Below are 111,458 nucleotides of genomic sequence, written 5' to 3'. Positions count from 1 at the left end.
CTGGTAGCCCTCGTCGTGGTAGAGGGGGTTCTCCTCCTCGCCCGCCTCGGGCCACTTCTGGTTGACGCCGTAGGGCGTCCCCTCGACGCTCTCGATGTGGTCCAAGTCGTCGCGCCCGAGGTCGATGAACCGGTCTTCCTCCTTGTGGAACTCCATGCGGCCGGTCTTGGTGTAGAACGGTCGGTCGTCGTGAATCTGGGAGTAGAACGGGATGCGCGGGTACGTCTTGAGGTCGAGGCGCTCGGGACCGTCTTCGAGGTCCTTCACGTCGATGTCTTGGGTCGTGATGCCCGCGTCCAGCGTCTCTTGGATGTACTTGCGCACGTCGCCGTCGTCGTCGAGGAACTCCGAGAAGTACGACCGATACGAATCGACGTTGCGCTCCTCGGGCGGAATCTTCTCGTCCAACTTCTCGGCGACCATCGCCAGCACCTCGCCGTCCTGCTTCGTGTCGTAGATGGGGTCCATCACCCCGCTGTCCATCGTGACGAAGGGGTTCTCCGGGCCGACAGTGATGTCGGGGTAGTCACACTCCAGCCACGAGGGACAGGGCAACACGATGTCGGCGTGTTGCGCCGAGTAGGTCATGTGCATGTCCGACACGACGAACAGTTCGTTGCTCGTGTCGGGATGCTTCGTGAAGTTGTTGACCACGTGCTCCTGATGTTTGGTCTGGTTCAGGAGGTTGCAGTTCATCGTCCACAGAATCGTGGGCTTGGACATCGTGTACGACTCCGCGCCCTTCGGCATCACCGGCTGCTCGGCGTCGCCCTGCGGGACGAGGTCCATCTCCCGGTCGAAGTCGCCCCGTATCTCGTGGGGGTCCAACTGCTCGCCGCCGAAGAACGCGAAGGCGTACCCCGGATACATCCCGTGGGCCGAGTGGCCGTCCGGGTTGACGTAGTGGGGGTAGCCGTCCAGCAACTCGATTTTGTACTGGCCCGAGTAGTTGTAGTAGCCCTTCCCGGCGTCGCCGACGTTGCCGAGCATCGACTGGACGAAGAAGATGGAGCGCTGGAGTTCGCTGTTTCCGTGGAACCAGTGGTTGATGCCCTCGCCGGTGAACCACTGGCCCTTCTCGGCGGCCGCGAACTCCTTGGCGGTCTTCTCGATGCCGTCCGCAGGTACCGTGGTTATCTCCTCGACCTGTTTCGGCGAGTAGTTCTCCATCACGTTCTGCTTCTGGCGCGAGAAGTCGGTCCGGACCGAGACCGACCCGCCGTCGGCCAGCGACACCTCGGTCTCGGCCTCTAGTTTCGGGGTGACGGGCATCTCGTCGCCGACCTGCTCGCGCGTGACGGCTTTCGGGTTCCCGTTCCGGTCCAAGACCACGAAGTCGCCCCAGTCGTGTTCGTCGCCCTCGGCGGGCGGTTCGCGGTCGGAGAACACCTCGTGGGCCCGGAGGTACTTGTCGTCGTCCGACCGCACCAGCAGGGGCAGACTGGTGAACTTCCGCATGAAGTCGGCGTCGTACAGTTCGTCGCGGATGATGACGTGGGCGAACCCGAGCGGAATCGCCGGGTCGCTCCCGGGTCGGATGGGGAGCCACCGGTCGCACTTCTGGACGGTCGGCGAGTAGTCGGGGTAGATGCCGACCATCTTCCCCTCGCGCTCGCGGGACTCCTGCAACCAGTGGTTGTCCGCGAGTTTGTTGTGGATGAGGTTCTTCCCCTGAATGATGGTGTAGTCGCCCTTCCGCCACGCGTTGGCGTCCGAGTCGCTGGTCTGGTAGCCCGTCGTGATGACGTGGCCCGGCGGTAGGTCGGCGTACCAGTCGTACTCGGTCCACTCACAGCCTCCGAAGATGGAGGCGAGTCGCCGTCCCGCGCCGTGGCGCGTGATGAGGCCGTCGGCCTTGATGGCGTTGAAGATGTGGAACCGCTTGTTGTCGTCCAGACTCGCCATCTTCTCGGCGACGAGGTCCACGGCCTTCTCCCACGAGACGCGCTCGAACTCGTCTTCGCCCCGGCCCTCCGGGTTGGGGTCGTCGGGCGACCAGCCCTTCCGGACCATCGGGTACTTGATGCGACTCGGTTCGAAGGTCCGGCGGTGGAGCGTCAGTCCCTTCATGCACCCGCGGGGGTTCCAGTTCTGGCTGACGTTCGCGTCCTCGTAGCCCGAGGGACCGACGCTCGGCTTCTCGTTGTGATACACCTGTTCGGCCCGAATCGGCACCCCGTTCTTCATGTAAAAGTTCAGGGCGCACGACTGAGTGCAGTTGGGGTGACACACCGTCCAGTCCACGTCGTCGTAGGCGTAGATGTCGCGGTAGACCTGCTCCCAGTCCCGGTTCGGGTAGGACTTGAGCGGGTTCTTCACGTCGGTCACGGGGTCGACGCTCTGGGTCGCGCCCCAACCGCTGGTCAGGAGCGCGCCGACCGCTCCCGTCCCGGCACCGCGGATGAAGTCGCGACGTGAGAGGCTCACCGCGAACCACCGCCCGTCGTCGTTCGAGTGGTTACTCGCGTCATACACCCGACTCTCTCGACGGAACGTCCTTCAACCGGCGAGGCGATTCTAACCGCCTGACAACGCCCGCGAACACCTTCGGGCCGGGGGTTTTTCAGTGCGATTCCCGGACGGTGAAAACGCGCGTCCTCCTTTTTGGGTCGGTAGCGACGACCCTCGAACATGCGACGACGAACCCTGCTGCTCTCGGGGTGTGCGCTCGCCGGCGGCGCGCTCGGAGTCCGGGTCACGGGGTCGGACTCCGGCGGGTCCGAGGCGGACGGAACCGGCGCGAACTCGCGGACTCCACCGGCCCGCGCGCTGGTCGCCGGAAGCCTCCAGACCGTCGCGGGCGAGGTGGCCGGAGCGACGGTCGAGGCCCACGGGAGTTTGGCGGCGGCCGAACTCGTCCGGTCGGGGGCGCGCGACCCCGACGCGGTGGCGCTGGCCGACCCCGGTCTGGTCTCGGACCTCGCGGGGTGGCACGCCGTCTTCGCCACCAACGCGCTGACGGTGGCCTACGACCCCGACTCGGAGTACGCCGACGCGATTCGGGACGACTGGCGGTCGGCGCTCGCGCGCGAAGACGTCTCGGTCGGCCGGACCGACCCCGCCCGCGACCCGCTCGGCTACCGGACCCTGCTCGCGCTAACTCTCGCGGGTCGGGAGGGCGCGCCCGCCGACGCCATCCGGGCGAACGCCGACGTGTTCCCCGAGACCCAACTCCTCCGGACGCTCGAAGCCGGGGGTCTCGACGCCGCGTTCGCCTACCGGAACATGGCGGTCGCCCACGACCTGCCGCGGGTGGACCTGCCCCCGAAGTTCGACCTCTCGGACCCCGAACTGGCCGACCGCTACCGGACCGCCGAGGTGACAGTCGGGGGAGAGACGATTCGGGGCGAACCGATTCGGTACGGCGCGGCGTTTCTCACCGACCGGGGAGAGCGGTTCTACCGGAATCTGGTCGAGGACGCCGAGCGCCTCCGCGAGTACGGCTTCACCGTGCCCGACCGATACCCCGTCGAACATGGTCGGGACAACCGATAGGCGCGAACCGACCGGAGTTGGAACCATGAGCCACGACACTCAGTCCACGCGCGAACTCGACGCACGGGAAATCGACGGTGAACCGTTCGGGGCCATCACGTCGGCGCTCGACGACCTCGGCGACGACGAGACGCTGGTCCTCGTCAACAGCTTCGAACCCGAACCGCTCTACGCGGTGCTCGACCGGCGCGGTTTCGACCACGAGACCGAGCGGGTCGCCCCCGACGAGTGGCGGGTGGAGATAGAACCGCGATGAGCGTCCCCGCGGGCATCGACGCCGACCGCGGCCCGCCGATGGCGATTCCGCTCGCGCACTTCCTCGCGGGGTTCGCCTTCCTGCTGGCGGGCGCGGCACTCGGGGTCCTCGGCGTCGTCGGCCTCGCGCCGGGTCTCTCTGGACCGGCCCACGTCCACCTCCTGCTCGTGGGGTGGGTCTGTCTCACGATTCTTGGCGCGATGACCCAGTTCGTGCCGGTCTGGTCGGGCGTCGAACTCCACTCGCGGCGACTCGCGCTCGCGCAACTCGCGCTCGTCGGCGGCGGGGTCGCGGGGTTCGCGGGCCTGCTCCTGTCGGGGCGGCTCGACCTCCTGCCGGTCGCGGGCGCGGCGATGCTCGCGGGGTTCTGGACCTTCGTCTACAACGTCGGCCGGACGCTCTCGCGGGCGGGCGACTTCGACACCACCGAGCGCCACTTCGCGCTCGCGCTCGGCTACGTCCTGCTCGTGACGACGCTCGGATTCGCGCTCGCGCTCGACTTCGTCCGGCCGACGCTGGCCCCGGCGGGTCTGGTCCGCTCGCAGGTCGTCGCGGCCCACGCCACGCTCGCGGTGTTCGGCGTCGTCCTCACGACCGTCGTGGGCGCGCTCTACCAACTCGCCACGATGTTCACCCAGACTGAGATTCGCGGCGCGGACGCGACGCTCCGGCGCGTCGAGGAGTGGGCGTATCCCCCGGGGGTCGTCGCGCTCGCCGCCGGGCGACTGGTCGGTGCCGAGCGGGTCGCTCGAATCGGCGCGCTCCTCGCGCTGGCGGGCCTGCTCGCGTTCGCGGCGGTCCTCGCCCGGAAGCTCTGGGAGACGAGAGTCGAGCGGACGCCGATGCTGTCGCGGTACGCGGTGGTCGCGGCGGCGGTTCCGGCGTGGGCGCTCGCGGCGCTCCCGTCGTGGCTCTCGCGCCCGGCCGACCCCGCGACGACGTTCGGCCACCCCGCGGTCGGCCACCTGCTCGCCGCCGGTGCGGTCGGGTTCGTCCTGCTGGGGACGCTCTACCACGTCGTCCCGTTCGTCGTCTGGGTCCGCCGGTACAGCGACCGAGTAGGACTCGAACCCGTGCCGATGATAGACGACCTCTACGACGACCGCCTCGCCGCGGCGGACTTCTGGCTCACGCTCGGCGGCGTCGGACTGATTCTGGTCGGCGAGGTCGGCGGGGTCGAGGCGGCGCTGTTCGTCGGCGGCGCGCTGGCGACGCTCGGGTTCGCCGTCTTCGCCGCGAACCTGACCGGCGTCGTGGTCCGCCACGGTCCGGAGTCGCTCCGAATCGGTGCGCTCGGCGGGTCGGCCGCGTCCGGCGAGGCGGCCGACGACCCCGACGAGCAGTTCCCGTGATTCCGCGACCGGGGCTATCGACGCTCCCGGCGCAGCGACGAACGGGACCCCGTATTGCTACGTTCTCCCAAACCCGGCAAAGACATTTTACGGTGCCCTCTGTACCGCCGAGAGATGCCGTTTCCGAACCATCCGGAGAAGTACGGCGCGGAACCTATCGTCACGCCCGACGAACACGCCGATTACAGAGCGGCACAGGCCGAGGGCGACGTACCGGAACCGCCGGAAGCGGTCGTCCTCTGCTACAGTCGCGGGTTGATGGAGTACTTCACCGAGACGTACGACGGGGAGACGGTAGACCACTACTACGGCCGACTCTACTGCTTCGAGGACACCGACTACGACGTCGGTGTCCTCGGCGATTTCGGCATCGGCGCGCCCACGACCGCGATGCTGATGGACGAACTCGTCGCCGACGGCGTCGAAGCGTTCCTCTCCATCGGGTTCGCGGGATGTCTCGACGAGTCCGTCGAGATGGGCGACTTCATCGTCTGTGAGAAGGCCGTCCGCGACGAGGGGACCTCCCACCACTACGTCGAGTCCGAGACCTACGCCTTCCCAAGCGACTCGCTCGTGGAGGATACGACGGACTTGCTTCGCGAGCGAGACGAACCGTTCCACGTCGGTCCCTCGTGGACGACCGACGCCATCTATCAGGAGACCGACGCCGAAGTCGAGCACTACGCCGAGGAGGGCGTCCTCACGGTCGAGATGGAGGCGTCGGCGGTGTTCGCGGTGGCCGACTACCGTGACGTGGAGGCGGGCGCGATGTTCGTCGTCAGCGACTACCTCGGTCAGTCCGAATGGGACCCCAAGTTCCACCTGACTGCCGAGGACATGCAGCGCCTCGGCGACACCGCCAAGGAGATTCTCGCGTCGCGCTCCCGGACCTGACTACCCGCGAGCGACCGAACAGGTTCGGGAAAGCCCCCACGACGGCGACGCTCTCATCTCCGACATGGTCGCGACCGACTTCGACGCCGAACGCGAGTACGACGACGAACAGTTCTCGGCGCAGTCCGTCTTCCGGAGCGACCGGATGAAGGTCGTTCTCGGCTACTTCGAACCGGGTCAGTTCATCCCGGTCCACGCGCCCGACAGCGACGTGGCGATTACGGTTCGAAAGGGCCGGGGCGTCGTCCGCGACGGCGACGACGAACACACTGTCGAACCGGGAGACGTGGTGGTCGTTCCCGCGGGCGAGGACCGCGGCGTGAAGGCCGACGCCGACCGTCGTCTTGAGGCCACGCTCGTCACCGCGCCGCCGCCGACCGACGCCGAACACGACCCCGTGCGCGAGGGGTTGAAACGAGGCGAGTTCGACCCGCGCGGTGGCGACTGAGCAGACTCCGTACCAGAGCGTCCGCTGAAAGCGGTGTGGACGGTGTTACAGCGCGGAAACGCCCCGCGAACCGACTGAACCCCGCCTTTCTGTATCGTGCCAACGGCGAACAGTCGTCCGGTCGGGCAGTCGTCACCGTTGCGCCGGTTTCCGCAGTTGTACCTCTCCGTGCTACTGGAAGCGAACACGTTCGGGACAACCGCGAAGGCTGACGTCCGCCTCGTTCTACGTGTATGCCGAGATTAGACGTCCGTGAGATACCGCCGCCGGAACGCCACCCGAAGATACACGAGGAGTTCGAGGCGCTGGACAGCGGCGAGGTCCTCGAAATCGTCAACGACCACGAACCCAAGCCGCTGTTCTACGAGATGCAGGCCGAGGTGGAGTCGTTCGACGCCGACAGTTACGAAGTCGAACGCGAGGACCCACAGAAGTTCGTCGCCAAGTTCCCCAAGCAGTAGGAGCGTAGATACCGCCATGACCGAGACAGTCGCACTCGACGACCTGACCGAGCGCCCCCGCGAAGTGGCGTTTCCGGGGGCCGAACCCAAGACCGTTCGCCTCTCGCTCGATGCCGGCGAGGATGTTCCGGCCCACCGCCACCCGGAGCGCGAAATCGTGGTCTACCTCGTCGCGGGCCGCCTCGACGTACGTATCGACGGCGAATCGAACGTCCTCGAACCGGGCGACCTGCTGCGATTCGACGGCAAACGGGAGGTGTCGCCGACGGCCGAGGAGGACAGCACCGCGCTGCTGGTGCTGGCCCCGCGGTCCGACGAGGAGTAACGGGCCGAACGCCGGTGTGACTCTCGACTCGCGCAAACGCGCGACCCGACGTTGGATCGCTCGTCTTCCCCATTTTTTCGCTCGACGTTCAGTTTCGTAGCCGAGGGCGACTCCGTGCGACCTGCGCTCTCGCCGTGTCTCTTAAAACCGACCGCACACGACCGTCTCTCCGGCGAATCGTTCCCGGAGCGAACCTGTCTCCGCGCGGTTATTTCCGACTCTCCGACGGGCGAGATATGGGTGTCCCCGTCCGTCCGAACACGTTCGCGTGAGTTCCCAGTGTTCAGGAACCGCGTCCCGGTTAAAAGCCCCACGAGGGACAACCTCGACGTGTATGAGAGTCAAACGCAGCACGCTCGGCAAGATACTCGCGGTCGTCTTCGTCCTGAATCTGGCCGTGATGGGCGTCGGCGCGTGGTACTCCTATCAGGAGGCCCCGCCCATCCCGAAGGAGGTCGAAGGACCCGACGGCCAGACCATCGTGACCGCGGAGCAAGTACGGGAAGGAAAGACGATTTTCCAGTCGAACGGCCTGATGAACCACGGGTCGATACTGGGCAACGGCGCGTACTACGGCGAGGACTTCACCGCCGACGCGCTCGACCTGAAGGTGAAGTTCATGCGCCAGTACTACGCCCGCGAACAGTACGGCACCTCCGACTACGGGAGCCTCTCAGAGAGCGAGCGGGCCACCGTGGACGTGGCGGTGAAGTCGGACTTGACCGACGGCAACCCCGGCAAGAACGTCGAATACTCCGCCGCGGAGGCGTACGCCCACGAGCAGGTCACGCAGGTGTACGTCGAGCGCTACCACGAGGGGAGCCACGAGCGGGGCGTCCCCGAAGGGATGATAGAGTCCGAGGAGGACGCGAGGCGCTTCGCCGACTTCGCGCTCTGGACCGCGTGGATTTCCCACACCGACCGCCCCGGCTCGGACCACAGTTACACCAACGAGTGGCCCTACCAGCCGGCGGCCGGTAACGACGCCACGGGCGCGGCGATGACGTGGAGCGTCGTCGCCATGATACTGCTCGTCGCGGGGGCCGGATTTGGCGTCTGGCTCTACAAGTCCATCGAGTTGCCCGAACCCGAAACCGAGGGCGTCACGGTGCCTCGGCCCGACGAGGTGAACCTGTTCCCCGGGCAGGCCGCGGCGCTCCGGTTCGCCGTCGTCGGCGCGGGCCTGTTCCTCGGGCAGGTGTTGCTCGGCGGGCTACTCGCCCACTACTACATCGAGCGGGCGGACTTCTTCGGCCTCGGCGAACTGCTCGGGGTCAACTTCCTCCAGCTCATCCCGTTCTCCATCGCCAAGACGTGGCACCTCGACCTCGGCATCCTCTGGATAGCGACGCTGTGGCTCGGTGCGGGTCTGTTCCTGCCACCGCTGCTGACCGGCCGCGAACCCCGCAAGCAGGGCACGTGGATTAATCGCTTACTCGGCGTCCTCGTCGTGGTCGTGGTCGGTGCCCTCGCGGGCATCTGGCTCGGCGCGAAGGGGTACATCGACGGCGCGCTCTGGTGGATTCTCGGCAACGAGGGGCTGGAGTACCTCGAAATCGGTCGGCTCTGGCAGATCGGTATCCTCGTCGGCTTCCTCGCGTGGGCCGCGCTCGTGGCTCGCGGACTCAAGCCCCTGCTCGACCGCGAACCCAAGTGGGGCCTCGCCCACATGATTCTGTACGCGGGCGGTTCCATCGCCCTGCTGTTCACCGCGGGCTTCCTCTACACGCCCCAGACCAACATCGTCGTCACGGAGTTCTGGCGCTGGTGGGTCGTCCACATGTGGGTCGAGGGAGCCTTCGAGTTCTTCATCGTCTCGCTGGTCGGCGTCACGCTGGTCAGCATGAATCTGCTGAAGAAGCGCTCGGCCGAGAAGGCGGTGATGGTCCAAGCCCTGCTCGTGATGGGGACGGGCGTCATCGGCGTCTCGCACCACTACTGGTGGGTCGGCCAACCCGACTTCTGGGTGCCCATCGGGAGCGCGTTCTCGACGCTCGAACTCATCCCGCTGGTCTTCATCCTCTACGAGGCCATCGGCCAGTACCGCGCGATGTCGGGCAGCGGCGAGTCGTTCCCCTACACGCTGCCGTTCATGTTCATCGTCGCCAGCGGCGTCTGGAACTTCGTCGGGGCGGGCGTCCTCGGGTTCTTCATCAACCTGCCGTTCATCAACTACTTCGAACACGGCACCTACCTCACGGTGGCCCACGCCCACGCCGCGATGTTCGGCGCGTTCGGTTTCCTCGCGCTCGGCATGGTGACGTACATGCTCCGCGTCGCGGTGCCCGAGGCCGAGTGGTCGGGAACGAACCTCCGGCGCGCGTTCTGGGCGTGGAACGTCGGCCTCGCGGTGATGTGTCTCATCAGTCTGCTCCCGGTCGGCTTCCTCCAACTGGAGGTGGCGTTCACCCAGAGCTACGACGCCGCCCGGAGCCTCTCGTTCTACGAGGGCGACCTCGTCCAACTGCTGTTCTGGCTCCGGATGCCGGGCGACGCGCTCGTCATCCTCGGGACCGCCATCTTCGGCTACGACGTGGTGAAGAAGGTGCTGGCCCGCGGCGAGACGACTCCGACCGACGCTCCCGGCGACGCGCCGGTCTCGGCCGCCGGGTCGGTGGCCGAGAGCGACGACTGACCGCGGCTCCCCTACTCTTTTCGAATTTTTCGAGTAGCTCCCGTGGAATCGACAGTTCGATTCCCAGAACCTGAGAACGCCGCGAACACGTTCGATAGCTTTCCTACGCCCCGAGAATTGGGTTTCCGATTGAAGGTGTGTTGGCTACTATCTGTAACTGTAAGGTGACTCCCAATGCTCGCAACCAATCGTCGCACGGTCCTGCAAGGTATCGGCCTCGGCGGCGCGGCCACCCTCGCCGGGTGTTCGACCCGCTCTGCCCCCAAAACGACCCAGACCCAGAAGGCCATGAACAAACAGAAACAGAAGACCGTCCAGCGCGTCGCCGCGGACCCGACAGACGTCCCAGACCCGATTAGCCGAAGCGAACCGAAGACGGTGGACGTGACCCTCCGGCCCGAGGAGGTCACGGCCGAAATCGAGGACGGGGTCACGTTCAACTACATGACCTACAACGGGCAGGTTCCCGGCCCGATGATTCGGGTCCGGAAGGGCGACACCGTGGACCTCACCTTCGAGAACCCGTCCGAGAACGACATGCCCCACAACGTGGACTTCCACGCGGCCGCGGGGCCGGGCGGCGGCGCCGAGGCCACGATGACCGCGCCCGGAGAGACCGCCAATCTCCGGTTCAAGGCGACCTACCCCGGCGCGTACATCTACCACTGCGCGGTTCCGAACATGGACATGCACATCTCGGCGGGCATGTTCGGCATCATCCTCGTCGAACCCGAGGAGGGCCTACCCGAGGTGGACCACGAGTTCTACTTCGGCCAGCACGAGATATACACCGACAAGCGGCCGGGAGAGCAGGGCCAGCACAACTTCGACGTGGAGGCGATGAAGCGCGAGGAACCGAGCTACGTCGTGATGAACGGCGAGAAGTACGCCTGCACGCCGAACAAGTACGGGCCTGGAAAGGTGAAGACCGGAGACACCGCGCGGGTGTTCTTCGTCACCGGCGGCCCGAACCTCACCAGTAGCTTCCACCCCATCGGCAACGTCTGGGAGAAGCTCTGGCCCGAGGGGTCGCTGACCACCCGGCCGCAGACCCACATCCAGACCAAGCAGGTCGCGCCGGGCAGCACTACCGTCGCCACGATGGGCTTCCCGGTTCCGGGCAACTTCAAACTCGTGGACCACTCGCTAAGTCGGGTCACTCGAAAGGGCTGCATGGCCATCGTGCAGGCCGACGGGAAGGAGCGACCGGACATCTTCGACCCCGAACCGAAGAAGTGAGACGCCGCGCCGGTCGGCGACCGGCCTGAACGGTCGTCGTTTACTCGACCGTGGTCGTTTCACCCTCGGTCGTCGTGGTCGTTTCCTCTGCTGTCGTAGTCGTCGTGGTCGTTCCACTCTCGGTCGTCGTGGTCGGCGTTTCCTCCGCTGTCGTCGTCTCCTCAGTCGTAGTCGTCTCTCCTTCGGTCGCCGTCGTAGTCGTCTCCTCTTCTGTCGTGGTGGTTCCCTCACCCTCCGTCGTCGCGACCTGCCCGAGGTCGAGTCGCATCAGGCTCGGGTTCGCCTCCTGGTCCTCGGCCTGAAACGCCGGGAGCGCGAAGTTACAGACGTACAGCGTCGATTGGTCGTCGCCGGGACCGAAGTGGACGTCCGACGGGAACGAGAGTTCGCCGCCCGAGACCACCGTCGAGACGTCGCCGCCCGACGTGACCCGAGAGACCTTGTCCTGGGCGTTCACCGCGACGTAGACGGTTCCGTCGTCGGCGACGGTGAGGCCGTCCGCGCCGACGAGTCGGTCGCTCTGGACGACGACCTCCGGACTTCCGGGACTCCCGTCCTCGTTTATCGGAATCCGGACGATGGCACCGAAACTGAGGTTCGCCACGTAGAGGTTCCCCTCGGGACCCACGGCGATGCCGTTCGCACCGAGCGAGTTGCTCGCGTACGGATTCGGGTCGAGTAGCGGGTCGTCGAACCAGACCGAGGCACCGTCGTCGGTCGCCCGCCAGACGACGCCTCGCGTGGAGTCGGTGACGAGGACGCCGTCGTCCACCGCGTCGTGGGTGACGCCGTTCGGGAAGGTCCCCTCCGTCGGAATCGACGCCATCAGTTCGGGCGACCCGTCGGACGGAATCCGCCAGACGCCGTTGGTCTCGGCGACCCCCGAGTTCAGCACGGCGTACGTGGTCCCGTCGTCGGTCCGCGAGATGCCGAGAAGCGACCCCTCTCCGTCCTCGGGACCGACCTGTGCGACCGACGAGGGGTCGCCCTCGTGGGGCACCCGCCACAGTTCGCGGGGCGGTACCATGCTCACGTAGACGTCTCCCTGTCGGTCGGTCGCGATGTTCTCCGGCAGGTTCGGCGGGTCGAACGCGGCCACGGTTTCGAGGCTGACCTCCTGTGCCTCCGTGACGGTCGGCGCGAGCGCGACCCCCGTCGCGGCCGCCACGCCCGTCAGAAACCGCCGCCGGGAGGCTGTCGGTCGAGTGTCGCTCGGGTCCGCGTTCGACTCCGCGTCCGGATTCGCGTCGGCGTTCGTGGTGTCACGAGTCATTTCGAACCCCTCGGTCGCGCGTATTCCGGGCAGGCAGTAAACTGCAGGCTACCGTTCTAGTTGCTCATCTGTCGTAAGTCGCGTTACGTCCATAGAAAGTCAGCGTAACCCGACCACGTGTCCGAAATAGAGAACGGCGAATCGCTCGTTCGCCTCGTCGGACAACTCCCAGCGACACGAGGAAACGGGACGTTGGCGAACAGTAACGACGCGGGAAAATACAAGCCTAGGCCGGGATTTGAACCCGGGCTCTCGTCCTTACCAAGGACGCGCTTTACCTCTAAGCTACCCAGGCGCACTCCGCTACTTCGGCGCATTTCATGATATGCCCGGAAACCTCTTTAGGCGTTTCGATTCACGATAGGGCACGGGAATACGAGTCACGGGTCGGTCGCCGACGGCCGGGGGTCCTCCGCCGGGCCGAACCGCCGGGGATTCGGCGCGTCGGCGACCGCCTGCTCGACCGCTTCCGCGATGGACTCGGGCGGTTCCGGCCGGTCGCCGTCGAGCGATTCGGCGAGTTCCCCGGCGTACGCGACCAGCGCGTCGGAGGGGTCCGAACCGAACGCGGTGGTGCCCGCGACGACCGCGAGTTCGAAGACGTCGGTCTCCAGCGCGTGGGCCGAAACCGCCCGACCCTGCTGGTCGTCGGTCTCGTCGCGGCCGAACGACTGGACGGTCTCGACCGCCTTGTCGGCGGCCTCGGTCCGGGCCAGCAGCGAGAATCCGCGGGCGACCATCACGTCGGCCGCGAGGATGTCGATGTTGCTGTCGGTGTGTGCCGAGTCGCGCTCCCACGGCGGGTCGTCGGCGAGAGCGCGGGTGAGTCGCAGTCCCTCGTAGATGAGTTGAACGCCGGCGGCGCGCTCCTCGACCCCGACCGCTCCGGCGGCGCTTCCCGCACGCCCGGCCTCGCTCCCGGTTCGACCGACGGTCGCTCCCGTCGGGCCGGTTCCGTTCGCTCGACTCTCCCCGTCGCTGTCGGACGTCTCCGGGGCGACGCTCGCTCGGCCCGCGCCCTCGACTGCGCGTGCGGACGCGAGCGCCAGCACCCCCGGCACCATCGCCGACTCGTCGAGAAGGGTGCGGATGCGTTCGCGAAGGGGGTCGGGCGAGACGTCTCGCACCGCCTGTCGTCCTGCTTTTCGTGCCCGGACGGCCGCTTCCATTAGCCGGGTCTTATGACGGAATCGCCAAAGACCTTTGGAAAGCGACTCCGAGATGCGAACGTGACCAGCCGTGGCATCTGATACGTCAGCGATTCGAATTTTGGACCGCGACCGGGTCCGCGTCGTGACGCTCGACCGACCCGACCGACGCAACGCGCTCACTCCCGACGCCCTCGATGCGCTCGAAGCCGCCGTCAGCGGGGCCGACCAACCGGTCGTCTACCTCCGGGGCGCGGGTCCGGCGTTCTGCGCGGGTGCGGACCTCGACGTGGTCGCCGACCTCGACCGGGCGTCCGCGGAGGCGTTCGCCGAGCACGGCCAGCGGGTCGCCGACGCCGTCGAGGAGGCCGAGAGCGCGGTCGTCGCGGGCATCGACGGCGCGGCCCGCGGCGGCGGCGTCGAGTTGGCGCTCGCCGCCGACCTCCGGGTCGCCACGCCCGAGGCGACCTTCGCGGAACCCGGCGTGAAACTCGGCCTGTTCGGGGCGTGGGGCGGGACCGTCCGCCTACCCCGAGTCGTCGGCGAGGGAGCGGCGCTCGACCTCGCGCTCTCGGGCCGGACCGTGGACGCCGAGACCGCGCTCCGGATGGGTCTGGTCTCGCGCGTGACCGACGACCCGCGAGCGGTCGCCGACGAACTCGCGGCCAACGACCCCGAGACGCTCCGGGCGGTCAAAGCGCGGATGCGCGACGACGCCCCGGCGAACCGCCGCGAGCGCCGGGAGGCCGAGGTCTTCGGCCGCCTCGTCGAACGCCACGCGGACGCCATCGCCGACCGGCGGGAGTCGTGAACCCCGTGAACCTCGGAGTCGGGTCCTCGCCCACCCCGTCTCGAAACTTCTCGCGTTCGGCTTCACGGCCGACTCACCGCGGCGTCGGCAATCGCTCACTGTTCTCGACCCGCTAGGGAATCGTCCGCGGCGCGAGCGTCCGAGGCCGTAGCCAAAGCACTTTATTCCTTTCCGACGTACGCTTCTCGCATGGCAGACAAGCCCAGCACCGGCGAGCTATTCGGCGTGCCGTACAACTTCGAGCGACCGAGCATCGGACGCATGCTCTCGTCGTACTGGAAACCCGACGAGGGCATGCTGGTCGAGAAGCCCTTCGGCATCGGCTACACGCTCAACCTCGCCAACTGGCGCTCGTGGATCGTACTGGCGGTCGCGGGCGCGCTCCTCTGGCACGAGCGCAAGGGCGAGCAGGGCCAGATGACCGCCGAGGAGGCCCCGGTCGAAGTGGTCGTGGACGACGACTGAGACCTCGCCGAAACCTCGTTCTCGCCGCTTTATCGTTTCCGCATCGCCGAGTGTAGCCCTTCTCGCGAGACGCGTCGCTGAGGGTCTTCGAAAAGCGTACCGCAGACAGAGAGCGTCCCGTCGAGCGAACGGTGGCGCGGGCCACCGAGCGCCGCGTAGCCAGAACACAGCGAAGCGACTCGACGGAACCGGAGAAGCGTCGAAGTCCCCGAAACCCGACGCTCAGTAGGCGTAGCTCGGAAGCGACCCGTCGGTGACGATGCCGGTCTCGTCGCTCTCGTCCATCTTCTCGAGCGCGTCCTCGAAGTCAGACTGACGGACCTCGGTGCGCTCGTCGCGGATGGCGAACATGCCCGCCTCGGTCGCCAGACTCTCGATGTCCGCGCCGCTCTTGCCCTCGGTCGCCTTGGCGAGTTCGTCGAACTCCACGTCGTCGGCGATGGTCATGTCGCGGGTGTGGATGTCGAGGATTCTGCGCCGGGCCTCCTCGTCGGGTTCGGGCACTTCGATGAGGCGGTCGAAGCGGCCGGGCCGGAGGATGGCGCGGTCGAGCATGTCGAAGCGGTTGGTCGCGGCGATGATGCGAATCTCACCGCGGTCCTCGAAGCCGTCCATCTCGCTGAGCAGTTGCATCATCGTCCGCTGGACCTCGGCGTCGCCCGAGGTCTTCGAGTCGGTGCGCTTCGAGCCGACCGCGTCGATTTCGTCGATGAAGACGATGGCGGGTTCGCGCTGGCTCGCCAACTCGAAGAGGTCCCGGACTAACTTCGCGCCCTCGCCGATGAACTTCTGGACGAGTTCGGACCCGGCCATCTTGATGAAGGTGGCGTCGGTCTGGTTGGCGACGGCCTTCGCCAGCATCGTCTTGCCGGTGCCCGGCGGGCCGTGGAGCAGGACGCCGCTCGGCGGTTCGATACCGACCGTCTCGAACTGCTCGGGGTTCTCGAGCGGTTGCTCGACCGCCTCGCGGACCTCGCGGGTCTGCTCTTCGAGACCGCCGATTTCGTCGTAGGTCACGTCGGGCGACTCGTCGATTTCCATCGCTTGGGCCCGAGCGTCCTTCTCGGCCTCCAGCACGGTCTGGACCGTGAAGGAGTCGTTGACCGCCACGCGGTCGCCCGACTCTATCTGTTCGCGGAGTTTGGGCGAGACCTCGGTCAGCACCTCCTGATTGTTGCCGTGCTGTTTGATGACGATGCCCTCGTCGGTGAGTTCCTCGGCGGTGGCGACGTACAGCGAGGTGGTCTTCAGCGTCTCGTTCTCGCGTTCGAGTTTGTCGACCTCCTCGCGGAGGTTCTCGCGTCGCTCGCGGGCGTCGTCGAGTCGCTCTTCGAGCGTGGCGTTGACTTCCACGATATCGGCGAAGTGTTCCCGGAGCGCCGCCAGTCGCTCCCGGTCTGTCATGTCGGGGTCGATTTCGAGTGTCGGTTGGTCGGGGAGAGGTGGGCTACGCGACATCTTGGTACCTGTTCTTAGGCTACCAGCTTAAAAGTGCCTTTGGGTCGCGGACGTTTCACCGCAAAAAAGCCTTTCGTCGCTGTCACTCTGCCCGCGTCGGTCGCCGTTCTCCCCCGCTCCGGCCAGCGGTATCGAGAGGTCGGAATTCGTCCGGAAGAGCGTCGAGGCGAACGGTGTACCGCCGGGAGCTATCGACTCCGCGCGACCGCCTCAGATGAGCGATTCCATCTCGTCGAGGTGGTCGTCGTACACGTCGAGCGCGCGCTGGATGGGTTCGGGCGAGGACATGTCGACGCCCGCGGTCCGGAGCAGTTCGAGGGGGTAGTCTCGGGACCCGCTCTGGAGGAACTCGAGGTAGCGGTCCGCCGCGTCGTCGCCCTCGTTCAGAATCCCGTCGGCGAGCGCGACGGCCGCGCTGATGCCGGTGCTGTACTGGTAGACGTAGTAGGGTCGGTAGAAGTGGGGAATCCGCGCCCACTCGCGGGCGATGCGGTCGTCCACGACCGCGGGTTCGTAGAACTCCTCTTTGAGTTCGCCGTAGATTTCGTCGGCCTTGCCGGCCGTGAGCGCCTCGCCGTCCTCGACCAGCTGGTGGGCGCGATGCTCGAAGTCCGCGAACATGGTCTGGCGGTAGAGCGTCGAGCGGAACCGCTCCAGATACTCGTTGAGGACGTGGCGCCGGAAGGTGGGGTCCTCGACGGTGTCGAGCAGGTGGCGGGTCAACAGCGCCTCGTTGACGGTGCTGGCGACCTCCGCGACGAAGATTTCGTAGTCGCCGTAGACGTACGGCTGATTCTCGCTCGTGAGTTGGCTGTGGAGCGAGTGGCCGAGTTCGTGGGCCAGCGTGAACATCGAGGAGATGTCGTCCTGATAGTTCATCAGGATGAACGGCTGGGTGTCGTAGGTGCCGCTGCTGTACGCGCCCGAGCGCTTGTTCTCGGTCTCGTACACGTCCACCCACCGGGACTCGAATCCTTCCTCGACCCGGTTCTGGTAGTCGTCGCCGAGCGCTCCCAGCGCCTCCACGACGTACTGGCGGGCCTGCTCGTACTCCACGTCGGGGGTCTCGGTCTCGGTCATGGGCATGTAGAGGTCCCACATCCGGAGTTCGTCCACGCCCAGACTCTCGCGCTTGAGTTCGGCGTGGCGGTGGAGTTTGTCGAGGTTGTCCCGGACCGTGTCCACGAGGTTGTCGTACACCTCGGCCGGGACGTTCGGACCGTCCATCGCGGCCTCGCGGGCGGTCTCGTAGTCCCGAATCTGCGCGAGGCGCACGTCGGCCTTCACGCTGTTCTTGTAGGAGGTGCCGATGGTGTTGTGGAACTCGCCGAGTCTGTCGAAGAACGACTCGTAGACGGTCCGGCGGAACTCGCGGTCGGGGTTCTTCAGGAGTTTCGTGAGGTTGCTCTGGGTGATTTCGACCGCGTCGCCGTCGGGTTTCTCGACGGTCGGGAACTCCAAGTCGGAGTTCATCAGCATGCTGTAGATGTCGCCCGACGCGCCGGTGACTTCGCCGAGTTCGGCCAGCACGTTCTCGACTTCGGCCGACCGGGTGTGTTCGGCGGTCCGAAGCACGTCGTGGAGGTAGTGGTCGTAGGTCTCGAGTCCGGCGGTCTCCTCTATCATCCGGTCGAGTTCGTCGCCGTCGAGGCTCTGAATCTCGGGTTCGACGAAACTGCTCGCGCTGTTGGCCTCCGAGGCCAGCGACATCCCGCGCGAGGCCAGCGCCTGATAGTGCTGGTCGGCGGTGTTCTCGTCCTTCCGCATGCGGGCGTAGTTGGCGATTTTCTCGACGCGTCGGGAGACGTCCTCCCGGAGTTCGAGGACCGACAGCAGGGTCTCGCCGTCCTCGGTGACTCGACCCTCGTAGTCGGCCAGTTCGTCGAGGCGCTCCTCCACCTCCTCGTAGGCCGCCTCCCACTCGTCGTCGGTCGCGTAGATGCTCTCCAGATCCCACTTGTACTCGGTGTCTATCTCCGACCGTTCGGGAACCGAACTCATACCGTCTGATTAGGAAACCCCGGATGTAAGCCTTTGTCATTCGGAATGCGTGTTCCGACAGTCGCCGTAGCGCGGCCCGGGACTTTTCACCGTCCGGACCGCACTCCCCGTCCATGGACCCGGACACTGCCGCCGCGCTGGGCGAGGCGTGGTGCGACGACTACCCGTGGGCGTTCCTGACGCGGCTAACCGAAATCGGCGACCGCATGGGCGGCTCGCCCGGCGAGCGCCGGGCCGCCGACCTCGTTGCCGAGGGGTTCGAGCGCGCCGGCGCGCGGGCGGTCGAAGTCGAGTCGTTCGAGATGAACCGCTGGTCGCGCGGCGACGCCGAACTCGCCGTCACCGACCCGGTCGAGCGGTCGTTCGAGACCATCGCGCTCCCCTACTCGCCGGCGGGCGAAGTCCGCGGCGAACTCGTCGACGCCGGCTACGGCACGCCCGACGAACTCGACGCGGTGGACGTGGAGGGGAAAATCGTGGTCGCGTCCACGACGACGCCCGAGGGGTCGCGGTTCATCCACCGCATGGAGAAGTTCGGCCACGCCGCCGCGGCGGGCGCGGAGGCGTTCGTCTTCCGGAACCACACGCCCGGCCAGTTACCGCCGACGGGGTCGCTCCGGTTCGACCGCGAGGCCGCGATTCCGGCGGTCGGCGTCAGCCTCGAAACCGGCGAGTGGCTGACCGACTACGCCGAGCGCGGTGCGCGGGCCGCGCTCCGGGTGGACGCCGAGACGACGCCCGGCACGAGTCACAACGCCCACGGGACGCTCGGTCCCGACACCGACGAGGAGATTCTCGTCGTCGGCCACCACGACGCTCACGACATCGCGGAGGGTGCACTCGACAACGGTTGCGGCATCACCGTGGTCGTGGCGGCGGCCCACCTCCTCGCCGAGATGGACCTCGACGTGAAAGTCCGGGTCGCGGGGGTCGGCTGTGAGGAGACCGGCCTGCTCGGGGCGGACGCGCTCGCCGAGAGAATGGCCCTCGACGACGTGCGCGCGGTCGTGAACGTGGACGGTGCGGGCCGGTTCCGCGACCTGCGCGCCCACACCCACGGCTCGGAGACGATGGAGGAACTCGTCGCGTCGGTCGCCGACGAGGCGAACCAGCCGATTTCGGTCCGCGAGCAGGTCCACCCGTTCAGCGACCACTGGCCGTTCCTGAAGCGCGGCGTGCCCGCGCTCCAACTCCACAGCGAGCGCGCGTCCCAACCCGCCGCGGCGGGTGCGGGCGGGAACGGCGCGCGCGGCCGCGGGTGGGGTCACACCCACGCCGACACGCGCGACAAGGTCGACGACCGAAACCTCCGGGAACACGCGATGCTGACCGCGCTGTTGGTCAGGGAGTTGGCCCGGACCGACGAGATTCCCCGGCCGAGTCCGTCGGCGGTCGCAGGGAACCTGCGCTCGGGGGACTACGAGGAGGGGATGAAGGCGGCGGGTATCTGGCCCGAGGGGTGGGAGTAGCGAGCGCGGGCGTCACAGCAGCGACTCGGTCTCGACGATTTCGACCTCGTTCAGGTCGAACTCCTCGGTGACCGTCCGCGCGTGGCCGTCGCAGTAGTACTCGTCGCAGGTCTCCCCGCGGGGGTACTCGATGCGGAGTCGGCGGGTCGCCAGTCGGTCGCACTCCCGGTCCATCTCGCAGTCGACCATCGTCGCCGGTTCGGCGCGAGCGTCAATAGTTTCACTGCCCAACCAGTTCGGGACCGGCCGTCGTCCCCGCGACCGGCGCGCGGAACTACGTTCGTCGGGCGATTTCCTCGGCCACGCGAGCGCCCGTGGCGCGTTCCTCGCGCAGCCCCTCGAAAATCTCGCGAGTACTCGCGGCGGCGTCCTCGTCCACTGCGAACTCGAGCATCGGATACCGCGCGTCGACCAGCACCAGCGGGTAGGCCGGAGCGGGCGCGACGCCTTCGGGACCGTCGATTCGCTCCGGGCCGAGGACGCGCTCTACCTTCGCCAGCGGGGCGTCGCCGGTCGCCACCGCCCGGACGAGCGAGACCACGCGCCGGACCATCTCGCGGACGAACCCGCCCGCTCGCAGGGTGAACACCAGATAGTCGGCGTCCCGCCGCACCTCGGCGTGCAACTCCCGCACCGTGTTCTCGTCGTCCGGCGTGAGGTTGTAGAAGTCGTTCCGGCCGGAGAGTCGCGCGAGGGCGTCCTCGGCCCGCGAGCGGTCGGCGTCGGGCGCGTAGCAGTGGTAGACGTACGTCCGCGACTCGGCGTCGTGGGTCGCGTGGAAGTCGGCGGGCGCGTCGGCGCTCGCCCACGCCCGGACGCTGGCGGGGAGTTCGCTGTTCAGCGCGGCGGGCGTCAGCCACTCGGGGCACTCGAACGCGACGGTCTGGGCCACCGCCGACACCCCGGCGTCGGTCCGCCCCGCCGCGGCGTAGCCCTCCGGTTTCCCGTCGGCGGCGCCGAGCGCGTTCGCCGCGTCGAAGATGGCGTCCTCGACGGTCGGAACGTCGGGTTGGCGCTGGAAGCCCCGGAACGGACGACCGTCGTAGGCGACTCGAAACGCGCGCATCGGTTCGTCGTCGGTGGCCGACGTATTTAAATCGGCGGAACGGTCGCCGGACGACGGCGTCCGTGGCCAGAACAATATTTATATGTCCTAAACAATCCTATATACAATTCTTATGAGTGTATATATTTCCCCAATAAACGAACGCACGCTCGCGCCGGCTAATGTGTCACGCCAACGCAATCGGGACGAAGAACGCTATTCGGAGAGCGGACGGGTCCGCCGCCGTCCGCGCGAGGATTTAAATCCGAAGACGGGGCGAAGTCGGTCCGTGACCTGAACACCGCCGCGGGGAGGCCAGCGGGAGTACGGCGCTCCTCTCCGCGTGTCGCTCGTGCCGTCTGTTCGCCCCACCGCCAGCCGTGACTGCGAGCCCCGAACGGTCGCTTGCGAGTCTTCTCCGGCCGTCGCTCACTCCCGGTCGAACACTCGCTCGGTCGTCCGACTCGCCGCGGCGTCCTCGGTCTCCAGCAGTCGTTCGAGTCGGCGCTCGAACTCCTCGTCGGTGAGTTCGCCGCGCGCGTAGCGCGCTCGGAGTTCGTCTATCGGACCCTCCCCGAAGTCGTCGGACCGCTCGACCTCGACGCCGTCGACCGCGGTCTCCACCATCGGCAGCGAGTCGCCGAGCAGCGCGACCAGCGGGACCACGATGAAGAATCCGAGGACGAACGTGGTCGGCACGAGGAACTCCAGTCCGACGACCGCGAACAACGCCGTCAGACCGAACGTGAGTATCGACAGCGCCGCGAGGAGCGTCTTCTTCTCGAACCGGACCGAACGCTCGTTCATACCCCGGAGTATGCGGGATGCCGACAAAAAGGTTGAACCCGCGACCTACTCGAAGTCCTCGTAGGTCGGCCGCGACTCGCCTTCCGGCGGGAACTCCTCGACCGGGACCTGCGTCTGCTCGCCCGAATCCATGTCCTTGACCGTCACGTTCCCGTCCGCGAGGTCCTGTTCGCCGACGATGACGACCGTCTCCGCGCCGATGGAGTCGGCGTAGTCGAGTTGCGCGCCGAAACTCCGGCCCGACACGTCGGTCTCGACCACGTGGCCCTCGTCGCGGAGTTCTCGCGTCACCTCGGCCGCCACGTCGCGGGTGTCGCCGACCTGCAGGACGTAGTAGTCGGTCGAAAGCTCCTCGTCTGGCCAGACGCCCGCGCGCTGCAGGAGGAGCGTCAGCGTCGCGTCACCGACCGCGAACCCGACCGCGGGGGTCGGCTGACCGCCGAAGCCCTCGATGAGGTCGTCGTAGCGTCCGCCGCCGAAGATAGACCGGTTCACGTCGCCGGTCGAGTCGAAGCACTCGAACACCACGCCGGTGTAGTAGTCGAGTCCGCGGGCGGTGTCCAGCGAGAGCGTGCAGTAGTCGCGCGCGCCGAAGTCCGCGGCGGCGTCCAGAACCTCGGTCAGGTTCTCGACCGCAGTCTCGACCCGGTCGGTCCCGGCGAACGCCACGAGGTCGTCGAGTTCGTCCTCGGGAGTGTCCAGCAGGTCGTCGAACTCCCGGGCCTGCTCGTAGGAGAGTCCGGCGTCGTTCAGCAGGCCGTAGAACTCGTCGTCGCCGACCTTCTCGTTTTTGTCCACCGCGCGAATCGCGGCCTCGGTGTCCACGTCCGCGTCGAAGGCCTCGAGCAGGCCGCCGAGGATGTCGCGGTGGCTGACCCGGAACTCGAAGTCGTCGCTCGTGAGGCCGAGGCCGGTCAGCGCGTCGGCCGCGCACGCCAGTAGTTCGGCGTCCGACTCGGGCGCTGACGACCCGAAGATGTCCACGTTGGTCTGGTAGAACTCCCGCTTGCGGCCGCTCTGGGGCTCCTCGTAGCGCCAGAACGGTCGGGACGAGAACCACTTGATTGGCTTACTGAGCTCCTGCTGTTTCGCCACGACCATGCGAGCGACCGTCGGCGTGAGTTCCGGCGTCAGCGCCACGTCCCGGCCGCCTTGGTCCTCGAAGCTGTACAGTTCTTCGACGATTTCCTCGCCGCTCTTGTCGACGTACATCTGGGTCCGTTCGAGCGCGGGCGTCCCGACCTCCCGGAAGCCGTACTGGCGCGCGGTCGCTTCGACGGTGTCGAACATCTCGCGGCGCGCGCCCATCTCGCCGGGGTAGAAGTCGCGGAAGCCCTTGATGCGGTCGTACATGGGGAAGCGTTGGGCGAGCGCGCGCTTGAAACTTTTACTTCGCGTCGCGCTTGCCGACCGCCGACCGAGGCGGCGTCTGCGGTCGCTCACTCCGATGCGACCGTTCACTCCGACGCGACCGAAACCGAGACGTTTCCGCCGTCTGCGGTCGCGCGGACCTTCCGGACCGTCTCGGGGGCGCCGACGACTAGGACCACCGACCGGTCGCTGGCGCGGACGAGGCGGAACTGTTCGTCGGCCATCCGCCACCGCCGGTCGCCGAGGCGTTCGCCGCGAGCGTCTGCGTAGTCGGCGAACGCCCGGGAGAACTGGGTGGCGTTTCGTTCGTCGTCCCACCGGAGCGCCCAGACGAAGTTGCGTTGGCCCGACTCGTTCGCGTCGTAGTTCCAGAGCGTGACGAGACGGTCGTTGCCCCATCCGGCCGCGGCGGCGGCCGCCCGCGACTCGGTGAGACGTGCGCCCAGCAGGTCGCGGACGAACAACTCGCCCGCCGTGTCCTCGTTGCCGACGCCGAAGTCGTCGCTCTTCTCGACCGAGACGCGGAGCCTCGCGGGCGGTTCGGCCCTCGGCGCGTAGCCGTGAATCACCTGCTCGGTCGTGTTCGGCGGGGTCCGGTAGACGCGGCTCAGGTTGGCGGGCGAGTCGAGTCGCCGGTCGAAGTACCGGCCGCCGAACCAGTACGGCCCGCGGACGAACCGACCGGTCGCCGACTCGTTCCGGTATTCCCGAGCCATCTCTCCGGTCGCGTCGGCGCTCGGTCGGTATCGGTCGGCGTACTCGTCGGCGACGAACACCGCGCCGCCCTCGACCAGCGCCCTGTACGTCCGGCGTCCGTCCGTCGAGTGGTCCGACGGACCGGTGAGACTCTCCCGGAGGGACGGGTCGCTGAACTGGACCGCATGGCCGTACTCGTGAGCGAGGACGACTGCCAGTCCGGTCTCGGTGGTCTCCCCGGCGGGCACGCCGTCGTGGAGGACGACCGTCACGCGGTTCGCCTCGCGGTCGTAATACGCTTGGGGCGTGCGATTCTCGCTTCCCTCGGCGCCGAGCAGGAGTCGGTAGGAGGGGTCGAGCTGTCCGACGTAGTCCACACCGACTTCGGTAGCCGGAACGGTCCGAAGCGACGGCCGCGCGGCGTCGGTCTCCATCAGACCGGTCACGCGGTCGAAAATCCGGCTCTCGTTCACCGGAAGGGCGTTCGGTCCGGAGGTCGGCGTCCGGGTTTCGAGCGCGCGGTCGTTCGGGGTCGGCCCCTGCGTCGTCGGAGCCGAGCATCCGGCGACGACGAGTAACGCCGCGAGTGCGAGGGCGAAACGGTTCATGCGACGAGCGTCGAACGCGACTGTAAAAACTGTCTGTCTTTCAACTCAAGCTCGTCACGTAGGTCTGGGTGTGTTCGGGGAACACTTCGGCGACGGCCTCCTCACCGTGTTCGTCGGCCAGCAGGTCGCGGAGTTCGTCCTCGTAGTCGGCCTTCGGAATCTCCTCGCTCGGCCCGGTCGTCACGTCGAGGGTCTCCTCGACGAGCGAATCGACCGCCCCGCGGCCGAACCCCGCCAGCGGGACGATGTAGTCGATGCCGTGGCGGTCTTCGAGGCTCTGGGCCTGCGCCCGCGAGACGGAGGGCACCCGGTCGTCGCGTCGGGTCCCGTCGGCCACCGCCTCGAAGTCCATCTCGGCGACTCGCTCCAGCGCGTGGAGGTGGACCTGCTGGATGCCGTTTCGAGGGTAGCCGTCTTCGACCATCCGTTCGACGGCTTCCGCGGCCACGCTATCGTCCAACTCGACGGTCTCGAAGTCGAAGCGTAGTTCCTCGGCGGTCCGGCGCGCGTGGTCCCACGCGTCTCCGACGCCGAACGTGGCCGTGACGAGCGTCACGTCGTAGAAGTCTTCGAGCAGGAGGGCGGCGAGCGTCGAGTCTTTCCCGCCGCTGTAGAGTAACCCGAGGTCCATCTCAGCGACGCCGGATGTTGAAGCTCTTCGAATCGGGCTTGAGTTCTCGGAGGAGTTCCTTCATCTTGTCCTCGTCTATCTTGCCGCTGACGCGGCCGCTCTGGGCGAGCGCGAGGACCTGTCGCTCCACTTGGTCCGCGAAGTCGGGCTTGCTCATGCGGACGGAGTTGAGGCGCTTGCGCGCGCCGTCGGTGAGGTGCTTGCGGAGCATCGCCTGCTTCTGGGCGTCGGCCTGCTGCTGGGCCTGCTCTTGGGCCTCGCCCTGGTCGGACTGCTCCTGCATCTCTTGCATCTTCTTCTTGCGGAGTTCTTCGAGTCGCTCGTCGTCGGGCTGGTCGCTCATGTGTTGTCTCGTAGTTAACGCCCGCGGCCAAAAATGATTACGGAGCGGCGACGCTGGTCAGTGGGTTACCGAGAATGGGTTCGCGCCCGTCGCTCAGGCGTAGCGTTCGAGTTCCGGCCGGTCGAGGTCCTCCATGACCTCGCCCGCGGTGTCGTCGAGCAGACTGCGACCGTCGCTGGTCACGATGCGGCCAGCGCTTCCCTCGGTGTCCACGAGGTCCTCGTCTTCGAGTTGCTGAAGGATGGTGCGGATGATGTTCCGACTTCCGTCCGAGCGGTGTTCGGGCGCGACCTGATAGCGGTTCGAGCCGCCCTTCTTGTCGCCGTACTCGGTCGAGAGGCGCTCGACGCCGACCGGGCCGTCGGTCGCGACCTTCCGGAGCAGGCTGGCGGCGCGGCGGAACCAGAAGTCCTCCTGTTCGGGCGGCAGTTCCTTGCTCTCGCCGGTCGTGGCGTACTCTGCCCAGTCGGGTTCTTCGATTCGGTCCTCCAGTTTCGCGGCGACCGCGTCGATGAGGTCGTCCGCGGGAACGTCGTAGAGCGTCGTCATACCCACGAATTCCTTTCCGCGGCGTTTAAAGGCATCGTTACGGAACGTGGCGGGTCGGTGAGCGAGGCGTCGCGCGCCCGGCCGTTGGTCGTCCGGTCGTCCGTCTCTCGACCGTCAGTCGCTGGCCGACCCGTGGGCGTTGTCGGCCTCCAGCATCGCGGTGGCGCTCCCGCCGAGCAGGACCGGGAGCACGTAGGTCGCCCCGCGGTGGAGGACCGCCGCGGCCGCCGCGGTCCCGGCGTCGACGCCGGTGATGGGAACGATGAGCAGGACCAGCGCGGCCTCGACTCCGCCGAGTCCGCCCGGGAGCGGCGTGATGCTGGCGACGCTCCCGAGCGGGACGATGAACAGCGCGGCCGCGAACGGGACCCAGTACCCGAGCGCGCCGAGCGAGAGCCACAGCGACACCGAGAGCAGGAGCCACCCGAGCGCCGAGAACGACAGCGCGAGCGCCAACTTGTGGTGGTCGCCCCCGACTCGCTCCAGCGCGGCGAAGAAGCCCCCGATGCGGTCCCGGACCTGCGACTCCTGTGGCGGTTCGAACCGCGGGACGAACCGGCCGATTAGCCGGGCCGCCGGCACCGCCGCCCGAATCACGAGGTCCGCGACGCGGTGGCGATTGCGCCACCCGAGGTAGGCGACCGCCGGGACCGCGAGCGCCAGCGCGAGGAGCGCGACGGCCGCGAACCCCACCCGGTCGCCCACTGTGAACCGCGTGGCGTAGTAGCCGACGCCCAACAGCGCGAACGAGATGGAGGGCACGAAGTTGAGCGTGTCGACGCTGGCGACCACCGCCAGCCCGTTCTCGTACTTGATGCCGGTCGAGCGCGAGACCAGCAGGGCGCTGAACGGTTCGCCGCCGGCCTGCCCGAACGGCGTGACGTTGTTGGCGAACGTCGCGCCCGCGAGCAGGAGGAACGAGCGCCAGACCGTCACCTCGACCGCCACGACTCCGAGGACGGTCCGAAGCGCGAGTCCCCACGCGAACAGCCAGCAGACCGATACCACGCAGACCATCGCGAAGATGCCGGGGTCGGCCTGCGAGAGCGCCGACAGCACGTCCTCCAGTCCGACGACCGAGTACAGCGCCAGCAGGACGACGACGCCGGCGCCGAACCCGACGAGTATCGAGCGCGCGTCCCCGAGGTCTACGTCCATCGACTCCGACCGACGACCGGCCGCGGCTTGAAGCCACCGGAGACGGCCGCCAGCATTAGCGAGAGGTTCACACGGCGTCGGCGACGGGCGACACGCGGACAGTCCGCGTCCGACGTCGAGACCGCAGACCTTTCACGTCCACCCGACAACTACCGGACATGGACGAGCGGGCCGCACTGTCGTTTCTCGGCGACAGACTCTCTCACGCGGGCGACGACGCGGCGGTCGTGGACGGGCAAGTCCTGACCACCGACATGCTCCACGAGACGACCGACTTCCCGGCCGGGACCACCCGGTACACCGCCGGCTGGCGGTCGGTCGGCGCGTCGCTGTCGGACGTGGCCGCGATGGGCGCCGAGGCCACCGCCGCGGTGGCAGTTTACGCCGCGCCGGAGTTCTCGGAGGCCGACCTCGGGGAGTTCGTCGCGGGCGCGAGCGACGTCTGCGAGGCGGTCGGCGCGGAGTACGTCGGCGGCGACTTGGACGAGAGCCGGGAGTTCACCGCCGCGACCACCGCGCTCGGCCGGACCGACGACCCGGTGCGCCGGTCGGGCGCGAGTCCGGGCGAGCGCGTCTGCGTGACGGGCACGCTCGGGCGCACCGGCGCGGCGCTCCGACTGTTCGAGCGCGATGCGACCGGAGACGGTGGCGCGGAACCCGAGGCCGTCGAGCGCGCCAACGACCTGTTCCGATTCGAGCCGAGAGTCGAGGCGGGCCGCGCCGTCGCCCCGCACGCCACCGCGATGATGGACTCCAGCGACGGCCTCGCGCGGTCGCTCCACCAACTCGCCGAGGCGAGCGACTGCGGCTTCGCGGTCGACGCGGACGCGCTCCCGGTGGACGAGTCGGTCCGCGAGGTGGCCGACGACGAGACCGAGCGCCGGGAGCTGTCGGTCTTCTTCGGCGAGGACTTCGAGTTGGTGTTCACCGTCCCCGAGCGCGACCTCGCGGCGGTCCGGGAGTCGTCGCCGACGCCGATTTCGGTCGTCGGCGAGGTGACGGAGTCGGGCGTCGAGATGGACGGCGAGCCGCTGGCCGACCGCGGGTACACGCACGGCGGAGAGTAGACGGGCGGCGTTCCGGCGACTCGGAAGTTTCTCAGTCGTCGGTGACGACAAGTTCGGTCCGTCGTCGGTGACGGCGCGCAGTTCCCCGAGCGGTCACGCCCGCGCTACGCGATTATCTCTATGGGAACCGGCGTGAAGCAGAGGATGCCGAGAACGAACGTCAGGATGCCCACGGCCTTGCGCTTGGGGTCCAGTCCCTCCTCGTCGATGGGGTTGGCCGGGCCGACGTAGGCCACGTAGGTCGCCAGTAGCCCCCAGAACACCCACAGCACCGAGGCGTTGCTGACCTCCTCGATGTAGAAGACGTAGGCCGCCAGTCCGAAGAGCGCCACCGGGACGAGCGCGGCGAGGCGCTCCTGTTGCTCGCCGAGAATCGCGCGGACGATGTGGCCGCCGTCGAGTTGGCCGACCGGGATGAGGTTGAGGAAGGTGATGAACATCCCGACCCAGCCGCCGATGACGACCGGATTGACCGACTGGCCCGGCGGGTAGGTCGTCGGTTCGCCCAGAACCGCGGCGATGAACTCGAGCAGCGGCGGGTAGCCGAACTCTATCTGAATCGTGTTCGGACCGGTCATCACGCTCTGTGGGACCGTCTCGGGCGGGAGCGAGAGACCGATGGCGGTCACGACGACGGTGGCCGCCAGTCCCGCGAGCGGTCCGGCGACGCCGATGTCGAACAGCGCCTCGCGGTCGGGCATCTGGCCCTTCATCCGGATGACCGCGCCCATGGTCCCGATGAGGCTGGGCATCGGAATGAAGTAGGGCAGACTCGCGTCCACGCCGTGATAGCGCGTCATGACGTAGTGGCCGAGTTCGTGGGTCAGCAGGACGCCGAGGACCGCTGCGGTGAACGGCCACGCTTGGAGAATCGCCAGCGGGTCCTGCCCGAGGTTGTCGATGTGGTACCACGCTCGCCCGGCGTACAGCGTCGAGAGTATCGTCAGCACGAACAGCGCGACGTTCGTCCACGGAATCCCGTCGATGCTGTTGTCGGCGGGTTCGGCGACGAGGACGTACTCGCCGGTCTCGGTGGTCAGTTGCACCTCGTAGCCGTGTTCGCGGAAGAGAGGCCACGCGGCTTCCAGCAGTCGCTCGCGGGAGACCAGCGGTTCGCCGTAGTACACCAGCCGGTCGCCGTCGCGGCGGGCCTCGTAGACGCGAAATACGGCACTGAGTCGCTCCAGCGATGGACCGTCGGCGGGCGGGTCGGTCGAACCCATTCAGGGTTCGCTACGGTTCGGGTGGTGATAAACCCCGTGACGGAACGCGGGAATCCAACCTCGGCCGGAGCCGAGTCGGCTGTCGGCCGCGAGTCCGCTCGACGTGACGGTCTGGACTCGCTTCGAGGTCGGTCGCCCGGCGCACGGAGGCCGAGGGCCCGACCCGCCGAGTTGGCGCAAAGACTGAATGGTTCTGGCGCGTACGCGGATGCCATGGAGGGGGAGTCCGACACGGGGGAGCGGTGTGACTACTGCGGAGCGACCTTCGACGACGAGGAGACCTATCTGCGCCACCTCCGGGACGACCACGGCGACGACCTCGGACCGATAGAACAGCGCCGCGTGACGGAACTGGACTCCGACGACGACGCTCCGACCGTCGCGATGTACGGCGGCGCTGTCGGCGCGCTCGCCATCGGCGTCCTGCTGGCGTACCTGCTGTTCTTCTCGGGCGGCGGTGCGGGCGGCGCCGGTAGCGCGGCCGATACGGCGGGCACGACCGATGCGAGCGGTCTCACCCAGCCGCGAGCGGTGGGGTCGGTCCACTACCACGGGACCATCAACGCGACCATCGGCGGGCAGGAACTCGACTTCGGTCGCCAGCGGTTCCAGTTGCAGGCCGACGCCTTCCACTTCGAGAACGGCGAGGGCGAGCGCTGGCACGTCCACGCCGAACGAGTGACGCTCGCGTGGGCGATGCAGACGCTCGGCATCGACGTGACGAACGGGACCGTCACCTTTCGGGGGACGACCTACGGCGACGAGTCGGACGAGACGGCGAGAGTGACGGTGAACGGCGAGTCGGTGCGACCCACCGAGTACGTTCTGAAGAAGGGCGACCGGATTCGAATCGTGGCGAACGCGTCCGGGTAGTTCGGCGGTCGGTTTCGATGGTGGGCCCGTCAGTCGAGCGGTTCGGGCGCGGGCGGGACGCGGCGCTTGTGTTCGCTGCGCTCGTACATCTCTCGTATCGACCTGACCTGTTCCTCGGTCACGTCGCCGAGTTCGCGGGCGGTGGCGGCGACGGAGAGCGGACCGTCGACGTTGAGCGCGAGGACGGCGTCGAGGCTGTCGTAGTCGATGCCCAACTCCTCCTCGTCGGTCTGGCCCGCCCAGAGTCCGGCGGTCGGGGGCTTCTCGACCAGTTCCTCGGGAACGCCGACGTGCGCCGCGAGTTGGCGGACCTGCTGTTTGTAGAGGTTCCCGATGGGGTGGCAGTCGACCGCGCCGTCGCCGTACTTCGTGAAGTAGCCCACCAGCGCCTCGCTCCGGTTGCCGGTGCCTAGCACCAGCGCGTTCTCGTGGTTGGCGACGAGGTAGTTCAGGACGCCGCGAGTCCGAGCGCGGGCGTTGCCGACCGCCAACTGGTCTCCCTCGGCCTCGGTGTAGGCGTCGAGGAACTGGTCCACGATGGGGTTTATCTCGAACACGTCGTAGGGGATGCCCAACTCCTGTGCGACCCACTCGGCGTCGCTCATGTTGTCCTCGCGGCTGACCTCGCCCGGCATCACGAGTCCGTGGAGGTTCTCCTCGCCGAGCGCCTCGACCGCGAGGTAGGCCGTGAGCGTGCTGTCGATTCCCCCCGAGAGTCCGAGGACCGCCCGGTCGGTGCCCGCGGCGTCGGCCCGGTCGCGGATGAACTCGACGAGGTGGTTCCGGCGTGCTTCGAGTTCGGACTCCGAGAGTCGCAGGTCTATCATGTGACTGACTACGCGAGCGACGATTAAAAGACGTGTGTCAGGCCGAGATTTCTGGACGAATGGGCAGACCTGCGCGGGGTACAGGGTTGGGTTGAAGCGCTACGTTGAAGTGGCGGGGAACGATACGTTGGAACGCGAACGCAGCGCGCGCCGGTGTTGAGACGGGCGAAGTCCGTCGATGCTCGGTGCGAACGAGTGAGCGCCGGTGGTCTAGTGGTAGGACATGAGCTTCCCAAGCTCATAGCCCGGGTTCAACTCCCGGTCGGCGCATCTGTAACTAATCCCCGTCCCGTAGTTTTCTGGTTCCGTAGGACGTGAACGGAACATGCCAATCGAAGCTTATACACCGGGTTCAAATTTCGAACCCTCCGCCGTACAGCGATTCGGAGAATTGTTAGGCTCATATCAAATCCGGCGTCGGCCGAATCGACAGAGGGCGTAGGGATGGCCGAAAAATCACCGACGATTGACGGCATTCCCGTCGTGAATCGACCAACTCGCGCACGCCTCAACGACCGACAACTCGTTGACTACGAGGAGCACAAAACGAGCCTCATCAAGTGGCTTCGTCACTTCGGCAAGGAGCCGGAAAAAGCCGAGGGCTACGCTCGGACGACGGTACGACAGGTCGCGCAGAAGGCCGACAAATTCTACAGATGGGTATGGGACGACCGCGAGGGGTATACGACGGAGGTAGGCTCCGACGACGCCGAGCGCTACGTCACGAGCCTCATCTACGCCGAGAGCGAGTATAGTAACGGGCATATGGCGAGTACACAGAAATGCCTCCAGCGACTCTTCAAGTGGCGACGACACGAACTCGGCGACGAAATCGAGTGGGAGCCGACGCATACATTCTCGCAGTCCGCCACTCAAGCCCGCGACTACCTCACTATCGAGGAACGGAAGCAAATCCGTGAAGCTGCCTTAGAATACGGGTCAATTCCGACCTACAATGGGTTAACGCCGACGGAGCGTGATGAGTGGAAAGTCCATCTCGCGCAACGGTTTGAGAAGCCGAAATCGGAAGTGACGAAGGCCGAGTGGGACCGTGCGAACGGCTGGAAAATCCCAAGTATGGTCTGGACGAGTCTCGATGCAGGACTTCGACCAATCGAGGTAGGCCGGGCCACGACGCAGTGGGTGGATACGGAGAACGCAGTCCTTCGGATTCCAAAGGACGAATCGACGAAGAATCGGGAGAACTGGATTGTTGGTGTCACCGACCGAACAGCGACGGCACTCGACCGATGGTTGAACGAGCGTGACCTCCACGACACCTACGAGACGACCGATGCATTATGGCTCACTCGGGAGGGGAATCCATACTCGTCGCAGTCACTCATCTACGTGCTCCACCGCCTCTGTGACATCGCAGGGATTCCGACCGAGAATCGAAAGATGAGCTGGTATGCGATTCGCCACTCGGTTGGCACCTATATGACTCGTGAAGAAGACCTGGCGGCGGCACAAGCACAACTTCGGCATAAAAGCCCGGAGACGACGATGCGCTACGACCAAACGCCAGTAGAAGACCGGAAAGACGCACTGAATAGAATGGGGTAGGGCTGACTTCTACTGTTTTCGTGGAGGATAGAGAAAGTATTATTGCATTTTAACAGTTCAGAACTCTCATGGCGAATTTCGAGGATGAGATTGAGGAAATTCCTCCCGTTGTTACTTTAGAAAATTTTGGAAGAACGGTCAACCTGCCACAATTATTAACTGATACTTCTGCCCATATAGAATATCTTTCAGAACTGTATGGGGTTTTTACAGAATTCGAAGATAGTCTTGAATCACCAAGTCCCTTAGTACGTCATCTTTATCGACGGACGAAGTATTCTTCAAAGCAGTTTACAAGGGTAGTCGAAGCGTTAGAAGCCCATATAGAGGATATAGAGTTAGTTATGGGAGAATATGAGGTGAATGACGAAATAAATGAAGAGGTTATTTGGTCTGGTGAAAAGTTTGAGGGTCTTCAAAGCCGTGTAAGAGACAACGTCTCCTTTTCTGAGTTTGGTGAACAGGGATTTAGGAACTTCTTAGACCTTATCAGGGTAGGGCTCCTGCAATCAGAATCCATTCCGACGGGCGAATTTACTCTTGCTGAAATCCTAACTATCTATTCTTCCCTATTAGAAAACATAAGAAGAGGGTATATTGAATGGGAATTAGGGGACGATACATTCCAATATGACGGTGGTCGAATTCCAATATGGGAATATCTCTCTATTGCCCTTATCTTGGCTGTCGGTATATATTTTATCATTGCGGGATTTATCGCATCAAGCGTCTCTCTTTATGCTATTGGTGTTTCGGTAATAGTGGGGTTTTATTTCCACGCTCGCTCCGAGTGGGTTAATTCTAGTCCAAACATTCAGCCAACAAGCCCAGCCATTCGTGCAACTCTACAGGGTAGGGAATCGGATAGTGTAGTTATTACTCCTAAAGGAGGCTGTAGCTTATCCTTCATCCAGATTAACAACGCATTTGGATATCCACGAGTAGCAGAGAACCCGCAATACCTGGCACTATATAGCCGGGATACACAAAGGGTGCAGCATTTCGGAAAAATAAAAGATATCTTGAACCCATCAGAGGTGGACTTAGAGTACACATTAGATGGATATGGTTCACCCGAGAACGGCGGAAAGGTTTTAAATTTGGTAGAAAATTCGTTCCGTCTGTTAAAGCCTACAATTGGACGGGGCAACACCAGGCTTACCTCGCATAGATATACGGATTTAGGAAAGTTAAAAAACGCAGCAACACTGGATGATTTATTCTGACGACCCTAATCCGATTAAAGGACATCCTCTCGACCAGTAGGGACCACCTCTTTGCAACGAATCCGGACTCTCTTCGCTTTTGTAGGGGCGGTGGCCGGGATGCGCTCGACCGAATGAGGTGAAGGGACTGCTAGTCCTCCAGTCAACCAGCAATCCAACAACGAGGTAAGGTAAACGATACCTTCACTCCCATGTTTCTCGTTTAATGCCGGGGTAGATGCAGACAATTGGTTCTTCTCTAATCCTACGCCAGCGTTTAGAATCTTGAGCTTCGACATACTGCCTTACACTCATTCCATCCGGTACTCTATTCCGCATGACCTCTACCTCCAAGTCATCGTATTCCCCGATGATTTCCGGCCGTCCATGTGTGGAACTGATACTGGCCTGGTCTGAGAAGAACACGTTTAAATCGAAATCTCCCGGTTCGTGTTCATCGCCTACAAAGTTCTTTGCGGCTCCGCCATACAGGATGATAGACCGAATATTCGACTCTTCCTCCCTGTAATGTTCCAAACAAAGGTCGCGAAGCCTCCGTAGATTGGTTTCACTCAGCCTCATTATGGCACTAGAGGAACTCTCAACCCTTATATTGTCTTCACGGAATGCGCGCCATCTGTTCAGCACTATCCCTTTTACTGTTCAGTTGGGATGTACACTCGCTTGAGCGGAACCATCGACTGATATTCCGGTTCGAGGTCTTCGTAGTGTTGGAGGAGAAGGTCAATGAAATCGTCCCTATCGAGGAGTGTGACGCGCTGAGAGGTATTTTCGGCGGCCTGTTCAGCGTCGCTTGTGAAGCCGCCAGTAGAGATATAGAGCCCTTTCTCACCCGACCCGAGGGTACCGTTAAATTCCCGCATATCCGGACCGCCAGTTGAACTTCGTCGATGCTTCACCTGTACCTTAATATACGGCGCTTCAAACCCGAGAGCGTCTGGATGAGCGACGACATCTACACCCTGGTCGGGGCCACTGGTAGTCGTCGTCGCGTCGTACCCCATTGCCCGTAGAAGGGCCGCAACGAGTTCCTCGAAATCGAAGGGGTCGATGCTCGCGATAATATCTGAAATTAGCTCTTCTGCGGTCGCCTGTACCTCTTGGAAGTAAGGTGGTGTCTCTTCATCATCTTCTTCGTCTACATCGTCGTCCTGCTCTCCGGAAAGAACGGTCTCAATTTTATCGAGCCGGTCATCAAGCGAGAAGACCGTGAGAACACTGCCGAGGGTGTTCTTAACAGGAGTGCTAAATTCATCTCGTGAAACGGTCTGCGACCAATTTACTCTACGAACATGGGGATAGCTTTCCGGATAGCCATTCGGTTTCCATAAATAGGACCCTTCAACGGTCCCAACGTGATATACGCGGGTAGACTTATCATATGTCAAAACGAGGTCGCCTTCCTCCATGACATGCGCAAACCGAAAAAGTTGGCCTGCATTCACGGCTACCCGGTAGTTAGAGTGATTCGGGTTTGCATCCCGATATCGGGCTTTCACTTCTTCGCGAGTCGTAGCACTAGAAAGGTCGCCTACTTCCTCCCATCCGATTGCAGCGATTGACTCTTCCGTAAACTCGTCAACCAACTCGTTATCATTTCCTGCGCGAACCATCCATCCGCTAGTATCGGCCATTAGTGTTAATGACGGAAATATGGGCAAAGAGATTTTCGGGTGGTAGGGCTACTTCTGACAGGGAAATAACTATTCTGAGTCGGCAGTTTCGTTTTAAATAGTGTCCCCCATTGTAGAGAAACCCCATATCGTAGATTCTCGCCCCTACCCCGGAGGAATTCTTGAACATGAAAAGTAATTCCGAACAATAATCGAACAAAGTTAGATTTATATCCGCTATCGTATTAGTTCCACATATGGGAAAACGACAATCGCCCATCCCGGTGTACGCCGACACCTATCAAAACGTCAAAGAGAAGAAAGGGGACCGAACCTTTGACGAGCTAATCTCAATGTGGGCTGAGAGATATGGCGAAGACAGCTAACGACACTATCTGGAAGTAGTTCGGAGAAAGCGGTCGGTCGTGCGGGTCCCAATCGCCTCGACCGACAAAGTATCTGAAACGCGGGTAGGCCATGCCCGTAAGGCGATAGCCTCTACCACTAGTAAAGGTCCCGGGTATAAGAAGGTATCCGGTTCGGGCTCTCGTCTTCCGATTCATGGCCGTCTCGTCAGCGACATCTGCTGGCAGCCATGAACGAAACCAACCGAAAGAACACATCACGTCAGAAGCAGACCCAAAGAATTGACACGCTGAGGGAGGTAGGCGGTCGGTCGGATGAATGGTTTCATCCTCGAAACACCGACTGTGGTCCTCTAAGGAGGCAGAAGGGAACGTGAGCACTCTTAGTCACGACGCCTTTCCTTGGCCTCTCCGACTAGCATCGATTGAACTCGGGCTTCGCGAACGCGGCGAACCGATGGCCCTCGATATACAGGTTCGTACGCAAGAGCAACTGAAGGAGAAAGGGATTACATGGAAACCGGAAACAATTCGACCGACCTACCCGAAAACGCGAGATTTTCAGCCTCCGAATATTCAAGAACGCCGTGACCAGATTGAATCGGAGTTCTATCCTCAATTCATCCAAGCAGAGAGGCCGATGCTTTGTAAGTATAGTCCGGGGATAGGGAAGACGGTAAGCTTCGGACTCGCCGCTGCGAATCTCGACCGGCCACACGCCTTCCTATTCAATACGCACCGGAAGGTACGGGATTTCCTTACGGATGATAATATCGATGAAGACGCCTACTTCCATCTTAAAGGGATGAACCAGCCCGTGCATACGTGTTGCATGGACGCCGGTAATGAACCCTGTGAACAGCATGGGGATGAGAAAGAATTGATGTGTCCGGTATACGAGCGCGACTCGGATGACGATATCCGCGAGCGGTTCGAAATTCTTGCAGCGCTCGTTGACCATGAGTATGCCCACCTGATGACGCCGGGGATAGGGTGGGAGTGTCAATGGTCACACCAGTTCGACCGTGTGGACGAGAATCGGTGGATTGTGGGCGTTCACGAGTATCAGGAGCGGTTTGAGGACGAGCGAGACATTATCATTGACGAGACACCACGTTTCAAACGGGATATCGCCGTATGGACGACCGCCGACCTCCAGAAGGCGGCGGACCTCCTCAATGGACTTTCGGACCCTCTCGCAAACCCGATTGCGGACTGGATAGAAACCGAGTTGAAAAATGGAATTGACAGCGGAAATCTATCAGCGTGTGCGCAGCCGAAGGTCGAGATAGAGAACGATACTGCCGAGACACTAACCGAACTCAAAGTTGCATATAATGAAGCCCTCGACTCACAGGTCCGAGACAACTGGAATGGAACCCAGCCCTGCTTTGATGCTATTCTTGCAGCGATAGCGGAAACCGGGTTCGCACCGACCGCATGCAAAGAGGCAATTGCGGGACCGGCTACCCTACATTATTGTCCGAGATGTGGTGTAGTTACTGCTGGCGGTAGATGTGAATCAGAGGACTGTGACTGGGAGAGGGACTCTAATTCCATTCTCCGCCCCCCAGGTAGGCGCTCGCGCCATCGAACGAGTTCATTCGCTTTCGATGCGGCCACTCGTTCTACCTCCGTAGACTATCGACTGAAGTTTATGTCGATGACCGGCTACGACGAGATGCCGAAGGATATCCTCGTTCTTGATGCTACCGGCGAAGTCGAGAAACTCGCCGCTGCCTACGGGGTCTCGGAAGACGAGATAATTGTGACCGGCGATGAGCCGATTGAGATGAATGCCCGTGTGACGCAGATTTCGAATGGGCAGTATCACGCAGGAATCATCAAAAAGGCAGCTCAAGAGGATAGAAGGCTCGCACGACGGATTCAACGCTCCATCGACATGGCCGGACGGAAACATAGCAAACCGCTCTTCGTCATTAAACAGTCTCTTGAATATCATTTTGATTTCCCCGATAACGGGGTCGTCGAGAACTGGGGCGCGTTACGAGGGCTAAACTCGATGATGGACTGCGATGCCGTAATGTGCATCGGCGCACTTCACCCTCGGATAGACGACCTCCGACGAGAGGCCGAACTCTTAGCGGAAACTCATCCCGACATCGAGGTAGGTGGCGAAGAACGGAGTAGTTGGGAGGAGTCGCCCTATCCTCCGATTCAACGAGATATCATTCGGCCTCCGGGAAAATCGCACGGATGGACAGTCCAGACGAAAGCGTTCACCGGGTTGACGGGGACGTTGTTTCGAGAGGTCCGAGAAAACGAATTCGTACAAGCCGTTCACCGTCCACGACCGATTCTTTCGGACGACCCCGTGCATATCTATCTCCTCTCGAACGTGCCGACCGAGCTCCCTATTGACGAGTTCGTCTCCTGGGAGGAGTTTATCGACCCGCCGGTCCCGGAGAATGCCATTGACACCCTCGTAAAGCCCCTTGTGGAGCGGTATCCCGAGGAGGAAATCGAAATTACGACATCTGAGCTTTACGAGCTCGTCGGAGACGACTGTACGGACCGGACGGTGCGAAATTGGATGGACGAGCTCGCCGAAGCGAGTATCGTCGACCATATCGGAAATACTCCGAATAATAGCAAAATCTACTCTATGAACACGGATGAGCTACGCAGCCTCATATAATCCGAAGTGCCGAGCCTACCCCATTTTCGATAATCGACCGAACGGTTGATAAGCAGCCGGGGGTCCGGAAATTTCTACTACTAGTATACTAGTAGCGGATTTTTCCACCCGCCTACCCTCGGTTGAGTGTCATCACTCTATTTCTAGTATTCTGACGTGATATTCGGTATCGAAGAGAAAACGGTCGTCTTCCTTAATATCGGGAGTATCCGTATCTAACACCAGAGTTACATCTTTATTCGGAACGATTGTAGCGATGCTCGATGCACAGCCGACTACAGAGAACCGTTGAGAATGCACGACGGGGGGAGGGGCACTGCGAGGGCTGTAGTGCTCACGAATGCTCCGGGGGGTCGTTCGTGAATCCGGGCCTGTCGAACCCCGGGGGCGATTTACTCTTCGTCACTGACGAACCTCGGCATCCCGTTGAGTGGAATCAGCACGACGACTGGGCGGAGTACAACGACGAATGGCTGCCGCGATTCAATAATGCGCAGGGCGGGCAACTCATCGAGAAGTTGCTCGACCCTATGGAACTCAGTATCGACGACGTCTGGATAACCGACTCCATCAAGTGTCCGACGCAGAAGGATACTAGTCGTGGGATTCCGGCGGCGGAGACAGAGGAGAGTTTTGAGCACTGCCGCGCCTACCTCGATGCAGAGATAGAGGCCGTAAACCCGGTCGGTGTCGTCACGCTCGGAATGCAGGCGACGAGACGAACCCTACAGGTGCTCGGGGTCACGGAAGATAAAGCACGCCGAGTCCAGGTCTCAGAAGAGTACGGGCATTCGGGGTTCAAAACGACACCGCCCGTGGTTATCTCGCTTCACTGGGCACAGCGGACGGTCGCCGAACGCGAATGGGTGCCGGTCGTGCAAGAGGCGATAGTAGACCTCGTAGAATCCTCACGGTAACAGCGGAGCCGTGATGCGACTCGCGGGCCATCCGGGTAGGTCATGGGAGGTCCGTCCGTTCCTGCTTCATCTGACATGGTGGCCTCCGATGCGTGCGTGGTTCAACTCCGCGCTGGCCCACTGATACGAGTGTCTGATGTTTCGGTAGGTGCAGCGCCGAGAGAAGCGGTTGAACGCTCGGACGCTTCGGTCACGTATAGATTGGGAGTCTCACGTCTCGAAGCTCGATGAAACCGAGAGGTGGTAATCTCACTGAGGAACGTCAGAAGTATCTTCTCTGTCAAGGTCATGCTCTCCCTCGCTATATTAGAAACACGGTCTCGTTCGTCTGTCTCTTCGGCTCTGGTGGTTTGAACGGGTGAGCGAGACGTGGAGTATCTCCGGCGAGCGACCATTCGGTTTCAATTTTCAGTGATGGAAGGCCGCAATCCCACAGGCCATCTCACCGTTCGTTACAGCTCGGTTCCTCGGTGAGAATGCTAACTTGTTTAGGGACAGCCTATGCGAACTCCATCCCTCTGTCATATCAGCGCAAATCTTCAATTCTCCTCACCGACTGTGGCTCTACCCTCTTCTACTCGTATTAAAATATATACGTTCATGGTCGGTGATGAGAGCACAGGGATACAGGAGAGTAAAAGAGCGAGCACCTCTCGTATTCACCAGAACGAACTCTCATTCTGCTCTGAGATTTAATTCTGAATAACAATCTACTTCAATGAAGAATAGGTAAACTGAGCTGGCAGAAGAGAACATTTTATTCAGAAACTAGCGGAACTTTCATTATTCTCGCACTCTAGTTAGTAACCATAGACTCGGAAGAACCGAGAGCGGGAGAACTATATAGAATCCGTTAAAGAAAGTTATCATCCTTAAAACGAATTATGGCACGGATTCAGCCCATCCAACGTTATGGCAGCAAGTATAATCATCTAAATTTTCTCCACTCACTCCTACCGAATGTCAAGAGATTTGTCCTTCCTTATGGTGGGAGTGGTGTCACCCTCTGGAGTAGAGAACCTTCACCCATCGAAGTTTGGAACGACATTGATAGTGAGCTTTATAATTTCCTTGATGTGGTCCTCAGAAAGGAGGACGAACTTCTAACACTTCTAACCGACAAATCCTTCTACTCACGACAGCTGTTCGAAGAGGCTCACAAACGCTGTCCCGAGGATAATGTCTTGCGAGCATTCTACTTTCTTGTCCGAAACGCTCAAGCCTTCAATGCGGTAGAAGGTGGGTCATGGCGACGTGACATCTCGAATATTCGTCGTGGGAAAGCAGCAGTCCTCTCATCATGGGAACACCGAATTGACCAAATTCGCCAAACTCACGACCGAATGACTGACAGTAGATTGCGGTCAAGAGTCCAAATCGAAAATCGCCCAGCTTTAGAGATTATAAGTGATTATGACGATAGTGAGACTCTGTTCTACCTTGACCCACCTTATCCCCCTCAAGCACGTACCAGCACCGGTCAATATCACTACGAAATGAATACCGAGGACCACCGAGAGCTAGCAGAGACATTGCAAGACGTGGAGGGTTATTGTGCAGTATCCGGTTATGAATGTGAACTATTTGACAATCTCTATGAAGGATGGTGGCTGCATTCGGATGAGGAAAAGACGCTTGCTGGTAAGGGAACTGGTTCACGGCAAGAAGTTTGCTATACGAATTACGACCCAGATGAGGTCTGTGAATAATCCCAAATAGAGATAATACAATTGACTATTGCCGTTCTCTACAGTTCTGGGAACGACTCTGAGAACCTGCGGACATCATGCGGGGCCTTCTTTTGAGCTTCTCCCCAGAGCTCTTCGATTTCAATCCCACTCGCCCTACCCCGAGACGCCTTTTGTAGGCCAGTTGCCTCTTGGAAAATCTCCATTGCACCACCCATTCCAATCGACCAGCCCCGTTTTTCGGCATAGTCGAGTATAGGGTGTGCGTCTGAGGAGACACGGGCATGGCGGGGTGACGAGGCAGGGTCTTCATGGTCATACCCGCCACTGTGCTTCGGGCACGTGCCGAGCAAGGTTGTGTGCTTTTCACTTGGTGTCTCGCCGTTCATGACTTTTTCTTTGCATATTTCGAAGTCTTCCTGTAATTGTTCTCGCCATCGTGGGTCGTCCATTGGCTCCCATAAATCCCACCACACGATAGGGTACGTGGCACGGTCCTGACCAACAATGTGAATATACCAGATTATGAGAACGGAAGAGAGCTTTTTCTGGAGCGCAGGTACCTCTGTCCAGTGGTCTGCTTCTGCGATTTCGGTATAGTCACACATACAAAGAACAAGGCGCTCTTTAGGCCGGAGAAGTTCATTTCCTCCTGTCCGTCGAAGGGGTGTTACTTTAAGTTCAATACCCTCGTCTGTAAAATCCGGTCGTGCATCGTTATTAATAGCAATATCGAAATACCCCTCTTCGATAACATTTGCGACACCGTGCTTCGACCGTGCACGCTCATCATCGGCCATTCCGTTGATTTCTGCGTCGATATCACCAAACGTCTTCCCTAAAAGTCTGTTTGTAGCTTGGAGAATCTCCTCACGGGAAGCCGTCACCCCGTTTGTAAGGCCGGTCATACTCTATTCAGAAACATCCGGGGTTATCAATCCTGCTTCTTCGTTACCATCGCTTTCCTAACAGTAGTGTACACTAAGAGGGCAACAGACCGTAGCATAAATAATGTCTGCCGAGAAAGCGTAGGGAAACACATGTCCTCCAATGATTCTCTTGTGTCGGATGACCGCTATGGGGTTTATCAAGCGGATTCCCGAAAACTAGCTAAGACTCTGGCGGACTATTTTGACGATGATGAAATTAGCTCTTTAGTTGACGCAACTGTCACGTCTCCCCCTTATGCGGATATTAAAGATTACGGATATGATGAACAGATTGGCTCAGGGGATAGTTATGACCAGTATCTCGATGACCTTCGTAAGGTCTTCAAAAACGTTTACGAGGTAACTGCCGAAGATGGGTCATTATGGTTGAACATTAATAATAGGCAGTTTAATGGCCGAATCGTCGATATAAAGTCCCATATTATTGAGGCACTGGAAAATCTTGAAAACAAGCGGCACTGCGAGAAATGCGGGGACCGTGCACGTCGAAACGGTGAGACTGGAGAACTCTACTGCACAAATATTGAAGACCATGAAGACGGCGATGAATGGCGCTACGACCCAACTGATGATTCTTGGATTTGCCATAATGAGGTTATCTGGGACAAACAGAAGTCGAATGACGAGCGTGACGGTGTTCGTAATGTCTTCGAGTATGTGCTAATATTCAAAAAATCGGAGGAGTTCGAGGTCAACGAAGACGCTCGAATCTACGACCCAACGCAGTTGAAGCAATGGTGGATAAGCGACACATACAACTATTCACCGGACGGTGCGACCTACCCGAACGTATGGGACATTCCTGCCGAGATGACCGGTGGATGGGGTGATGACGACCTAAATCATGATGCCGTCTTTCCTGCTGCGCTTGTTGAGCGAATGATTGAGATGTCCACTAAACCAGGAGATACTGTTTTAGACCCATTCGCTGGTACAGGGACAACGCTAGCAGTTGGCGACCTTATGGACCGCCGTACTATCGGCTTTGAACTTAACCCAGACTATATTTCGCTTCATGGAAGCCGCCATGAATCAATTGAGCAAGCATGGTTCGGCGGTGAATCAGAACACCTCTCCTTAGAAGACCGGAAACAACGATATGCACAGGCGACATGGGCCTTACGGCATCACGGCTATGTAAACTGGCTCTTCACTACGTTACGAAGTCAAGCTCGGGACGTTAAGGACATTCATGACCTATGGTCGGCGCTCGCGGAAGCTGATACAGAGAGTGTGGTTGAGAGATGGTGTAGCAATAATAAAACAACAAATGCCGACCCGTTAATAGCAGCACTGCGTTCTACCCTACCAATTAAAGTACTTCTTGAGAACCTGGATATCTCTTGCGAAGATGTTATTTCAGGGAGTGAATCGCAGTTAGATAGCTTGATAGATGCAGCTTCAAGTTCACCGGCCGCGATAGTAGCTGCGCTATTAGAGACACTCGACGAGCCGAATGTGATACAAGGATTAGGTCAAGGAACGTCTATAAATACCGAGGCAGACATCGCCAGTGGTGAATTTGAAGCGATAGCAGAGGAACTACTTGATGAACTATCACCAGTGGAATTATTCACTCGTCTCAGTGAAAGAGTCACAGCTAGTACCCTAACAGAATGTGTTAGTGACCTCGATACCCCCACACAAGCAACGCTAGGTGAGTGGGGTACAGCAAAAGAAACGGACGGCCCAGACCGAGACGCAGTATTATTTGGTGCGTTAATCGTTGCTATCAGGCAATCCATCACCCTCGAAACGGAAACACGGCCAAGTGTTATTGAACCGCTCATTGACCTTCAGCGGACGCATGGAGACCGGTTTGGGATTCACACAGTCGTTCTTCAACCGAAGACTGAGGATGGAATGCCCCCTGAAGACGAGGACCGCGCGCCGGTCAAGCAGTCGTTCCTTTTCGCTTCACAGGAGGCAGCTTCTGATGGTGCAGATGTACTCGAAGCCGCTGTTAAGTATCTTCATGCAGAGACCCCATCGAGTAACGCAAAGAAGCTCCGAAAGCACGGACTTGACGCTGAGAGAGAGTGGCTTTCTGTTACGTCTTTCGATGAGTGCATCGAAAATGATGAGCTTGCATGGCCGACTGATGCTTTCTATCTCTATACGGAAGGTCGACCAGAACAGTACACACGGCAGTTTGACTTCAATAGCCAACTGTGGGAGATGTGTACGTCAAATCCAAGTAGGTGGTCAGAGAAATATTGTACCCGGACTCGACCAACGGTAATTAATCCTCTCCGGCTCATCATTGAGGAGGCGGAGCCAGACCAACCACGATACACCATACGGCGTATAAACAATTACGGTAACGCCACCATTGATTCTGATGACGAAGGTTATTCCACATCATTTTTCTAGCTACCGCGAATCCCAAACAACCAATAAAATATTCGCCATGAAACCGAGTTCTAATGGATGTGTAGTAGATTGTACCATCACCTACCAGAACACCATCAGGGGAACATTCTTTCAGTAGGTATTTGAGGAACCCAAGAGTACTTAGTGATACTCCTAGACATCAATCATGCCTGCTCCTGTCCTTTACCTTGCTCGCCCTCGAAAAGAGGTATCGGAATCTCTCGTTCGCCGGGAATTTGCGTGGTTAATAAAGAACCAACTCTATGACACTAACCAACTTGGATGGTCGTTTTCTCACGGTCAAGTTAACCGCTATCCCGTTTCTGGTAGAGACTCAATGCTCTCAAACCTCTCAAAGGGGAACATCGGAGATGTAGAGACAGTCATTAATTGTTTCCGTAAAGAGAACCCGTGTTTTATTGTTCCATTGGGCGAGGAGATTAATATCGAGATAGTAGCACAGCGAGCCGCTACTATAGAGGCTGTCGGAGAGATTTCCGATATTACTAATCCGGATGTAAGATATTGTGATAACGTCGGGGCGTTCTGGGACGAGCAAGCAACTACCGCACCGGACGTATTTCAAGATGCACCCCCTGAAAGACGAGGGGTTTTTAATATTTCCCATCCCTTTGAGCACGGCCCCTTCCTTGACGGTGACAGCAATGACAGATATGAAATTCACCGGGATGGATGGCAGACTATGGACCCCAGTGGACCGATTTACTCCATATATTTCCCTATAAATGCAGATTCCAACACATCGGTCGATAGTAGTTTTAAGAAAATTTGGTCACTCTGTAGCCGACTACCTACAGGTAGTAATATGAGTGTAGAGAGCCATACTCGGTTAAAACCTACTTATGAGGTCACTCAGGGGCCAAAGTATAGTATTAGTGGGAATACTCTTACGTTCAACTCCGGTGCTGTGTCACCAGGTAGTCTTGTTTTAGCAATTGAGGATAGTATTCAGGAATCGGAAATCAATGAGCTACTACGACGTTGTAGCACACTTGGGCTGAGTATCGCTACCGAGCATAGTAGTGGCTCATCCATCTATTTTCTATTGAAGCTTCACCCACTTCATAAAGATAATCCAAAACCACATTATAAAGCTTCCCGAGAGCGGCGTAAACTTGCACAAACGGAATGGGCACGAGATGAAGTGCCAGGGTATAAAAAAATCTCTACATTTGAATCAGGTCCACGGGAACACTGTCTAATTACGGTTAATAGCCGTCAGGTTGTCGTCAAGCGAACAAGTGGTGAGGGTGGCCGTGGTAAAGATTCAGATGACTTCATGTGGGCAATAGGTAATGAGGAACCAGAGCTCTTCTCCGTATTCCGTGATACACAACGTGCTTTAGCCTGTGAAGAAAGTGGAAGAGCCTTCTTAGATGCAATCTATGATATCTGGGAGGCCACTTGGGAAATAGATAAACTTCCATCACAACTGCAGAGATTACATGATGAGCTTCCGCCAAACTCGAACGCACAGGACATGGAATACGGGCGCTTAGCTCTGCTATGGATATATGCGCTCCAATTTATCGTAGAGGACATAAACTATCGATTTAACTTCCATCCAGTGAAATTGGCACAGAACAGGATAAAATACAGAAAGCAAGGACGTGACCAACCGATGAACATCGTTCTCCGTATCGCAGCATCTAATCCTTCAGAGGACCGACTTCGGAAACTTACTGACCAGACGAAAGGCCAATCAAATGATGTCTCACGTCCCAGTGTCGCATGGGGATTTGAGCATCTTGTTCCGTGGTTGCGGAAGAAAAACATAATCACTAGTTCTAGAAAAGAGGAGCCAAAAATCCCAGACCAGCACAAGCCTTCTTCGCTCTCAGATTTCTTGTAAAAGAGGAATCCGCGAACCGAGTATATTTATGGCCTCTACGAGCTCTGAATATGGACGAGAGATGGATGCTACGCGGTTCTAACTATACATCCCTCCTTCCCGAGCCTACCCCTACTCTCTCGCCTGTAGGCGCGATAGAGGCCCGTACAAAGTGGGAATGTATACTCCAATGAACGAAGACGACGGAAATTCTGTTGGTCTAGTAGTTCTTGTTTAAACACGGTGAATAGTATCTAATCCGACCTTTATATAGGAGGGCGTTGTGCAAGCGATATGGCGGCGAACGCGAACGACGAAGCTCAGGTAGACATGAAACGGTTCTGGTTTTGTGTATACCGCGAGGACCCACTATTCCACGCAAGCCAGACGTGTCACCATCTTCAGAACCGACCACGGGACCTAGAAGACTTTCCGGTGGCGCACATTCCAGCCGACTCGAACGAAGTTGGTAGTGAGTCAGAACTTAGGTTCTGTACGGATTGTGGGGTAGCAAACCCATTTGAGTAGCGACAGAGGTGGAAGATACTACCGAGTATAAATATCTCAACGAGTCACCATAAGCCGGGAGCTTATGGTCCGGGTTTTTATATAGAACAGGCTCATTGAGTCTTGATGCGGATACCAGAAAATCGCACGACAGGGGCGAATTTAGGTATAGACGCGCCGGTGGTCTAGTGGTAGGACATGAGCTTCCCAAGCTCATAGCCCGGGTTCAATTCCCGGTCGGCGCATTTCTGTCGAACGAAGTGAGACGAAACGCGCAGGGAATCTGAACCCTGCCAGACGCAGCCCGCGAGCGAAGCGAGTCGGAACGTCTGGCTCCGGTTCAATTCCCGGCCGGCGCACTCCCTTTCGAGCGTCAGATAGTTACGTAGCCGAGATACACCTCGCCGTCTTCGGAGACGTGGACCGAGAGCGCGTCTTCCGGGTCCCGCGCGGCGACCTCCCACTCTTCGGTCGCCCTCGCGTCGCCGACTTCGACCGACACCTCGTAGGTTCCGGGAGCCGGGAAGTCGAAGTCACGCTCCGCCGACTCGTTGGCCGAGAGGTCGAGCGACACCTCGAACGCCACGGTCGAATCGTTCGCGGCGACGACGCGGACGGCGACGGTCCGAGCGGTCGGCCCGGCGTTCGAGACGCGGAGTTCGTAATCCACGTTCTTGTCGTACGTCGCCACCTGTTCTCGGGTCGTCGCGTTTGCAGCCGTCGCGTTTGCCGTCGTCACGTTCGTCTCGGCTCCGACCGTCTCGGTTCCGTTCGGCGCGCTCTCGGCCGTCGCGTTCCCCGGCGGCGGAGCGACGACGCGCTCGGCGCTCGTCGTCGCAGTCGTCGCGTCGTCAGTTCCGTCGCCGTCGGTCGCCGGTCCGCCACAGCCAGCGAGGAGGACGCACACGATGACCGCCCCAATCCAGCGCCTCGACATCGACCGTACCTTCGCGTCCGCGAGCAAATGCCTTGTGGGGTCGCCGACCTCAGCGTGACGGGGTCTCACTCTGCCTTTCCAGTATTTCCGCTCGTCCGCCACTTCCGCTCGCTTACTATTCCTGACGTCCATCACTTCCGCCAATCCACTACTCGTAGCCGTTCGCGACGAGGTCCAGCACCTCGTCAGTTTCGCTCTCACCGAACCGCATCGGTCGCCGCCACCACGGTCCTTTCCCGGAATCACTCGATAGGTCAGTGACGAGGCGGTTGGCCGTCGCCCCCTGCTCGGGCGAGCTCAGCGGGACCGCCGTCTCGTAGAGGCCGGACTCGTCCGCCTCGCCCGTGAGCAGGACCGCGGCGTCGAACTCCTCGCGCTTGACGTGGGCGTTGTTCCGGAACCGCCGGCGTTCCGCCTCGGGGAGGTCGGCGTACTCCTCGCCGGACACGGGGTCGCGCGCGAGACGAAACTGGCCGACGAGGTACGCGCCCCAGTCGGGTGCAATCCACTCGCGCGCCGGGGACCCGCTGGTCGTCAGCGTCGCGTAGAAGAGTACGTAGTCGCCCTCCTGCAGGTCGAGCAGGGGCCGTGCCTTCACCCCGTACGGGTCGCCGTAGGTGTAAGCCTCGCACTCGGGATACTCGGCGAACTCGGGGTCGAGGTGGACCGGCGCGTCGGCGCTTTCCTCGGGCAGTTCGGTGTCTAAGTCGAGGTCGGCGTAGGTCGGCACCGGGTCGCTGGTCGGCGACGTCTCCGGGATGGGTACGAACTCGAAGCGCCCGTCGGGGTAGATGGGACCGCGGACGCCCGGTGCGTTCGTGTTGGCTCCGACGTTGATGGCGACGGCGCGGGGCATTCGGACGTGTGGAGGCGTGCTATCGAGAAAGGACTGTCGTTCCGAGAGCGCTACCGCGCCGACATCGGATTCACGCAGTTCCGGCAGTAGGTGTACCCGGTGTCGTTCTCCGTACCGCACCGCGGGCAGACGACGACCGACGGGTCGTCGTTTCGCTGCCGGTCGTCGCTTCGCTGTCGGTCGTCGAGTTCTCGGACCTCCTCGACGGGAGACGTCTCCCGGTTCGGCGGCGTCGAACGGAACAGCGGCGCGTCCTCGTCGCTCCGGAGGTATCGGTAGATGAGCAACTGGAGGAGCGAGAAGAGGAGTACGTAGAGGACGATCCAACCCCAAACGCCCATATCGTGCCATACGGTGTCATGGTACTTTGCTCTTCTGTCGGCGTCGGCGGGTTCGGTGGAGTCGGCGGGCCGAACCGGCAACCATTAATCCGACGAGTCGGCAGGGAAACTCATGGAGCGACGACGGCGGATGCGGTATCTCGCGTGGGTCGCACTTCTGTTGGGACTGGCGCTCGGCGCGCAGGGCTTGGCCGCGAATCAGGGCGTGTCGGCGACCTCGGCCGACGAGGGGAAGTACGACGGCCACACGCTCATCAGCGTCCAGAGCTACGGCCTCGACGGGAAACTCCTCGAACTGAACGAAAACGACGAGGTCGTCTGGCGGTACGACCCGCCGAACTCGCGGGTGTTCGACGCCGAGCAGTTGGACAACGGCAACTTCCTCGTGGCGGTGACGACCAAGCTTCCGCCCGCGAAGTGCCCGGCCGACCAACTCGTCGTCGAGTCGGACCAGTGCATCGAGGCGAAGGTCCTCGAACTCGACTACGAGACCAAGAACGTCGTCTGGAACTACTCGTGGTACGACGAGAAAATCACTCACCACGAGGTCCACGACGTGGACCGACTCGAAAACGGCAACACCGCCGTCGTGGACATGGGCAACGACCGAGCGTTCGTCGTGAACGAGTCGGGCGGCATCGTCTGGGAGTGGCAGGCCGAGAACCACCTCGGCGAGGGCACCGCCTTCCGCGAGCGGTACGGCGGCCCGCCGAACCACGGCGGCGAGACGGACTGGACCCACGTGAACGACATCGACAAGTTGGAGAACGGCAACTTCCAGCTCTCGATTCGGAACTTCGACGTGGTAATCGAGGTCGACCCCGAGACGAAGAACATCACGAACGTAGTCGGCGCACCCGGAAAAACCGAGGTCCTCGACCACCAGCACAACCCCTACAAGCTACGAAACGGGACCGTGCTGGTCGCCGACAGCGAGAACGACCGCGTCGTCGAACTGAACGCGACGACCGACGAGGTGGTCTGGCAGTACGGCGGCCGGGGTCTCCTCCACTGGCCCCGCGACGCCGACCGCCTCCCGAACGGTAACACGCTCATCGTGGACACGTTCAACAACCGCGTCGTGGAGATAAGCCCGCGCGGCGAGGTGGTCTGGAAGTACGAGGGCGTCCAGATGCCCTACACCGCCGACCGACTCTCAGTCCCCGAAGAGGACCACGAGACGGTCCCCGGAACCGAACTCCGGAGTCGCTACAGCGGCGTCAACTCGCTCCAGAGCACGCTGGAGCAGGCCGAGGCCTACGCCGCGTTCGTCTTCCCCGCGTGGATGAAGCTCCCCGAACTCCTGACGCTCGCGGGGATAGCGGTCTGCGCACTCCTCTTCGTCCTCGACCTCGGTGTCGCGGCTGTCCGCGGTGAGTAGCGGAGTCGAGCGAACCGCTCCGAACCCTCAAACGGGCTGAATCCGGAGGATGCGGTCGTCCTGCGGAGCGGGCGTCCCCCGACCGTCCCTGTTGCTGGTCGTGACGTAGAGGTGGTCGTCCGGGCCGGTGAACACCGTCCGGAGGCGGCCGTACTTCCCGTCGAGCAGGCGCTCTTGCTCGACCACTTCGTTCCGGTCGTCGATTCGTACGCGGTGGAGATGTGTTCCCGCGAGCGTGCCGAAGAAGAAGTCGCCCCGCCAGTCCTCGACCGGACCCTCGTAGAAGGCCGCGCTTCCGGGCGCGATGGTCGGGGTGTAGGCCGCGATGGGGTCGGTGAATCGGTCGCCGTCGCTCGGTCCCGTGACGTCGGGCCACCCGTAGTTGTTCCCGGCCCGGAGGACGTTGATTTCGTCGCCGGACGAGGGACCGTGTTCCGTGGCGTAGAGTGTTCCCTCTCGCCACGCGAGGCCCTGCGGGTTCCGGTGGCCGTAGGTGAACGCGGCGTTGCCGAAGGGGTTGTCCGGGTGAGGTTCGCCGTCGGGAGTCAGCCTGAGAACCTTCCCGGCCAGCGAGTCGCGGTCCTGCGCGCGGCTCCCCCGACCGGCGTCGCCGGTCGTGACGAAGAGGCTCCCCTCGGGACCGAACGCGATGCGACCGCCGTCGTGGACGGTCGAGGCCGGAATCCCGTCGAGGACGACCGACTCGCGCGCGAAGTCTTCGGAGACTCGGTGGCGCACCACGCGGTTGGCGAGACCGTCCTCGCCGTCGTAGGTCTGGTAGGTGTACGCGAGGTCGGGGTCGTCGGGGTGGAGCGCGAACCCGAGCAGGCCGCCCTCCCCGCGGGCGGCCACCGCGTCGGTGAGGTCTGCGACCTGCTCTTTGCGGTCGCTCTCGCGGGCGACGCGCTGGATGCGGCCGGGGCGCTCGGTGACGAGGAGGTCGCCGTCGGGCGCGACGCCGACGCCCCACGGGACCTCCAACTCCATCGTCACCGTCTCGATGCGGAACCGCGGCTCCTCGGAAGTGGTGGTCTGCTGGCTCCCGGCGGTCCGCAGACAGCCAGCCGCCCCGACCGTGCCTGCCGCCGCCAGCGACCGCAGGTACGCGCGCCGCTTCATGCGCGTGTCAAGGAGGCCACGGGAGAAAAACGGCGTGGTTCGCGGGTCGCGGTGACACGGCGACGGCCAGCGACGGCCGAATAGAGTCTGGCTACCGGCCGGAGACGACTGCCGTTCCGGCAGCTATCGGCGATGCGGGAAGCAGGAACTCGTGCGGAGATACCGCACGGAAGAAGGGAGTTCGCGTCCGAGTAGGGACCAGTCGGACGGCGCACGCAACGATTCGACCGCGAGCGGGACGGCGCGAACTTACGCGGGGCAGACGCGCCACGTGGTCGCGCTCGTGTACGACCACTTCTCGATTTCGAGGTCGGTCGCGGAGTCTTTGAGCTTGACCATCAGCGCGCCGATCTCCTTGGCCGAGAGGTCGACTTCGTCCGCGATGAACTTGCTCTTGAAGTACATCTCCCCGTCGTCCGCCTTGCTCCGGAGGAACTGCTTGAGGCGCTGTTCCTTGGACTGCGGTTCGGGGGCGTCGGAGGGCTGGGTAGTTGCGCTCATCGTCATTTCCACGTAGGGGACAGGGGATGATATAAAGGCCAGACGATTAGTGTCGTTTTCCGACGATTTCGGTCACAAAATCCACACGAGGCCGGAAAATCGGGTAAAACAGACTTTTCACGACGTTTTCTCCTCCTTTCTTATCGTTCAAAAGCGGTTCTAAGTCTTTGTTTCTTCATTCAGAGTAATAGTAGAAAGGGCGTGTGAGCGACTGACATCGTACTATAACGGGAAAAGTCAACCCGGCGATGACCGGTGTGGCGACGGGGTTACTCGGTGTCGAGTGAACGGTGATCGCGGGAGAAACGTCTGGCGCCGTCGCGTCTCAGGACTGCTCGTGGACCCAGAACTGCTCGTCGGTCGTGACTTCCTTCTTGAAGATGGGCACCTCGTCTTTGAGTCGGTCGATGCCGTCCTCGACGGTTCGGAACGCCTCCTCGCGGTGGCCCGCCAGCACGACGACGAACACGATGTCCTCGCCGTACTCGATGACGCCGGTCCGGTGGTGCATCACTACGTCGTAGACGCCTTCGCGCTCCTCCAGTTCGGCGCTGATGGCGGCCATCCGCTCGTCGGCCACGCCCTCGTACTTCTCGAACTCCAGACGCTCGGTCGGGTCGTCGTCGGGGTCCTCCTTCGCTCGGACTCGTCCGGTGAAGGTGGCGATTGCCCCCGAGTAGGGCGCGTCGTCCGACCGCTTGACCTCGGCCACGAGCGATTCGAGGGTCTCGTACGGTTCGGTACCGTCGAGTCGCGCGCGGACCTCGGCGGGATCCACGTCGGCCGGGGAGTCGGCCCGCACGAGGAGTTCGCCCGGCGATTCGGAGTCGTCTTCGGCGGAACTCCCGGCCGCGGCGGTCCCGTCGCTGCCGATGACCACTCGCGGCGCGTCGGCCTCGGGGAACCCGACGAGGAGCGCGTAGTCGTAGTCCGGCGTGAGGTCGACCAGCAGGTCGGCCAGCGACCGGTCGCGCCCGGAGGCCGTCCACCCCTCGGGGTCGAGTTCGTACTTCGCGTCCGCGGGTTCCTCGTGGGTCTCGACGTTGGTGTCGGTCCGGTGAATCGCCGCCACCCGTTCGTCCTCACCGAGTCGGTTCGCCAGTCGGTCGGCGACCGCCCGTGCCGCCGAGTCCGGGCCGACGACGCTCAGTACGTGCATACCGCGATTTTGGACCGGGGCGCGCTTGTAGCCTTCGGTGGCCCCTATCCGCTCTTACCTTCGGGGAGTGCGCGTCGAAGGGTCGGTTCGCCGGTTCCGGACCCCGTGAGAAACGTGAGCGAGACCCGCACGTGGACCGCTGTCGGTGACGAATCTCGGGGCGTCGCTCCCGACAGTTGGCAATCCTTAAGGCCGCGTCCGGACAATAGCGCCACAGAATGAAAGTAGTCGTCTCCATCGGCGGGAGCGTCCTCGCGCCGGACCTCGGGTCCGAACGCGTCCGCGCTCACGCCGACGTAATCGAGGACCTCGCCGCCGAAGGCTGTACCGTCGGAACCGTCGTCGGCGGCGGCGGCGTCGCCCGAGAGTACATCGGCGCGGCGCGCGAACTCGGGGCCAACGAGATAGAACTCGACGACATCGGCATCGACGTGACGCGACTTAACGCCCGTCTGCTCATCGCGGCGCTGTCCGAGCAGGCCGCGCCGAGTCCGCCCGAGGATTACGAGTCGGCGGGCGCGGCGATGCATCGGGGAGACATCGCCGTGATGGGCGGAGTCACGCCGGGCCAGACCACCGATGCCGTGAGCGCGGCGCTGGCGGAGTACACCAACGCCGACCTGCTGGTCTACGCGACCAGCGTCCCCGGCGTGTTCAGCGACGACCCGAACGAGACCGACGACGCCCAGAAGTTCGACGAACTCACCGCGAGCGAACTCGTGGACGTCATCGCGGGTCTGGAGATGAACGCCGGGAGTTCCGCGCCCGTGGACCTGCTCGCGGCGAAACTCATCGAGCGGTCGGGCGTGCGGACCATCGTCCTCGACGGTACCGAACCCGAGCGAATCGCCGACGCGGTCCGGTTCGGCGAACACGAGGGCACCGACATCGTGCCCGAGGGCGCGGACGACCAGATGACCTACTGGGCGAGCGACGAGCAATGAGCGACGACTCTGCCACCGACGAGTCGGCGGACGACGCCCGCGAGATGCACCCCGACGACGACCCCTACGTCCTCCAGGGGCCACAGTCCCACGCCTTCTGGGCCGAGTCGGTCGCCGACCGGATTCTCGACCGCGACCCCGAGGAACCCATCGTCGTCAAGGGCGGCATCTCGCCCTCCGGCGTCCCGCACCTCGGCAACATGAACGAAATCGTCCGGGGCTACTTCGTCGCCGAAGCCCTCCGCAGTCGGGGCTACGAGGTCCGGCAGGTGTTCACCGCCGACGACCGCGACCCGCTCCGAAAGCTTCCCCGAAAGCTGGCCGACCTCGACGGGAACATCGTGGAGTTGGGCGACGTGAACGCGGGCGCCTTGGGCCGGAATCTCGGCAAGCCCTACACCGACATCCCCGACCCGTTCGAGTGCTGTGACTCCTACGGCGAACACTTCTCGAACCTCATCGAGCGAAGCGCCGAACTGCTGGGCATCCCGGTCGAGATGGTCTCGAACACCGAACTCTACGAGGAGGGCGAGTTCGAGGACCTGACCGAACACCTACTCGACAACCGGGAGAACGCACGCGAGGTCCTCTCGCACTATCAGGACAAGGTCGACGAGGACTACGTTCCGTTCAACCCCATCTGCGAGGAGTGCGGCAAGATAACCGAGACCGTCACCGAGGTGGACGTCGACGGGAGAACCGTCGAGTACGTCTGCACCGACATGGAGGCGGGCGACCAGACCATCGAGGGGTGTGGCCACGAGGGCACCGCCACCTTCCGCGAGGGCAAACTCCCGTGGCGCTTCGAGTGGCCCGGCCAGTGGCAGGTGCTGGGCGTCGACCACGAACCGTTCGGCAAGGACCACGCCGAAGGCTCGTGGCCCAGCGGGTCCGACGTGGCCCGCAACGTCCTCGGTATCGAACCGCCGGTCCCGATGGCCTACGAGTGGTTCACGCTCGACGGCGAGGCGTTCTCGTCGTCGTCGGGCCACGTCGTCATGGTCCAGGACGTGCTGGAGATGATAGAACCAGAGGTCCTCCGGTACTTCTTCACCAAGGACCCGAGCAAGGCCCGCGACTTCAGCGTCGAACACTTCGACCACCTCGTGGACGACTTCGACGCGTTCGAGCGCACCTACTACGGCGAGGACGACCGCGACGGGGAGTCCGACGCCGACGAGAAGGCCGCCGAAATCGCGTCGGCCGCCTACCCGCCGACCATCCGGCCGACGCTCGCGGCCCGGTTCGACGCCGACGGCGAACCCGTCGCGTCCCCCGACGAGAAGAGCGTGCCCGTCACCGACGACGACCGACGCGAGCGACTCGACGCGCTCGCCGACGAGACGTTCCGCGAGCGCGTCCGCCTGCCGTACACCTTCGCGGCGGTCCTCGGGATGACCGACGACCCGGACCTCCGGGAAGACATCGCCCGACGGGAGGGTCACGTCCCCGACGACGCGCCCGAGTGGGTCACGGAGTTCGCGCTCTCGCGAGTCGCCCGCGCCCGCGAGTGGGCGCGCCGGACCGGCAACGAGTTCGACTACGAACTCAAGCGCGCCGAGATGCCCGACGTGGACCTCGATGCGGAGACCGAAGCGGCGCTGGACGAACTCGCGGACTTCGTGGCGAGCCACGACGACCCCGACGAGATTCAGGGCGAGATATACGAGACCGCCAAGCGCCACGACATCGACATCGGCGAGTTCTTCTCGGTCGGCTATCGCCTCTTCTTCGACGACGAGGAGGGGCCGAAACTCGGCCCGTTCCTCGCCAACCTCGACGAGGCGTTCGTGCTGGCCCGACTTCGCCGAGAGGCGTGAGGCGGTCCACGACCCGACTCCGACGGTTTCCGGGCGAGCGGTTAAAAGTAGAGCCACCATAACAAAGTGGTTAGCCCCCCTTTCTTCCGTCAGAGAGTCGGGCGGCACCGTTACGCCCGCACCGACCCAAGGAGATTACTATGGCGATAATCGAACTCAATCTCGAGAAACCAGCACTGAAGCGAGTCGAATCGGTCGAGGATGAACAGATGGAAGGAACGCAGCGACAGGCCGACGTCGACCCCGAGGAGGTCGCCAACGTGATGGAGGTCGAGGCCGAACCCGACCAGCAGTCCAAATCGGGCGGCAAGAGCCGCGTCAAGAAGTACGGTCGCCGACTCGCCATCCTCGGCGGAACCGCGGCCGGGGCGGCAGCGGTCCGGAAACTCCGCCAGCGCCGGAAGTCGAGCGGCGAGCAGCAGGAACTCGAAGAGGACTGGCAGACCGCCGACAGCACGTCGAGTTCCTCCGGTTCGCAGTAGCGGTATCGTAGCGTTCCCAAACGCCTTTGACTGGCGCGTCCCTTTTTTCGCCCGATGAACACGCTCGTGTGGGTCCTCCTCGGTATCGCGATATACTGGCTCGGGGTGTTGGTCCTCGACTCCCAGGGGCTCCTGCCGTCGTACGTCGGTACCCAGGGCCCGATTCTGACTCTCCACACCCAGCGCGGGAAGGACTTTCTCGATTGGATCGCCTCGCCGAAGCGACTCTGGAAGGCGTGGGGGAACTTCGGTCTCGGCATCGCGCTGGTCGTGATGCTCGGGTCGTTCCTCCTGCTCGTCGTGCAGGCGGTCGCCGTCGTCCAGAATCCGCCGCCCGAAAGCGCGGCGACCCAACCGCAGAACGTCCTCGTGATTCCGGGGGTCAACCAGTTCCTCCCGCTGTCAGTCGCACCCGAAATCCTGTTCGGACTGCTCGTCGGTCTCGTGGTCCACGAGGGCGGTCACGGCATCATGTGCCGGGTCGAGGACATCGAGATTCGCTCGATGGGCCTCGCGCTGCTCGCGGTCCTCCCCATCGGCGCGTTCGTGGAACCCGACGAGGACAGCCGTCGGAACGCGGACCGCGGGAGCCAGAGCCGGATGTTCGCGGCCGGCGTCACCAACAACTTCGCGGTCACTATCGCCGCTTTCCTCCTCCTGTTCGGGCCGGTCGTCGGCTCCATCGCTGTCGCGCCCGGCGCGGCAATCGGCGGGGCGCTGCCGGGGTCGGCCGCCGACGAGGCGGGCCTCTCGGCGGGCGACCGCATCGTCGCGGTGAACGGCAATCGGGTCGAGAGCAACGAGGACCTCGCTACCAGCCTCTCGCAGGTCGAGGGGCGCTCGGTCGAGGTGACGCTCGCCAGCGGCGAGACGACCACCATCGAGCGCTCGCTCCTCGTCAACGGCATCTACACTAACTCGCCGTTCGCGGCGAGCGACGAGGAAGACGGCATTCAGAAGGGCGACACCATCGTCGCGGTCAACGGGACCACGGTCCACACCGAGGCGGAGTTCGACCGCGCGGTCGCCGACCGGCGAACGGCCACCTTCGAGACCCAGAGCGGCGAGACCGTCACCGGTCCGATCGGCGCGCTGGTGTCGGTCCGCCCCGACCGCCCCGCCGCGAACGACGGGATGCCGACCGAGGGGACGGTCGTCATCACTGCCATCGACGGCGAGCGAATCCGGAACGCCTCGGAACTCAGCGCGACGCTCGACCGGTACGCCCCGCAAGACACCGTGACTATCGACGCCGTCGTCAACGGAACCGCCGAGTCCTACGAGGTGACGCTCGGCGGCGAGAACGGCGACGCCATGCTGGGCATCTTCCTCACGCAGGGGACCAGCGGCGTCTCGGTCAACGGCTTCGGCGTGCAACTCTACCCCGCCGAGGAGTATCTGGGCCTGCTCGGCGGTGACCTCGGAACCGTCGTCGGAGGAATCGGCGGTCCGATACTCTCGTTCCTGTCGGGCGTCTTCGGAGTTCTGGTGCTCCCGTTCGCGAGCGTCTCGCTCCCCTACGCCTACAACTTCGCGGGCTTCGTCGCGTGGAACGGCGGCTTCTACACCGCCGCGGGCGGCCCGCTCTCGTTCCTCGGCGATTGGGGCCTGTTCGTGCTGGCGAACGTGCTGTTCTGGACCGGGTGGGTGAACCTGAACCTCGGGTTCTTCAACTGCATCCCGGCGTTCCCGCTGGACGGCGGCCACATGCTTCGGATGAGTACCGAGGCGGTCGTCTCCCGGCTTCCGACCGACCAGCGCCGCCAGTTGGCGACGATGGTCACGACGACCATCGGTCTAGTGATGCTGGTCAGCCTCCTGCTGATGGTGTTCGGGCCGCAGTTGCTGTCGGGATAGCGCCGTTCGCCGTCTTCCCCACGTACATCGCGTAAAACAGGCCGCTACTCCTCGTCGTCCAGTCCCATGCGCTCGGCGAACTCCTCGGGCGTGTCGGGGATGCGCTCGAAGTCGCCGAAGTCCCGCTCGTAGTGGCGAATCAGTTGTTCGACTATCCATCCGTTGAAGTCCTCGTCGAAGCGCCACTCGTCGGCGCGGTCCTCGACCTCGAAGCGGTCGTCGGTGGCGAACGCCGCGAAGACGTGGTAGAAGCCCAAAATCACGTCCGCGAAGTCCCGGGCCTTGCCGCCGGTCTCCTCGCGCTTCTCGGCGAGTTCCTCGCGGCCCGCGTCGGTGAGTTCGAAGTACTTGCGGTCGGGTTCGTCCTCGCGCTCGATTCGCTCGGCCCACCCCTTCTCCTCGAACTTGTAGAGGATGGGGTAGACGGAGCCGTAGGAGGGCTCCCAGTGGCCGCCGCTGATGGATCGGATTTCCTTGAGTATCTCGTATCCGTACCGGGGCTTTTCGTCTAGCAGTTCGAGTACGAGATACGCGATGAGGCCTTTCGGCGGGCCGCTTTTCCGCATTGCCGGAAGATTCCGACCCTATTTTTGAAAGGCTTTCGGTCGGGGAAACCAGCGTTCGGCGGGAATACGGTCGCGGACGCCGCGGCCGGGTCTCCCGGAGTTCGGCCGGGCGTCTACGGCGTCCGGGCGAGGGCGTCCGCGGCGCCGCGTCGGCGAACGAGTCCGACTCAAAAACCTATTACCGCCCCGGAACCGAGATGGAAACATGACCAGAGAACCCCCGGCGACGAACGAGGGTTGGTACGCGCTTCACGACTTCCGAACCATCGACTGGGACGCGTGGCGAGACGCCCCGGAGCGAGAGCGCGAGGCCGCCCTCGACGCTGGCGTCTCGTTCCTGCGCGACCGCGTGGACGTGACCGACGCCGAGGACGGTTCCTCGGCGGTGTTCTCGATGCTCGGCCACAAGGCCGACCTGCTCGTGATTCACTTCCGGCCGACGATGGCTGACCTCGATACCGCCGAACGCGCCTTTGAGGAGACCGCGTTCGCCGAGTACACCGACCAGACCAACTCCTACGTCTCGGTGACGGAGGTCGGCGGCTACACCAACGAAGAGATGACCAAGGAGCCGTCGGAAATCGAGGACACGGGGCTGGCGCGCTACGCCGAGAGCAAACTCTACCCCGAGATTCCCGACAGCGAGTTCGTCTGCTTCTACCCGATGGACAAGCGCCGCGCGCCGGGCGAGAACTGGTACGACCTCCCCTTCGACGAGCGCGCCGACATGATGGACACCCACGGCGAAATCGGTAAGACCTACGCGGGACAGGTCTCGCAGGTCATCACCGGTTCCATCGGCTTCGACGACTACGAGTGGGGCGTCGACCTGTTCAGCAACGACGCGACGAACATCAAGGACCTGCTCTACGAACTCCGGTTCGACGAGAGCAGTTCGAAGTACGCCGAGTTCGGTCCCTTCTACTTCGGTCGGCAGTTCCCGCCCGAGGACCTGCCCGCGTTTATGGCCGGGGAGGCGGTCCCTGCCGAGGAGGACGACGGAGCGTCCGGCCACCCCCACGGTGAGGGCGACCACGCTCACGGCGAGGGCGGCCATCACGGGGAGTCCGAGAGCCACCACGGCCACGGCGGCGGCGAAGGCGGCCACCACCACGGTGAGAGCGGCGGGGACCGCGACTCGGACGACGACGCCGGGAGCATCCGGGGCGAACTCGAAGACCTCGACATCTACGCGGGTCAGCCACACGGCGAGGACGTGTACGCGATGGTCCTCTACTCGGAGGCCGACCCCGACGAACTGTTCGAGGAGGTGGACGGCCTCCGGGGCAACTTCGACCACTACGACACCCACGTCAAGACCGCCGTCTACGAGGCCAGCGGCCGGGACCGGTCGGCGGTCGTGAGCATCTGGGAGACCCAGAGCGCGGCCGACACCGCGGGCGGGTTCCTCGCGGACCTACCGGGCATCGTGGCCCGTGCCGGTGAGGAGAGCGGATTCGGAACGATGGGAATGTTCTACACCGTAAAGCCCGAACATCGCGAGGACTTCGTCGAGAAGTTCGAGACGGTAGGCGGCCTGCTGGCGGACATGGACGGCCACCTCGAAACCGACCTGCTGGCCAACCGCGAGGACGAGAACGACATGTTCATCGCCAGTCAGTGGGAGTCCAAGGACGACGCCATGTCGTTCTTCCGGAGCGACGCCTTCTCGGACACCGTCGACTGGGGCCGGGACGTGCTGGCCGACCGGCCGCGGCACGTCTTCCTCGCCTGAGAGCGCCGCGTCGTCGCATTTCTCGCTCGCGTCGGACCCATCGGTCGTTCCGCGCCCGACGCGAGGCGGTTTCTGCACTCTGCGCCGCAACCAAAACCCCCATCAAGACAGGATGACAAGTAGACGTAAGTGACCACGGAGGACCCTGTATGACTAAACGCCACGTGACCCTCCCCGACGAGATGGAGGACTCGCTCGAAGAATTCGTCGCGGAGGTAGACCAGCGACTCTCGAACGCCGGACCGGATGGGTCCGAGCGGACGTGCGAGGTGGTCGAGGAGGTGCTGGTGGACCTCCACGGCGACCGGGACGCCTACGACCGATGGCAGAACGGCGAAACCGTCTCGCCGGCCGAAACGGTGCGCCTCCAGAGCTACGACCCGTGTAACGCGACGCTCGAAAGCGAGTACTACGCCGAGAAAGACGAGGAGAAGTTCAAGCGGTCCAAGCACCTCCAGTGGCTCTGGCGGCAGTTCGACGCCACGCCGATGGCCGACAACGTGGAGTTCGCGCTCCGGTTCCGCGCGATGCTCGCCGACCACCTCTTCGCCGAGTGCGGCGACAACTGTCGGTTCTTCAAAGGCATCACGTTCACCTACGGCCACAACATCACGATGGGGGACAACGTCGTCGTCCACGACGACGTGCATCTGGACGACCGCGGCGAGTTGACCGTCGGCGACCGCGTCTCCATCTCCGACTCGGCCCACGTCTACACCCACGACCACGACGTGGTGGACCAGACCGAGGTGAAGAACTACCGGACCGTCATCGCCGACGACGCGCGGGTCACCTACGACTCGATGATCCGGGCGGGGGTCCGCGTCGGCGAGAACGCCATCGTCGGCGCGAAGTCGGTCGTCCAGCGCGACGTACCTGACCACCACATCGCGGTGGGCCAACCCGCCAAGAGCGTGAAAATCAAGCCCGGATGGGAGGACGCGGCCGAACCGGTGGACTCGGACGCGGAGACCGACAAGGAGGGCCGCCGCATCGAGTACGAGATTCCCGACGAGTTGGAGGTCTTCGACGAGTTCCAGCGCGACCTCACCCCGCCGGGCGAGGAGTGAGGCGATTCGCTCGGGCCCTCCGGTTCCGGCCCGACCGCACGGTTGACCGGGTTCGACACCTTTGTAACGACGAACCGCCACCCTCTCAGACGTGTCACTCGTCTCTGCGCTCGGGACGGCTATCCTTCCGGTCCTGTCGGTCGCTGCGGTCGGCTTCCTGCTCGGGAAGGCCCGTGACATCGACGTGGACCCGCTGGGGACCGTCACCATCTACGTTCTGACGCCCGCGCTCATCTTCCACAGCCTCGCCACCTCCGACATCTCGGGCGAACTGGCCGCGAAACTCATCTTCGGAGTCGCGCTGTTCACCGTGGCGATGGTCCTCCTCGCGGAGATCGTCGGCCGCCTGCTCGGCGAGTCCGAACCCGTGCTGGGCGCGCTCGTCCTCTCGTCGTCGTTCCCCAACGCGGGCAACTACGGCATCCCGCTGTCGGCGTTCGCGTTCGGCGCGGTCGGGCGCTCGACCGCGGTCCTCTACATCGCGGGCCAGTCGCTGCTGATGTACACCGTCGGCGTCTATCTGGCCTCGCGCGGCGAGGAAACCGACCTCCGCTCGGCCGCGGCCGAAGTGTTTCGCCTGCCGCTGGTCTACGCCGTCGCCGCGGCGTGGCTCGCGCGATGGCTCGGCGTCGTGCCCGCCGGCGACACCGCGGCGATGGAGACCCTGCGACTCGTCGGCGACGCCTCCATCCCGGTGATGCTGCTGATGCTCGGCATCCAGTTGGCGAACACGAAGCACGGCGCGGCCATCTCGCGCGTCGGCGTCTCGAACGGGTTGAAGCTCTTCGTCGCGCCGCTGGTCGGTGTCGGAGTCGCCCTCCTGCTCGGTCTCGGGGCGAACCCGGCGGTCGCACGGGTGTTCGTGCTGGAGTGCGGGATGCCCGCCGCAGTCACGCCGCTAATTCTGTCCATCGAATACGACTCGGGCGGCGAAGGCGGACTGACCGGCCCCGAGTACGTGAGTACCGCGATTTTCGCGAGTACGATAGCCAGCGTGGTGACGCTGACGGGACTCATCGCGCTGTTGCAGTCCGGGATGCTGATTTGACCCGCTGACGCTCGCCGCGCGCCCGGAGAGTCGTCGTCGCCCGGAGAATCAGCGTCGCCGGGCGCGGGTCACTGGTACCGACCGCGGCCCTCGACTTCCCGGAGGCGGTCGAGGGTCGCCTCGTCGCCGACTTCGGCGTAGGCCGCCTCGAAGGCCTCTCGGAGCGCCTCGGCGTCGTCCGCGGTTCCGGCGAGGCTCTGGCCGAAGACGTGGAGGTCCATCGCGTAGTCCTCGGCGTCGTCGGTGTTGTATCCCAATCCGAAGTCGATGAGGTAGGTGCGCTCGCCGTCCACTCGGACGTTTCGCGTCGTCGGGTCGCCGTGGACGAACCCCGCGCCGTGAATCGCCGCGAGGTGGCGGGCAACGTCGCGCACCCGGACGGCCGTCAGTCGCTCGCGGAGGTCGGCCTCGCCCACGCGCTCGAACACCAGTACGCCCTCCTCGGGGTCGGCGTCGTAGACGACCGGCGTCGGCACGCCTTGCCTGCGGGCCTCGCTAGTCAGGCGCGCTTCGAGAACTGTCCGGGCGCGCCGGAGTCGCGCGTCGAGTTCGGGGTGTCGGTAGCTTTTCGGCAAGCGGCGCTTGGTGACGCGCTCGTCGCCGATTTCGACGGTGGCCTCCGCGCCTTTCACTTCGCTCCCCTCCTCGCGCCACCGGGCAACAGACTCCTCGTCGGAGCGCCACGTGACCGGCACTTGGTCCGGCCGGAAGTTCGAGTCCACCGCCGACTCCTCGACCGCGATGGTGTCGCCCGCCCGAACCATCTCCGCGCCGAGGACCGCTATCATCCCGGCGTTGTCCCGGAGGAATCGCGGGTCGGGCGCGAAGAAGTCCGCGCCGCGCTGGTCGCACATCTCCCGCAACATCTCCCGGAGGCGGGCGTTCTGTCCGACGCCGCCGCCGAGGACGAGTTCGTCGCTCCCGGTCAGCGAGAGCGCGCGCTCGGCGACCTCCGTGAGCATGCCGAAGACGTTCTCCTGAAGGGAGTAACAGACGTCCTCGACGGGGACGCCTGCGTCGTAGGCGTCTTTCGCGGCGCTCATGATGCCCGAGAACGAGAAGTCCATCCCCTTGACCACGTAGGGGAGTTCGACGTACTCGCCGTCCTTCGCCGCCTCCTCGACCTTCGGCCCGCCGGGGTGGGACCACCCGACGTGGCGGGTGAACTTGTCGATGGCGTTGCCGACGCCGGTGTCCATCGTCTCGCCGAGCACGCGGTACCGGCCGTTCCGATAGCCCAGCACGTGGGCGTTCGCGCCCGAGGCGTTCAGGCAGACCGGCGAGTCGAACTCCGAGTGCTGGCGGCCGATTTCGAGGTGCGCGACCATGTGGTTGACGCCGACGAGGGGCACGTCCAGCGTCTGGGCCAGCGCCCGGGCCGCGGTGCCGACCGTCCGCAGGCAGGGGCCGAGACCCGGGCCGCGAGAGAACGCCACCGCGTCCACGGGACCGTCGGCCGCCTCCAAGGCCGTCTCCACGACTTCGGGGACAGCGTCGCTCATGTGTTCTGCGGCCTCGCGCGGGTGAATCCCGCCGCTGTCCGGTTGGTAGGCGTCGGTCTCGATAAAAATCGAATCCGGGTCGGCGTTCGTGTCGTACACGGCCGCGCTGGCCGCCCACGCGGTGCCCTCGATTCCGAGGACGCGCATCGCCTACTTCCACTCGGTGTAGCCACAGCGACCGCAGTGGAGGCGGTCGTCGTGGTCGGCGAGGAAGGCGTCCCCACACCGGGTACACTGCTCTTTGTCGGTCGTGCCGTCGTCGTTGTAGTACTCGTTGCGCGCCATTATTCGGCCTCCTCCGCCTCGGCTTCGGCGTCGGTGTCAGCCGCGATTTTGTTGCGTTCGAGCATGTACTCCTGCTCGACGTCGCGGGCGTGTTCGGGGCTGTCGTAGACCTTCGCGTAGCCGACGGTCTTGCGCATCCCGAACTTGGTGTTCATCTCGTGGACGACGACCTCGCTGGAGTCCTTGTCGAGTTTCGCCGCGAGGCTGTCGCGGACCGACAGGCGCGAGGGCGTTTCTTCGTCGTGAACTATCTGGAACCGCACTTCGGACCGGTGGAGCATCGGATTCTGCTCCTCGGAGAGGATTTCGACTTCCATGTGTATCGCTCAGTTACTCACTACTTGGCCACGTAGCCTGTAAAAGGATTACGAACGACGCTACGACCTTTTCCAGCGGTCGGAAATCCGCCCCGGCGAATTTCCTCCCTCGCAAAAGCTCGACCAAAAACACGTCGTCACCCCCTCAGTCGCGCCGGAGGCGCTCCTTCGGGGATTCCTCGGTCCGCTCGCTCACGTTCGTTCGCGGGAGAGTAATCGGTGTTCGACCGCGGTCCGACGCTACGCCGCGTCCAGAATTTCGAACAGGGCGTCTGAATCGCCGTCCATTCGGCTCAGGAGGTCGCGCACCTCGGCCTTCGCTTCGTCGGTCACGTCGGCGAGGACCATCCCCTCGTCGGGTTGGCCGTAGACGACGCTCGCGCCCAGCGGCGCGGCCACGATTGCCGGGAGCGTCGCGAGGTCCTCCTCGCCGCTCACGACGAGGACGGTCGGTTCCGGGTCCGCGATGGCCGCTTTCAGTTCGCGGGCCAACTCGCCGGAGACGGCTCCCGCGGGGTTCTCGACGCGGACCTCCCGACTCTCGCCGCCGAGGCGCGCGACGCCCTCGGCGACTCGGTCCTCGACTTCCTCGCGCTTGGTCAGGCCGTCCACCACGGCCACGTCGGGTGCGACCCCGGCGCGTTCGAGGTGGTAGGTCACGACGTCGCCGACGGCGACGAGCGGTCCGTCGCCCGCCGCCGCCAGCAGGCGCTCGGCGTCGGTGAAAATGGGCCCCATCGGCTCCTTGAGTTCCCCGCGCATCTCCGCGGGGAGCGTGACGAGAACGCCCACGGTGGCCTACCGGACCTTCAGCGCGTACTTGCCCGGTTCGGTCACTTCCATCTCCTCGGCAATCTGGCTTTCGTCGGGGTGGGAGATGATGACGTAGCCTGCCCAGTCCTCGGTGAGACTGGTCGACCCGCAGATGGGGCAGGTGTCCTCGTCTGGTTCGACCACGGCGTGACATTCGCGACAGGCGAGGCGGTCACCGGCCATCGTTACTCACTCTCAGTGGTCGCTTGTCGCTTCTCGCGCTCCTCTTTGAGCCAACCGTGCTTGCCGAGACCGACCTGCTTGGCGGTAAGCCCGATTTTGCTCTCGCGCGGATTCCGTTCGTCGATGCTCTTGGTGACGATGCGCGCCCGCACCGAGTCGCCGACACCGAGCGTGCGGTTCGACTCGCGGGAGGCGAGCATCTGACCCTCTTCGTCGTAGGCGAGGTACTCGTCCGAAATCTGGGAGACGTGGAGCAGGCCGTCGACCGGCCCGATGCCGACGAAGGCACCGAAGTTGACCACTTCCACGATTTCCCCGTCCACGACTTCCTGCATCTGGGGGTCGAAGGTGACCGCGTCGAACTCCGCTTCGTAGTAGACGCCCGGTCGGTTCGGGAGTACCGCGCCGTCACCGATGTCGTGAACGTTCACGACGCTGACGACGCTCCCGACGTCTTCGTCCATTCGACCCTCCAACTTGTCCTGCAGGAGCTTCTTCACTAAGTTCGGCGTCACGTCCGCGAGGTGCTCTGGGGGGACCTCGACCGTATCCTTGAGTCTGACCCGTTTGTACATGCTAAGGTTTGCTGATTGCGAGTTTGTTCCGGCCCCTTATATGAATTACCGGTGTGCCCGCGTCGAGCAGGCGCTCCTTGAGGGGACCGTCGTTCGTGACGACGTAGTCGAACTCGGGGGCGAGTTCGACCAGTACGTCGTCTGCGTACGATGCTTCGTGTTCGACGATTCGACACCGCTCGGCCGCCAAGTCCTCGCCGACGCTGGCCGCGACGGCTTCCGCGCTCGCGCCGTCCGAGAGTTTCGAGAGTTCGTCGCGGACCGCTCGCGGGGCCGCGCACTCGAAATCTCCCAGCAGGCGCTCTAGCTCCTCGAAGACCCGCACGTCGCGTTCGACGGGCATCATGAGCGCGCTGGTGTCCATGGCGACCGTGGCGACCATCTATCCGCGGAGCGTGCCGACTCCGATGAGCCGCCAGCGAGCGCCGATGCGGCGGTTGATGGCGATTTGGGCACCCTCGGGCGCGCAGACGGGTCGCTTCAGCGTGACCTCGCACTCGCCCTCGCGGGCGCTGGTCACGGAACCGACCGTCGTCGCGGTACCGATGGTGAGCATCAGCGGTTCGCCGGTCGAGATGTCGTCGATGTCCTGGTCGTCGAGTCCGACGAGGCGTTCGAGCAGGTCCACTTCCATCGTGAACTGCTCCCACGTCGGCGGGAGCGTGCCGGGCGTTCCGGCGACCTGTCCCGCCAGCGCGTCGCCCTTCGTCAGGCTCGGGTCGAGACCCGTGCCGACGCCGAGCAGACCGCCGGGCGTCACTTCGTCGACCGTCTCGCCGCCCGCCTGAAGCGAACGCACGTCGGTCTCGATGGACTCCCAGCGGGTCTGACCGCCCTCGTCGACTTCGCGGCCGGGGCGAAGCTCTATCTCCGCGCCGTTCGTCAGTTTCCCTTCGACCAGACTGCCGCCGAGGACGCCGCCGACGAGTCCGTCCCACTCCGTGCCGGGACGGTTGATGTCGAAGCTACGTGCGACGTGCATCCGCGGGTCGGCGTCCGGGTCGCGGTCGGGCGTCGGAATCTCCTCTTCGACCGCCTGAATCAGGAGGTCGATGTTGACCTCCTGCTGGGCCGAGATGGGGACGACCGGCGCGTCTTCGGCGACGGTTCCCTCCACGAACTCCTGAATCTCCTCGTAGTTGCGCTCGGCCTGCTCGCGGTCGACGAGGTCTATCTTGTTCTGGGCGACGACGATGTTGTCGATGCCGATGATGTCGAGCGCCATCAGGTGTTCCTCGGTCTGTGCCTGCGGGACGGGGTCGGTCGCCGAGACGACCAGCACCGCGCCGTCCATGATGGCCGCGCCCGAGAGCATCGTCGCCATCAGCGTCTCGTGACCCGGTGCGTCCACGAACGAGACCGTCCGGAGCGGTTCGCTCTCGCTACCGTCCGGACACGTCTCGTCGACCGTGTACCGCTCCGGTTCGTCGAGGCCGGGACACTGCCGGAACGTGGCGTCTGCGTACCCGAGCCGGATGGAGATGCCACGTTTCATCTCCTCGGAGTGCTGGTCCGTCCATTCGCCGGAAAGCGCCTGCACGAGCGTCGTCTTTCCGTGGTCTACGTGACCGACCAGTCCGATGTTCACCTCCGGTTGGGCGTAATTTCCTGTCAAAGTTAACCTCCTGAAGTAATTCTACTGGAAGATTCGCCCCGAGCGAGTGATAAACCTACTGTTCTCGGTCGGGGTCGAGCGCGGGTGCGAACCCCTCTGTGCCGGTTCGGTCGCCGCGTGTCGGTCGATTCGCTTCCGCTCGGTCCGGTTGCCGAGTCGTTCCCGCCTCGTCGTTCAAGATTTCGGCGTCTCGTCGGGAGTACGAGAGGGTTCAACGTTCTGCCGTAGTCGAGTTCTCGGCGCGTGGGAAGTAGTATCTGGCGGGGCTACCGGTTCCGGGCCGGACGACAAAGGTTAGAAAAACTACAAAACTGCAGTCAAGGCAACACTTTAGCCGTATGCCGCCGCAACTCTTTCGTATGAGCGAGACGAGCGGGCCGAACGCGACGCTCGGAGACTGCGAGGACTGCGTGGCCCCGGCCGAGGCGTTCTCGGTCATCGCCAACGAGACGCGACTGTCGATTCTGGAGGCGCTCTGGAAGGCTCCCGAACGACCGGTGAGCTTCTCGGAGCTTCGACGCGACGTGGGGATGCGCGACAGCGCGCAGTTCAACTACCACCTCAAGCAACTCACAGACCACTTCGTCGTCCAGACCGACGACGGCTACGACTTCCGGCAGGCCGGGAAGAAGGTCGTCCGCGCGATTCTGGCCGGGTCGTTCAACGAGCATCCCGAGATGGGACCGTTCGAAGTCGAAGGAACGTGCGCGACCTGCGACGGAGGCCTGCAGGCGTACTACCACGACGAGATGCTGGTCATCGAGTGCGAGGAGTGCGAGAAGAACCACGGCTGTTACCCGTTCCCGCCCGGCGGACTGAACAACCGGTCGCGCGAGGAGATAATGGACGCGTTCAACCAGCGCGTGCGCCACCTCCACTGCCTCGCGGCGGACGGCGTCTGCCCGGAGTGCAACGGTCGGATGACGACGACGGTTACCCGCGACACGGAGGACTTCCTCGGACTGGAGGTCCGCGTGGACCACGAGTGCGAGCAGTGTCGCCACCAGCTGTACTCGGCGGTGGGTCTCTCGCTGCTCGACCAGTCGGACGTGGTGACGTTCCACCGCGAACACGGCGTCGACCTCTGTACGACGCCGTACTGGGACCTCGCGTGGTGCGTCAGCGACGAGCAGACGACCATCCTCTCGGAGGACCCGTGGCAGATTCTGGTCGAGATTCCGCTCGACGGCGAGGTGCTGTCGGTGACGCTCGACGGTGATTTGAACGTCCTCGAACTGGAACGCTCCTGTCGGTCGGCGTCCTCCGACGGGACGCAGGCGATTTCGGACTGAGCGACCGCGAGAGACGTAGTTCGCTCAGTTCTCGGCCAACCAGTCCGCGAACTTCGCCAGCGCCCGTCCGCGGTGAGAAATCGCGTTCTTGCGCTCGGTGCTCATCTCGGCCATAGTCGCGCCCTCGTGTTCGAAGATGGGGTCGTAGCCGAACCCGCCGTCGCCCCGCGGCGCGACGATGCGGCCCGGCACCGCGCCGTCGAACGTCTCGGCCGTCTCGCCGTCGTAGTAGGCGACGACGCATCGGAACCGCGCCCGGCGGTTGTCCTCCATCTCCGCGAGGTTCCAGACCCGCTCGACGCCCACGGTGTCCTCGACGTACGCGGAGTAGGGGCCGGGGAACCCGCCGAGCGCCTCCACGAACAGGCCCGCGTCGTCGACCAGCACGGGGTCTTCGCCGCCGGTCTCCTCGAAGGCCTCCTTCGCTCCGGCGACTGCGATGTCCGCGAGGTCGTCGCTCTGAATCTCGGTGTAGTCGTACTGTATCTGCTCCACGTCGTCGGTGAGGTACTCGCGGGCCTCTCGGACCTTGCCCGCGTTGCTCGTCACGAATCTGATCGTCATGAAGGGGTCTCCGTTGGTTCCGGGTGAGTGTGCGCGCAGGTTATAGTCGTTGATTCGTCGGGCGTGCTCCGACGAGCGTCCCCCGGAAGTTATGATGCCGGACTGACTGTTTCGAGCATGGACCCGCTCACGACCGGGCGACCCCTCGACGCGGACGGCGCACCGACCGACGGACCTGCGCTCGAACTCGACCCCGAAGGGGCCGCCGCCGACCTGTTCGAGGAATCGCCCTATCCGCTCGCGTCCAGTCCCGGAACCGGGATGTGGATGGCTCCCCTGCGGTGGCCCGACGACGCCGACGAGTCGCCTGCCATGTTGGTCTGGTTGTCGCCCGACGCGACCGAGTTCCCGGCGCACGTCCACACCACTGGCGAGGAGTACTTCCGCGCGGTCGAAGGCGAACTGACCGTCGTCGAAGAGGGCGAACCTCGCCGTCTCGACCCCGACGACGAGCACACCGTCCGGCCCGGGCGCGAACACTACTTCTGGAACGACACCGACGACTTCGTCGCCTTCTACGTGGACCTCCCGTGGGCGAAGACCCTCGAAACGCAACTCACCGTCTCCGGGTTGGACCACGAGGGAGCGTTCGGTTCGGGCGGCGATTACGGGGAACCGAACTTCCTCTACGGACTGGTGATGACCGAGTACCTCCGGGACGGCACGAGAGTCGCGGTCGGCCCCCCGACAGTCCAGCGACTCCTCTGGGCCACGCTCGGCCGCGTCGCGAAGGCCCTCGGCTACCGCCCGGTCGAGGAGCGATACCTCCGCGACGAGTTCTGGACCGAGACCGTCGAACAACCGGACCTCTGACCGAACTCGGAGTCGAGTGACTTCACCGACGAGTACCCGACCGGACCGGAAATCGCAACCCCTTACCGCGACGGGCGACTCCCTCCTGATATGAGTACGATTCGGGTCGCGTGGGGGACCGGGACCGGTCCCACCGAGATGTCCTCGTACGACGCCGCGCTGGCGGACGCCAACCTCCACAACTACAACCTCGTCGCGGTCTCGTCGGTGATTCCCGCCGGCGCGACGGTCGAAGCGGTCGGCACGGCCCCGGACCTCGGTCCGGCGGGCGAGCGCCTGACGGTCGTGCAGGCGCGCGCGACCGGCGTCGGTCCCGGCCGGGTCTCGGCCGCGCTCGGGTGGTCCACGAGCGAGGCCGACCCGACCACCGACGGCGGGTCCGACGACGAGAACGGCCCCGGTCTGTTCTACGAGGCGGCGGACGAGACCGACCCCGAAGACGTGGCCGAGCGCGTCCGAACCGGTCTCGCGGCGGGCCGCGAACTCCGAGAGTGGGAGTTCACCGACGAGCGAATCGAGACCGCGGACGTACGCGCCGAGTCGGGAACCTTCGCCACCGCGGTCGTCGTGGCCGTCTACGGCGAGAGCGAACCCATCTGCTGAGCCGTCGCATCGACCGATATTTCGTCCTCTCGCGGCTTTTCTCCGCCGACCCGCCCCGACCGTGTCACGGACTGCCGAAGCCGAGAGCTTTTAAACCGTAGGGTCCTAACGTCTCTTCGTCAGACCGATGAACGGAAACACCCCCTACGCGGGCGTTCCAGGGAAGACGCAGGCAGGTCACCGCGCGGAGACCGACGTCCCCGACCTCTCCCCCGAGCAGAAGGAGTCGCTCCGCGACAGTATCGCCGCTATCGCCAGTCAGACCCGCGAGTTCCTCCCCGACGAGTACGTCGTCGGGTCCAAGGTCGGCGACGACGGGAGCGGACCGCAGGCGCAGGTCTCGGTCCAACCGCCGGTCGGCCACCCCGTGAGCGCCGGCTTCCAACCCGACCTCGACGACTTCGACGGCGACGACCTCGTGACCCACGAGGAGGCCGAAGTCGCCCGCGGCCTCGCGGCCAGCGCGGCCATGCAGGTCAAGCAGATGATGGGCGACAACATCACGCCGACCGCGCGATAAGCAGACTGCGTTCGACCAATTGCGCACTGGCCGATTACGAACTGGCCGACTGCGCACCGACCGACTGCGCGTTCGGGTCGAGAGGCTTCCGACTCGACTCCCGATTCGCCCCGTTTTCTTTCCGACTCAGTTCCGACCGGCACACCTCAGGCGGACGATTCGCCGACGCTTCCGCTCCCGACGCTCGTAGTTCCGACGCGGTCGCCGCCGACGCTCTCGTCTCCGCCCGGCCCTCTCCGGGTCGGCGGGTCCCGGAAGAGGAGGTGGCCGACCGTCAGCGCCGACAACAGCGCGCCCGCCGACACGCCGGTCTGGGTCGTGACCGGCAGCACCGCTCCGGCGAACAGGCCGACCAACAGCGGAAGTGGGACGACGGCGAGGACTAGGTCGTAGTGAGAGACGTTCGGTACTCCGGCGTTACCACTGCGTAGTAGGTCGCGCCCGAGCATGAAATCACTCTCCAGTACCGCACTACGGTCGCGTACGACTAAAAATTATTGGTCGGTGGTAAACTCGACGCCGGGGGACTCCGACCTCCGGAGGTCGCGGAGGGCGAGAACGGCAGGGAAACCGAGCGCCGAGTCAGCGACTCGGACGTCCGGAAGCGGGCGACCGAGTCGTCCCCTTTAGTTCTCGACGACGACTCCGCCCGCGCCGACGGCGACGTTCGTGTCGCCGCGGACGACCGCCTTCAGGTTCTGGCCGGTCGGCGTCGCGTCCTGCGTCCACTTCGCGTCGGTCAGGTCGAAGACCTTGCCGCCGCCGCCGACCGTGAAGCCGTCTCGGTCGTCGTCGGTGACTTCGATGTCGCGCAGTCCGGCGTCGCCGAGGTCGGTCGGCGTCCAGTTCGCGCCGTCCCAGTGGAAGACCATGCCGCCGCCGCCCGAGACCCACACGTCGTCGCGGGCGTCGCTGTCCACGCCGTAGAAGTTGACGTTGGCGTCGGCGATACCGATGTTATCGTAGGAGACGCCGTCAGTCGTCTGGAACACCGTCTGGTTGGTGTCCACGACGTGGCCCGACTTCACGTCGTAGAAGTCGATGGCCGAGAGCGCGGACCCGCTTCCGGGCGTGACGTAGTTCCACGTCTGGGACGCGCCGTTCTCGAAGCTGTAGTAAATCTTGCCCGAGTCGCCCGCGACGTAGACGTTCGCCTCGCCGGCGGGACCCGTCACGGACACGTCGTTGAAGTTGTTCGTGCTTCCGGTCGGCTTGGAGTGGTTGTAGAGGGTGCCCGTCTCGACGTCGTACGCGCCGACCGCACCCGACGAACCGACCATCCAGATTTGCTTGCCGTCGTCGGTCACGTCCGCGCCGTACAGCGAGTTTCCGTTGCCGGTGACGCCGCCGTCGAAGACCTTCCGCCAGCCGTCCGGCGTCCGGCGGATGGCGACGCCGCCAGCGCCGACCGCGTACGCGCCGTCGTCGGTGTACTCCACGTCGTAGAGGGTGTTCCCGGTGGGGGTCTCGGCGACCGTCCACCCGGTTTCGGCGGCGGTCGCAGTCGCGGGGAGGGCGGCAGTTACGACCGTCGCGGCCGATGCTCGCAGGAACCGTCGTCGCGTCGTATTTCGTTCCGTCATGACTCCGCTCGGCAGTGAACGACCGTTGACACTTCAAAGGGAGGAGCCGTTTCTGGTCTTCAAACCGTTTAAAACCGTACCAGAGGCGCTCACGAGCCACAAAAAGGATGTTCTGGGTGGTAATTTTAATAGGAATAGGATTGAATTGATTGCTTGATAAACAATGAAGAATAAAGCCGGAGAGTTATAAACTAACGCGAGATGCGGCCGAGGTTCGGGACAGTTCGCCCCGGACACCGATTGGGGCGGGGCTACTTGCCCCAGAAGGGGTCGCGCTTGCGCTGCTTGTCGAGGTACATCTTGAGCGCCTCCAGTTCGTCCACCGGAATGTCGTCGCCGAGTTCCTGTTCGAGAATCTTGGCGTGCTTCTCGGGGACCTCTATCCAGAGTTCGTCGCCCTCCTCTATCTGGCGACCGACAGTCGGCCCGTCGATGGCGACGCTGACGCGGTTTCCGCTTCGGGCCTCGTCCACGTCCTCGCCCTGCTCCTGAATCCCTTTGAGTTGCCCGACACGAGTGGGGTCGTTACCCTCGAACTTCACCACGTTGCTGTTCTTCTTGACGGTGCCCGAGAGAATCTCGACGCCGACCACGGCGGGGTCGTTCTGGCGGAAGGTGTGGTCCTGCAGAATCTGGAACCGGGCGGGCCGAGTGATGTTGTCGAGGACCGTCTCCTGCTGGGCGCGTTCGAGTTCCTCGACGTACTCCTCGTACTCTTCGATGAGGCGGTAGATGACGCCGCTCTCGAACAGTTTCACGTCGCTGTCCTCCGCCTGCTGTTCGGCGTCGGCCAGCACGTCCACGTTGAACGCGAGGATGGTCTTGTGCTTGTCCTCGCCCGCGGTCGATGCGACGCTGATGTCGCGCGGGGCCACGTCGCCGACTTCGGCGCGCATGATGGGAATCTCGGCCTCGTCCATGGCGTTGGCGATGGCCTCCAGACTGCCGAGGGTGTCGGCCTTCACGACGACGCCCTGCTCTTGGGTCTCGACCTCGATTTCCGAGAGTTCGGCCCGGACCTCGGCGATGACTTCCTCGATGTCGCGGTCCCGGACGACCCGAACCGGCGCGCCCGCCATCGCGTCGTCGAGGCCCGGCGCGGCGATTTTGACCCCGGAAGCCGCCGCGATTTCCTCGACCTTCTCGAACCGGTCCTCGGTCCGAATCTCGGCGAGCGGTCGGGGCTTCAGGATGGCGCGCACGTCGGTCACGATGGGTTCGTCGAGACCCCCGACCACGATGGTCTCGTCCTCGCGGATGGTGCCGTCGTACAGCACCACGTCGAGGGTCGTCCCGAAGCCCTTCTCCTCTTTGACTTCGAGGACGGTGCCCGCGCCCGGTCCCGTCACGTCGATGGCCATGTCCTCTTTCATGTACCGCTGGGCCAGTCCCATCAGGACGGTCAGCAGGTCGGGAATCCCCTCGCCGGTCTCGGCGCTGACGGGGACGACGCCGATGTTGCCCCGGAAGTCCTGGACGCGCCAGTACATGTCGGCCGAGAACCCTTCGTCGCTGAGTTCGCCGATAATTTCGTACAGTTGCTCGTCCAGCATCGAACTCGCCCGGTCGCTCTGGGCCTCCTTGGTCTGTTGGACCGGAGCGTCCTCGTTGGGCTTCCACCCCGGCACGGTGTCTATCTTGTTCGCCGCGACGACGAACGGCGTCTGGGACTGCTTGAGGATGTTGATGGCTTCGAGCGTCTGGGGCTGGAAGCCGTCGTTCACGTCCACGACGAGGATGGCGATGTCCGCGAGCGCGCCCCCGCGGGACCGCAGCGTCGTGAACGAGTGGTGGCCGGGCGTGTCGATAAACAGCAGGCCGGGCAGGTCGAAGTCGCTGGGGTCGATGAGGCTTCCCGCGACTTTCGACACCACGTCGAGCGGAATCGCAGTCGCGCCGATGTGCTGGGTGATAGCACCCGCCTCACCCTCGATGACCGTCGAACCGCGGATTTTGTCCAGAAGGCTGGTCTTCCCGTGGTCCACGTGACCCAGTACGGCGACGATAGGGGTGCGCAGACCGTGACCGTTCTCGCGTGTATTAGTGTCAGGCATAGGCTACCACCGGGGAGAGAAGGTTCTTACTCAAGAGGTACTGCGCGCGGCATTTAACTCCATCGCCATTTCCGCGGTCGCTCGATACCGCTACGCAGGTGGTCTCGGGGACCGGTCGAGGGGTTGGATTTACCGTGCCTCCGCGAGAGTTCATCGGCCGGTGAAGCGTAACTGCTACGTGCGCGCCCGGCGAGTCCGCGACTCGAACGTCGCACTGGGCGTCGTCGCCGTCGGTACCGCGGTCGCACTCGCGGCGACGGTCTCGCGTCCGTTCGACGCCCTTCTCAGTCTCGCCCGGTCAGACCAGCGACGCCGCGATGTCGAGCAGTTCGCCGGCGGTCGCGGGTCGCAACGCGAACAGTATCCCGACCACGAGCAAGGGGACGCCGAGTATCGGGGCCGACGGCAGGAGGAGGACGCCGCCGAGCGCCGCGACGACGCCGACCAGTCGTGCGAACAACTCGAGGCCATTGGCGAGTCGCTCGTTCATACTCCCCGATGCGGACACCACCGTAATAAACCACCGCGGGTCGGTCGCGGAGGTTCCGTCGAGGGCCAGTCGTGCCGGGACCGTCGGAGAGTGACCTGACGTCCACGAAGCGAGTGACGCTGCTCGTCCAGCGTGCCGAACGCAGCAAGCCCAACGAGACCGCACCGAACGACCAGATAACCTCGGTCATCAATCAGTTCGGGGCGGTCATCAACCAACTCGACGCGCTCGGCGGGAGTCGAATCACAGTGAAGACCAGCGGCGTGTTGGAACACGACACGGGCGAAGTTATTACAACCCTCGACTACGCACGAAACGCTGATGTCTGAATCCTCCCCCGAGGCTACGCAACGACCGATTCGCGGCTGTCAGCTGTTCCGCTCTCGCGGGGTAGCGGCTCACACCGCCGCCTTCGTCGTCGGCGCGGCGCTGTGGTTCGCGGCGTATCTGGCGGTCGTCTCCGTCGCTGGCTGGACCGACCTCGTGGCCGCCGACGGCGCGACCGCCGGTCGGGCGCGACTGTTCGCGGGGGCGGCCGCAGGTATCGTCACCGGGCTGTACTTCGCGTTCGCTTACACGCGGGCGCTCGGTAGCCCGATGTTGAACCTGCTGTTCCCGTGGGTGTTCACGGTGTTGGCTCCGGCACGAGTGTACGCGCTGTTCGCCGGGTCGCCAGACCCGCTGTTCGCGTCGGGAACCGTCGTCGTGGCGGCGGCGCTCGCGGCTCCCGGCGGCGCGGCGCTCCTCGCCGTCATCGCGTGGTATCGCTACCGGTTCGGGTCGATGGCGAACGGCAAGTCGTGGGAGGACGACCACTTCCCGCCGGGATTCCGCCTCGCGGAGGCCAGCAGTGGCGGCGGCGTCGATTGGGAGAACGCCGACTACGGCCTGCGGTCTCACGAGGGGAGCTTCGTGGGCACCGGCTACAAGCACGGGTTCGTCGTCACCGCGCTGGTCGTCGCTACGGTCGCGGTGCTGTTCGCCGTGGAGCGATTGCTCGGTTCGAGTCCGGCCGTCGCGGTACTGCTCGATTCGCCGTGGGTCCTCGTCTTCGGGATCGGACTGGGCTACGTCGCGTGGCTCAACCGGCGGTGGCGTTCGCGTGCCGGCGTCTGACCGCCCCGCCGCGCTCCCCCGTATCCTTTATATAGAAGCGCTCAGTAACCCCCCGTATGTCGGAAATCCTCGCCGAAAACCTCTCGGGGAAGGCCGTCATGGGGTCAGACGGGACAGAACTCGGTATGCTGTACAACATCACCATGGACCTCAAGACGGGCGAACTCGCCGACCTGCTCATCGAACCGGACGAACAGTTGGACAGTACCTCGGTGGCGTTCGACTCGGACGAACAGGGTCGATTCCAGGTCCCCGTGCAACGAGTGCAGGCGGTAAAAGACTACATCGTCGTTCAGCGGTAAATGTACGTTCTAGACTCCTCAGCCTTCATCAACGAGTATCACACGACCGAAGACATCGCGACCATCCCGATGGTCCGGGAGGAACTCGAAGACGAGAGCGCCTATCGCTTCGACGCGATGGAAGGGTCGGGGATGCACATTCATATTCCCCAAGACGGCGCGGTAGAGCGCGTCCGCCGGGCCGCCGAGGAGACCGGTGACTTCGAGGAGCTATCGACCACCGACGTTCGGCTCATCGCGGCCGCCTTCGAACTCGACGCCAGACTCGTCACCGACGACTACGCGATGCAGAACGTCGCCGAACACATGGACGTCAGCGTCGAGGTCATCGCCCAAGACGGCATCACCGAACAGCGCGACTGGCGGTTCCAGTGTCAGGGCTGTGGCCGGGAGTTCGACGAGAACAAGGACCGGTGCCCCATCTGCGGCAGCGAACTCACCCGCAAGAACCCGTCGAACGCCTGACCGGCGTTCTCGCGTAACTGTCGGACGACGGCGCGACTGCCTCGCCTGCGGCGCGCCCGACGCGCGGCGTTTTCCCGTCGTCACTCGTCGGTCTCTATCTCTTCGAGACCGACTTCGATGAGTTGCTGAAGAACCTCCTGCGTCGTGAGGTCGTACTCGCGGGCCAGCGTCTCGATGCGTCTGGCGCGCTCACGCTCGCAGGTGATCGAGTACCGATGCTTCATGCAAATTTCGAAAGTGTTTGGAGGTGTTAAATCTACGTCAGACGAGGAGCGGACGCGAGGCCGACGTCCGGCGGACGCTCCTCTTTTCGGAGCTACAACCTCGCGTCCCGTCACGCCCCGCCGGTCAGTTGGAAGTACATCGCGCCGAAGATGACCGCGTCGAACGTGCCGTGAATCAGCGCCGGGACGGTCAGATTGTCGGTCCGCAGGTACGTCGCGCCCAGCACCAGCGACAGGCCGAAGATGACCGCGAGCGTGCTGACGAGCGCACCGACGCTCGCCCCGGTCGCGTAGGCCGGGATGTGGGCCAGCGAGAACACCGCGCTCCCGACCAGCACCGCGCCCCAATCGCCGAAAGTGTCGTACAGGTCCTTCTGGATGATGTTTCGGTAGAGCAACTCCTCGCCGGGACCGACGATGAGCCACGACGCCGGAATCATCAGGAGCAGGATGCTGGCGTCGCCGTTCGCCGCGGTCTGCTGGATGCTGTGGTTCGCGGTGCGCACGCCGAGTTCCGAGAGGACGACGGTGACGACCGCCTGTAGCGCGAACAGCGCGACGACGCCGCCGACAACGTACCCCACGTCGCGCAGGGAGGGCGTCCGGAAGTCGAGGTACGAGACCGTCTTGTCTGTCCACTGGAAGTACAGCAGCGCGACGGTCCCGGTCCCGAACCCGAGCGCGACCGCGCCCAGAGCGAGTTCCATCGCGGAACCGGGTTCGCCGGGCATCAGTCCCCCGGCGATGCCCACGAGGAGACTCCCCCAAATCGCGATGGCGAACAGTCCCGCGTAGCCGACCGCGAGGCTCCAACTGATGGCTTTCGCGGCCCGTCGGAGCGAGTCGGGGAACCCCCGACCGTCGCCGTAGGCCGCGACGACGCCGCCGACCCCGCCCAGCAGCGCGAGGCCGACGCCCCACGGCGACGGTGCCGACGGAGCCTCCGCGACGAGCGCGCTCCCGCCGGCGACCGGGGCCGCGACCGCGACGGCCGCGTAGCCGACGATTCCGAGACTGGCGACGCCGGCCGCGAGCGACCCCGGAACTCGCCCGAGCAGGTCGCGCCGCCGGAGCGAGAACGCCCCGAGCGCGGCCCCGCCGAGGACTGCGACCACGACGTTCTCGAACGGACCGACCCCGGTCGTGCCCCACGGGAACGCGGCGGCCGCGAGGGCGAGGGCCGCCACCGCGACGCCGACGCTCGCAGCAGAACGGTCTTCCATGCCCGTACGAAGGGACGGCCGGGCTAAAGTCCCTGTGTTTGCGCGAGCGAGACCGAGCGACGGTCACGCGCGGTCGAAAGAAGAAAGGAAGTGACGACTGTCGGGTCGCGAACGGTCAGGCCCGCCGCGCGAGCGCAGCGCCGGCGGCCAGCGCGCACAGCGCGACCGGGACGCCGAATCCGGGTACGCTGGACTCGTTGTCGCCGTGAGCCGTCGTTTCGTTCCCGTCAGTGGTCGTCTCGGTCGGCGCGTCCGTCGTCGTCGTCTCGTCCGCCATCGCCGACTCGTTCAGGATTACGCCGACGGTCTCTGCGTCACCGGAGGCCACCTGAAGCGTGATTTCCCTTCCCGACTCGACGTCGCTCAGGTCGAACGTCGCAGTAGCAGTGCCGTCTTCCCCGACCACGGCCGGAGAAGTCCGAACGAACTTGTCGCTCTGCATCTGGACGGTGAGTTCCCGGCCCGGTTCGGCGTCGGTCCGGACTTCGACGGTCTGGTTCGGGGCGTTTTCGAGGACGATTCGGTCGCCGTCGTGGACGAACTCGACCGAAATCCGCTTCACGACGCCTGCGGTCTCGGCGAGTTTCTGGTCGTCGTGGCGCACGACCAGTCGGACCTCAGAACCGGTGGACGCGTCCAGAGCGTTCACGTCGACGGGGAACGTAGCAGTCCCGTTCTCCGGGACCTCGGCGATGCTCTCCATCGCGAACGACCCGTTGACCCAGACTCCGAGGTTCAGCATCGTTCCGTTCTCGGCGTTCGTCTGGACACGGACCGTCTGGTCCGCGCCGGGGTGGAGGACGACCTGCTCGCCGTCGCGGACGAACGACGCCGTGAGGTTCTCGCTCTGGTTCGTCGCGTCGGTCCGGGCGACCGCCGAGTCTACTTGCCGCGTCGATGCGTCGTCTGCCGTCGCGGGTCCGACCGCGACCACGCCGGCGACGCCCGCGAGGGCGACCAGCGCGGCGAGGACGACCCGCCGGTGGAGGGCTGTGTCGAACATATTTCGAGCTACTTCGCCCCGGATTGTAGTTAAACGACTGTCAAAAGCTTTCTGTTATTTCGTCTCACCGAGACGCCGTACCGTACTACTCGACGGTCAGCGTCGTCTTCTCGGCGACGGCGTCGGCCTCCTCGAAGTCTCCGCCGCCCAACAGTCCGCGGGCCGCCTTCTTGCCCCACTCGACCGCGGGTTGGGTGAACGTCGAGACGCCGGCGAGTTCGCCGTAGACGACGCAGGCGGCCTCCATTCCGTAGAGGAGTTCGCCGAGGCTCCGCTCGTCCACGCGGTCGATTTCGACGCGGACGTTCGGCTGACCCGCCTCCGCGAGGCTGGCTTCGGTCGCTTCGAACTCGGCGTCGAGCAGGTCGCCCAGCGACGACCCGCCGAGGTACGAGAGGCCGTCGAGGTCGGTGTGCGGGATGGCGCGGTCCGCCCGCTCCTCGGGTCGCACGAGTGTGACCATCTTGTCGTGAGGTCCGGCCCGGTAGAGTTGGAGTTGAGAGTGCTGGTCGGTCGCGCCGAGCGCGCGGGCGGGGGTCTGGCCCCGGCCGTCCTTGCCGAGGCTCTCGGCCCACAACTGGGCGAACCACTCGGCGAACGTTTCCAGCGATTCGGCGTAGGGCATCATCGCGTTGACCGCCGCGCCGCGCTCTTCGAGGGCGTAGGAGACCGCGCCGTAGGCGTAGGCCGGCGACTCGTACAGCGACCCCGCGAGCCGGTCGGCCTCGTCGCGTGCGCCCCGGAGAATCGCGTCGAGGTCGTGGCCCTGTATGGCGGCGCAGGCGAGTCCCACGGTCGAGAGGACCGAGAACCGGCCCGGAACGCCGTCGGGCACGTCGAGCGCGGGCAGGTCCTCCTTCTCGGCGAGTCGCCGGAGGTTGCCCTCTCGGCCGGTGGTGACGAAGGTCCGGTCGGTCCAGTCGACGCCGGCGTCGTCCATCGCCTCGCGGACGACGAGGAAGTTGGCGAGCGTCTCGGCGGTCGTGCCCGAGCGCGAGACGACGTTGACCGCGGTCGAATCAAGCGGGAGGGAGTCGAGCAGGCGCGAGACGTGTTCGGGGTCCACGTTGTCGAGGAAGTAGGCGTCGGTCTCGGAGGGGAGGCCGTCGGCGAGGGTGGCCGCGCCGAGCGCCGACCCGCCGATACCGACCGTCAGGACCGCCTCGGCGTCGGCGAACGGTTCGACCGCGGTCCGAATCGCGTCGAGGTTCGCGGTCTCGGGCAGGTTCAGCGCGGCGTAACCGTGTTCGGCGTCCGCCCTGCCGCGCTCGATTCGCTCGTGGGCGTCGGCGACTCGCTCGTCCAACTCGTCGAGTTCGGTGCGGGAGAGTCCGGGGTCGGCGACTTCCGAGAGTGCGTTGCCGAGGTCTACGCGCATACCACAGTCGGCGACGCGGCGAACCAAAAATGGGCGGGTCCCGCGGCGCTGACCTGTCAGGGTCGATTAGTATACCGGCAGAGGGAAACTGAAGTAACGACCGGATAACAAAATTCACTCTCGCCGTGGCCGAACGAGAGCATGGACGGGAACTCACAATCGACGACCCGACGGTCGCTGTTGGCCGCCGTCGGAGCCGGTTTCACGTTCGGGTCGGTCGCGACTCGCGGCGCGGCGGCGACCCGCGACGACTCCCAGTACGTCCTCGTGCAGGGCGAGGAGTGCGTTCCGGTGCGGCCGCTCCGGGGACAGATGACGGTCGAGACGTTCTACGAGTACCACCTACCGGCGGAGCGGGTGATGGACGCCAACGGTGCAGTCGCGAGCGAGAGCACCGACTACGCCTCGGCGGGCACGCGGGACCTGCAACGCGCCCAGACCAGCATCGCGTTCCTCTATCGGGGGCCGAAGGGGACGAGCCTCGTCGTGGTCCACGGGAGCGTCCAGACCTCCGACTCCGGGGCCGTGACGTTCAGATTCACCGGGCTTCCCGACGACGGCCAGTGGGTGGTCAAAGACGACCTGTATCCGAACCCCGAGACCGGCGAAATCGCCGCGACCAACTACGACCAGTGGAACGTCGAGGGGGACCGCCAGCGCGTCGACTGGACGTGGGGAAGCGGCGGGACCGACGGCGGCGCGTTCCGGGGCCTCGGCGACGACTTCGCCGTGACCATCGACCCGGCGTTCAACGACGAGGCCGCGCTCTACGGCGACCACTACGAGGGCACCGTGACCGACTGGCAGTTCCTCTCGGGGTCGGCGAGCGTCTCCGACCGCATCTCGCTCGACTTGGGCGAGCGAATCGAAATCCGGACCGGTAGCTGTGACGACGGAGGGAGCGACGGGGATTCCGACTCGGGGAGCGACGGATAGGACGAACGAGCGAACGGAGAGCGAACAGCGCCAACGACTGACGCGGTCCCGACGCCGCGACTCATCACCGGTCGCCGCGGCCAGCAGTCCCCAGCCTTTCTGTAAGAACCGTGTCGATAGTCCCGTCTTAACGGCCGCTTCGGATATCTCTACCCATCTTATAACATTATCTTCAATTGCTAAAGAAATATACTTCGTTCCCCTGTCGGAGCGAGGGGACCGACGGCGCTCGGCGTTCGTCGGCCGCTGTCGGCATCGCACGGCTTATTGGCGGTCCTTGCTAAGGTCCGGACGATGCCGGATTCGACTGCCGACGGGTCCCGAAGCCTCGTCGTCGGGGCGTTCCGCAGAGCCTTCGCCCGCACCGAGTCGCGACTCCTCAAGACGTACGTCCTCGTCAGCGCGCTCCTCGGCGCGTTGCTGGCGGTCCTGCTCCTGCTCGCGTTCCCGGTCTGGGTGTTCGAGACCGCGGGCGGGTCGGAACTCGCGACGTTCTCGCGGGCGTTCCTCATCGTCGTCGGCGTCCTCCTGCTCGTCACACTGGTCGCGCCCGTCCTCTCGGCCGGGCGGCGCCACGCCCGCGGAACCGCGAGCGCCCGCGGCGACCTGTCGCTCGCGCTCGCTGGCTACCTCTTCATCGGGTCGCTGTACGCCTCGCTGCTGGTCTCGGCGCCGCCGGCCCAGCGCGAGACGCCGCCCGCGCTCCTCGCGCCCGCGGTGGAGTTCCTCTACTCGCTCCCCGCCGCGTACGCGGTCGCACCGCCGCTGGTCGCGGCGGCGCTCATCCTCCTCGTGCATCGGTTCGCGCGATAGGACCTGTCGGGGTCCTGTGCGAGGACCCTCGCCGACTACCGGGTTCCGATACCGCAAACGCAACCGGGAAAAGCCGCGGTTCCGTACTTCGAATCATGAGCGACGCCGACCCCGAAGAGAAGACCAGCACGTTTCTCGTCACCCACGCCGAGGGCGACTCGGCCGTGCTGAAGGACGTACACGACGGGCAGGTTCACACCCTCTCCTCGAACCCCGGCGTGGAGGAGACCGACGCCGTCGAAGCGACGGTCGCGCCCGACCCGCCGATGAACCTCACGTGGTCGGTCGTGGAGGTCGACGAACGCCGGGGCCTCTCGACCGAGCGGAGCGACGAACCCCCGACCGTCCACGAACGCGACATCGCGGACGAACAGGACGTGGGCGAAATCACGCGCACCGAGCGCGCCGGCGACGGCGAGATTCACGTCCTCACGGTGCCGCCCGAGGACACCGAGGACGCCGTCACCGACGTGCTGGACGACGAGGGGACGCTCTCGCGGGCGGCCCGACTCGGCGTCTCCCGCGTCGAGGTCCGGGCAGAGGACGGCGTCGTCAGCGTCCGATACATGCCCTAGCGGGCGTCGGCCTACACCTCGTTCGGTCCGCCCTGACTCTGGACCTGCCACCCGCCCTCGATTCCGCAGGCCTCCCTGACCGACCACTCGACTTCGGTCTCCGGTCCGAACGTCTCGCCGCCCTGGATGTCTTCGACCCGGAGCGGCACGTCCAGCGTACTGCCACAGCACCCGACGCCGACGAACTCCTCCCACACGTCTCCCTGCCGGACCCGGTCGGTCTTCGTCTTCCGGAGGTACGCCACGAAGGCGTCCTTCTCGACCTGAAACCGTCCCCAGTCGCTCAGGTCCTCCGGGTACGAGACGACGACGCGGTCCGCGGGCGAGAGATTCTCGTGTCGCTCGCTCAGGTCGTCTACTTCGTCGGTGTTGCTCCCCATACGTCCGACTACGCGCCCGACGGGTTTGAGCCTTCTTCCCACGGGACGGCATCGAGTTAGTGAAACTGGATAAGAACACTTATTCACGGCCGTCTCACATTCCACACCCATATGGTAGCGTTCGAAGTGCCGGAGGTGGACTACACCCAGTACACCAATCGGCAGTTGGCGGCGATACCTCTCGCGATTCTCGCCGTCGCACTGCTGGTTATCGTCGGGTGGTACGTCTTCACCGGCGCACCGGTACGACTCGGAATGGAGTTCACTGGTGGCACGGAGCTACGTGTCCAGACTTCGACACCGCCCTCCGAAATCTCCTCGGCGTTCGCGACGGAAGCGTCCGTCACGCCCGTCCGGACCGCCGACAACACCTATATCGTGACGTTCCCGCCCGGAGCCGAAGACATCGCGGACCAGGCGCGCAACAACTTACAACCGGTCCAAGGTCAATCGACCGCGGACATGGTGAAGTCCGTGCAGGGGACCTCCGCCAGCTTCGGCGAATCGACCCAGCGACTCGCGCTGATGGGCGTCGGTCTCGCGTTCGTCGGCATGAGCATCCTCGTGTTCCTGATGTTCCGGTCGTTCGTCCCCTCCATCGCGGTGGTCATCTCCGCGTTCAGCGACATCGTGATTCCGCTCGCGCTGATGAACCTGCTCGGCATCCCGCTGTCGCTGGGTACGGTCGCGGCGCTGCTGATGCTCATCGGGTACTCGGTCGACTCCGACATCCTGCTGAACAACCACATCCTGCGCCGGTCGGGCGACTTCTACGAGTCGACCCACCGCGCGATGCGGACCGGCGTGACGATGACCGTCACCTCGCTGTCGGCGATGGCCGTCATGGCGCTCGTCGCGTGGATATTCGGCATCGACCTCCTGCGTGACATCGGCATCGTGCTCGTCCTCGGCCTCGCGACCGACCTGATGAACACCTACATGCTCAACCTCAGCCTGCTTCGCTGGTACAAGTACGAGGGGGTGGCCCGATAATGGATATCCGCGACAACTGGCGGGTCATCCTGCTCGCGGTGTTCCTCGTCGTCAGCACGTTCGCGCTCTTCTCGCCCGGCGTCGGCAGCGACGGCGGCGGAGGTGGCCAGAGCGGCGCGCTCGTCAACGAGACCCAGGGCGACGGCCCGACCAACCTCAAGTTCGGTCTCGAACTCTCGGGCGGCACCCGCATCCGCGCACCAGTCGACGGAGTGACCGCTGAAGGCGTCGACGTGCCGCAGAGCACCGACGCCCCGACCGTTCAGAGACGGGTCGCCGGCAACCTCTCGGGCGTGACTGCGGCCGACGTGACCGTCCGGTTCGCGCAGGCCGCCAACGAGACCACGACCGTCGAGGTCTTCGCCGGTAACGTCACGACCAACGAGTTCGAACAGGCGCTCCAGAAGGCCGGTTACGACTACGAGAGCGTCCGGCAGGGCGTCACCGCCGAGACGCGCAGTACGGTGGTGCGCATCCTCCGGGACAAGATTTCGGAGGCGGGTCTCTCCGGCGGGCAAGTCCAGCAGGTGACGACCGCGAGCAACGAGCACTTCGTCGTCATCGAGATGCCCAACACCAACCGGAGCCAACTCGAAGAACTCGTGACCCAGCGCGGGCAGGTGCAGGTCGTCGCCGCGTACCCGGTCCAGACCGACAACGGGACCGTGACGCGCACGACGCCCCTGCTCTCACAGGGCGATTTCAGCAGCATCGGGACCGCCCAAGAGACTCAGGGCATCGGCCCGAACGTTCCCGTGGTCCTGAACGACCAAGCCGCAGAGAACTTCTCGAACGCGATGCGGAAGTTCGGCTTCACGAACGAGGGAGTCCGGGCCTGTAACTACCGGGCGAACCCCGAGAGTCCCGGTTACTGCCTCTACACCGTCGTGGACGGCGAAGTCGTCTACGCGGCGAACATGAGTCCGGACCTCGCCCAGACGTTCCGGCAGGGCAAGTTCACGCAGAACCCGAGTTTCGTGATGGGCACGGCCAACATGTCCGAGGCCCGCGAACTCCAGATTCACCTCAACGCGGGTTCGCTCCCGGCCTCGCTGAACATGGAGCAGGGCACGTCGTACTTCCTCGCGCCGAGTCTGGCCGAGGAGTTCAAACTCTACTCGCTCATCACCGGTCTCGTCGCGGTCGGTGCGGTCAGCGCCGTCGTCTTCCTCCGCTACGGTGACCCGAAGGTCGCCGCGCCGATGCTGGTGACGGCGCTCTCGGAGGTCGTCATCCTCCTCGGGTTCGCCGCGGCGGTCGGACTGCCGCTGGACCTCTCGCACATCGCCGGGTTCATCGCGGTCATCGGGACCGGGGTGGACGACCTCATCATCATCGCCGACGAGGTGATGTCCGAGGGCGACGTGTCGTCCTCGCGCGTCTTCCAGAGTCGGTTCCGGAAGGCGTTCTGGGTCATCGGCGCGGCCGCCGCGACGACCATCATCGCGATGAGTCCGCTGGCGGTCCTCTCGCTCGGCGACCTGCAGGGCTTCGCCATCATCACCATCCTCGGCGTCCTCATCGGGGTGCTGGTGACGCGTCCGGCCTACGGTGACATCCTGCGGAGTCTGCTGACCGACAAGTAAGCGACCTCGATTTTCGCTCGTCGCCTCCTTCGACGGATTCGCTTCCTTCCCGATACTCCCCGCGACGCTCCGCGGCGAAAACTTCCCAGTGAGAAACCGGTACCGGGGTCGTGTCCGGAGGAGTAGACGCGAATCTTCTCGTACGACGCCGAACAACTCCCGACCATGCCCTCCGACATCTCCGACGAGCAGTTAGAGCGCGTCGTTCGTCGTGCGGTCCGAGCGGAACTCTCTCGACTGGTCGGACGACTCTTCTGGACGGTCGTCGCCCTCGTCGGCATCTACGCGGGGTTCGGTCTCGTCGCACTCGGTTTCAACACCCCGGAGTTGAACGTCGTGACAACCGCGTTCGTCGTCCTCGGCATCGCACTCGTCGGACAGGGGGTCCGGATGCTCCTCTCGAAGTGGTGGCCCGACGACATCGACGCCGCTTAGAAGTCGCCGAGTCCCGACTGCTCGGCCGCGGCCAGCACGTCCTCGCAGGTAGACCAACTCCGGCGCGCGCAGTCGGGTAACTCGCCTCGCTCGGCCACGAACGCTTCCAGAAACTCGCGGGTGGTCGGGTCGCTCGGATAGCCCGACCCCAACTCGTCGAGCGGCGGGCCGTACTCCTCGGCGTACGCCTCGGCGAGCGCCGCGACGTGAGCGTCGCGTTCGACCTTCGCCACGATGCTGGCCGCGCCGACCGCGGCGTACGTCTCGTCGGCACCGTGTTCCGCGGTCACGCTCACGTCCTCGGGCACGCGGTCGGCGACCCGCCGGGCGAATCGCTCCTCGCTGGTGTCGCCGGCGTCCGCGACGCCCTCTGGGTGCCCGCCACCGTCGCGGGCGACGCCCTCCGCGCCGTCCGCTTCGAGGACGTTTGCGACCGCCTCCGCGTGGGCCGCCACGGTCAGCGTGTTCATGTCCTCCTCGCCGTCGATGCGTTCGACCGGAATCTCGGCGACCCCGACCGCGACGCTCTCGTCCGCGCGGAGTTCGGCCGCGATTTCCTCGCGGCGCTCGGGCGCGACGTTCTTCGAGTCGTCGATGCCGGCGGGGAGGTCGGCCGGGTCGGCGACCCGGACCGCGGCGGCGAACATCGAACCCAGCACCGGCCCCTTTCCGGCCTCGTCTACTCCGAACACGCTGTCGAAGTCCGCGCGCGAGCAGTTGGCTCTTACGATGGTCGGCGCGCAGGACGCGCCGGTCGCTCGTCCGCTCTGCGCCCGATTTCGACCCGCGGATTTCGTTCCGGAGTTCCGACAGCCGAGACGCTGATACGCCCCGAACCCCTACCACCGTCGAATGACGCTCTCGGTCGCCGTAGACGACAGAGAACCCGAGGGAGTCCGCCGAGCGGTCGAGGCCCACGACGACGTGACCGCGGTCGAAGTGCGACGCCTCCCCGCGGCGGATATCGCGATAATCGACGAAAACGCACCCGAAGACGCGGCCTCCGAAGGCGGGTCGGTCCTCGGGACGGTCGGCATCGAGCGCAAGACCGTCTCGGACTACGCGAACTCCGCCATCGGAGCCTCCGGCACCGACCTCCGCGAGCAGGTCGTCAAGATGGCCGACGCGTACGACCACGCCTACGTCCTGCTGGAGGGTGACCTCGCGGACGTGGGGTCGCGCAGACCCGGCCTCGACGCCGCGGCGGTCCACGGCACGATGGCCTCGTTCGCCGCGCGCCACGACACGCCGGTCATCCCCTGCTCGGACCGACAGCGTTTGGTGGACGTGGCGATTCGCCTGCTCCGCAAGCACCGCGAGGACCCCTCTCTGCGACCGCTTCCCGCCGGTAGCGTGACGGGGTACGCCACCCCGCGGACCAAGCGACTGTTCGGGTGTATCGAGGGCGTCGGCCCGCAGACCGCCGACGCGCTCTACGAGGAGTTCCCGTCGGTCGAGGCGGCGGTGGCGGCGACGCCCGCCGATTTACGCGAAGTCGAGGGCGTCGGCCGGAAGCGCGCCGAGGCGATTTTCGAGACGCTGCGCGGAGAGCGCGATTAACCGGAGTCCGGTTCGCTGAATCTGCCGAGTCGAGTGGCGGTCGGAGAGTCCGGAGGGAGGGTGCTCCGGGCTTGAACCGAGGAGTTACGCCCGACATAGCACCGCTACCGCGAGGACCGCCGTCTCCCGGGCCTCCCGCGCTTCCGGGCCGTCGGCCTGCGACGGCTGCGAACATAGAAAACATTTTAATTTCGATTCGAAACATACCAACCGACGTGGTACGCTTCCCGAATCCCGTTCGACTGCTCGTCCTCGCGGTCGGCCGGGTGCTCGCTCGCGCCGGACTCGTCTCGCCCGAGCGCGTTCGCCGGACGACCGACCTCGCGTGGCCCCGCATCGTCACCGGTCTCGCGCGCATGTCGAAGAACGCCGTGGACGTGGCGATGGTCGGGTCAGCGGTCGGACCCGTAGCCATCGCCGGCATCGGGTTCGCGAGTCCCTACTGGGGCGTCGCGTTCTCGCTCGGCGGCGGTCTGGCGGGCGGGACCATCGCGTTGGTCTCCCAGCGGTTCGGCGCGGGGGCCGACGACGAACTCGCGCTCGCGGTCCGGGGCAGCGCGCTCGTCGTCCTCGCCGTCTCGCTCCCGGTCGCGGCCGCATTCTGGCTGTTTCCCACTCGACTCGTCGCGGTCATGACCGACGACCCGCGGACCATCGAACTCGGCGCGACCTACCTCCGAATCCTCGCGGTCGGCGTCCCCTTCGCGGGTCTCAATCTCGTGGGCAGTCGCATCTACATCGGCGCGGACGACTCGTGGACGCCGATGATAGTCCGGGGCGGCGGCGCGATAGCCAACATCGTCCTGAGCGGCGTCCTAATCTTCGGTCTCGGTCTCGGCGTCACCGGGGCCGCGGTCGGCACCGTGCTGTCGAACGTCCTCGTCACGGGCACCTTCGCCGCGGGACTCGTCGCCGGACGACTCCCCGGTATCGGCGACCTCCCGGTGCGGGTGAACCCGGCGGGCACCTACTACGACCGCGAGACCATCGCTGACTTGGTCCGCATCGGACTTCCGGTCGTGGGTCGCAATGGTGTCTGGACCGTCGCCAAGTTCCCGATGCTGGCCATCGTCGGCCTGTTCGGCCCGAGCGTCGTGGCCGCGTACGTCATCGCGCGGCGCATCTGGGGCCTGATGAACACGCCCGGATGGGGCTTCGGACTCGCGGCCAGCAGCCTCGTCGGGCAGGAACTCGGCGAGGGCGACGAGCGCGGGGCCGAGGCGTACGCCTACGACATCATCGCGTTCTCGGTCGCCACCTACGTCGTCGCGGCGGTCCTCGTGGGCCTGTTCGCCGAACCCATCGTCGGCCTGTTCGTCGGCGAGAGCGGCGACGCGACGATTCCCGTCGCGGTCGAACTGGTCTACGCCGCCTGCGTCGCCGCGGTCGCGCAGGGCGTCAAGTCCGCGACCGCCGGACCGCTCGACGCCAGCGGCGACACGCGCTGGACCTTCTACAGTCAGGTCGTCGGGATGTTCGGCGTCGCCATCCCGGTCGCGTACCTCGGGGCCGCCACCTCGCTCGGACTTACGGGTCTCTACCTCTCGTTCGTCGCCGAGACGACCGTCCCGGCACTCGTCAACTACCACCGGTTCTCGACCGGCAAGTGGAAGGCCATCAGTCGGGAGTTCCGGCCGGGCGCGTCGGCCGACGACTGACCGACCTGCACCGACCGGCGCGAAAAAGCCGCGTTCGCCCCGAGAGCGGGGCGGCCCTCTTTCGCCGCGGACGGCGTAATCCGTGCGTCTGACGGCCGTCTGCCGGTAATTGATACGCTTGGAGGACTCACGAGAAGTATGGCAATCGCAACCCCCTCCGCCGAGACCGACGCGACGCTCTACCGGACCCGACACGACCCCGACAGTTCGGAGCCGATAAGCCGGTCCATCTACACCGCACTCGCCGCGGTCGAGGGCGTCGCCCCGCCGGAACTCGACGTTCGACTCTACGACAGCGTCGACGTGGAGGCGCTCGACGACCTCTTCCGAGCGAACGCCGACGACGAGTGGGAGTTCACGGTCACGGTCGAGCAGTACGCGGTTCGCGTCCGGGCCGACGGTCGCATCGCGGTGTCGCCCGCCGCCGAGTGACCGGCCCGGGACCGGGACCGCGAACTCACTCCCGCCACGGGTCGGTGGACTCGCGTTCGTGGAACTCGCCGCCGCTCCGCCGGACGAGTCCGTAGACCACGGCGGCCGTCGCCGCGAGGTAGAAGACGGCGACTCCCGCGACGACCGCAGTCCCCGGAACGCTGAGGACGCTCGCGGTCGCTCGCCACGACTGCTTCGGTTGGAACACCGTGACTCGGGCGACCCACGCCGCCAACAGCACGAGCGACAGCGGGTAGTAGATTCGGCGGAGTCGCCGCGAGAACGCCGTGAAAAGCGGTGTCTTCACCGCCGGGTTCCGGAGGTCCTCGCTGATACGCCGCCGCCAGTCGGGATGCGAGATATCCCTGTCCGGGTCGAACAGTTCCGCGAACAGGTCCTGTTCCAGCAGGCGGACGCGCTCGCGCCACACGTCGTAGGCCCGGTAGCGCCGGGTCTCGACCGCGAGGAAGACCACCAGCGCACCCATCCCGATGAGCAGGAGGTAGTGAGGGTTGTTCGCGCTGGAGAACACCCACGTCAGCAGGGCGGCGATGATGGTGACCGCCCAGTAGGACGTCTGGTCGAGGCGGCCTCGCCACGCCGTCACGCGATCCATCTGCCCCCGATAGAAGTGCCCCAGCAGCGAGATGGCGTCCGACGGGTCCTCCGCGAACGCCTCGCCGATGCTCTCGTCCGGTCCCTCCGAGTCGTCGCTCGGGTCGCTCACCGTCGCCTCGTCGCGACCGTCCGCGGCCGCGTCTCCGGAACCCCCCATGTCCCGGAGTACGACGCTCCGCGACCTACGGTTTGTGGCGTTGCGAGGGACGGGGTTCGCCGGCTCCGTTACGAAGGCTCTGCGCGACGCCGCTGTGCAAAGCCGATGCCGACCGCTCGCGACGGCCTGCGTCGGTCCGTCTCCGAGAGTCTACACCGATTCTTTCAGGTAGTCGGGGTCGTCGAACGCTTCGTCCTCGCCCTCCACGGCCAGCACGTCGAGCGCCGTGACCTCCGCTTCGACGCCCAGCAGGCCCGCGAGACTCGGCGTCGTCCGGCCCTCGTCGCCCGAGACCAGTTCCTTGACGTAGAGACCGCCCTCGCCGTGGACCTCCAGTTCGGCGTGGCGCTCGTCTTCGAGGTGACCGTCGACGTCGTAGACGGTCCGGGTCCGGGTGATGCTCGCTCGGCGGTGGTCCACCCGCTGAGGGGTGTCCTGCTCGACCGTGGTGCCTCGAAGCTCCTCGATTGCCTCTTCGAGGGCCTGCGCGGTCACGTCGCCCTCGAACGCCACGTCCATGCGGTAGGTCTTGCTCGCGTCGAGTTCCTTCACGCGCTCGACCATGTCGTGAGTCGCCAGCGCGAGGTCGGTGACTTCGGCCTTGCCGTCGGCGTACTCGTTGATTTCGTCCTCCAGCGCGTCGGTGTCCACGTCGCGGCGCCGGGGTCGCTTGACCTCGATGACGAACGGTCGGCCCGTATCGAGCATCAGCGCGTCCACGTCCTCGCGGCCCGCGCCGTGGAACAGCGCCTCGCCGCCGTCCATCGCCTCCAAGACCGGCGGCGTGGTCAACTGTTCGACGCTCTCGTCGTAGAGGTAGCCCGACCCGCCGCAGTGGTCGCAGGGTTCCTCGCCGCCGCCCTCGGCGAGTTGCTTGCCCGTGCCGCCGCACTCCCGGCAGGGCCACTCGGTCTGGGGGATGTCGCGTTCCAGCTTCCGGTAGCGGCCGTAGACGAACGCCGAGTTTATCTGGACCTCCACCGCGTGGTCCGAGATGTCCTCGCGCTCGGGGTCCACGTTGAGCAGGGCCAGCACGTCGGGCCGCCCGAAATCGACCTCCGCGCCGGTCAACCGGCCGACGCGCTTGCCGACCTCGCGGTTGAACTCCGACTTGAACGACTCGCCCGCGTCCTCGGGCAGGTCTGCCGACTCCCGGAGCAGGGCCTCGTTCTCTTCGAGGAGCGGCGGGGTGCGCGTCCCGACCTGATAGGTGTCGAACTGCCACCCGTCGAGCGACCCGGCGACCTGCTCGGCGTACTCGTCGAATCGCTGGCTCTCGCCCTCGCAGACCCAACACGCCTCGGCGTCGGCGGGTTCGAAGGGTTCGTCGTCTTCGATAGCGGCCGCGACCCGGAGCGAGCGGCCGCGCTCGGCGTTGGTCAGCCCGAAACTCCGGTCGGCGAAACACCGGCCCAGACACGAGTCGCAGACGGGGCCGTTCTCGGCGACGCGGCGGGCGTCTTCGAGGATGGTCATGGTAGGAGGGTGGCGACGCGGCGGTTTACCGGTTTCTCATTCGCGCGGGAAAGACGGCGTCGAACTCGGGCGTCGTCGCGGTCCGCCTCCCGACGCGTCCGGTCCCGCCCCCACGAATTTGAGGGCCGGCGTCGTGGAACGCCCATGGCCTACCGCGCCAACTACGCGCTGGTGAACGTGAGCGCCTACTTGGGACCGGACGAGGACGTACTCGACGTGCCGTGGGCAGAGTACGTCGGCGACGCCACCGAGGAGTTCGAGTTCACGGTGCCGACCGACCGCGCCACCGACCCGTACGTCGGCTTGCAGGCGTTCCGCGTCGGCGAGTACGGCCACGAACTCCGAATCAACGGCGAGTCGCTCGGCGGGTTCGACGTGCCGCCGGGGAACGGGTGGCAGTACTGGGAGGACGCCGTCACCGAAGTCGAACTGGTCGAGGGCGCGAACAGTCTCCAATTCGTCCGCGACGACGACGCCGACGACAGTTTCGCGGTGAACAACGTCACGGTTCACTGGCGCGAACCCGTCGAGTAGCGCGGCGAACCGTCGGTCCCCGATGCGGTCGTCGTCGCCCACGCCCGCCGATAGCCGTCTCCGTTTCTTCGCCTTTTCAGCGGCGCTCTCCGTCCGTGCCCCGAAAGCGACGCGACTTCTCGCCGCGGGTGACTACCGGCGACGGCGACTATCGACCCGACGGCGACTCCGTCGGCGGTAGACCAACCTTCACGTTCAGTAAACCCGCCTCTCCGCACAGTACAACAATCTCGACATTGCTCAAACGGGTAGATATATATGTCGTGCCGCCGAAAATCGGTCTCACAATGCGCAAACACGCCGACTGGCTCACCCAAGCAGACGAGCGAATCCTCGAATTCCTGCGCGAACACGGCAACTACCCGCCGTCGGCCGTCCGCGACCGACTGGCCGAAATCGGCGACGACCTCGACTACTCGACCAACCACCTCGGGATGCGCTGTCGCGCGCTCGACGACCACGGCCTGCTGGAGAACGTCGGCGGCGGCACCTACAGCATCACCGACCTCGGCGAGCAGTACCTCGACGGCGAGTTCGACGCCGGCAGTCTGGAAGACGACTAGCGACTCCCGGACGCAGTCTTCGGTGCGGCGATGGCTCCGACAGAATGGACCCGAAACTCCGTCGGCCCCGTCTCCGCCCGACCGACTTCCGAGCAGTTTTTACCTCCGACGTTCGCCCACCGAGTATGAACCGGTCCGCGCTGATAGCCGTCGTCGCGGGAGCGTTGCAGGGCGTCTTCGAGTGGTTGCCGATTTCGAGCGAGGGCAACATCACCGTCTTCCTGACCGCGCTCGGGTCCTCGCCCGAGGCGGCGGTCCAGTTTTCGCTGTTCCTCCACGCCGGGACCGCGCTCTCGGCGACGGTCTACTACCGCGAGGAGTTGGCCGACGTGCTGGGCGCGCTCCCCCGCTGGCGGCCGGGGAGCGCCTTCTCCGACGGCGGAGAGACCGCGACCCTCTCGTTCCTCGCCGTCGCCACGCTGGCCTCCGGCGTCGTCGGCATCGCGGCCTACCTCACGCTGGAGACGGTCGTCTCCGCGCTGACCGGCGGCGCGTTCGTCGCGCTGGTCGGCGTCCTGCTCGTGGCGACGGGCGTCCTCCAGCGGGTTGCCGACGGCTTCGAGTTCGGCGGGCGAGCGTCTCCCGACCTCCTCGACGCCGTGCTGGTCGGCGCGCTGCAGGGACTCGCCATCCTGCCGGGCGTCTCCCGGTCGGGCACCACGGCCTCGGCCCTGCTGTTCCGCGGCCACGACGGCCCCTCGTCGTTCCGCCTCTCGTTCCTGCTGTCGATTCCGGCCGCGCTCGGGGCGGGCGTCCTCGTCCTGCTCGACACCGGGGTTCCGTCGGTCACGCCCGTCGAGGCGGCCCTCGCGCTGGGAACCGCCGCGGTCGTCGGCTACCTGACCATCGACGCGCTGATGCGAGTCGTCGAGCGCGTGCCCTTCTGGAGCGTCTGCGTCGGCCTCGGCGCGCTGGCGATGCTCGGCGGCGCGGCGCTGGCTATCTGACCCGCCGGCTTCGCACCGACTCTCCGAGACCGAACTCCGCTCGGCCGAACGCCGACCGCGACAGGCCGAAAATTGATACGCCCGCTGACCGATGCTCTACCTATGACAGTTCGCGCCGCCGTCGTGCTGGCCGCGGGGGAGGGAACCCGCCTGCGACCGCTGACCCGCAACCGTCCGAAGCCGATGCTCCCGGCCGCCGACAGGCCGATTCTCGAACACGTCTTCGACGCGCTCATCGGGGCCGGAATCGAGCGACTCCACGTCGTCGTCGGCTACAAGCGCGACCGGGTGCAGGACCACTTCGGGCCGACCTACCGGAACGTACCCGTCAACTACGTCGCGCAGGACAAGCAGTTGGGGAGCGGCCACGCGCTCGTGCAGGCCCGCGAGGCCGTCGAGGGCGAGGACGGGTTCCTCGTGGTCAACGGCGACCAAGTCATCGAGCGCCAGATGGTCGCGGACGTGCTCGACGCCTTCGAGGCCGACGACGGCAACGCCACGCTCGCGGTCACCGAACAGGCCGACGTCTCTCACTACGGCGCGGTCGTGATGGACGGCGACCGGGTGGTCGAGTTGGTCGAGAAACCCGAGACCGACGACTACCGCCTGCTCAACGCCGGCGTGTACGCCTTCGGTCCCGCCATCTTCGACGCCATCGAAGAGACCCCGCGCGTGCAGGGGGAACTCGCGCTGACCGACACGCTGGTCGACCTCATCGACGAGAACGGGGTCGTCCGCGGCGTCGTCACCGAGGAACTCTGGGAGGACGCGACCTACCCGTGGGACCTGCTCGACGTGTCACAGGACCTCCTGCTCGCCGGCCGCGTCACCGAACCCGAGCGCGAGGACTCGGTCTGGGTCGCCGACAGCGCGACGGTCCACGACGACGCCACCCTGCAGGCCCCGGTCGTCGTCGGCCCCGACACCGAGGTCCGTCCCGGCGCGGTCGTCGGTCCGTACACCGCGCTCGGTCGGAACGCCACCGTCGGCGCGAACGCGGTGGTCACTCGGTCGGTGCTGGACACCGACACGCGGGTCGGGCCGAACGCCACCCTCATCGACTGCGTGACCGGGCAGGGCGTCGCGCTGGGGGCGGACGCCACCGTGTCTGGCGGCCCGGGCGACGTGCGGGTCGGCGACACGGTCTTCGAGGACCAGCGACTCGGCGCGGTGCTGGCCGACCGCGTGCGCGCCGAGGGCGACGTGAGTTTCGCGCCCGGCACGCTGGTCGGACCGAACGCCCACCTCCGGACCGGCGTGACCGTTTCCGAAAATATAAGCGAACACGCCGACGTGTACCGGTGAGTGACCGTGACATCTGCTGACGTAAACTGGGTGGTCGCTGAGGGGACCGAGGCGACCGCCGAAGACGGGGTGGTCGACGAGGCGACCGCCGAAGACGGGGTGGTCGACGAGGCGACCGCCGAAGACGGGGTGGTCGACGAGGCGACCGCCGACGGAGACGGGGTGGCGAACGAGGTGACCGCCTGATGTGCGGCATCATCGCCTGCGCGGGTCGGAGCGACGAGACCCTCGACGTTCTCCTCACCGGCCTCGAAGGTCTCGAATACCGGGGCTACGACTCGGCGGGGGTCGCGCTCTCGAACGGCGACCTCTCGGTCTGCAAGCGCGAGGGCGAGATTCAGCGCCTCCAGCAGGCCGTCACCGCCGACCTCGACGGGCCGGTCGGCATCGGGCACACGCGCTGGAGTACTCACGGGCCGCCGAGCGACGAGAACGCCCACCCACACACCGACTGCGAAGGCGACGTCGCGGTGGTCCACAACGGCATCGTCGAGAACTACGCCGACCTCCGTGCGGAACTCCGGGAGCGAGGCCACGAGTTCGACAGCGACACCGACAGCGAGGTGGTTCCGCACCTCGTCGAAGAGCGACTCGCCGAGGGCGCGACCTTCGAGGAGGCGTTCCGCGCGGCGGTCGCCCGACTGGAGGGCAGTTACGCGCTGGCCGCCGTCTCGGCCGACTCGGAGGCCGTCCTCGCCACGCGCCACGACTCGCCGCTGGTCGTCGGCGTCGGCGACGACGCGGCCTACCTCGCCAGCGACGTGCCCGCCTTCCTCGATTACACCGACCGCGTGGTCTACTTGGAGGACGGCGAGTTCGCCCGCCTCGAATCCGGGTCGTGGACCGTCTCGGACGCCGAGGGCCACCTGCTGGAGAAGTCGGTCTCGCGCGTCGAGTGGGACGCCGAGGAGACCGCCAAGAGCGGCTACGACCACTACATGCTCAAGGAGATTCACGAGCAACCCCGCGCGCTCCGGAAGTGCCTCCGGGGGCGCGTGGACGAACTCGCGGGGTCGGTCAGCGTCGAGGCGCTGGAGGGCCTGAGTCCGTCGTCGGTCCAGTTCGTCGCCTGCGGCACCTCGTACCACGCCGCGCTCTACGGCGCGCAGGCGCTCCGCGAGGCGGGGGTTCACGCCCAAGCCTTCCTCGCCAGCGAGTACGCCACCGCGCCCGCGCCGGTCGACGACGACACGCTGGTCGTCGGAATCACCCAGAGCGGCGAGACCGCGGACACCCTCTCGGCGCTCCGGGAGGCCGAGCGCCGGAACGTCGAGACGCTGGCGATGACGAACGTCGTGGGGTCGACCGCTGCCCGCGAGTGCGACCGGGCGCTGATGATTCGGGCAGGGCCCGAAATCGGCGTCGCGGCGACCAAGACCTTCTCCTCGCAGGTCGTGGCGTGCAACCTGTTGGCGGCCGCGCTGACCGAGCGCGGTGGTTCGCGCGAAGTCGTGGAGGCGCTTCGGGACCTGCCGGGACAGGTACAGGAGATTCTGGACTCCTCGCGGGCCGAGCGGGTCGCCGACCGGTTCGTCGACAGCGAGGGCTACTTCTTCATCGGTCGCGGCTACCATCACTCAGTCGCGCTGGAGGGCGCGCTGAAGCTGAAGGAGATTAGCTACAAACACGCCGAGGGGTTCCCGTCAGGCGAGTTGAAGCACGGCCCGTTGGCGCTGGTCACCGAGGAGACGCCGGTGTTCGCCATCGCGACCGGAAACGGGACGCAGGCGACGAAGACGGTCGGGAACGTGAAGGAAGTGGAAGCGCGAGACGCTCCGGTGGTGGCAGTGACCGATGGGGCATCGGACGTGGCGCGGTACGCCGATGCTGTGCTGGAGATTCCCGAGACGCACCCGCGGGTCGCGCCGGTGCTGGCGAACGTACAGTTGCAGTTGGTAGCGTACTACGTGGCGAAGCAACTGGGGCGTAGTATCGACAAGCCGCGGAATCTGGCGAAGAGCGTGACGGTGGAGTAGGCTACTTTCGCTGTTCTCGATTTGGGGGTTCCGTAGGTTCGAGTGCGGCTAGTAAAATCATCCTTCCTCTGAGAAGTTCGTGACTGTTCCTTTCACGGTAACCTGACCGAAGTCGAGGACGAGTTGACGGCGGACTTCAAGCGGTTTGTTCCACAGGAGTACGTCATCCTCGGTCGTCATAGTGTTGAGTGTGAGTTGGAGGACGACAGTTTTTTTCCGGGGATGGGTCTGCTTGTGGAGAATTCCGTTCTTGTCTTTTACGATGATTTCAGTAGGTTGGACGGACTTGTTTTGGACTGAGACAATGGTGTCCGTCTGAAGGGGTCCCTCGGGGATGGCGTCGGCGGTGTAGGGTTGGACCCCAGTGATCTCGAAGGTAACTGTAGTAGTCGTGTTCTCAAGTTGGTCCGTGGTGTTCGTTAGTTGGTTTTCTGTTCCGAGGATGAATGTCGCGCCAGCGGCGATGACCGCTAGGACAAGGAAGACTACGAACGCGTCGATGATATTGACGGTACCAAACAGTTGGCCCTTTTCGTCGATTGGATCCATAGTTTCGTTACGGGCAACGAAATAATCCTAGCCGGTAAACTGTTGTGCTTCAGTCCGCCCTGCGATAATCAACCCCACGTTATGATTTTAACATCTTGAACCGTCGCTTTCAGAGCCGAGTAAAGACCGGAATCCAATACCTTTTAATAGGAATTCGCTAAACAGCGAGTTAGAATGGTGGTACCATATTCGGATTTTCAATCGGATTCGAGATTGCAGATTCTATCGATAATCTTTGCTCTCTCTGCCTTGATATCTTTGGTCCTCCCGACCGTTCCTGCGATAATGTTCATCGCTACTGTCCTCCTTATTGGTGTCGTCTATTTGTCCAAATACGCCGACTGGTCGCTTTCGCATCCTTTCATCTATCTATCCATAATACTACTGATCTACGTCATTGGTCCTCTGTACGATTTCGTCGCTCTCGATTCGAGGGAAGCGACATGGGCACTTCTGAACGAGCCTCGTGCAATTCTCGTCCAAGCCGGATTCGTCGTCTTAGTGGGTATGGCTGCCTTTGTCTACGGTTTCTCGTCGGCGAGGGGGTCTGCTCTTGCGACGCAGATTCCCTCCTTCCCGGAAACGTGGGACGGACAACGGGCGCGCGAAATAATCACGCTTTATGCCATCATCGGCACAGCCTTCTTCCTTCCAATCGCCATCTTCTCCGTTGGCGGAGACATTTCAAGCAAGCGAACATTTTATTCATCGTATTTTCGGTGGTTCGTACGATTCCTTCTGTTTGCGGGTTTCTTAGGGCTCTTGACCACCCTTGAAGAGGGTCGGAAGCTATCGTCACTTCTTGGCCTCCTCTCGCTCTGCATAGTCTTCGTCTATTTTGTCTTCGGCTTTCTGATAAGTAGCCGTAGTGCAATTATGTGGACGACTATTCTCCTGTTCGGCTTTTATATACAGTATCGTCGTATCAGAGCTGTTTTGCTCTTCTCAGTCGGGACGGTGTTTGCAGTCCTCTCGGCGATTATGTTATCGCTCCGTGCCAATTCAGGCCTTCGACTAACTCCGGTTACCATATTTGAGAGCTTAGCAGGTGCTGACCGCGGGAACGTCACCGTCATTGCGCATCTCGTTCATCAACTCCCTACAGAGATGGAGTTCCTGTACGGTAGGGGACTTTTCCAGTGGCTTGTCTTCCCAATCCCTCGCGCTATTTGGCCGGGCAAACCGTTCCCCGCATCGCGGGAACTCGCCATAGAGATTTACAATGCAGGAAATCGAACACCGCCAATGCTCTTCGGCGACCTGTATTGGAATCTCGGGATAATCGGTGTTCTCATTGGACTATTGGCTATCGGCTTCGTCTTCCGCCTTCTCGTTGAATATCGCGCTACGAACTCTAACTCACCATCAGTGATTCTCTTGACGACCGTCGTTCTTTTCCTCGCCGGCCGATTCCCGAGTGCTGAAAAGATGTTTATCAGCCTGTGCCTCTATCTCGTACCGCTAGGCATGGCCGCCCTCTACATCGCGAGAGTTGAACGAGAAGTGGACTTCGACCCAGATAATTCAGGCTCAAAGTTCTCTAACTCTCACATCTACAACGTTCTTTACAGTAATGTAGTTGCCACCAACCAGTACGCAATGTTGGCTATCGAGAACAGTACTCTTCGACGAATACTCCTTAGGACAGCCCGACGAATAAGAGGGATCGCTCAACGATCTTACTTCATCCGGTTCATTGAGGAATTCGACCAAAACCCGTAGCCAACTTTCATTCTGTTATTGCCCGTGGCTCGTAGGCGTCTTCTCCTTCGGGAGGACAACGCCTGACCATCAGTGAGATTCAACGCTGGTAATTGTCTGGATAATCGGGTCTAAACACGTCTATAGGTGAATCTCTTGACGTATTCGTATCAGCAAGTATCGTCAAGCAAAGACAGAACCGTTAACCCAGTTGGATTTCGAATCGTGGTATGACCAACTTCGTTGAGAAAGCCGCTCGTTACTACCGGATGAAGGGTGGAATTGCGCTTCTCAAACGGGCGCTTCCGTATTTCTACGACCGTATGATTCGTCCGCACCTCCCTCGTTTCACCGCCACCTATAATAACACGCAGGTCAAGGTGAACCATCTCGGCGACTCGTTCCTTCCGTGGCATCCAGTGGACAAACCAGGATATGAGAGTGCGCTAGTGGAGGGTCTCCAGTCACGCGTCCGCGAGGGTGACCATGTAGTCGTGGTCGGCGGTGGCTATGGTGTCACTGCGGTCAACGCCGCACGACAGGTTGGCGAGGACGGGAGGGTAACGGTCTACGAGGCTGCTGAGCGTCTAATTGACGCTATCGAGGAGACGCTCGAACTCAACGACGTAACAGACCGCGTGGACGTTCATCACGCACTCGTTGGACCGAGTGTCGAGGTGTTAGGGGATTCCACTACTGCGGTCCATCTTTCCCCTGAGGACCTCCCTGAATGTGACGTATTGGAACTCGACTGCGAGGGTGCAGAAATCGATATTCTGTCTAACCTCCAGATTCGCCCCCGCGTCATCTTGGTTGAGAGCCACGGTGAGTTCGATGCACCGACTGACGAGGTAGCGTCTTTGCTGGAAGACCTTTCGTACTCGGTCGAATCTCAAGAGGTCGCCGACGAGTGGGTCCGCGAGAAGTGCATCGAAAACGATGTCTACGTACTTACCGGGGTCCGCGACAAAGCGTAGTCGTTATCAAGTACCGGACTTCATCTGTCGAGGATGTGGCCAACTTGTGAATCAGAACTTTTCTATAACGGCTCTCAAAAAGGTAGTCCAATGAATGTTCACCCTCTGAACGTGGTCTCCTCTTCATTCAGTACCCTCCATGCAATCCCTATGCGAATCGACCGGGAGTCTGCTTTACTCGTCTGGACTCGTTTTGGATCATGAGCGACGCCGACAGTGATCTCGCAGATGCGCTACAAGACGCCTTCCGCGGTGCGGTCATCGTCCTCCTCGGGACGATTATCGGCCGGGGTTCGGGGCTTCTTGCGGAGGTCTGGGTCGTTCGCACGTTCTCTGAGTCAGGATATGGATTGCTGAAGCTTGGGGTCTTGATTACTTCACTTGTCGCGGCTGTCGGCACACTCGGATTTCGAACTGGCCTCCCACGTCAACTCGGTTACGAGCAAGGTGGTCAGAATACCGCGACGATTCGTGAGACGATCGGGGCGGGCGTACTTGTCTCGAGTGGTGTTACCGCGATTCTGGCTGTCGTCATGTTCGCGTATGGAAGTCGGTTTGTGTCGCTGTTCGGTGATTCAGAACTAGTAACATACATCTCGCTATTTGCGTTCGCACTCCCTGCCATGGTGTTCGTGGACGTATTCGTCGCCGTTTTCCGGGGATTAAACAACTCCAAGCCGAAGCTCTACTTTCGCACGCTAGTACCTAAGTTCGGCTTCCTCGCCGCCGTGGCGGTAGCAGGCTTCTTCAACTTCGGATTCGAGTCCGTCATCTTGGCGTGGGTCGGCGGATACGTCATTGCCGCACTCGTGTTCATAGTTTACATCGCACTCAATATCGAGTACCGACCGACTTTTCCCGAACCCGTTGTTGCGCGCCGACTCGTCGTCTTCTCCTTTCCGCTACTCGCTGTTTTCTTTGCCAATCATCTGATGCGGTGGGTAGACACGTTCATTATATGGATATACACTGACACAGCGACGGTCGGTCTCTACAGTGCGACTGTTCTACTGACACGAACGATTCCGATGATCCTCGGTTCGGTTACCTTCCTCTATCTCCCAATTGCGTCACGGTTCTACTCTGACGGCGACATCGAACGTGTCCAATCACTGTACGTGATACTGACCAAGTGGGTCGTCGGTGCTTCGCTTCCGCTGTTTCTGACGTTCATGTTTTTCCCGAAGTCCGTCCTTACTGTCGTATTCGGTCCGGACCTCGCCGCAGGTGCGTCGGTGATGCAGTTGCTCGCGCTCGGATTCTTCTCCCATACGCTACTCGGGACGAACGGCCATACGCTCATCATGCTGGGACAGCGTCGAAAATTGTTAGCCGCCCGTTCATTGATGGTCCTAGTTAACTTAATACTTAGCGTGTTACTGGTCCCGAGCCTCGGAATTGTCGGTGCTGCGCTTGGGTCGATGGCCGCCTTCCTACTCGGTAACGTGGCGGTATCGGCATACCTCTATCGTGAGAAAGGTCTACACCCATTCTGTCGGGATTACCTTAGACCGGTGGTAGGGACGCTCGTCGTCGCTGGCATGGTTGGAGTCGTCGTTCGTCAATCGGTCGCTATCTCTCCGATAGTCGTCGCGGGATACGCCACGTTTGTCGGAGTCCTCCATGTCGGACTGTACCTTCTCGCTCGGAGCGTGCGTCAAGCGGAGGCGGCGATGATTGAGGCCGTGATGAATCACGTCGGAGTCCAAAATAACACAGTAGCCGATATACTGGACAGAGCCTCCTTTGACCGATAGCAACTGCGTGAAATCGTCGCATCGGACTTGCACCAGTCTCGAACAAACCGACATACTCATTTGTATGTCTGAGAAAGAGTTGCGTCGAATGCGGGTTGGAATTCAGACCGAACGTCTTCACCAGTCGGTCGGCGGTCCACAAGTTTATCGACGGAAACTCTGCGAAGCGCTCCTTGACCTGACTGACGACGTGAAGTTCGTCTTTTTTCAGTTCTCCGACGACTCTCTTCCCCTGTTTGACCATCCACGGGTCGAACCTGTCGTCATCCCATCGATTCCAGGGCTAGCAGCACGACGGCTTGCCGAGTTTGACTTGGACGTAATTCACTTTGAGGAGGGAATCCATCGCTTTCCGCTTGTCGGGCGGCTCTCAGCATCGACAGTGACGACAATACACGGTATTGAACCGCTCGTGATTGACGAACATCCTGCGCCGCTCAAGACCCGAATACAGAAGACGCACGTCTGGCCGTACCTATGCCGAAAGCTTGATCATGTAATTGCAGTATCCGAGTCCAGTCGTCGGCAACTACTCGATCACTATCCACTTGACGAGGGCGCAGTGTCGGCAGTTTATAATGGAATCGACCACGATCGATTCACGCCTTTGTCCGACGAAGTGATTGAACGAGGGCTCGACGGTCTAGATGTTGAGCAGCCGTACTTCTTAACAGTCAACAACTGCTCCCAGCGGAAGAACCCTACTGGACTCGTCCAGTCGTTCGATGAAGCAGCGAGACGTCGATCCGATATATCACTCATCGTCGCAGGATCGGGGTGGGATACCCCCGAGATAGACCGGTTGATAGTCAACGCCGACTTCGGGAACCGAATCACTCGTCTCGGTAAAGTACCTGAATCTATACTTCCATCCCTCTACGCCGGGGCAACTGCGATGATCTCGCCGACGTATCACGAGAACTTCGGGTTGACTCTTGCAGAGGCGATGGCCTGTGGAACGCCCGTCATCGCCTCAAACGTGTACGCAGTTCCGGAGGTAGTGGGTGACGGTGGCGTCCTCATTGATAATCCGGACGACGCAACCGCGTTCGCGGACACAATGGTGAGGCTTCTAGACAACCCCAACCGGCATAAGAGGCTAGCGAACCGTGGGATAGAGCAGACCGCCCAGTTTACGTGGGAAGAGTGCGCCCGTAGAACGTTCAACATTTATGAACGCCTCTATCGCAACGTTTGATGCTAACTACTTTACTACACAGTCTCATTCGTAGGGGAACCACCTTGGAGAGCTGTTTGGGCAGGAGTTCGTCGTTATTCACTTACAGATATCCTAAATCGTGAAGTTGGTCCTCGGCATCGTCGGTCAACTTGACTTCAGTCGTGGCTATTTTCCGTTCCCTGACCTCCTGAAGTTGCGCGGTCGCTTGGTCTCGTTCGAAATCGGGTTGCCCGAAGGCTTTCTCATCAGTCCAGTACGACTTTGCGGCTCGGGCAATATTCCGCCGGAGATAGCCTCGCTTTGCACTTTTGACGCTCTTGCCGAACAGGACGGCGAGTCTATCACTTCGTCCACTCTTGGCGAACATATACCCTCCGGCGGCGTCCCACGCACCCTCGTAGCAGAGATTCCCGTCGAGGAATGGAATCGCATCGGGGAGAAATGAACTATCGTAGAAGGTTAGCCCAGGTTCTTCAGATAGTCCATCGGTGGCTGCTCGGCCATCCAATTCACCTTCAAGTGGAGCCGATAGTATCGACGTAATGGTTGGTACTACGTCCACGTGTCTAAAGTGACGGCCAGACACCGTTTGGGAGTCAATGTCGGGATGGATGAATACTGTCGGGACGTAGACTAGCTCAGGTCGCATTGGCTCGTTATGACCCAACCCGCCGCCTTCGCCCAATAATTCACCGTGGTCGGAGGTGTAGATGACCAGTGTGTCCTCAGTTAGACCTGCATCTTCAAGGTCGTTCAGTCTCTCCTGAAAGGTAACAGCGTCTGCTTTGACTGCTTGACCGTATTCCGACTGGATGAGGTTTATCTGCGACTCTCTCCGATTCTGGAAATATTCCCACGCAGTACCGTCAAAGTCACCATACGGGGCGTGACCCCCTGGGCCGCGTTCCATCACGACGAACGGTGATGGAAGATTCTTAAAGGGATTGGTCACGTCCGGTGGTTGTTCACGGAGGACCGAATAGATCGGGTCCACATCATGAGACTGTTCACGGACGGAGTTAAGAAATCGCGTTTCGTATCCGTCTAAGTCGAAGAGGGTTGGAATGTTTGGATGTACTTGATTCGAGAACGAGGAGACACCGTGAGTTGGTGGATAGAGACCGGTTGATAGTGACGCGAACGACGGTGGACTGTGGACAGAGGCCGCCACAGTTTTGATGACTGCTCCTTCCGACGATATCTCGTCCGGGAGGTAGTCCCATCGGACAGCATCTCCGACGTACACGAAAACGTTCTCTACATCGAGAGACTGAAGAGATTCGCACAGACCATTGGCCATGCGACGTAGTTGGAGCGTCTAAACTTTAGTTTAACCGTCTCGTACTCCTAAAGACTCTGGCGATGACATCGGCCAACTGACGAAGGAAAAAGATATAATTGGGGTAGTGGGTAACAGTCGATAGATGAAGATTCTGTATTACGGCTCCTCCACTCAAATACACAGTGGAGCATCACAATGGATGTTCCGTCTCGCTAAGGGAATTAGGGAACGAGGGAGACATCACACGATAGCTATTCTCCCCGGTGATGAAGGTATTATGGAATGGTATGATAAGACCGGGATCGAAACCATCATTCACTGGACCGAACCTCTTCGTCTTCGGCGATCATTACTAGGTCACATCGGTTTTCTCCTTTACAGCCTTATCGCAACAGTTACATTGACGATACACATCTACCGGGAGGATGTTGATATCGTCCACGTCAATGAAATAAAATATCCCCATGGACTTATCGCTGGAAAGCTTGCCGGGGCAAAGACGGTCTGCCATGTCCGAGCGCACGTTGATTCTTGGTGGTTACGGTGGTTTCTCGCGCGGTTTACCGCACTCTGTTCTGACCGGATAATCTGCGTCTCTAAACGGACTCAAGAGCGATTGTTCCACGATGTAGGTATCGAAAGCAAAAACATTCAAGTCGTCCACGACGGTGTGCCGTCGCCCGAACGATTCAGAAACCCTCCAAACGATGACGAGTTCTATAATCGTCTTGGTATCGATCCTGAATCATTTGTGGTTCTTCAGGTCTCGAAATTAGCTCAGACGAAGGGCCATGACCGCTTGCTTGATGTAGCCGACTATCTTGAAGAATACGATGATATTGAGTTCTGCCTCATGGGCGGTCGAGTAGATGGACATGAAGAATACGCCGATAGTCTTGAGACTGCCGCTGTAAAGCAGGAACGCGTTCACCTGACCGGCTTCTACCCCGACGTCGTGGAGGCACTCATTGCTGCTGATGTAGTTGTTCACCTCCCCCGCCATGAGGACCCGTTCCCAGGGGTCGTCCTTGAGGGAATGCTTGCAGCAAAGCCCGTCGTCGGAAGTCGAAGTGGCGGAATTCCAGAACAGATTACGCATGGCGAAACAGGGTTTATCGTTCCCAAGAAGAATGCACCGGACGAGATTGCCGAGCGATTAACGGAACTCTATGAGAACGAATCACTTTGCAGTCAAATGGGTGTGACTGGTCGCGAACACGCTCTAGAGAGGTTCCCTGTCGAGGGCCACTTCAATGAAATCGAGGAGGTGTATACCTCGCTATAACTGGCGTTACCGCTCGTGGAGCAGTGTCTCCAGATTCTCTTGGACGTACCCCTTGTCCCGATTCTCGACGTACCAGTCGATGGTCTCGGCCATCCCGTCTTTGAGCGAGTGCTCGGGCTCCCAGCCCAGTAGCTCCTCGGCACGGGTCGTGTCAGCCGCGCGGTGGCGGACCCCGACCGGTTTGTCGGTCATCCGATTTATCTCGTCAGGCTCCCAGTCGAGGTAGTCGAAGATGGCCTCCGCGACCTCGTTGATAGAGATGTAGTCTGGTATCCCGGCGTTGACCGGTGTGGCGTCCGAGATCCTCTCGTTGGCCAGCACGAGCGCGCTCACGATGTCCGAGACGTAGGTAAAGTTGCGGGTCTGCTCACCGTCGCCCCAGATTTGGTAGGGGTCCTGCTCAGCGTAGGCCTTCGCGATGAGGGCGACAATGGCGTGGGTCTCGTTCTCCCGGGGACCGTACGCGGTGAAGATCCGGACTGCACTCGCGTCGACGCCGTACTGCTCGTGGAACGCTTGCAGGGAGCGCTCACCCATTAGTTTCGCCCAGCCGTAGGCCTCGTCGGCGTACGCGCCACCACGCTCGTCGAAGCTCACCATGTCTTCGCGGAGTGGGCGCTGCTCCTGCTGGATGTCCGTGGGATAGGTACACGCGCTGGAGGCGAAGGTGATCTTCTCGACGCCGTTCTCGACCGCCGTCTCGAAGACGATGTTGTCCAGCGCCATGTTGGTGGCGCAGTTCGCGGGGTAGTTTGAGATGTATCCTCGGCCGCCATGGTCGGCAGCGAGGTGGAAGACGCGGTCGATGTCTTGCGTGGCCTCTTCGGCGAACGACCGGCGTTTGAGGTTGCCGTCCAACACTTCGATCTCGTCTTTGACCGCCGCGAGGTTCTCGATGGTACCGCTGGAGAAGTCGTCGGCCACTCGCACGCGCGCCCCCCGTTCGACGAGGTCCTCCACGAGGTGTGACCCGATGAACGACGCCCCGCCCGTTACGAGCACGCGCTCGCTGTCGAAGCTCATTGGGAACCACCCGCCGTGGCGGCAGCTTTCTCGGCGTCGAGTTGCTCCTTTGCCCAGTCGTACACCTCTTTGACGCCGACCTCGAACTTGACGGTCGGCTCCCAGTTGAGTTCTTCCTTCATTTTCGTGTCGTCGGCGGCGTACTTGTCGGTGCCAGTCGGCTTCGAGAGGTCGTGCTGGATGGAGATGTCCTTGCCCGAGATGTCGACGATGGTCTCGGCGAGTTCGTTGATAGTGACGACCTCGTCGCCGTTACCGAGGTTGACGGGTTCGCCATCGACCTTCTTCTCAATGGCGCGGATCATCCCCTCCACGAGGTCGGCGATGTAGATGAAGCCCCGCTGCTGGGTGCCGTCACCGAACAGTTCGATGGACCCACCGTCGGGTTCTTCTATAACCTTCCGGCACAGCGACGGGATGACGTGACTGCTGTCAGGGTCGAGGCTCTCGCGCGGCCCGTAGCAGTTGAAGATGCGGACCATCGCCGTGTCGAGGTCGCAGTCTTCGTGGTAGGCCTCGCAGGCGACCTCACCGAGGACCTTGGCCCACCCGTAGGTACTGTGAGGGTTCGCAGGGATGGCCTGGTCCTCGCTGAACCGGTTGAGGTCGTCATGCTGCTGGCGGTAGATGCAGGCACTTGAGGCGAACAGGAGGCGGTCCACGTCGTTGATGCGGGCAGCCTCCAGCATGTTCTGGTTCATCAGTACGCTGGGGGTGAGTCCACCGACGTTCTCGCGCTGGATGTAGTGGATGCCGCCCACGCTGGCCGCCAGGTGGAAGACATGGTCGACGCCCTCGGTCGCTTCGACGCACCCCTTGTGAGTCGTCAGGTCGACCGTCCGGAGCTCTATGTCGTTGAGGAGGTGTTCGATGTTCTCGCGGGAGCCGCGGGAGAAGTCGTCGGCGACCACGACTTCGGTACCCAATTCGAGGAGGCGTTCCGTGAGGTGGCTACCGATGAACCCGGCACCACCAGTAACGAGGACTCTGTCATCTTTCCAGTCCATATCTCTTCCCTCTCACTGGGGTACCTAATTCCTGCGGATTCGGTGTGATGCGACTCAATTATCTTCGACACGAAAACTACTCCAAGTGGTTTTCAGTTGTTTATTATACCCCGGGCGAAGACTCACGGACAAACATGCCTGAGAACACGAACGACAAATGGGAGGGGCCTTCCGTGAAGATGGTGACTCAATTCTTCCATCCGGACACCTCTGCAAATGCCACGATTCTGACCGAACTGGCAATAGGTCTCGCCGACCGTGGAGTCGATATCGACGTACTCACTGGCCAACCCGCGTACTCGTCTGCGGACAGGGAACGAACAGAACCGAAGTTTGAGGTGTACGAAGGTGTCCCTATCCGGCGAATCATTGCGACGCGATTCGACAAGAACGAGGGAACGAAGTACCGTCTACTGAATGATGTATCGTTCTTCTTAAGTGCGTTCTTGCACCTCCTGTTCAGTCGTCGAAAGCAAACGCTCCTGCTCCCAACTGCACCACCGTTCCTCCCCATCCTCGGGTGGTGGCTCGGGACCATCCGCGGCTACTCCTACGTCCCCGTCGTCTACGACCTCTATCCTGATATGGCAGTGGAACTGGGGTACCTCTCCGAGGACGGTGTCGTCTATCGCGTGTGGGACTGGCTCAACCGCTGTGCGTATCGGCGTGCAGACGAGGTGATAACAATCGGTGAGACGATGAAAGAGACGCTCGTCAGTAAGTACGGGGAGGAATGTAACGTCACTGTCATCCACAACTGGGAGGATGGTGAATTCATCCAACCCCAGCAGAAAACCGAGAACGAGTTCTCCTGGGAACACAACCTCGTTGAACCAACGACGGTGCTTTACTCCGGAAACCTTGGGCTCCATCACGACCTTGAGAGTGTCGTCGAGGCCGCGAGTAAACTGGAGAAAACACGTCGCAGCGTATCTGACCAGTTCGAGTTTCTCTTCATCGGCGAGGGTGGTAAGAAGCCTAAGCTGATGGAGATGGCAGCGGACTACGGGCTCGACACGGTCTCGTTCTTGCCGTACCAGCCTAAGGAAGTACTCCCCGATTCGCTGACGTCCGGCGACATCGCGCTCGTGACGATGGAAGAGGGCGTCGAGGGTCTATGTGTTTCGAGCAAGTTCTATACTGCACTCGCGAGCGGGCAGGCGGTCTTGGCGATTTCGAAACCCGACTCTGAAATCGGTCGAGTCGTCGAACGGACGGGCTGTGGAATCCGCGTCGACCCGCAGTCTCCCGACCAGATCGTCGACGCAATTACACGATGGCTTGATGACCCGGAAATGACCGAAAAGATGGGAGAACGCGCTCGAGAGGTGTTTGAGCAGGAGTTCAATAAGCAACGGTCTCTCAAACAGTATCACGAACAATTGTCGAAGGTCGACGGCTAGCGGACTATTCGACGTAACCGAGGTCGCGCAGGTGGTCTTCGACGGAGTCCTCAGTCTCGATCTTTTCGTCCGTCCCGAGAATGGGTCCCCGATCGAGTTCGGCGGAAAGTTCGTGCCAGCGGTCACCGAATTCACCCATAGGATTGCTGTCACCGATGTAAACCTCCTCCTCGGAATCCTCTGGAGACCGGCGTGCCAGTATTCCGACGTCGGTTCCATCCTTATGTGCACCAAAAAGCTTCCACCCCGCGTCCGTGCGGACACCGCGATACGTTTGGCGAGAGTCCCAGTTGGTCGCTTGCCACTCCGATACGAACATAGACTGCTCGACAACTGCGTCTTTCGGAGTTCTCCAAGCGGTACCTTCCGCCGAACCGGGGATGTCTACTCCTACCGCATCGAGAATCGTCGGCATAACGTCGATTAGACTCACCTGTCCCTCGACCGTTTCACGGTCCCAATTGGGTCTACTGACGAGTAGTGGTACGTTCACAATTTCCTCCCAGAATGCAGGTGGGACGTGTCCCATCACTCCGTGTTCTCTCGGTGAGAGACACTCCCCATGATCGGCCGTGAACACGAGAACGTCTTTACTCGGCTTGAAATGGTTCTCCTCTACGAGGATCTGGATAAATCGTCTAACCTCCTCAAAGAGGTAGCGGCAGGACGCCCGGTACGCCTTCCGGACGTCTTCTATTTCTGAGTCGGAAAATCCCTCCCCGTTCGCTTTGATAACGTTCCGGGTGAACTCCCCGAGTTTCGAGCGACTTCTGCTCTCGTTAAACGATATCGGATTGAGGTAGTCGCTCGGCGGTTCGTACGGATGGTGCGTGTCCATGTAGTGAATCCAACAGAACGTCGGACTATCGTTAGACGTTCGAATCCACTCCAACGCGCTCGAATGAAGGTCTTCGGCCGTTCGATAGAACGATTCTTCGGATGCGATTTTCCCCTTCAGTTGGGAGAAGAC

General features: G+C 63.3%; 111 protein-coding genes and 3 tRNA genes (2 of these 114 cut by a window edge). 61 read left to right on the top strand and 53 right to left on the bottom strand.

The genetic code is table 11. The annotated features are described in order from the left end of the window. Positions 1–2,427: the 5' portion of a molybdopterin-dependent oxidoreductase gene (locus tag M0R89_RS04600; RefSeq protein ID WP_248651390.1), read on the bottom strand. It extends 759 nt beyond the left edge of the window; 2,427 of the gene's 3,186 nt are visible here — the first part of the coding sequence; the start codon lies at positions 2,425–2,427; its stop codon lies beyond the left edge, outside the window. A gap of 204 nt (positions 2,428–2,631) precedes the next feature. Between M0R89_RS04600 and M0R89_RS04595 the strand changes: the two genes are divergently transcribed. The 9 genes from M0R89_RS04595 (at position 2,632) to nirK (ending at position 11,105) form a co-directional block, all read left to right on the top strand. Continuing rightward, positions 2,632–3,495, top strand: a complete 864-nt coding sequence (locus M0R89_RS04595) for an extracellular solute-binding protein (RefSeq protein WP_248651389.1) — start codon at positions 2,632–2,634, stop codon at positions 3,493–3,495. A gap of 25 nt (positions 3,496–3,520) precedes the next feature. Beyond that, positions 3,521–3,751 carry a DUF2249 domain-containing protein gene (locus tag M0R89_RS04590; protein ID WP_248651388.1) on the top strand — a complete coding sequence of 77 codons (231 nt, stop codon included), beginning with the start codon at positions 3,521–3,523 and terminating at the stop codon, positions 3,749–3,751. Next, positions 3,748–5,103 carry a hypothetical protein gene (locus M0R89_RS04585; protein ID WP_248651387.1) on the top strand — a complete coding sequence of 452 codons (1,356 nt, stop codon included), beginning with the start codon at positions 3,748–3,750 and terminating at the stop codon, positions 5,101–5,103. Before M0R89_RS04590 ends, M0R89_RS04585 begins: the two co-directional genes overlap by 4 nt. A 114-nt stretch (positions 5,104–5,217) precedes the next feature. Further along, positions 5,218–5,997 carry a nucleoside phosphorylase gene (locus M0R89_RS04580; protein ID WP_248651386.1) on the top strand — a complete coding sequence of 260 codons (780 nt, stop codon included), beginning with the start codon at positions 5,218–5,220 and terminating at the stop codon, positions 5,995–5,997. A gap of 64 nt (positions 5,998–6,061) precedes the next feature. Next, positions 6,062–6,445, top strand: coding sequence for a cupin domain-containing protein (locus M0R89_RS04575; protein ID WP_248651385.1), 384 nt, complete (start codon positions 6,062–6,064; stop codon positions 6,443–6,445). Between the two features lie 233 nt (positions 6,446–6,678). Continuing rightward, positions 6,679–6,906, top strand: coding sequence for a DUF2249 domain-containing protein (locus M0R89_RS04570; protein ID WP_248651384.1), 228 nt, complete (start codon positions 6,679–6,681; stop codon positions 6,904–6,906). Positions 6,907–6,922: 16 nt separating this feature from the next. Beyond that, the gene (locus M0R89_RS04565) at positions 6,923–7,231 is read left to right on the top strand and encodes a cupin domain-containing protein (protein ID WP_248651383.1); all 309 of its coding nucleotides are present in this window, start codon (positions 6,923–6,925) and stop codon (positions 7,229–7,231) included. Positions 7,232–7,565: 334 nt separating this feature from the next. Next, a complete protein-coding gene (locus M0R89_RS04560; protein ID WP_248651382.1) occupies positions 7,566–9,866 on the top strand; it encodes a nitric-oxide reductase large subunit in 2,301 nt (766 codons plus the stop codon). A gap of 174 nt (positions 9,867–10,040) precedes the next feature. Beyond that, on the top strand, positions 10,041–11,105 hold the full coding sequence (gene nirK, locus M0R89_RS04555; RefSeq protein ID WP_248651381.1) for a copper-containing nitrite reductase: 1,065 nt from the start codon (positions 10,041–10,043) through the stop codon (positions 11,103–11,105). A 40-nt stretch (positions 11,106–11,145) separates the two neighbouring features. Here the strand turns inward: nirK and M0R89_RS04550 are convergent, their stop codons facing one another. The 3 genes from M0R89_RS04550 to M0R89_RS04540 form a co-directional block, all read right to left on the bottom strand. After that, positions 11,146–12,378, bottom strand: a complete 1,233-nt coding sequence (locus M0R89_RS04550; RefSeq protein WP_248651380.1) for an SMP-30/gluconolactonase/LRE family protein — start codon at positions 12,376–12,378, stop codon at positions 11,146–11,148. A 223-nt stretch (positions 12,379–12,601) separates the two neighbouring features. Continuing rightward, a tRNA-Thr gene (locus M0R89_RS04545) sits at positions 12,602–12,673 on the bottom strand. Between the two features lie 85 nt (positions 12,674–12,758). Then, positions 12,759–13,547 carry a DUF7114 family protein gene (locus M0R89_RS04540; protein ID WP_368408852.1) on the bottom strand — a complete coding sequence of 263 codons (789 nt, stop codon included), beginning with the start codon at positions 13,545–13,547 and terminating at the stop codon, positions 12,759–12,761. A 70-nt stretch (positions 13,548–13,617) separates the two neighbouring features. On the opposite strand from M0R89_RS04540, the gene M0R89_RS04535 reads away from it, so the two are divergent. Beyond that, positions 13,618–14,337, top strand: a complete 720-nt coding sequence (locus M0R89_RS04535) for an enoyl-CoA hydratase/isomerase family protein (RefSeq protein ID WP_248651378.1) — start codon at positions 13,618–13,620, stop codon at positions 14,335–14,337. A gap of 189 nt (positions 14,338–14,526) precedes the next feature. Beyond that, positions 14,527–14,802: a DUF5808 domain-containing protein gene (locus M0R89_RS04530; protein WP_248651377.1), complete on the top strand. Its 276-nt coding sequence runs from the start codon at positions 14,527–14,529 to the stop codon at positions 14,800–14,802. Between the two features lie 222 nt (positions 14,803–15,024). Here the strand turns inward: M0R89_RS04530 and pan2 are convergent, their stop codons facing one another. Further along, positions 15,025–16,260, bottom strand: a complete 1,236-nt coding sequence (gene pan2 / locus M0R89_RS04525) for a proteasome-activating nucleotidase Pan2 (protein ID WP_248651376.1) — start codon at positions 16,258–16,260, stop codon at positions 15,025–15,027. 210 nt (positions 16,261–16,470) lie between these two features. Further along, positions 16,471–18,261 (bottom strand): oligoendopeptidase F, encoded by a 1,791-nt coding sequence (gene pepF / locus M0R89_RS04520; RefSeq protein WP_248651375.1) that lies wholly within the window; start codon positions 18,259–18,261, stop codon positions 16,471–16,473. A 113-nt stretch (positions 18,262–18,374) separates the two neighbouring features. Here pepF and M0R89_RS04515 point away from each other — a divergent pair, with 113 nt between their 5' ends. Further along, positions 18,375–19,730, top strand: coding sequence for a M28 family peptidase (locus M0R89_RS04515; RefSeq protein ID WP_248651374.1), 1,356 nt, complete (start codon positions 18,375–18,377; stop codon positions 19,728–19,730). A gap of 12 nt (positions 19,731–19,742) precedes the next feature. Here M0R89_RS04515 and M0R89_RS04510 read toward each other — a convergent pair whose 3' ends face one another. From M0R89_RS04510 to M0R89_RS04470, 9 genes are all read right to left on the bottom strand, one after another. Beyond that, positions 19,743–19,919 carry a hypothetical protein gene (locus tag M0R89_RS04510; RefSeq protein WP_248651373.1) on the bottom strand — a complete coding sequence of 59 codons (177 nt, stop codon included), beginning with the start codon at positions 19,917–19,919 and terminating at the stop codon, positions 19,743–19,745. An 85-nt stretch (positions 19,920–20,004) separates the two neighbouring features. Then, positions 20,005–20,796 carry a tRNA pseudouridine(38-40) synthase TruA gene (gene truA / locus M0R89_RS04505; protein ID WP_248651372.1) on the bottom strand — a complete coding sequence of 264 codons (792 nt, stop codon included), beginning with the start codon at positions 20,794–20,796 and terminating at the stop codon, positions 20,005–20,007. A gap of 408 nt (positions 20,797–21,204) precedes the next feature. Further along, positions 21,205–21,582, bottom strand: coding sequence for an SHOCT domain-containing protein (locus M0R89_RS04500; protein WP_248651371.1), 378 nt, complete (start codon positions 21,580–21,582; stop codon positions 21,205–21,207). 45 nt (positions 21,583–21,627) lie between these two features. Next, entirely contained in the window at positions 21,628–22,935 is a 1,308-nt protein-coding gene (gene hisS / locus M0R89_RS04495; protein ID WP_248651370.1) for a histidine--tRNA ligase, read from the bottom strand. Positions 22,936–23,039: 104 nt separating this feature from the next. Beyond that, a complete protein-coding gene (locus M0R89_RS04490) occupies positions 23,040–24,257 on the bottom strand; it encodes a hypothetical protein (protein ID WP_248651369.1) in 1,218 nt (405 codons plus the stop codon). A 40-nt stretch (positions 24,258–24,297) separates the two neighbouring features. Continuing rightward, positions 24,298–24,888: a DUF7411 family protein gene (locus M0R89_RS04485; protein WP_248651368.1), complete on the bottom strand. Its 591-nt coding sequence runs from the start codon at positions 24,886–24,888 to the stop codon at positions 24,298–24,300. A 1-nt stretch (position 24,889) separates the two neighbouring features. Beyond that, positions 24,890–25,231 (bottom strand): DNA-binding protein, encoded by a 342-nt coding sequence (locus M0R89_RS04480; RefSeq protein ID WP_248651367.1) that lies wholly within the window; start codon positions 25,229–25,231, stop codon positions 24,890–24,892. A 93-nt stretch (positions 25,232–25,324) separates the two neighbouring features. After that, positions 25,325–25,780, bottom strand: a complete 456-nt coding sequence (locus M0R89_RS04475) for a 30S ribosomal protein S19e (protein ID WP_248651366.1) — start codon at positions 25,778–25,780, stop codon at positions 25,325–25,327. Between the two features lie 114 nt (positions 25,781–25,894). Next, entirely contained in the window at positions 25,895–26,938 is a 1,044-nt protein-coding gene (locus tag M0R89_RS04470) for a lysylphosphatidylglycerol synthase transmembrane domain-containing protein (protein WP_248651365.1), read from the bottom strand. Positions 26,939–27,096: 158 nt separating this feature from the next. Between M0R89_RS04470 and thiL the strand changes: the two genes are divergently transcribed. Next, the gene (thiL, locus tag M0R89_RS04465) at positions 27,097–28,005 is read left to right on the top strand and encodes a thiamine-phosphate kinase (protein ID WP_248651364.1); all 909 of its coding nucleotides are present in this window, start codon (positions 27,097–27,099) and stop codon (positions 28,003–28,005) included. Positions 28,006–28,109: 104 nt separating this feature from the next. On the opposite strand, the gene M0R89_RS04460 is transcribed toward thiL, so the two are convergent. Then, on the bottom strand, positions 28,110–29,228 hold the full coding sequence (locus tag M0R89_RS04460; protein ID WP_248651363.1) for a site-2 protease family protein: 1,119 nt from the start codon (positions 29,226–29,228) through the stop codon (positions 28,110–28,112). Positions 29,229–29,441: 213 nt separating this feature from the next. Here M0R89_RS04460 and M0R89_RS04455 point away from each other — a divergent pair, with 213 nt between their 5' ends. Next, on the top strand, positions 29,442–30,101 hold the full coding sequence (locus tag M0R89_RS04455; RefSeq protein ID WP_248651362.1) for a C2H2-type zinc finger protein: 660 nt from the start codon (positions 29,442–29,444) through the stop codon (positions 30,099–30,101). Between the two features lie 29 nt (positions 30,102–30,130). Here the strand turns inward: M0R89_RS04455 and M0R89_RS04450 are convergent, their stop codons facing one another. Continuing rightward, positions 30,131–30,928 (bottom strand): NAD+ synthase, encoded by a 798-nt coding sequence (locus tag M0R89_RS04450; protein ID WP_248651361.1) that lies wholly within the window; start codon positions 30,926–30,928, stop codon positions 30,131–30,133. Positions 30,929–31,127: 199 nt separating this feature from the next. Between M0R89_RS04450 and M0R89_RS04445 the strand changes: the two genes are divergently transcribed. The 3 genes from M0R89_RS04445 (at position 31,128) to M0R89_RS04435 (ending at position 33,720) form a co-directional block, all read left to right on the top strand. Next, positions 31,128–31,198: transfer RNA gene (locus M0R89_RS04445), tRNA-Gly, on the top strand. 174 nt (positions 31,199–31,372) lie between these two features. Beyond that, a complete protein-coding gene (locus M0R89_RS04440) occupies positions 31,373–32,494 on the top strand; it encodes a tyrosine-type recombinase/integrase (protein WP_248651360.1) in 1,122 nt (373 codons plus the stop codon). A 68-nt stretch (positions 32,495–32,562) separates the two neighbouring features. Continuing rightward, positions 32,563–33,720, top strand: coding sequence for a hypothetical protein (locus M0R89_RS04435; protein WP_248651359.1), 1,158 nt, complete (start codon positions 32,563–32,565; stop codon positions 33,718–33,720). A 183-nt stretch (positions 33,721–33,903) separates the two neighbouring features. On the opposite strand, the gene M0R89_RS04430 is transcribed toward M0R89_RS04435, so the two are convergent. After that, a complete protein-coding gene (locus M0R89_RS04430) occupies positions 33,904–34,281 on the bottom strand; it encodes a hypothetical protein (protein ID WP_248651358.1) in 378 nt (125 codons plus the stop codon). 74 nt (positions 34,282–34,355) lie between these two features. Continuing rightward, entirely contained in the window at positions 34,356–35,354 is a 999-nt protein-coding gene (locus tag M0R89_RS04425) for a restriction endonuclease (protein ID WP_248651357.1), read from the bottom strand. A gap of 236 nt (positions 35,355–35,590) precedes the next feature. On the opposite strand from M0R89_RS04425, the gene M0R89_RS23290 reads away from it, so the two are divergent. The 4 genes from M0R89_RS23290 (at position 35,591) to M0R89_RS04410 (ending at position 40,983) form a co-directional block, all read left to right on the top strand. Beyond that, a complete protein-coding gene (locus M0R89_RS23290) occupies positions 35,591–35,719 on the top strand; it encodes a hypothetical protein (protein WP_256478488.1) in 129 nt (42 codons plus the stop codon). A 436-nt stretch (positions 35,720–36,155) separates the two neighbouring features. Further along, the gene (locus M0R89_RS04420; protein ID WP_248651356.1) at positions 36,156–38,357 is read left to right on the top strand and encodes a hypothetical protein; all 2,202 of its coding nucleotides are present in this window, start codon (positions 36,156–36,158) and stop codon (positions 38,355–38,357) included. A gap of 359 nt (positions 38,358–38,716) precedes the next feature. Next, a complete protein-coding gene (locus M0R89_RS04415) occupies positions 38,717–39,274 on the top strand; it encodes a uracil-DNA glycosylase family protein (protein ID WP_248651355.1) in 558 nt (185 codons plus the stop codon). Positions 39,275–40,158: 884 nt separating this feature from the next. Continuing rightward, positions 40,159–40,983 (top strand): DNA adenine methylase, encoded by an 825-nt coding sequence (locus tag M0R89_RS04410; protein WP_248651354.1) that lies wholly within the window; start codon positions 40,159–40,161, stop codon positions 40,981–40,983. Between the two features lie 38 nt (positions 40,984–41,021). On the opposite strand, the gene M0R89_RS04405 is transcribed toward M0R89_RS04410, so the two are convergent. Continuing rightward, positions 41,022–41,870 (bottom strand): MutH/Sau3AI family endonuclease, encoded by an 849-nt coding sequence (locus M0R89_RS04405; protein ID WP_248651353.1) that lies wholly within the window; start codon positions 41,868–41,870, stop codon positions 41,022–41,024. Positions 41,871–42,002: 132 nt separating this feature from the next. Between M0R89_RS04405 and M0R89_RS04400 the strand changes: the two genes are divergently transcribed. The 3 genes from M0R89_RS04400 (at position 42,003) to M0R89_RS04390 (ending at position 46,889) form a co-directional block, all read left to right on the top strand. After that, positions 42,003–44,285, top strand: a complete 2,283-nt coding sequence (locus M0R89_RS04400) for a DNA-methyltransferase (RefSeq protein ID WP_248651352.1) — start codon at positions 42,003–42,005, stop codon at positions 44,283–44,285. A 166-nt stretch (positions 44,286–44,451) separates the two neighbouring features. Further along, positions 44,452–46,158 carry a hypothetical protein gene (locus M0R89_RS04395; protein WP_248651351.1) on the top strand — a complete coding sequence of 569 codons (1,707 nt, stop codon included), beginning with the start codon at positions 44,452–44,454 and terminating at the stop codon, positions 46,156–46,158. A gap of 660 nt (positions 46,159–46,818) precedes the next feature. Then, positions 46,819–46,889: transfer RNA gene (locus M0R89_RS04390), tRNA-Gly, on the top strand. A 128-nt stretch (positions 46,890–47,017) separates the two neighbouring features. Here the strand turns inward: M0R89_RS04390 and M0R89_RS04385 are convergent. From M0R89_RS04385 to M0R89_RS04375, 3 genes are all read right to left on the bottom strand, one after another. Further along, complete coding sequence (locus M0R89_RS04385; RefSeq protein ID WP_248651350.1) at positions 47,018–47,581, bottom strand: Ig-like domain-containing protein; 564 nt, start codon at positions 47,579–47,581, stop codon at positions 47,018–47,020. 148 nt (positions 47,582–47,729) lie between these two features. Next, positions 47,730–48,437: an Nmad3 family putative nucleotide modification protein gene (locus tag M0R89_RS04380; protein ID WP_248651349.1), complete on the bottom strand. Its 708-nt coding sequence runs from the start codon at positions 48,435–48,437 to the stop codon at positions 47,730–47,732. 50 nt (positions 48,438–48,487) lie between these two features. Continuing rightward, positions 48,488–48,778 (bottom strand): DUF7577 domain-containing protein, encoded by a 291-nt coding sequence (locus M0R89_RS04375; protein WP_248651348.1) that lies wholly within the window; start codon positions 48,776–48,778, stop codon positions 48,488–48,490. A 112-nt stretch (positions 48,779–48,890) separates the two neighbouring features. Here M0R89_RS04375 and M0R89_RS04370 point away from each other — a divergent pair, with 112 nt between their 5' ends. After that, entirely contained in the window at positions 48,891–50,159 is a 1,269-nt protein-coding gene (locus M0R89_RS04370) for an aryl-sulfate sulfotransferase (protein ID WP_248651347.1), read from the top strand. A 27-nt stretch (positions 50,160–50,186) separates the two neighbouring features. Here the strand turns inward: M0R89_RS04370 and M0R89_RS04365 are convergent, their stop codons facing one another. The 3 genes from M0R89_RS04365 to M0R89_RS04355 form a co-directional block, all read right to left on the bottom strand. After that, positions 50,187–51,278, bottom strand: a complete 1,092-nt coding sequence (locus M0R89_RS04365; protein ID WP_248651346.1) for a PQQ-dependent sugar dehydrogenase — start codon at positions 51,276–51,278, stop codon at positions 50,187–50,189. Between the two features lie 249 nt (positions 51,279–51,527). Continuing rightward, a complete protein-coding gene (locus M0R89_RS04360) occupies positions 51,528–51,779 on the bottom strand; it encodes a DUF7123 family protein (RefSeq protein WP_248651345.1) in 252 nt (83 codons plus the stop codon). A 325-nt stretch (positions 51,780–52,104) separates the two neighbouring features. Continuing rightward, positions 52,105–52,938, bottom strand: a complete 834-nt coding sequence (locus M0R89_RS04355; protein ID WP_248651344.1) for a molybdopterin synthase — start codon at positions 52,936–52,938, stop codon at positions 52,105–52,107. A 218-nt stretch (positions 52,939–53,156) separates the two neighbouring features. Here M0R89_RS04355 and pyrH point away from each other — a divergent pair, with 218 nt between their 5' ends. The 4 genes from pyrH (at position 53,157) to M0R89_RS04335 (ending at position 58,041) form a co-directional block, all read left to right on the top strand. Further along, positions 53,157–53,882: a UMP kinase gene (gene pyrH, locus M0R89_RS04350; RefSeq protein ID WP_248651343.1), complete on the top strand. Its 726-nt coding sequence runs from the start codon at positions 53,157–53,159 to the stop codon at positions 53,880–53,882. Continuing rightward, positions 53,879–55,702, top strand: a complete 1,824-nt coding sequence (gene lysS / locus M0R89_RS04345) for a lysine--tRNA ligase (protein ID WP_438267674.1) — start codon at positions 53,879–53,881, stop codon at positions 55,700–55,702. Before pyrH ends, lysS begins: the two co-directional genes overlap by 4 nt. Positions 55,703–55,842: 140 nt before the next feature. After that, positions 55,843–56,184 (top strand): hypothetical protein, encoded by a 342-nt coding sequence (locus M0R89_RS04340; protein ID WP_248651342.1) that lies wholly within the window; start codon positions 55,843–55,845, stop codon positions 56,182–56,184. Between the two features lie 54 nt (positions 56,185–56,238). Beyond that, complete coding sequence (locus M0R89_RS04335; protein ID WP_248651341.1) at positions 56,239–58,041, top strand: site-2 protease family protein; 1,803 nt, start codon at positions 56,239–56,241, stop codon at positions 58,039–58,041. A 44-nt stretch (positions 58,042–58,085) separates the two neighbouring features. Here M0R89_RS04335 and M0R89_RS04330 read toward each other — a convergent pair whose 3' ends face one another. Continuing rightward, a complete protein-coding gene (locus M0R89_RS04330) occupies positions 58,086–58,607 on the bottom strand; it encodes a PadR family transcriptional regulator (protein WP_248651340.1) in 522 nt (173 codons plus the stop codon). 205 nt (positions 58,608–58,812) lie between these two features. Between M0R89_RS04330 and M0R89_RS04325 the strand changes: the two genes are divergently transcribed. The 3 genes from M0R89_RS04325 (at position 58,813) to M0R89_RS04315 (ending at position 62,460) form a co-directional block, all read left to right on the top strand. Continuing rightward, a complete protein-coding gene (locus tag M0R89_RS04325) occupies positions 58,813–60,342 on the top strand; it encodes a heme-binding protein (RefSeq protein WP_248651339.1) in 1,530 nt (509 codons plus the stop codon). 149 nt (positions 60,343–60,491) lie between these two features. Further along, on the top strand, positions 60,492–61,412 hold the full coding sequence (locus M0R89_RS04320) for an acyltransferase (protein ID WP_248651338.1): 921 nt from the start codon (positions 60,492–60,494) through the stop codon (positions 61,410–61,412). Positions 61,413–61,503: 91 nt separating this feature from the next. Beyond that, positions 61,504–62,460 (top strand): AEC family transporter, encoded by a 957-nt coding sequence (locus M0R89_RS04315; protein ID WP_248651337.1) that lies wholly within the window; start codon positions 61,504–61,506, stop codon positions 62,458–62,460. A gap of 68 nt (positions 62,461–62,528) precedes the next feature. Here M0R89_RS04315 and M0R89_RS04310 read toward each other — a convergent pair whose 3' ends face one another. From M0R89_RS04310 to M0R89_RS04275, 8 genes are all read right to left on the bottom strand, one after another. Beyond that, on the bottom strand, positions 62,529–64,109 hold the full coding sequence (locus M0R89_RS04310) for a bifunctional N(6)-L-threonylcarbamoyladenine synthase/serine/threonine protein kinase (RefSeq protein WP_248651336.1): 1,581 nt from the start codon (positions 64,107–64,109) through the stop codon (positions 62,529–62,531). Positions 64,110–64,112: 3 nt separating this feature from the next. Continuing rightward, positions 64,113–64,247, bottom strand: a complete 135-nt coding sequence (locus M0R89_RS04305) for a 30S ribosomal protein S27ae (RefSeq protein ID WP_248651335.1) — start codon at positions 64,245–64,247, stop codon at positions 64,113–64,115. Then, a complete protein-coding gene (locus M0R89_RS04300) occupies positions 64,247–64,564 on the bottom strand; it encodes a 30S ribosomal protein S24e (protein WP_248651334.1) in 318 nt (105 codons plus the stop codon). The genes M0R89_RS04305 and M0R89_RS04300 overlap by 1 nt, the downstream gene beginning before the upstream one ends. A 240-nt stretch (positions 64,565–64,804) precedes the next feature. Further along, positions 64,805–65,326, bottom strand: coding sequence for a GTP-dependent dephospho-CoA kinase family protein (locus M0R89_RS04295; RefSeq protein WP_248652315.1), 522 nt, complete (start codon positions 65,324–65,326; stop codon positions 64,805–64,807). A 36-nt stretch (positions 65,327–65,362) separates the two neighbouring features. Next, positions 65,363–65,560, bottom strand: a complete 198-nt coding sequence (spt4, locus tag M0R89_RS04290; RefSeq protein WP_248651333.1) for a transcription elongation factor subunit Spt4 — start codon at positions 65,558–65,560, stop codon at positions 65,363–65,365. Between the two features lie 2 nt (positions 65,561–65,562). Next, positions 65,563–66,135 carry a DNA-directed RNA polymerase gene (locus M0R89_RS04285; RefSeq protein ID WP_137284470.1) on the bottom strand — a complete coding sequence of 191 codons (573 nt, stop codon included), beginning with the start codon at positions 66,133–66,135 and terminating at the stop codon, positions 65,563–65,565. A 1-nt stretch (position 66,136) separates the two neighbouring features. Continuing rightward, the gene (locus tag M0R89_RS04280) at positions 66,137–66,517 is read right to left on the bottom strand and encodes a PIN domain-containing protein (protein WP_248651332.1); all 381 of its coding nucleotides are present in this window, start codon (positions 66,515–66,517) and stop codon (positions 66,137–66,139) included. Continuing rightward, positions 66,518–67,750: a translation initiation factor IF-2 subunit gamma gene (locus tag M0R89_RS04275; protein ID WP_248651331.1), complete on the bottom strand. Its 1,233-nt coding sequence runs from the start codon at positions 67,748–67,750 to the stop codon at positions 66,518–66,520. A gap of 359 nt (positions 67,751–68,109) precedes the next feature. On the opposite strand from M0R89_RS04275, the gene M0R89_RS04270 reads away from it, so the two are divergent. Then, a complete protein-coding gene (locus tag M0R89_RS04270; protein ID WP_248651330.1) occupies positions 68,110–69,042 on the top strand; it encodes a winged helix-turn-helix domain-containing protein in 933 nt (310 codons plus the stop codon). A 24-nt stretch (positions 69,043–69,066) separates the two neighbouring features. On the opposite strand, the gene M0R89_RS04265 is transcribed toward M0R89_RS04270, so the two are convergent. Next, on the bottom strand, positions 69,067–69,606 hold the full coding sequence (locus M0R89_RS04265; protein WP_248651329.1) for an XTP/dITP diphosphatase: 540 nt from the start codon (positions 69,604–69,606) through the stop codon (positions 69,067–69,069). Positions 69,607–69,723: 117 nt separating this feature from the next. Here M0R89_RS04265 and M0R89_RS04260 point away from each other — a divergent pair, with 117 nt between their 5' ends. The 3 genes from M0R89_RS04260 (at position 69,724) to M0R89_RS04250 (ending at position 71,542) form a co-directional block, all read left to right on the top strand. Further along, positions 69,724–70,419, top strand: coding sequence for a cupin domain-containing protein (locus M0R89_RS04260; RefSeq protein ID WP_248651328.1), 696 nt, complete (start codon positions 69,724–69,726; stop codon positions 70,417–70,419). A gap of 90 nt (positions 70,420–70,509) precedes the next feature. Continuing rightward, entirely contained in the window at positions 70,510–71,022 is a 513-nt protein-coding gene (locus M0R89_RS04255; protein ID WP_248651327.1) for a pyruvoyl-dependent arginine decarboxylase, read from the top strand. A 127-nt stretch (positions 71,023–71,149) separates the two neighbouring features. Continuing rightward, positions 71,150–71,542, top strand: a complete 393-nt coding sequence (locus M0R89_RS04250; protein WP_248651326.1) for a DUF5811 family protein — start codon at positions 71,150–71,152, stop codon at positions 71,540–71,542. A 146-nt stretch (positions 71,543–71,688) separates the two neighbouring features. Here the strand turns inward: M0R89_RS04250 and M0R89_RS04245 are convergent, their stop codons facing one another. The 4 genes from M0R89_RS04245 to M0R89_RS04230 form a co-directional block, all read right to left on the bottom strand. Further along, positions 71,689–71,991: a DUF8015 family protein gene (locus tag M0R89_RS04245; RefSeq protein ID WP_248651325.1), complete on the bottom strand. Its 303-nt coding sequence runs from the start codon at positions 71,989–71,991 to the stop codon at positions 71,689–71,691. A 177-nt stretch (positions 71,992–72,168) separates the two neighbouring features. Then, positions 72,169–73,125 carry a sialidase family protein gene (locus tag M0R89_RS04240; RefSeq protein WP_248651324.1) on the bottom strand — a complete coding sequence of 319 codons (957 nt, stop codon included), beginning with the start codon at positions 73,123–73,125 and terminating at the stop codon, positions 72,169–72,171. A 251-nt stretch (positions 73,126–73,376) separates the two neighbouring features. Beyond that, a complete protein-coding gene (infB, locus tag M0R89_RS04235; RefSeq protein ID WP_248651323.1) occupies positions 73,377–75,179 on the bottom strand; it encodes a translation initiation factor IF-2 in 1,803 nt (600 codons plus the stop codon). Between the two features lie 298 nt (positions 75,180–75,477). Further along, positions 75,478–75,669: a hypothetical protein gene (locus tag M0R89_RS04230; RefSeq protein ID WP_248651322.1), complete on the bottom strand. Its 192-nt coding sequence runs from the start codon at positions 75,667–75,669 to the stop codon at positions 75,478–75,480. A gap of 71 nt (positions 75,670–75,740) precedes the next feature. Here M0R89_RS04230 and M0R89_RS04225 point away from each other — a divergent pair, with 71 nt between their 5' ends. The 4 genes from M0R89_RS04225 to M0R89_RS04210 are packed head-to-tail and all read left to right on the top strand — an operon-like array spanning position 75,741 to position 77,552. Further along, positions 75,741–75,998, top strand: coding sequence for a hypothetical protein (locus M0R89_RS04225; protein WP_248651321.1), 258 nt, complete (start codon positions 75,741–75,743; stop codon positions 75,996–75,998). Beyond that, entirely contained in the window at positions 75,991–76,785 is a 795-nt protein-coding gene (locus tag M0R89_RS04220; protein ID WP_248651320.1) for a hypothetical protein, read from the top strand. The genes M0R89_RS04225 and M0R89_RS04220 overlap by 8 nt, the downstream gene beginning before the upstream one ends. A gap of 56 nt (positions 76,786–76,841) precedes the next feature. After that, positions 76,842–77,087 carry a PRC-barrel domain-containing protein gene (locus tag M0R89_RS04215; protein WP_248651319.1) on the top strand — a complete coding sequence of 82 codons (246 nt, stop codon included), beginning with the start codon at positions 76,842–76,844 and terminating at the stop codon, positions 77,085–77,087. After that, complete coding sequence (locus M0R89_RS04210; RefSeq protein ID WP_248651318.1) at positions 77,088–77,552, top strand: NOB1 family endonuclease; 465 nt, start codon at positions 77,088–77,090, stop codon at positions 77,550–77,552. An 80-nt stretch (positions 77,553–77,632) separates the two neighbouring features. On the opposite strand, the gene M0R89_RS04205 is transcribed toward M0R89_RS04210, so the two are convergent. The 4 genes from M0R89_RS04205 to M0R89_RS04190 form a co-directional block, all read right to left on the bottom strand. Further along, a complete protein-coding gene (locus M0R89_RS04205) occupies positions 77,633–77,776 on the bottom strand; it encodes a CopG family transcriptional regulator (protein WP_248651317.1) in 144 nt (47 codons plus the stop codon). A 110-nt stretch (positions 77,777–77,886) separates the two neighbouring features. After that, positions 77,887–78,999: a CPBP family intramembrane glutamic endopeptidase gene (locus M0R89_RS04200; protein WP_248651316.1), complete on the bottom strand. Its 1,113-nt coding sequence runs from the start codon at positions 78,997–78,999 to the stop codon at positions 77,887–77,889. Positions 79,000–79,114: 115 nt separating this feature from the next. Next, positions 79,115–80,002 (bottom strand): BGTF surface domain-containing protein, encoded by an 888-nt coding sequence (locus M0R89_RS04195; RefSeq protein WP_248651315.1) that lies wholly within the window; start codon positions 80,000–80,002, stop codon positions 79,115–79,117. Positions 80,003–80,087: 85 nt separating this feature from the next. Beyond that, positions 80,088–81,380, bottom strand: a complete 1,293-nt coding sequence (locus tag M0R89_RS04190) for a phosphoglucose isomerase-related protein (protein ID WP_248651314.1) — start codon at positions 81,378–81,380, stop codon at positions 80,088–80,090. Positions 81,381–81,521: 141 nt separating this feature from the next. On the opposite strand from M0R89_RS04190, the gene M0R89_RS04185 reads away from it, so the two are divergent. The 3 genes from M0R89_RS04185 to M0R89_RS04175 all read left to right on the top strand — a co-directional run bounded on the left by M0R89_RS04185 (position 81,522) and on the right by M0R89_RS04175 (position 83,704). Then, a complete protein-coding gene (locus M0R89_RS04185) occupies positions 81,522–82,316 on the top strand; it encodes a hypothetical protein (protein ID WP_248651313.1) in 795 nt (264 codons plus the stop codon). Positions 82,317–82,610: 294 nt separating this feature from the next. Continuing rightward, a complete protein-coding gene (locus M0R89_RS04180; RefSeq protein ID WP_248651312.1) occupies positions 82,611–83,129 on the top strand; it encodes a DUF8056 family protein in 519 nt (172 codons plus the stop codon). 95 nt (positions 83,130–83,224) lie between these two features. After that, complete coding sequence (locus M0R89_RS04175) at positions 83,225–83,704, top strand: DUF5812 family protein (protein ID WP_248651311.1); 480 nt, start codon at positions 83,225–83,227, stop codon at positions 83,702–83,704. A gap of 11 nt (positions 83,705–83,715) precedes the next feature. Here M0R89_RS04175 and M0R89_RS04170 read toward each other — a convergent pair whose 3' ends face one another. Further along, entirely contained in the window at positions 83,716–84,084 is a 369-nt protein-coding gene (locus tag M0R89_RS04170; protein ID WP_248651310.1) for a DUF7968 family protein, read from the bottom strand. A gap of 111 nt (positions 84,085–84,195) precedes the next feature. Here M0R89_RS04170 and secF point away from each other — a divergent pair, with 111 nt between their 5' ends. The 3 genes from secF to M0R89_RS04155 all read left to right on the top strand — a co-directional run bounded on the left by secF (position 84,196) and on the right by M0R89_RS04155 (position 87,098). Continuing rightward, entirely contained in the window at positions 84,196–85,077 is an 882-nt protein-coding gene (gene secF / locus M0R89_RS04165) for a protein translocase subunit SecF (RefSeq protein ID WP_248651309.1), read from the top strand. Then, positions 85,074–86,663, top strand: coding sequence for a preprotein translocase subunit SecD (locus M0R89_RS04160; RefSeq protein ID WP_248652314.1), 1,590 nt, complete (start codon positions 85,074–85,076; stop codon positions 86,661–86,663). The genes secF and M0R89_RS04160 overlap by 4 nt, the downstream gene beginning before the upstream one ends. A gap of 165 nt (positions 86,664–86,828) precedes the next feature. After that, positions 86,829–87,098 (top strand): hypothetical protein, encoded by a 270-nt coding sequence (locus M0R89_RS04155; protein WP_248651308.1) that lies wholly within the window; start codon positions 86,829–86,831, stop codon positions 87,096–87,098. Here M0R89_RS04155 and rnhB read toward each other — a convergent pair. Further along, the gene (gene rnhB / locus M0R89_RS04150) at positions 87,095–87,745 is read right to left on the bottom strand and encodes a ribonuclease HII (protein ID WP_248652313.1); all 651 of its coding nucleotides are present in this window, start codon (positions 87,743–87,745) and stop codon (positions 87,095–87,097) included. The genes M0R89_RS04155 and rnhB overlap by 4 nt on opposite strands. A 205-nt stretch (positions 87,746–87,950) precedes the next feature. Between rnhB and M0R89_RS04145 the strand changes: the two genes are divergently transcribed. The 3 genes from M0R89_RS04145 (at position 87,951) to M0R89_RS04135 (ending at position 90,748) form a co-directional block, all read left to right on the top strand. Continuing rightward, positions 87,951–88,658 carry an ERCC4 domain-containing protein gene (locus M0R89_RS04145; RefSeq protein WP_248651307.1) on the top strand — a complete coding sequence of 236 codons (708 nt, stop codon included), beginning with the start codon at positions 87,951–87,953 and terminating at the stop codon, positions 88,656–88,658. Between the two features lie 215 nt (positions 88,659–88,873). Then, positions 88,874–90,316, top strand: coding sequence for an MATE family efflux transporter (locus M0R89_RS04140; RefSeq protein WP_248651306.1), 1,443 nt, complete (start codon positions 88,874–88,876; stop codon positions 90,314–90,316). Positions 90,317–90,454: 138 nt separating this feature from the next. After that, the gene (locus M0R89_RS04135; protein ID WP_248651305.1) at positions 90,455–90,748 is read left to right on the top strand and encodes a HalOD1 output domain-containing protein; all 294 of its coding nucleotides are present in this window, start codon (positions 90,455–90,457) and stop codon (positions 90,746–90,748) included. Positions 90,749–90,773: 25 nt separating this feature from the next. Here the strand turns inward: M0R89_RS04135 and M0R89_RS04130 are convergent, their stop codons facing one another. Continuing rightward, positions 90,774–91,523 carry a DUF2270 domain-containing protein gene (locus M0R89_RS04130; RefSeq protein WP_248651304.1) on the bottom strand — a complete coding sequence of 250 codons (750 nt, stop codon included), beginning with the start codon at positions 91,521–91,523 and terminating at the stop codon, positions 90,774–90,776. 150 nt (positions 91,524–91,673) lie between these two features. Next, on the bottom strand, positions 91,674–92,999 hold the full coding sequence (locus M0R89_RS04125; RefSeq protein WP_248651303.1) for a tRNA pseudouridine(54/55) synthase Pus10: 1,326 nt from the start codon (positions 92,997–92,999) through the stop codon (positions 91,674–91,676). 144 nt (positions 93,000–93,143) lie between these two features. On the opposite strand from M0R89_RS04125, the gene M0R89_RS04120 reads away from it, so the two are divergent. The 6 genes from M0R89_RS04120 to glmS all read left to right on the top strand — a co-directional run bounded on the left by M0R89_RS04120 (position 93,144) and on the right by glmS (position 98,324). Beyond that, positions 93,144–93,533: a DUF7383 domain-containing protein gene (locus M0R89_RS04120; RefSeq protein WP_248651302.1), complete on the top strand. Its 390-nt coding sequence runs from the start codon at positions 93,144–93,146 to the stop codon at positions 93,531–93,533. Positions 93,534–93,820: 287 nt separating this feature from the next. Then, entirely contained in the window at positions 93,821–94,096 is a 276-nt protein-coding gene (locus tag M0R89_RS04115) for a winged helix-turn-helix domain-containing protein (protein WP_248651301.1), read from the top strand. A gap of 125 nt (positions 94,097–94,221) precedes the next feature. Next, positions 94,222–95,043: an undecaprenyl-diphosphate phosphatase gene (locus M0R89_RS04110; protein ID WP_248651300.1), complete on the top strand. Its 822-nt coding sequence runs from the start codon at positions 94,222–94,224 to the stop codon at positions 95,041–95,043. A gap of 102 nt (positions 95,044–95,145) precedes the next feature. After that, positions 95,146–96,348, top strand: coding sequence for a sugar phosphate nucleotidyltransferase (locus M0R89_RS04105; protein WP_248651299.1), 1,203 nt, complete (start codon positions 95,146–95,148; stop codon positions 96,346–96,348). Beyond that, positions 96,349–96,534, top strand: coding sequence for a hypothetical protein (locus tag M0R89_RS04100; protein ID WP_248651298.1), 186 nt, complete (start codon positions 96,349–96,351; stop codon positions 96,532–96,534). Further along, positions 96,534–98,324: a glutamine--fructose-6-phosphate transaminase (isomerizing) gene (gene glmS, locus M0R89_RS04095; RefSeq protein ID WP_248651297.1), complete on the top strand. Its 1,791-nt coding sequence runs from the start codon at positions 96,534–96,536 to the stop codon at positions 98,322–98,324. Before M0R89_RS04100 ends, glmS begins: the two co-directional genes overlap by 1 nt. A gap of 57 nt (positions 98,325–98,381) precedes the next feature. Here the strand turns inward: glmS and M0R89_RS04090 are convergent, their stop codons facing one another. Continuing rightward, complete coding sequence (locus tag M0R89_RS04090; protein ID WP_248651296.1) at positions 98,382–98,873, bottom strand: DUF4330 domain-containing protein; 492 nt, start codon at positions 98,871–98,873, stop codon at positions 98,382–98,384. Positions 98,874–99,158: 285 nt separating this feature from the next. On the opposite strand from M0R89_RS04090, the gene M0R89_RS04085 reads away from it, so the two are divergent. From M0R89_RS04085 to M0R89_RS04070, 4 genes are all read left to right on the top strand, one after another. Beyond that, complete coding sequence (locus M0R89_RS04085) at positions 99,159–100,595, top strand: hypothetical protein (RefSeq protein ID WP_248651295.1); 1,437 nt, start codon at positions 99,159–99,161, stop codon at positions 100,593–100,595. 209 nt (positions 100,596–100,804) lie between these two features. Then, on the top strand, positions 100,805–101,551 hold the full coding sequence (locus M0R89_RS04080; RefSeq protein WP_248651294.1) for an FkbM family methyltransferase: 747 nt from the start codon (positions 100,805–100,807) through the stop codon (positions 101,549–101,551). Between the two features lie 200 nt (positions 101,552–101,751). Continuing rightward, positions 101,752–103,308, top strand: coding sequence for a flippase (locus M0R89_RS04075; protein ID WP_248651293.1), 1,557 nt, complete (start codon positions 101,752–101,754; stop codon positions 103,306–103,308). A gap of 64 nt (positions 103,309–103,372) precedes the next feature. Continuing rightward, complete coding sequence (locus M0R89_RS04070; protein WP_248651292.1) at positions 103,373–104,506, top strand: glycosyltransferase family 4 protein; 1,134 nt, start codon at positions 103,373–103,375, stop codon at positions 104,504–104,506. 82 nt (positions 104,507–104,588) lie between these two features. Here M0R89_RS04070 and M0R89_RS04065 read toward each other — a convergent pair whose 3' ends face one another. Next, positions 104,589–105,788 carry a sulfatase-like hydrolase/transferase gene (locus M0R89_RS04065; RefSeq protein ID WP_248651291.1) on the bottom strand — a complete coding sequence of 400 codons (1,200 nt, stop codon included), beginning with the start codon at positions 105,786–105,788 and terminating at the stop codon, positions 104,589–104,591. Between the two features lie 124 nt (positions 105,789–105,912). On the opposite strand from M0R89_RS04065, the gene M0R89_RS04060 reads away from it, so the two are divergent. Then, positions 105,913–107,055, top strand: coding sequence for a glycosyltransferase family 4 protein (locus tag M0R89_RS04060; protein WP_248651290.1), 1,143 nt, complete (start codon positions 105,913–105,915; stop codon positions 107,053–107,055). 6 nt (positions 107,056–107,061) lie between these two features. Here M0R89_RS04060 and M0R89_RS04055 read toward each other — a convergent pair whose 3' ends face one another. Together M0R89_RS04055 and M0R89_RS04050 are read right to left on the bottom strand one after the other, a co-directional pair. Further along, entirely contained in the window at positions 107,062–108,078 is a 1,017-nt protein-coding gene (locus M0R89_RS04055) for an NAD-dependent epimerase/dehydratase family protein (protein ID WP_248651289.1), read from the bottom strand. Beyond that, entirely contained in the window at positions 108,075–109,085 is a 1,011-nt protein-coding gene (locus tag M0R89_RS04050) for an NAD-dependent epimerase/dehydratase family protein (RefSeq protein WP_248651288.1), read from the bottom strand. The genes M0R89_RS04055 and M0R89_RS04050 overlap by 4 nt, the downstream gene beginning before the upstream one ends. Before the next feature lie 134 nt (positions 109,086–109,219). Between M0R89_RS04050 and M0R89_RS04045 the strand changes: the two genes are divergently transcribed. Continuing rightward, on the top strand, positions 109,220–110,488 hold the full coding sequence (locus M0R89_RS04045; RefSeq protein WP_248651287.1) for a glycosyltransferase family 4 protein: 1,269 nt from the start codon (positions 109,220–109,222) through the stop codon (positions 110,486–110,488). A 4-nt stretch (positions 110,489–110,492) separates the two neighbouring features. Here the strand turns inward: M0R89_RS04045 and M0R89_RS04040 are convergent, their stop codons facing one another. Next, positions 110,493–111,458, bottom strand: the 3' portion of a protein-coding gene (locus M0R89_RS04040) for a sulfatase-like hydrolase/transferase (protein WP_248651286.1). 426 nt of this gene lie beyond the right edge of the window; only the last 966 of its 1,392 coding nucleotides appear in the window; the start codon falls outside the window, past its right edge — the gene reads right to left on this strand; it ends in the stop codon at positions 110,493–110,495.

This window comes from Halorussus limi (genome assembly GCF_023238205.1).
GTDB classification, from domain to species: Archaea; Halobacteriota; Halobacteria; order Halobacteriales; family Haladaptataceae; genus Halorussus; species Halorussus limi.
This window is presented reverse-complemented; position numbering and strand designations above follow the sequence as displayed.

Excerpts from the sequence above, each read along its gene's own strand:
- M0R89_RS04595 (WP_248651389.1), top strand. The coding sequence starts at position 2,632 with ATGCGACGACGAACCCTGCTGCTCTCGGGGTGTGCGCTCGCCGGCGGC.
- M0R89_RS04590 (WP_248651388.1), top strand. The coding sequence starts at position 3,521 with ATGAGCCACGACACTCAGTCCACGCGCGAACTCGACGCACGGGAAATC.
- M0R89_RS04585 (WP_248651387.1), top strand. The coding sequence starts at position 3,748 with ATGAGCGTCCCCGCGGGCATCGACGCCGACCGCGGCCCGCCGATGGCG.
- M0R89_RS04580 (WP_248651386.1), top strand. The coding sequence starts at position 5,218 with ATGCCGTTTCCGAACCATCCGGAGAAGTACGGCGCGGAACCTATCGTC.
- M0R89_RS04575 (WP_248651385.1), top strand. The coding sequence starts at position 6,062 with ATGGTCGCGACCGACTTCGACGCCGAACGCGAGTACGACGACGAACAG.
- M0R89_RS04570 (WP_248651384.1), top strand. The coding sequence starts at position 6,679 with ATGCCGAGATTAGACGTCCGTGAGATACCGCCGCCGGAACGCCACCCG.
- M0R89_RS04565 (WP_248651383.1), top strand. The coding sequence starts at position 6,923 with ATGACCGAGACAGTCGCACTCGACGACCTGACCGAGCGCCCCCGCGAA.
- M0R89_RS04560 (WP_248651382.1), top strand. The coding sequence starts at position 7,566 with ATGAGAGTCAAACGCAGCACGCTCGGCAAGATACTCGCGGTCGTCTTC.
- nirK (WP_248651381.1), top strand. The coding sequence starts at position 10,041 with ATGCTCGCAACCAATCGTCGCACGGTCCTGCAAGGTATCGGCCTCGGC.
- M0R89_RS04550 (WP_248651380.1), bottom strand. The coding sequence starts at position 12,378 with ATGACTCGTGACACCACGAACGCCGACGCGAATCCGGACGCGGAGTCG.
- M0R89_RS04540 (WP_368408852.1), bottom strand. The coding sequence starts at position 13,547 with ATGGAAGCGGCCGTCCGGGCACGAAAAGCAGGACGACAGGCGGTGCGA.
- M0R89_RS04530 (WP_248651377.1), top strand. The coding sequence starts at position 14,527 with ATGGCAGACAAGCCCAGCACCGGCGAGCTATTCGGCGTGCCGTACAAC.
- pan2 (WP_248651376.1), bottom strand. The coding sequence starts at position 16,260 with ATGTCGCGTAGCCCACCTCTCCCCGACCAACCGACACTCGAAATCGAC.
- pepF (WP_248651375.1), bottom strand. The coding sequence starts at position 18,261 with ATGAGTTCGGTTCCCGAACGGTCGGAGATAGACACCGAGTACAAGTGG.
- M0R89_RS04515 (WP_248651374.1), top strand. The coding sequence starts at position 18,375 with ATGGACCCGGACACTGCCGCCGCGCTGGGCGAGGCGTGGTGCGACGAC.
- M0R89_RS04510 (WP_248651373.1), bottom strand. The coding sequence starts at position 19,919 with ATGGTCGACTGCGAGATGGACCGGGAGTGCGACCGACTGGCGACCCGC.
- truA (WP_248651372.1), bottom strand. The coding sequence starts at position 20,796 with ATGCGCGCGTTTCGAGTCGCCTACGACGGTCGTCCGTTCCGGGGCTTC.
- M0R89_RS04500 (WP_248651371.1), bottom strand. The coding sequence starts at position 21,582 with ATGAACGAGCGTTCGGTCCGGTTCGAGAAGAAGACGCTCCTCGCGGCG.
- hisS (WP_248651370.1), bottom strand. The coding sequence starts at position 22,935 with ATGTACGACCGCATCAAGGGCTTCCGCGACTTCTACCCCGGCGAGATG.
- M0R89_RS04490 (WP_248651369.1), bottom strand. The coding sequence starts at position 24,257 with ATGAACCGTTTCGCCCTCGCACTCGCGGCGTTACTCGTCGTCGCCGGA.
- M0R89_RS04485 (WP_248651368.1), bottom strand. The coding sequence starts at position 24,888 with ATGGACCTCGGGTTACTCTACAGCGGCGGGAAAGACTCGACGCTCGCC.
- M0R89_RS04480 (WP_248651367.1), bottom strand. The coding sequence starts at position 25,231 with ATGAGCGACCAGCCCGACGACGAGCGACTCGAAGAACTCCGCAAGAAG.
- M0R89_RS04475 (WP_248651366.1), bottom strand. The coding sequence starts at position 25,780 with ATGACGACGCTCTACGACGTTCCCGCGGACGACCTCATCGACGCGGTC.
- M0R89_RS04470 (WP_248651365.1), bottom strand. The coding sequence starts at position 26,938 with ATGGACGTAGACCTCGGGGACGCGCGCTCGATACTCGTCGGGTTCGGC.
- thiL (WP_248651364.1), top strand. The coding sequence starts at position 27,097 with ATGGACGAGCGGGCCGCACTGTCGTTTCTCGGCGACAGACTCTCTCAC.
- M0R89_RS04460 (WP_248651363.1), bottom strand. The coding sequence starts at position 29,228 with ATGGGTTCGACCGACCCGCCCGCCGACGGTCCATCGCTGGAGCGACTC.
- M0R89_RS04455 (WP_248651362.1), top strand. The coding sequence starts at position 29,442 with ATGGAGGGGGAGTCCGACACGGGGGAGCGGTGTGACTACTGCGGAGCG.
- M0R89_RS04450 (WP_248651361.1), bottom strand. The coding sequence starts at position 30,928 with ATGATAGACCTGCGACTCTCGGAGTCCGAACTCGAAGCACGCCGGAAC.
- M0R89_RS04440 (WP_248651360.1), top strand. The coding sequence starts at position 31,373 with ATGGCCGAAAAATCACCGACGATTGACGGCATTCCCGTCGTGAATCGA.
- M0R89_RS04435 (WP_248651359.1), top strand. The coding sequence starts at position 32,563 with ATGGCGAATTTCGAGGATGAGATTGAGGAAATTCCTCCCGTTGTTACT.
- M0R89_RS04430 (WP_248651358.1), bottom strand. The coding sequence starts at position 34,281 with ATGAGGCTGAGTGAAACCAATCTACGGAGGCTTCGCGACCTTTGTTTG.
- M0R89_RS04425 (WP_248651357.1), bottom strand. The coding sequence starts at position 35,354 with ATGGCCGATACTAGCGGATGGATGGTTCGCGCAGGAAATGATAACGAG.
- M0R89_RS23290 (WP_256478488.1), top strand. The coding sequence starts at position 35,591 with ATGGGAAAACGACAATCGCCCATCCCGGTGTACGCCGACACCTATCAA.
- M0R89_RS04420 (WP_248651356.1), top strand. The coding sequence starts at position 36,156 with ATGGCCCTCGATATACAGGTTCGTACGCAAGAGCAACTGAAGGAGAAA.
- M0R89_RS04410 (WP_248651354.1), top strand. The coding sequence starts at position 40,159 with ATGGCACGGATTCAGCCCATCCAACGTTATGGCAGCAAGTATAATCAT.
- M0R89_RS04405 (WP_248651353.1), bottom strand. The coding sequence starts at position 41,870 with ATGACCGGCCTTACAAACGGGGTGACGGCTTCCCGTGAGGAGATTCTC.
- M0R89_RS04400 (WP_248651352.1), top strand. The coding sequence starts at position 42,003 with ATGTCCTCCAATGATTCTCTTGTGTCGGATGACCGCTATGGGGTTTAT.
- M0R89_RS04395 (WP_248651351.1), top strand. The coding sequence starts at position 44,452 with ATGCCTGCTCCTGTCCTTTACCTTGCTCGCCCTCGAAAAGAGGTATCG.
- M0R89_RS04385 (WP_248651350.1), bottom strand. The coding sequence starts at position 47,581 with ATGTCGAGGCGCTGGATTGGGGCGGTCATCGTGTGCGTCCTCCTCGCT.
- M0R89_RS04380 (WP_248651349.1), bottom strand. The coding sequence starts at position 48,437 with ATGCCCCGCGCCGTCGCCATCAACGTCGGAGCCAACACGAACGCACCG.
- M0R89_RS04375 (WP_248651348.1), bottom strand. The coding sequence starts at position 48,778 with ATGGGCGTTTGGGGTTGGATCGTCCTCTACGTACTCCTCTTCTCGCTC.
- M0R89_RS04370 (WP_248651347.1), top strand. The coding sequence starts at position 48,891 with ATGGAGCGACGACGGCGGATGCGGTATCTCGCGTGGGTCGCACTTCTG.
- M0R89_RS04365 (WP_248651346.1), bottom strand. The coding sequence starts at position 51,278 with ATGAAGCGGCGCGCGTACCTGCGGTCGCTGGCGGCGGCAGGCACGGTC.
- M0R89_RS04360 (WP_248651345.1), bottom strand. The coding sequence starts at position 51,779 with ATGAGCGCAACTACCCAGCCCTCCGACGCCCCCGAACCGCAGTCCAAG.
- M0R89_RS04355 (WP_248651344.1), bottom strand. The coding sequence starts at position 52,938 with ATGCACGTACTGAGCGTCGTCGGCCCGGACTCGGCGGCACGGGCGGTC.
- pyrH (WP_248651343.1), top strand. The coding sequence starts at position 53,157 with ATGAAAGTAGTCGTCTCCATCGGCGGGAGCGTCCTCGCGCCGGACCTC.
- lysS (WP_438267674.1), top strand. The coding sequence starts at position 53,879 with ATGAGCGACGACTCTGCCACCGACGAGTCGGCGGACGACGCCCGCGAG.
- M0R89_RS04340 (WP_248651342.1), top strand. The coding sequence starts at position 55,843 with ATGGCGATAATCGAACTCAATCTCGAGAAACCAGCACTGAAGCGAGTC.
- M0R89_RS04335 (WP_248651341.1), top strand. The coding sequence starts at position 56,239 with ATGAACACGCTCGTGTGGGTCCTCCTCGGTATCGCGATATACTGGCTC.
- M0R89_RS04330 (WP_248651340.1), bottom strand. The coding sequence starts at position 58,607 with ATGCGGAAAAGCGGCCCGCCGAAAGGCCTCATCGCGTATCTCGTACTC.
- M0R89_RS04325 (WP_248651339.1), top strand. The coding sequence starts at position 58,813 with ATGACCAGAGAACCCCCGGCGACGAACGAGGGTTGGTACGCGCTTCAC.
- M0R89_RS04320 (WP_248651338.1), top strand. The coding sequence starts at position 60,492 with ATGACTAAACGCCACGTGACCCTCCCCGACGAGATGGAGGACTCGCTC.
- M0R89_RS04310 (WP_248651336.1), bottom strand. The coding sequence starts at position 64,109 with ATGCGCGTCCTCGGAATCGAGGGCACCGCGTGGGCGGCCAGCGCGGCC.
- M0R89_RS04305 (WP_248651335.1), bottom strand. The coding sequence starts at position 64,247 with ATGGCGCGCAACGAGTACTACAACGACGACGGCACGACCGACAAAGAG.
- M0R89_RS04300 (WP_248651334.1), bottom strand. The coding sequence starts at position 64,564 with ATGGAAGTCGAAATCCTCTCCGAGGAGCAGAATCCGATGCTCCACCGG.
- M0R89_RS04295 (WP_248652315.1), bottom strand. The coding sequence starts at position 65,326 with ATGCGCGGGGAACTCAAGGAGCCGATGGGGCCCATTTTCACCGACGCC.
- spt4 (WP_248651333.1), bottom strand. The coding sequence starts at position 65,560 with ATGGCCGGTGACCGCCTCGCCTGTCGCGAATGTCACGCCGTGGTCGAA.
- M0R89_RS04285 (WP_137284470.1), bottom strand. The coding sequence starts at position 66,135 with ATGTACAAACGGGTCAGACTCAAGGATACGGTCGAGGTCCCCCCAGAG.
- M0R89_RS04280 (WP_248651332.1), bottom strand. The coding sequence starts at position 66,517 with ATGGTCGCCACGGTCGCCATGGACACCAGCGCGCTCATGATGCCCGTC.
- M0R89_RS04270 (WP_248651330.1), top strand. The coding sequence starts at position 68,110 with ATGAGCGAGACGAGCGGGCCGAACGCGACGCTCGGAGACTGCGAGGAC.
- M0R89_RS04265 (WP_248651329.1), bottom strand. The coding sequence starts at position 69,606 with ATGACGATCAGATTCGTGACGAGCAACGCGGGCAAGGTCCGAGAGGCC.
- M0R89_RS04260 (WP_248651328.1), top strand. The coding sequence starts at position 69,724 with ATGGACCCGCTCACGACCGGGCGACCCCTCGACGCGGACGGCGCACCG.
- M0R89_RS04255 (WP_248651327.1), top strand. The coding sequence starts at position 70,510 with ATGAGTACGATTCGGGTCGCGTGGGGGACCGGGACCGGTCCCACCGAG.
- M0R89_RS04250 (WP_248651326.1), top strand. The coding sequence starts at position 71,150 with ATGAACGGAAACACCCCCTACGCGGGCGTTCCAGGGAAGACGCAGGCA.
- M0R89_RS04245 (WP_248651325.1), bottom strand. The coding sequence starts at position 71,991 with ATGCTCGGGCGCGACCTACTACGCAGTGGTAACGCCGGAGTACCGAAC.
- M0R89_RS04240 (WP_248651324.1), bottom strand. The coding sequence starts at position 73,125 with ATGACGGAACGAAATACGACGCGACGACGGTTCCTGCGAGCATCGGCC.
- infB (WP_248651323.1), bottom strand. The coding sequence starts at position 75,179 with ATGCCTGACACTAATACACGCGAGAACGGTCACGGTCTGCGCACCCCT.
- M0R89_RS04230 (WP_248651322.1), bottom strand. The coding sequence starts at position 75,669 with ATGAACGAGCGACTCGCCAATGGCCTCGAGTTGTTCGCACGACTGGTC.
- M0R89_RS04220 (WP_248651320.1), top strand. The coding sequence starts at position 75,991 with ATGTCTGAATCCTCCCCCGAGGCTACGCAACGACCGATTCGCGGCTGT.
- M0R89_RS04215 (WP_248651319.1), top strand. The coding sequence starts at position 76,842 with ATGTCGGAAATCCTCGCCGAAAACCTCTCGGGGAAGGCCGTCATGGGG.
- M0R89_RS04210 (WP_248651318.1), top strand. The coding sequence starts at position 77,088 with ATGTACGTTCTAGACTCCTCAGCCTTCATCAACGAGTATCACACGACC.
- M0R89_RS04205 (WP_248651317.1), bottom strand. The coding sequence starts at position 77,776 with ATGAAGCATCGGTACTCGATCACCTGCGAGCGTGAGCGCGCCAGACGC.
- M0R89_RS04200 (WP_248651316.1), bottom strand. The coding sequence starts at position 78,999 with ATGGAAGACCGTTCTGCTGCGAGCGTCGGCGTCGCGGTGGCGGCCCTC.
- M0R89_RS04195 (WP_248651315.1), bottom strand. The coding sequence starts at position 80,002 with ATGTTCGACACAGCCCTCCACCGGCGGGTCGTCCTCGCCGCGCTGGTC.
- M0R89_RS04190 (WP_248651314.1), bottom strand. The coding sequence starts at position 81,380 with ATGCGCGTAGACCTCGGCAACGCACTCTCGGAAGTCGCCGACCCCGGA.
- M0R89_RS04185 (WP_248651313.1), top strand. The coding sequence starts at position 81,522 with ATGGACGGGAACTCACAATCGACGACCCGACGGTCGCTGTTGGCCGCC.
- M0R89_RS04180 (WP_248651312.1), top strand. The coding sequence starts at position 82,611 with ATGCCGGATTCGACTGCCGACGGGTCCCGAAGCCTCGTCGTCGGGGCG.
- M0R89_RS04175 (WP_248651311.1), top strand. The coding sequence starts at position 83,225 with ATGAGCGACGCCGACCCCGAAGAGAAGACCAGCACGTTTCTCGTCACC.
- M0R89_RS04170 (WP_248651310.1), bottom strand. The coding sequence starts at position 84,084 with ATGGGGAGCAACACCGACGAAGTAGACGACCTGAGCGAGCGACACGAG.
- secF (WP_248651309.1), top strand. The coding sequence starts at position 84,196 with ATGGTAGCGTTCGAAGTGCCGGAGGTGGACTACACCCAGTACACCAAT.
- M0R89_RS04155 (WP_248651308.1), top strand. The coding sequence starts at position 86,829 with ATGCCCTCCGACATCTCCGACGAGCAGTTAGAGCGCGTCGTTCGTCGT.
- rnhB (WP_248652313.1), bottom strand. The coding sequence starts at position 87,745 with ATGTTCGCCGCCGCGGTCCGGGTCGCCGACCCGGCCGACCTCCCCGCC.
- M0R89_RS04145 (WP_248651307.1), top strand. The coding sequence starts at position 87,951 with ATGACGCTCTCGGTCGCCGTAGACGACAGAGAACCCGAGGGAGTCCGC.
- M0R89_RS04135 (WP_248651305.1), top strand. The coding sequence starts at position 90,455 with ATGGCAATCGCAACCCCCTCCGCCGAGACCGACGCGACGCTCTACCGG.
- M0R89_RS04130 (WP_248651304.1), bottom strand. The coding sequence starts at position 91,523 with ATGGGGGGTTCCGGAGACGCGGCCGCGGACGGTCGCGACGAGGCGACG.
- M0R89_RS04125 (WP_248651303.1), bottom strand. The coding sequence starts at position 92,999 with ATGACCATCCTCGAAGACGCCCGCCGCGTCGCCGAGAACGGCCCCGTC.
- M0R89_RS04120 (WP_248651302.1), top strand. The coding sequence starts at position 93,144 with ATGGCCTACCGCGCCAACTACGCGCTGGTGAACGTGAGCGCCTACTTG.
- M0R89_RS04115 (WP_248651301.1), top strand. The coding sequence starts at position 93,821 with ATGCGCAAACACGCCGACTGGCTCACCCAAGCAGACGAGCGAATCCTC.
- M0R89_RS04110 (WP_248651300.1), top strand. The coding sequence starts at position 94,222 with ATGAACCGGTCCGCGCTGATAGCCGTCGTCGCGGGAGCGTTGCAGGGC.
- M0R89_RS04105 (WP_248651299.1), top strand. The coding sequence starts at position 95,146 with ATGACAGTTCGCGCCGCCGTCGTGCTGGCCGCGGGGGAGGGAACCCGC.
- glmS (WP_248651297.1), top strand. The coding sequence starts at position 96,534 with ATGTGCGGCATCATCGCCTGCGCGGGTCGGAGCGACGAGACCCTCGAC.
- M0R89_RS04090 (WP_248651296.1), bottom strand. The coding sequence starts at position 98,873 with ATGGATCCAATCGACGAAAAGGGCCAACTGTTTGGTACCGTCAATATC.
- M0R89_RS04085 (WP_248651295.1), top strand. The coding sequence starts at position 99,159 with ATGTTCATCGCTACTGTCCTCCTTATTGGTGTCGTCTATTTGTCCAAA.
- M0R89_RS04080 (WP_248651294.1), top strand. The coding sequence starts at position 100,805 with ATGACCAACTTCGTTGAGAAAGCCGCTCGTTACTACCGGATGAAGGGT.
- M0R89_RS04075 (WP_248651293.1), top strand. The coding sequence starts at position 101,752 with ATGAGCGACGCCGACAGTGATCTCGCAGATGCGCTACAAGACGCCTTC.
- M0R89_RS04070 (WP_248651292.1), top strand. The coding sequence starts at position 103,373 with ATGTCTGAGAAAGAGTTGCGTCGAATGCGGGTTGGAATTCAGACCGAA.
- M0R89_RS04065 (WP_248651291.1), bottom strand. The coding sequence starts at position 105,788 with ATGGCCAATGGTCTGTGCGAATCTCTTCAGTCTCTCGATGTAGAGAAC.
- M0R89_RS04060 (WP_248651290.1), top strand. The coding sequence starts at position 105,913 with ATGAAGATTCTGTATTACGGCTCCTCCACTCAAATACACAGTGGAGCA.
- M0R89_RS04055 (WP_248651289.1), bottom strand. The coding sequence starts at position 108,078 with ATGAGCTTCGACAGCGAGCGCGTGCTCGTAACGGGCGGGGCGTCGTTC.
- M0R89_RS04050 (WP_248651288.1), bottom strand. The coding sequence starts at position 109,085 with ATGGACTGGAAAGATGACAGAGTCCTCGTTACTGGTGGTGCCGGGTTC.
- M0R89_RS04045 (WP_248651287.1), top strand. The coding sequence starts at position 109,220 with ATGCCTGAGAACACGAACGACAAATGGGAGGGGCCTTCCGTGAAGATG.